The sequence below is a fragment of the Paenibacillus sp. OK060 genome (assembly GCF_900101205.1).
GTDB classification, from domain to species: Bacteria; Bacillota; Bacilli; order Paenibacillales; family Paenibacillaceae; genus Paenibacillus; species Paenibacillus marchantiae.
On the sequence record NZ_FNFR01000002.1, the window covers coordinates 634385 to 749727 of the forward strand.

Sequence of the window (115343 nt, forward strand, 5' to 3'; positions counted from 1 at the left end):
AAGATTGCACCTCCGGATATTATAATTTCACAATTCGTTTAGTTTTTAATTAAGTGTCATTACGTTTCTTATTTATAATCATTATAATGTAATAATAAATCTTTATGAGATAAAAAGCAATGCTATACCTCACAGTTGTCTAAAATAATTGTAGCTGAACGTCTCATGTTATCTTAAAAACAACAAAAAACCCCCGCTAATTGCGAGAGTTTTATTGAATCAGTTATATATTTTATTAAAAAATTGCAAATCCATATACATATACGGCTCATTATTCTTTATACGAGAACTGTAGCACCCATCAAGTATTTGTCCACTTCACGGGCAGCTTCACGGCCTTCATTAATTGCCCATACAACCAGACTTTGACCACGGCGCATGTCACCTGCTGCAAATACTTTATCCACATTGGTATTGTATTTGCCGTAACGTGCCTTAACATTGGTACGACGGTCTGTTGCAAGTCCGAGTTGCTCCACAAGAGTCTGTTCCGGTCCGTCAAAACCGATAGCAATCATGGCCATTTGAGCTGGGAAGACGCGCTCTGTACCCGGAATCGGCTGATAGATCTTACGTCCCGTCTCATCTACAATACGCTCGATTTGAACGGTGTGAAGTTCTTTGAGATTACCCTCGTCGTCACCCACAAATTTGGTCGTCATGATGGAGAACTCACGCGGATCGTCACCGAACAATGCTTTCGCTTCTTCCTGTGCATAATCAAGAGTATATACGTTCGGGAATTGCGGCCAAGGGTTGTTAATACGATCCCGTTCCATAGGAGCCTGAGTATGTGTGCCAAATTGTGTAATGCTCCGACAACCATGACGAAGTGATGTAGCTACACAGTCGGAACCCGTATCCCCGCCACCGATGACGATAACATCCTTGTCCTGTGCTGACAGGTAGTTACCATCCTCAAGGTTGGAGTCCAGGTAACTTTTGATGCTGCCATTCAGGAAATCCATGGCGTAATGTACGCCTTTCAAGTCACTGCCTTCAATGTTAAACTCACGTGGTTTGGTTGCACCGCCGCACAGGACAACCGCATCATAATCATCCACCAGTTGCTGCGCAGCAATATCTTTACCGATCTCCGTGTTTGTTACAAATTGAATACCTTCTGCTTCCAACAAATCAACACGACGCTGAATGACGTTTTTGTCCAATTTCATCGTAGGGATACCATACATCAGCAAACCGCCGACACGGTCGGAGCGCTCGTATACGGTCACTGAGTGACCTGCTTTGTTCAACTGAGCTGCCGTAGCCAGTCCTGCAGGACCTGAACCTACAACTGCTACACGTTTACCCGTACGTTTCTCCGGAGGTTGGGGAACGACCCATCCTTCTTCAAAACCCTTTTCAATAATGGCTTCTTCAATCGTTTTGATGGTTACAGGTTCACCGATCAGTCCCACTGTACATGACCCTTCACAAGGAGCAGGACAGACACGACCTGTAAACTCAGGGAAATTATTCGTTTTGTGCAGACGATCAAGCGCCTCTCTCCACAAACCACGATACACCAGATTATTCCATTCTGGAATCAGGTTATGCACAGGGCAGCCCGACGTTCCGCCAGTCATATCTATACCTGTATGGCAATACGGGGTACCACAATCCATGCATCGTGCACCTTGTGTTCTGAGCTCTTCTTCAGCCATATGTTTATGAAACTCTTCCCAATCCTTAACCCGCTCCGCTGGTTGGCGGTCCGCAGGCAGCTGCCGTTTGTATTCCATAAATCCAGTAGGTGTAGACATCTTACGTTTTCCCCCATCCGTTCTTGTCTTAATCCCTTCATCTGCATGGTTCTATATGAAATGGATTACTCATGTTTGAGTTTTTGTATATTGTATCACAAAATCTTCTCGAAGATATTTCAATTATAGTAGCACTTTGCATGATGAATATTAAATGGATTATCCGAATAATTATTTGTATTTTATACATCATATCGTCCAAGTCTACCCATGGTCAATACCCTTAAAATGGTTATTTCTAAGGTTTGGCTGTACAAAACCAGGCGTTTAATTGATGAAAAAACGGACGAAACGTCATTTAAATGTGAGGTAATTTGTCATTAAAAACAACAATTTATGCTGTTTTAGGCTGCCAAATCCGAACAATAACTGATTTTAGGGCTTTACAACGGTGAATTCCCACAATTTTTATACTTTTTTACCACAGAGTGATTAAGGGGATATGTATTGCATTCATTTTTTCGTTATTTTTACGTCATATTTATGTCATTTATATGTTAATTCGTATTTATTTCATTCTATTTCTAAAAGAAAAGACGCTGTTCACGAATATTTCGCAAATCAGCGCCCCTATACTTCGTAAATAGCATATGTTTGGGCTCTTCTACTTCATCTTATGACCCTTTTACCGTTTTCGTTCGTAGAACTCAAACGTATATGCATAAACATTTTTTTCATCTTGCTCGCCTTCGATCTGTTCTGTTAGCTCCCACTCCGACCAATCCACATCCGGGAAAAAAGTATCCCCCTCAAAATTCTCATGGATTTTGGTCACCACCAGACGATCTGCGAGCGGCAAAAACTCACGATAGACCTGGGAACCGCCAATGACGCAGAGCTCTTCGCCTTTTGTAACTTCCAGACCCTCTTCAATTGTATGCACCACTTCAGCCTGATTCGCTTGGTAGTTCAGATCTCTTGTTACAACAATATTCCGACGTTGCGGAAGCGGCTTGCCTCCAAAGGACTCCCATGTGTTACGTCCCATAATAATCGTTTTGTTCAACGTACGTTGCTTGAAAAAGGCCATATCTTTAGGCAAACGCCACGGAATGGAATTATTCAATCCAATGACACCATTCTCGCCCATCGCCCATACAAGTTCAATGCTCAAGATTTCACACTCCTTCAATCCGTGTCTGTTTATACGGCAATCGGGGCTTTAATACCCGGATGATGCTGATAGTTCTCAAACTCAAAATCATCAAACGTATAATCGAAAATGGAATCCGGCTTGCGCTTGATTACCAATTTAGGCAACGCGAACGGTTCACGCTCCAACTGCGTTTTCACTTGTTCCACATGGTTCGAGTAGATATGAACGTCCCCACCGGACCAGATGAACTCTCCCACTTCAAGATCACACTGCTGCGCAATCATATGTGTCAGCAGCGCATAGCTGGCAATGTTAAATGGCAACCCGAGGAACGTATCTACAGAACGCATGGTAAGCATACACGATAGTTTACCCTCAGCCACATAGAACTGAAACGCGAAATGACAAGGAGGCAATTTCATGTTGTTAATCTCCGCCACATTCCAGGCACTAACGAGGTGACGCCGTGAATCTGGATTATTCTTGATCGAATCAATAACGGCAGCAATCTGATCGATCTTCTCCCCGTTTGGTGCTTCCCAAGTACGCCATTGTGATCCATATACCGGACCTAGGTCGCCATTCTCGTCAGCCCAATCGTCCCAGATCTTCACGCCGTTTTCCTTGAGATAGGATATATTCGTATCCCCGCTCAAAAACCACAACAACTCATGAATGACTGATTTCAGATGGATTCGCTTAGTTGTTACCAGCGGGAACCCTTCGGATAGGTCGTATCTGAGCTGTCTGCCAAATACCGACTGTGTTCCAGTTCCGGTGCGATCTCCCTTATGCACGCCAGTATCCAAGATATCCTGTAATAAATCGAGATAGTTTTTCAAATTATATTCCCCTCGCACTTCTAATTTCATAGCAATAAAAACAAACAAGAACATTCACACAACTGGTGTTTGCTCCAATTTGCCTTATTTTAAAAAAAACAGCATCGACCTAAGCCCTCCGCTGTCATATTGGTTGTTACAGTGTACCACATTAAGCTTCTGATTGCATGATTCTTTAACAAGATCTCGCTTTAGGTGTTCACATAAAAAAAAGGGACAGACAACGCTGTAACACGTTATCCATCCCTTCTTGATTTACGTATAATGCCGGACGAATCCGAAGCTTAGACGATATTAGCGGGAAATGATGTGGATCGGGTGACCCATAACCAGTTCCGCAGCTTCCATCACGATTTCGCCCAAAGTAGGGTGAGCGTGAATAGTCAGCGCCAAATCTTCCAAAGTCGCACCCATTTCAATTGCGAGTCCAAGCTCAGCAATCAGGTTGGAAGCTTCCAGACCTACGATTTGAGTACCCAGTACAAGACCTGTTTCTTCGTCAGCTACGATTTTCACGAAGCCTTCAGCGTGGTTCAAAGATACAGCACGGCCATTACCCGCATAAGGGAATTTGCCAGCTTTTACTTTGTAGCCTTTTTCTTTTGCTTCTTTCTCAGTGTAACCTACGCTGGAGCACTCAGGATCTGTGAACACAACTGCAGGCATACATTTGTAGTCAACTACAGATGGTTGTCCTGCGATCGCTTCAGCAGCCACTTTACCTTCATAAGAAGCTTTGTGGGCAAGTGCCAGACCGGATACGATATCACCGATTGCAAAGATGTGAGGAATGCTAGTACGGCCTTGGTGATCAACTTTAACGAAGCCACGCTCGTCAACGTCTACGCCAATCAGGTCCAGACCAAGCTCTCCGTCTGTATTTGGACGACGTCCAACAGTAACCAGAAGGTAATCTGCAGTTACTTCTTTGGATTCACCATTTACGGAATATTTAACAGTTACATCTTTATCCGTTTGCTCAGCACTTTCAGCTTTTGCACCCGTTACGATTTCGATGCCTGTTTTCTTCATGTTTTTAGCTACGAGGCTAGTCATGTCTTTATCGAAACCTGGCAGTACAGTATCCAAACCTTCGATAATTGTTACTTTAGCACCGAATTTGGAGTACATTTGACCAAGCTCAGCACCGATATAACCGCCACCGATAACGATCATGCTTTTTGGAACTTCAGGCAAGTTCAGAGCTTCTGTCGAAGACAGAATGCGTCCGCCAAACGGGAAAGGTTTCAGTTCGATTGGACGGGAACCTGTTGCAATGATTGCATTTTTGAATTTGTAACGTGGAGACTCGTGATCGTTAAATACACGAGCTTCGTTTTCGTTAATGAACATGCACTCACCGTTGAAAACTTCAACTTTGTTGCCTTTGAGCAAACCAGCTACGCCGCCAGTCATTTTCTTAACAACGCCGTTTTTGAATTCTTGAGTTTTGCTGAAGTCCACTTTTACGTTCTCAGCAGAGATACCAAAAGCTTCGCCGTGCAATGCAGACTCATATTGGTGTGCAGCCGAGATCAGGGCTTTGGATGGAATACATCCGCGGTTCAAACAAACGCCACCCAGTTCGGATTTGTCTACGATCAATACGCTTTGGCCCAGTTGAGCAGCACGGATGGCAGCTACATAGCCACCAGGACCCGCACCAATTACTAATGTGTCGATATTGAGAGAAGCGTCGCCTACTACCATATCTTACACCTCCATAACAAGCAGCTCAGGGTTAGCGAGCAGCTGTTTAATGTAGTTCATAAAGTTTTGTGCTGTTGCGCCATCGATGATACGGTGGTCAAAGCTCAGGGAAAGAGCCATTACAGGTGCTGCAACAACTTCGCCATTTTTAATAACGGCTTTTTCGCTGATGCGTCCAGTTCCGAGAATTGCAACTTCAGGGAAGTTGATGATCGGAGTGAAGAACATACCGCCAGCAGAACCGATGTTACTGATGGAGATTGTGCTTCCTCTCATTTCGTTCGCGCTCAATTTGCCATCGCGGCCACGAGCTGCCAGATCACGAATGGAATCAGCGATCATCCAGATGGATTTACGATCAGCATCTTTGATAACAGGAACGATCAAGCCGTTGTCTGTATCTGTAGCGATACCGATGTTGTAGTATTTTTTGTATACAATTTCATTAGCTTCTTCATCAATCATAGCGTTCAATGCTGGGAACTCACGGGAAGCAGCAACCAGAGCTTTAACGATGAATGGCAGATAAGTTACTTTTGTACCTTTTTTCTCAGCGATAGGTTTCATGCGAGTACGGAAAGCAACCAGTTCAGTTACGTCCACTTCGTCCATGATTGTAACGTGAGGAGCTGTGTAAGCCGATTTAACCATCGCATTGGAGATCGCTTTACGGATACCTTTGAATGGTACGCGCTCTTCTTCCACACGTTGATCAGCTGCAGCAGCTGCTGGTGCTGCGGATTTTTTCTCTTCTTGAGCCGGAGCTTCGGAAGATGCCGCTGCGGAAGAACCGCCACCGTTTTTGAAGGATTCAACATCTTCTTTGGTAACTTTACCGTTGTTGCCAGTACCGTTAACTTGAGCGATGTCTACGCCTTGTTCGCGAGCAAATTTACGCACGCTTGGTGTTGCCAGAACGTCTTTGGCAGGTACTGCCGGAACGCTGTTGTTTCCGCCTTCTTTAGCTGCATCCGAGCTGGAAGCTGCTGCGGAAGAACCGCTTATGTCAGCTCCACCTTGAGCTGCATCTTTTTCTTGTTCGCCTGCAGGAGCGTCGTCTTGCTCTGGAAGCTCACCTTCAGCGTCGATGATTGCAACAACTTCGCCAACGTGGCAAACTTGGCCATCTTTTGCGAATACTTCTGTTACTGTGCCGTTAACCGGACAAGGTACTTCAACGACCGCTTTGTCATTCTGTACTTCCATGATGATGTCGTCGTCAGTTACTTTGTCACCGACTTTGATGTGCATCTTGATGATTTCGCCTTCGTGAAGGCCTTCGCCCAGTTCAGGGAATTTGTATTCAAATTTAGCCAACTGAAAAACCTCCTTGATTATGTCTCAATCCTGAAAACAACCCTTAACTCCAAGAAACAACCGTTACTGCTAATGCAATAAACTGTTACTCAAGGGGCTAATGGCTGTTTACAGTGCAGCTTGCGCTGCGGTGTGGATCACCATACTGCGCCTTGCGGCATGTCAGATGATTAAATTAGAAATTTACGACTTTGTTAACCGCAGCAACGATACGTGCTGGGTTAGGAAGCCATGTATCTTCGATTTGTGCAAATGGATATACAGTATCCGGACCAGCTACACGCAGAACCGGAGCTTCCAAGTGCAGGATTGCTTTTTCATTGATTTGTGCAATGACTTCAGCTGCAACACCTGCGCTCTTTTGAGCTTCCTGTACAACAATTGCACGGTTTGTTTTCTTAATAGAAGCAACGATAGTATCGATGTCGATCGGGCTAACCGTACGAAGGTCGATAACTTCAACTTTGATTCCTTGTTTTTCGAGCTCTTCTGCTGCTTTCACAGAAGTGTGAACCATCATACCGTAAGTAATGATCGTTACATCAGAACCTTCACGAACAACGTTCGCTTTGCCCAGCTCAACTGTGTAATCTTCTTCAGGTACTTCTGCACGGAATGCATGGTACAAGTTCAAGTGCTCCATGAAGAATACAGGGTCGTTGTCGCGAATAGAAGCGATCATAAGACCTTTTGCATCGTAAGGGTTAGAAGGTACTACCACTTTAATACCCGGAGTTTGCGTAAGCAAACCTTCAAGGGAATCTGTGTGCAATTCTGCCGCTTTTACACCGCCACCGAATGGTGTACGGAATACGATTGGAGAATTATATTTACCGCCGGAGCGGAAACGCATACGAGCTGCTTGAACTACCATTTGGTCAAGGGCTTCGAAGATAAAACCAACGAATTGGATCTCGGCAACCGGACGGAAACCTTGAACACCCAAACCAACAGCCAGACCGCCAATAGCGGACTCAGCGAGTGGAGTATCAAATACACGCTCTTCGCCAAACTCTTTTTGCAGACCTTCCGTTACACGGAAAACGCCGCCTACATTACCTACGTCTTCACCGAAAAGCAGAACGTTAGGATCACGTTTCAACTCAACGCGAAGCGCATCACGGATTGCTTCTTTCATGTTCATTTGTGCCATTTGCTTCATTTCCTCCTTAAACATTGACAGTTCACATTTGAATTCATACATGTATACCGGGACACCGGAACCCGTCCCGGATGTTTATGCTTTATCGGAAAAAACTTATTGGAAATCAGCTTTTTGCTCTTCCAAGTGCTTAGGCGTTTGTTCGAACATGCTGTCGATCAAGCCTGAAATCGTCATTTTCTCGGTTTTTTCCGCTTTTTTGATCTCTTCGTTCACTTTTGCTTTTGCTTCTTCTTTCACACGTGCTGTATCTTCTTCAGTCCACAGACCTTTTTTCTCCAGATATTTAGCAAAACGTGCGATTGGATCTTTAGCATTCCATTCAGCCTCTTCTTCTTTTGTACGATACTTGGAAGCATCGTCAGAAAGGGAGTGAGGACGGAAACGGTAAGTTACTGCTTCGATCAGAGTTGCGCCTTCGCCGTTACGACCACGTTCAGCAGCTTCCTGAACCGCTTTGATAACTGCGAAGATGTCCATACCATCAATTTTAACACCTTTGATACCTGCTGCTACCGCTTTGTGAGCGATGGACAGAGCTGCCGTTTGTTTAGCAAAAGGAGTTGTGATGGCATAACCATTGTTTTGTACGAAGAAAATAACAGGCAATTTGTAAACACCAGCGTAGTTCAGACCTTCATAGAAGTCACCTTCTGAAGAACCACCATCACCTGTGTACGTAATTACAACTTGTTTTTGTTTCTTCAATTTGTAACCCATAGCAATACCCATTGCGTGCAGGATTTGTGCACCAATGATGATTTGCGGCATCAATACATTAACGCCATCCGGAATTTGTCCACCATGTTGGTGTCCACGGGAGTACAGGAACGCTTGATAAAGAGGAAGTCCATGCCACACGAGTTGCGGAATGTCACGATAGCCAGGACATACAAAGTCTTCTTTTTCAATTGCAAATTCACTACCAACCATTGTAGCTTCTTGACCAGATACTGGAGCATAGAAACCAAGACGACCTTGACGGCCCAGGTTTACTGCACGGTCATCCCAAGTACGGGTAAATACCATGCGATACATAATTTCTTTTAATTGATCGTCGGAAAGCTTAGGCATCATGTCTTTGTTAACGATTTCGCCGTCAGGAGACAGCACGGACAGAGCTTCTACATCCTCCGTATATACTTCATAAGGAACCTTGCTCATTTTTTTCTTCACCTCAACAAAAAATTTGAATATCAAGTTCCGCTGTTATAATATTATTATACACCTGTTTCACTGCATACGTCAAAGATATCCGTAATTTTTTTATGTTTCCTTCCGGATTGTATGTATAACAGGGGCTTAATATTGGTATAACAGCATAATACATGTTTGCGTATTTGACCTATCCCCGCACAAGGTTAATCTTACCGTATTGCGCGGTCGAATGCAAAAATTAACCGAGAAAGGTGACGTTTTATGACGGATTCCCGCTATTTGAAACGCACGATTGTAAAGGAAGAGATTGAGAGCCGCTATCTCGGAGAGAAGCGCACATTACGAATTTATCTTCCCCCAGGCTATAACGAATTGTTATCTTACCCTGTCGTATATTGTCAGGACGGTGAAGAATTTTTCAACTTTGGACGTATCGCCACCACTGCCAACCGCATCATTCTCGACGAGGGAGCCGAACCTTTCATTATAGTAGGAGTTCAGGTTGAAGTGTCTGTAAGAACTCAGGAATACGCCCCTTTCGGCGATCGGTTCAAGGCGTATACCTCATGCTTCGCTGAAGAGATTATTCCCTATGTAGAAGAGAAATATCCTGTGCGCCGCTCTCCGCAGGAACGTGTTCTTGCCGGAGACTCACTGGGTGGCAGCGTTTCGCTTCATCTTGCTCTACTCTATCCAGACCTGTTTACACGTGTCATCAGCATGTCTGGAGCTTACTACTCCGCTTCCCAGGAAATCTACGCTGCAGCTGAAGACTTGTCCTGGTTATCGATCTGGATGATTGTTGGTTTGCAGGAGACTGCCTTTGAAGCCGATACCGGCACATATGATTTTGTTCAATTAAACCGGGATACCCGTGATTTGCTCGAAAAACGAGGTGCGCTTGTCTCCTATCAGGAGAAAGACGGGTATCACCAATGGGGATTCTGGCAGAACGAGCTGCCGGAAGCATTGCTTTACTTTCTTCAAGAAAATTAAATCGATTATTGAACAGGCGGCTGAAATGCCGCTTTTGTTTTACATTCACATGGTACCGCTTACATGAACGTTCAAAAAAGAAGCAGGCTCACCTGCTTGTCCGTTCCAGCTTCTTCTCTTGTATCACACAAGTCATTCCTAGAGAACATCACCGATTGTTATATCAAAGAATGTTCCTTTTCAATCCGATCCATCAACACGTCGCAGCCTGCATCAACCAGCCTGTATACTTCTTCAAAATTCCCCGTATAATACGGGTCGGGTACTTCACGGAGCGTCTCGTTCGGCAGCAGATCCATCATCTTGATAATTTCCGCATCCTCACCACCTGTTACACTTCTTACGTTAGCTGCGTTGGAATCATCCATGCATATAATGTAATCAAAATGTGTGAAGTCCGCACTCGCAAATTGTCTTGCCGCCATGTTGGCATAAGAAATTTGATATGAATCCAGCAATGATCGTGTCCCCTCATGCGGAGGTTTGCCAACATGCCAGTCTCCTGTACCTGCTGAGTCCACTGAAATCTGCTGATCAAGTCCTCTTTCACTCACTTTATGACGGAGGACAGCCTCAGCCATTGGTGAGCGGCATATGTTGCCTAAACATACAAACAAAACGTTAATCATGTTATTCCCCCTTACTCAAGGTGCGGTTAAGTGGCGCTGGTGCTGTCTGAGGTTTTACACTCTCCGTTTGTACCAGAGAACGACGAGGAAGCTTCCATTTATAATGAACAGAACACATTCGGAAGAACACAACTGCGGCGAAACATATTAACAGCCCAACGTTGGTTGTGAACCATCCCATACCTATGGCAAAACCAGCTGTTATTGCCCACACGGCATAAATTTCATCACGCAGTACCAATGGCTTCCTGCCAGCCAGCAGATCACGAATGATTCCTCCGCCTATACCGGTCATCACTGCGGCTACAATAACCGCACTAATGGGATGTCCCATATTGGCTGCGTATAACGCCCCTTGAATCGCAAATGCTGCAAGTCCAATCGCATCGAACAGCGCTTCTGTCCGCTTCCAGTGACCAATCCACTTAAGAGGTAGTACGAAAGCAATCGCTACAGATATAAGGGCGAGCATAATCAGCATTCCCTGGCTCCACAGCATCGTTACGGGTACACCAATGAGAACATTACGAATGACTCCGCCTCCAAATGCGGTCACGAGTCCCAGTACCAGTACACCCAAAATATCATATTCCTCTTCCATTGCCACGAAAGCGCCGGACATTGCAAATGCAATGGTACCTATAATGCTGAATACTTCAAAAATGTGCAAGTCCAACCTGTTCAAACCTCACTTTTCAAGTCATCTCCATGTTGCTCTACCCATTGTATCCGCGCATGCCGAAATTGTGCAACCACATTTTGTGGATTATACTGGTTTTGTGAATGATTTTTGCATCATTCTAACACCTTAATTAGAAGTGAATTGTTTCTTTATTGATTAGGAAGGATGAAATAGAATGACTAAGAAACGTATTGTTATTTTTACAGGGGGAAACCTCTCTCCTCAATTTCTAAAAGAAATCGGTAAGGATGACATCATTATCGCAGCTGATCGTGGGGCGTTGTTCTTAATAGAACATGGGATTCAACCACATATCGCAGTAGGTGATTTTGATTCCATTACCGAGCAGGAACGGGAGAAGGTACGAGATAACAGCGAACGGATAATCACCTGTGATCCTGTGCATAAGGATTTGACCGATACCGAGATGGCATTTGAAACAGCATTGGATCTTGAGCCTACTGACATTCTTATGTTGGGCGCAACGGGCACACGCATGGATCATACACTGGCTAACGTACATATTATGGTCCGCGCTATGCAGCATCATATTTCCTGTACTCTGCAGGATGAACACAATTATATGATGCTAACAACCTCCGAAGCTTTTGTGGAAGACCGTGGATATGAGTACATCTCCCTACTCCCACTTACTAATGAAGTAACAGGTATTACACTGGAAGGTTTCATGTACCCGCTAGATCAAGCCACTATACGCATGGGACAATCTTTGGGGATTAGCAACAAACTGCTCGGAAAGTTTGGCACCGTCTCAATCAATAGTGGGTTATTACTCATTATTCAGAGCAAAGATTAACCTTCTGCCTATACTTATTACGTTTTTGTAACCTATGATTTAGATTAAAAATAAGAGTATAAAACAACAAAGACCCTTGAATATCAAGGGTCTTTGTTGTTTTTGTAACATTCGAGCTTCGTCAATGATTAATTTTTTGACATTTTTAATGGTATTTTAATAAACAAACCCAAACCGTTGCGGCCCTAGGGAGAATCAGGTTCCATCCAATTTCTAGGCTGTTACAAAGCTGTTATACTCGCTCTAGCAACTAAACGAAAACGAATTTTGGAGGTACTCACATGAAAACAAACATCTTTGTCCAAAAGGCCGTAACCGTCGGGTTGTGCGCTACACTAGGTTTTGGAGCTGTATTAATGACTAATGCACCTGTCGCACAGGCAGCAAGCGCTTCTGTATCCACAGGACAACAAATCGTGAACTATGGTAAAACCTTTACAGGAACTCCATATAAATTTGGTGCGTCAACTTCTACAACCAAAAATTTTGACTGCTCTTCTTTTATGAAATACATCTTCAAAAAGTATGGTGTAGACCTGCCACGTACATCCGTTAAGCAATCCCAAGAAGGTGTAGCTGTTTCCAAAGCTAATCTGCAAGTGGGAGATCTCGTCTTCTTCTCCAGCGGTAGTCGCTCTACAGGCTCCAATATTACTCACGTAGGCGTATATGCAGGCGACGGAAAAGTTCTGCACACGTACGGATCACCAGGTGTAACTCTCTCCGACTTGAACTCGGGGAACTGGAAAAAAACATATATTAAAGCTCGCCGCGTACTGTAGCTCATATTCCGAAAATAACGAAGCGAGTGGGGCCGGATCTGATGATCCGGTCCTTTTATATTTACCCAATGAAGTTCTCTCTCCAAACAGGAGTAATGTGGAAAACAGACTCTAAATTTTTTGAGACGACCTCTTTTATTGGGTATGAAGCATATAACCGATGCCACGAACGGTATGAATTAATTTGACACTTCTCCCCTTATCCACCTTCACTCGTAAATGTTTGATATATACATCCACCACATTAGTATCCATTGCAAAATCATACCCCCACACTTCCCTTAAAATAACGCTCCGGGGACACGCCTCATTCACATGACGGGCCAAAAATTCCAGCAATTCGTATTCCTTCGGAGTTAATACCAGATATTCGCCTGCACGACTTACACGACGTGAACGAAGATTGACCTTGAGGTCATGTACTACAATGACTTCTTCATCTTCCTGTGAAGCATGCGAGAACACACGTAAAAGATTCCGTATTCTGGCCATCATCACATTACCGTGAATAGGTGCTTCCATCACATCATTAGCGCCGTAATCGAGTAATTCCACAATCAATTCAGGCGATATCTTGGGAGTTATCACAAGCAATGGGGAGGTGACACCTATGTGTATAAAAGACTCTAGTCCATTTTTCAGGGTATCTTCGTGACATCCTTCATTCATTAATATGATCATATTGAGATTCGTGAGTGTTAGTTCAGAAATACGGTTCAGATCTGTCCATTCCATTTGCTCGACTTGGTACCCTTCTGCACACAGTATGCCTTGAATAAAAGAAACCAGATCGCCCCTGCCAACCAGTAATATGGATGTTTTCATTTTTTCACCCGGCCTGTCTTGTACGCTGCTACATTTGTTGATTTAAACTACACTTGGTCTCGACATCCTTGTGACCACTGTGCATCGCAGCATTGTTGTATGTTTATCATGCCGTAAAATGAAAAAGTCCATTCCCGGAAGGAACGGACGCGGAACATTCATTTGATTTTTCTCTAACCAAAGTACCGGTGAACCAGCGTACGCGCCTCTGCCGTGTCTTTTGTTCCATGAACAAGGACACGACCATCCTGAAAAATGACCATCCTGTGCGCTCCTGTTGTAAAAGAAACCAAAAATGGATTAACCTCCACTTTGCCTTCATCCAACTTGCCGAGACGATCAGCCGTATGTTGTAAATCCAGATTCATCCGCCGTGAAGGGCGAATCTGTACCGTATCCCTACCACATAATACGTCTGTTTTTTCCAGGTTTGAGGCAGAGAGGTACGGATAGTTAGCCTTTACTCCGCAGGAAGGACAATCTTCTTTTCGGGCACCGTCGACGTTAATGGATATGTATTCATTTCTCCACACATCGAATGATAACAACTTGCGTCTCAGTGCACCTGAATTACCACTGAGAAGCTTCATCGCTTCGGCAGTCTGATTAGCCGTAACCATCTGCACCGCCTGAGGGATTATGCCTGACGTATCACAGGTATCCCCACCTAACGGAACCTCACCCAACAAGCAGTTTAAACAAGGCGTTTCTCCAGGCAGAAACGTGTAGGTAATTCCATAACTGCCCACACATCCGCCATAAATCCACGGAATACGATACTTCTGAGACATATCATTTATTAATAGCCGGGTATCAAAATTATCTGTTGCATCCATGATCAAGTCTGCGTTCTGAACCAGTTCTTCCAGTTCATCTACTCTGACGTCCATCACTTTGCCTACAACCTCAACGTTAGAATTAATGTCAGATAGGCGCTTCTTCGCTGCCATCGCTTTGGGCATTCGCTGAATGGCGTCTTGCTCAATATATAATTGCTGTCGTTGTAGGTTGCTCCACTCCACATAGTCACGATCTGCAATAGTAATATGGCCAATTCCTGAACGTACCAATGTTTCCGCAATACCCGTACCAAGCGCGCCCGCTCCAACAATTAATACTTTGCTGTTATTCAATCTATGCTGACCTTCCTTACCGATAGGTGCATACCGTTCCTGTCTGGAATAGCGGTCTCCCTGTTCAGAAGATCGTGTCTGATTAGTCATGTATGAACCATTCCTTCCGCCGGACTACTCGCTGCTGCATAGCGCTTAACGGGAATCATGCCTGCCTCATAAGCCAGTCTGCCTGCTTCAACCCCCATTCGCATTGCCTTCGCCATCTTCACCGGATCTCCGGATCCGGAGACAGCCGTATTCAACAATACACCGTCAGCTCCCAGCTCCATCGCATGAGCAGCATCTTTAGGTGCTCGAAGTCCTGCATCCACAATAACAGGAACGACGGCTTGTTCAATAATAATCTCCAGATTATAGGGATTAATAATTCCTCTCCCTGCCCCTATGGGTGAAGCCCCAGGCATAACAGCATGTACGCCGAGTAGTTGCAATCGCTTGGCCAGAATAACATCGTCTGAGATATAAGGCAGTACCGTAAAGCCCTTTTCAAGCAAGATCTCGCAAGCTTTATAGGTTTCAATTGGGTCAGGAAGTAATGTGATTCCATCGCCGATAACTTCTACTTTTATCATATCACAAAGTCCTGAAGCCCGAGCTAGTTCAGCGATTCGCACAGCTTCCTCTGCTGTTGCAGCACCCGCTGTATTGGGAAGCAGGGTATACCTTTTCAAGTCCAGTGTGTCCAGAAAGTGCTGTTTGTTCCGATCTTCCAGATTCAAACGCCGAACCGCGAACGTTAATACATCCGTACCTGAAGCCTCAACCGCCTGACTCTGCACTTCCAAGTCCGAAAATTTGCCTGTACCCAGCAGCAATCTAGATTCAAACGTATAATTTCCAATCCTCAGCATAATTCAACCGCCTCCCACAAAATGTACAATTTCAATTCGGTCTCCGTCTCTTAACGCCGTCGTTTCATGATATTCCCGCGTTAAAATTTGACGATTCAATTCAACCACGACGGTTTTTACTTGCAAATTAAATGAATGGAGCAATTTGTCTACACGATTTAAGCTATCTTCAATTTGCATGGTTTGTCCGTTGACAATGATGTTCACTGCAACATCTCCTTTATGTTCAAACGTTCTGGACAAAGGTCCTGAATCCCCAGTTCTTCCGAAGTTTTGCCACAAATCAAGTCAGCCATGAGGCTGCCTGTAATCGCACTAAGCAATATGCCGTTACGATAATGTCCAAAAGCAGCGAATAAACCCGGTACACTATCACAAGCCCCCACATAGGGCAATCCATCTGGAGTCGAAGGACGGACACCAGCCCACGCTCGGATAAAATGTGCTTCCTTCATGCCAGGTACCCAGTTTGTTGCAGCTGCAAGCAGCTTCTGAATGCCTTGTACCGAAACTTTCATGTCTGTTCTTCCAGGAAGGCTTGTTGCACCGATCCATACTTCTCCATTGGCTTTGGGAACAATATATATATCCTCTGCATACACCGTTTTGTCTGGCCTGTACCCGGCATGGTGGGGAGAAAACTGCACGGCTGCAATCTCCCCCTTTACTGGTAAAACAGGCGATTTCAGACCCACATGTCTCATCAATTCTTCACCATGTAACCCTGTAGCAATAATGACATTTCTCGATGTCATCGTTCCTATTGAAGTCTCGATCCCTTGCACTCCATTCACATCAGTATGCAAACGGACATCCTGTACACCTTCCATCACCCTTGCACCCATGGCTTGAGCAGATCTGACATAAGCCTGCGTTAAGTTGACAGGAAGAACCTCGCTCTCGGAAGGTCTGTAATATGCTCCATACGTATCCCTGTTTAACCATGATGCTTCCTGCTGGACAGCGACACGATCCCACCAAATATGTTCTGTAGATAAGGTAGACGATCGATTATTTTTGTAACTGTTGACTTCACTGTATGAACGAAAAGGAGTAATAAAGCCATGCTGTTGCAGCCCCATTTCCACTCCGCTAAGCGAACTTATCCGTTCCTTCTGCTCATGAAGCAAAGCTCTGCTCTGCCTTGCAAGCTTTGCCATTACAGCATGAGTGAATTCCTCACTATCAGCAGCAAGCATGCCTGCGGCTGCACAGGAAGTTCCCCCAGCGAGCCGCGCCCGCTCAACCAGAAGAACGTCATGGCCTCGAGTAGCGAGTTCACATGCGATGGCACAACCGATAACTCCTCCACCTACAATAATGGTTTCTGCATGAAGCTTGCCTCGAACTTCCGCTCCAACTTTACTTCCCGAAACTATTCCTGGATGATAGCCTGAACGATTCCTGCTTCGACTTCTTGCTTCCTCTCTCAAGATCTCATCTCCTTGGTTCGGCGTACTTGTCTGAATCCGTGATCGCCTGTCGCAATGAAGCGGCAGCTAGTTCCGGCTTATCGGTCGTCCAAATCGTAGAAATCACAGCGGCTCCTCTAGCACCAGCAGTTCGAATGGCAGCAATATTTTCAGGTCTTATCCCGCCAATCGCGATCACGGGAATCGAAACATTAGAGCATACCTCAGCCAACGCACTTAGCCCTCTGGGTTCGCAATTCGGTTTACTATTTGAAGCATAGACATGCCCATAAAAGAGATAATCCGCTCCCTGTTTTTCTGCAACTTTTGCTTCTTCCAGAGAATGAACCGATATGCCTACGCGCAGCCGATCGACTGTCCTCAACTCATCCTTATCATAGCTGTGAATAACTGCTTGACCCCAATGCACACCACCAATTGAAGCATGTTGATCCAGCTGATCTGAGCCATTCATAATGATTCGGTCAGATGGAACACCTTGTGTTTTTAGACCTTGCGCCCAATACATCTGTTCTTCAAGGGTCAGCTTTTTTTCCCGAATGTGGATATAATCGACCCACCGCCATATACCCTTAGCAATATTCAGAAAAGAGCCCAAGTCTCCTGTACCTGGTGAAACCACATGCAGTTCGAATGATCTTGTTATTACATGTTCGTGGAAGATTACCGTCCTATTCGCCCTCCTCTTGCATGATTTAAGCTGATATACAACAACAAAAAAGCCACTCCCGTAGGGGAGTGGCCACGAATTTAAAATTCATGGATCAACTGAATGACTGTCGCATGCAATTACACTATACATAACGCATAACAACTATAGAAACCATCCATAGTCGCAACGCTGTATACATAGAACTGCATGATTCATCTTGCAGGCCATATCGCAAAGTCAACGATAAAGCTCTTTGTCATTAGCTGAAACGCGCCACTTCCCTACGCTGGTATGATCCAGATCAGGTACAAAGGGTCCGGAATCGCATTCTTCCATCTCAGCCGCATCGTGCGGCCCCCCTAGTGTTCATATGAAGCTGTAGCCTATGTTACCATAGACACCTTTTTTTGTCACCGTACATTTCCATGAATTACGTTGTTCACCATTGCTGAAATCATGTAGTTAACGAAGTTGCTGTTTCTGGTGCGAAGAATTTCGTAGAAACTATTGTTTGTCGGACCAAGCTTCAACATCCCACGTTTTGGTTACCCAACCTTCATAAAATTCAGGTTCATGGGATACGAGCAGCACGGTACCCTTGAATTCCTGCAGGGCACGTTTCAGCTCTGCTTTTGCGGTTACATCCAAATGGTTTGTGGGCTCATCGAACAAAATCCAGTTACTTTCACGCATCAGAAGCTTACATAAACGAACCTTGGCTTGTTCACCACCACTAAGTGCGTTAAGCGGGCGGGTGATATGCTCATTTTTTAATCCACAACGTGCGAGATGGCCCCGGACTTCATTCTGTGTCAGATGAGAAAACTCATTCCACACATCTTCGATCGGGGTAATATTACCTGCACGTACTTCCTGTTCGAAATAAGCTGTTTCCAGATAGTCCCCCAAGAAAGTCTTACCGCTAATTGGTGGGATTTTCCCCAAGATCGTCTTGAGCAGTGTGGATTTACCTACACCGTTACATCCAACAATGGCAATTTTCTCGCCACGCTCAATCGTCATCGTCATTTTAGGCAATAATGCATATGAATATCCGATTTCAAAATCAATACCCTCAAAGACGGTTTTACTACTCGCCCGGGCATCCTTGAATTTGAATGTGGGTTTGGCCGCTTCGTCTGGACGATCAATCCGTTCAATCTTGCCGAGCTGCTTCTCACGGCTCTTGGCACGACCGGAAGTGGAAGCGCGGGCTTTGTTCCGCTGAATGAAATCTTCCTGCTTCTTGATAAACTCCTGCTGTTTCTCATAAGCATCAATATGTTGCGCCTTATTCATGTCGGCCATTTCAAGGAATTTGTTATAGTTCGCTGCATAACGCGTCAACTTGGCAAATTCCAGATGATAAATAACGTTAACGACCTCATTCATAAACTCTGTATCATGCGAAATCAGAATAAACGCATACGGGTAATCCTTCAGGTAACGCGTCAGCCATTCAATGTGTTCCACATCGAGATAGTTCGTCGGCTCATCCAACAAAAGAGCTGTGGGTTTCTCCAGTAAAAGCTTGGCAAGCAATACCTTCGTACGCTGACCACCACTAAGCGCGGCCACATCACGATCTAGACCGATGGCGGACAATCCAAGTCCATTCGCCATCTCTTCCACTTTCACATCGATCAGATAAAAATCACCTTGCTCCAATTGCTCTTGAATGTCACCCATTTCTTCCAGCAACAATTCGAGCTTGTCCGGATCGGCGTCTGCCATCTGATCCGTAATAGACATCATTTCTTTTTCCAACTCAAGCAAGGGCAGGAACGCATCCTTAAGCACATCACGAATCGTTTTTCCAGGCGTGAGCTTGGTATGCTGATCCAGATATCCATAACGAACTTTGGGGGTCCATTCGACCTTCCCTTCGTCCTTTAACAATTTCCCGGTAAGAATGTTCATCAGTGTGGACTTACCCACACCATTTGCACCAACAAGACCTACACGCTCTCCGGCAAGTAAACGAAAAGATACATTTTTAAATAACGTGCGGTCTCCAAAATTGTGACTCACGTTCTCTACTGACAATAAACTCATAAGATGAGGTTGCTCCTATCTATTGGACATTACTATCGTTCCGAAACCCTATTTTAGCACAGGTGTCGCCTTTTCTGAAAGTAATGTAAACATCTCATGCAACCTCGCTTTTATATTACAAACAAACTGCCTTTAATTTATGGAACAGTTATACTCAAAATAACCTTGTGCTGCCGCTTGTTTGGCATTTGTAAACACTTCTTCGGCTCTGTAACCATTGCTACATGTGGAAGGGTAATAGTATTTAATTCCACTTACAGGATCAACTCCGCCAACGATCGCTGTTTTCTTCACCAGTCTGCCACCACCAATGGCATAATTGTTAATCTTTTGGTTACCTACAGGTATTCCCTGAATAAACGCCATCAGCCCCGTATCATTAATCGAATTGTACCAGTCTTCCTGAGAAATCAAAGGCATGGTAAAGGTGTAGGAAACACCATTCCTTCTTGCAAACTCATTATGCCGGTTAATAACATCTGCCAAATCTTCCTGCACACTTGTCACGATCCGGCCTCGTCTGACCTGCTCAAACGTCTCGGCATTCTGAAGCAGAGGGATTTGTGTGCTGGAGGCCAGTTCTTTCTGGAAACCCTCAACCCACATGCGCAAGCCTGCATCATAGGCATACACATACCCATCGAGTGTGAAGTTAATACTGCTACCATTTGAATCAGAATATGTATAGGGCTTTTTAGGACTCCAAACTTGCCGGAATGAATCTTCAAGATCACCTGTCATCTCAGTTTCGTTCGCCAAAATGTAATAACCATCATAATCCAGCACGACCATTGCAGGAATGTAATTAAACATGGCCCGTATAGCAGCAGGATCATCCTGAATCCCCATATTTAGCGCCAGTGTTTGGGTAAAGGTAGTCAAGGCAAGCTCTTTGTCCGCTTTTACAAATTTGGTCGAATCATACCCTGCTTCATCGTCTTGCTTCTCATTTTGATGCATCACAGCCCCTGCATCCAGTACAGCAGTCTGAAGTGCCATCTTATATTGATTGCTTAAATATTGAGCCTCTTGGGCATTGTCTGTATTGTGAGAAATAACCCAGAATATAGGTAAAAATATAAGCACAAACACAATAGAAAGATCAGTAATCTTCATTGAGCACCATACCCCCATATGTGGTAAACACGGCTGCAGCCTGTGCAGACCCGTTCAACCACTCACGAATCAACATGGCAGGTGTGCGATTGGTATTTTTGACGGTTACAGTGAAGAAATCCCCCATTGCCAGTGTATATCTGCGCCCAGGATCGTCTAAAGCTAGCACACCGGACGAAGGAAACAGCTTTGCTTTAATTTGGGCTGAATAATAGCCATCTTGTACGGTTTCATAGGTGCCAGAAAATGTGCTCTGATCCATCGGATCTGAGTAATGAGGAACATATTTTTTGTGCAAATGCTCCATGGAAATCTCATAGGCATTCCCCGTTCGGGCCATCTGTTCTTCGAATTCTGTATACATGACAGGGGAAATGTATCCCTTTGTTCTGACTGCATCAACAAAACGGGTAACCGTCTGAACAACGGTCATGCGTGCCATGTCATCCTGTCGATCTGCAGTCTCTGCTGCCGGATATACATAAAGCAAAATCACTGCCAGCAAAACAGCAAGCAGCTTGGACGCAGCGTTAATCAAGGTGTACTGGCCTCCTTCCAAAATGCAATCTTCAGCAGTTCGCCAGCCTCACTTCTTATGAACTCAGGTCTATACGAAGCAGCAAGCTGGACAGGAATGGTTCCTCTTCTGTTTACAAGGGGATCAATGACATATGCAATCCCGTCCACCTCCACGCTGACCGTTGTCCCTGTCATTTGCCTCACAGTGTGTAACACTTGCGCACCACTATAACGGATTGGCTCACTTATACGCAGAGTGGTATTCAGCCGTCCTTCCATGTCTGCTGTTGTCTGCACCAAGTGATTCAAAGCGTCTGAAAGAACCCGAACATTCTGCTGCCCGTACAGGCAGGCTGTCACAAATAGGACAACCGCCGTACAGAACAACATGAGCTGCTGTGTATTCTGGGACATGTTAAACCAACTCCTGTCAGGATTGCTGGAAAATAAGCCCTCTTACCACATTGGATCTGTCTTTTACGATAATTGCTTTGAATTTACCACTTGGATTGACATATTGGTTGTCTTTTTCACTCATAGTTTGATTAATAATACCTACTTTATCATCTGGAGAAATCACTGAACCGTAATCTGCGTTATTGAGATCCTGGGATATGTTCAACTGATTGCCATACCATTGACCCCCCTTGTTTTTACCTGTAATAACTTGAATACCGAACTGATCCTTGTCCGCATATTTACGCAACGCGTTTGTGACTTGTGATCCGCTAATGGTTGTTCCGTCATACACGGTAAATGCAGCTTGGGACAACTCGGTCTGGATATCGGCAAAATTGTTCTGTGCCGTTTTGGTTGCCTCCTGAGCCGAAATAAACAATAGAACCACAATCGTAATAAGGGCGATGGTCAGAAAGATGCCTGCTGCCACCTTTAAAGCACTTGATGCATTGTTCATGATAAATCCTCCTATATCGTTTTTAATTTATTTCAGACTGTGACGTACATGGTCGTTACAGTTTCTGAATCTGTTCATAATAAATGTTCATTTGAAGGAAACTCATGCCTACCAGCGGAATGACCAGATAGAGGAAGATCAGGGCATACATCGGTGTAAACCCGATCATTCTTCCCCATGATGCTTTAACATCAATCATCTTGGTGTATTCCTGCTTCCGTTGTTCAAAATAAAAGGCCATCATACTATCCAGATCATCAAATGCCTCTCGAATCGAAATTTTCCCAAGTGCAAGTTGCAGTTTTTCAACCAAACGCTGAAATTCAGGCAGACCTGCATCTTCTTTCAATTGTTCAAGTGCATGCTCCGGCCCATGTTCAAAGTGCAACAGACATTTTTGCAGTGGTCTTTTGAAAATAACAGCAAAGCGATTGAGCCATTCCAGTATTTCCTCTACAGACATACGGTCCATCTCTCGCAAGATTGAGATAACCGTCTGAAACTGATAGATTTCATGCCTCATGTCCATGCTTCTCATCTTGCGCTGGAACATCATGAGCCAGATCGGCATGTGATAACCCGCTAAACCTATCATCATTGCAATAATTAACTCCCACCAGTGGAGATATTGCTTGTTGTAACCTTCCAGCTTCTGCAGGATGCGTGCGATAGTTTCAGTCTGTGCATCATGCTCCAGTGGAACGGGATTTACGGACTGCAATGCATTGGATATCTCATCAAAAGTTGCTCCTCGCTTCATTTCGATGCGCTCGAGTACAGCTTGATCCAAGCTTGTCTTCTCGGTAGCCTGCTTCAACTCCGCCTCTCCCATCGCGCCAAACATCCGGTCATCTCTCACAGGATCATGTAAAATATGATTTCGTTCAACCTGATGCAGCAGAAAGACACATCCAATGGTCAGCACAAAACAACTTACAAATAACATCAGCCTTCGTATCGCCAGCCATTCATATTTCAGTTCCGAGCTACTTTCCCGCATCAGTCTTACGGTTTGACTGTAATTGGTACTGCCAGGTTTGGCCACGAACAACATCGCGACTTTACGAATGAACGTCTGCCTGTATAGGAACTGATCGATTCTGGAGTGTTTGCGCCCTGTCCGATAGCGGGTTTCATCATATTGCTGAAGTCTTTGCAAAAGCAGGTAGGCAAGTATGATAATGACATAGATCGATATTTTGGTTACAAACCCGATTTTGCTGCGATAAAATTCATCCATAGTCGGAAAACTTCCTCTGGCCCAACGTTCGATTGGAGCTGTGAATAGAACGGGGGCCAGGGCGATGATATTCAACCCTTTTAACAGATAGTCCAATTTGTCCCGCCGCAAAATCTCCAGATGAATTTCCTGTGTCAGATTCCCCAAGCCTTTCAAGTAAATCGAACCCTGTGCTCTATCTTTATCCCCGAACTCCATCACCATATATGAAATACCGGCAAAACCTTTAAGAAAGCGATTTGGCGCAATCTCATAGTACCGTTCCAAAGCTTCGTTCGGATCCGGAGAAGTCAATGCTTCATAGATCAACAGCACTTGCTCGGCAGCCTCTCCTTTACCTGCTTCCGCTGCTTCATAAAGTGCCTCCTCTACCATTCCATGCTGATGATACCGATGTCTCACGTCGGCAAACAGGTCCAGCATCTGTACCAACAGTCGCTTCTCCATACGATTCAGACACATATCCAGTACAAGGCTGTTTAGAACTACAGCGCAGAGTACCGACAATATAACAAAGGCGATACCCGGCTGCATAAGGAAAAGGATTACACTGATACTCCCGTATCCTCCGAAGATAATTAGAACCACGTTCATAGTCATTCGTCTTAATGCTGGTTCGTCGCCGACATGCCGGAATGAGATTCGTTTCTGTACTTGTAAAATATAAGCAGAGAATAGCGGCACTTTCATGCCCCACCGATAAGACTGTAACAGGACCGAACCCCACCGCAGCGTACGAGTTCCGTTTAGCGTAGCAATCCCGATAGATTTACTTGCATTGTCTCCTCCTCTGTGACGTAACAGGTTCAGTACAAGTAGCGTGATTATCAGGCCACCTGCACATATCCCCAACACCAACAAAAGAGCTATCTTAACGGTCATAGGTATCACCCCAATGTTGCTTGATGAACTGTTCGAACAGCGCAGCGTCCTGCAGTGTCATCTGATCCCGCATATCCGTAATGCTTCCTATGGAGATCGGAGCTGTGATGACGTAATTGCCATCCTTGTACTCGATCACATTGCGAAACGTAAATCCCGCCCGTTCCTCCACGCTATCCCCTTTATTCGCACGTGGCAGACACTCCGTAATTCGTTCGATATATCTTCGTCCCTCTGCGTCCTTTTTCATATGTACATCGAAATTAATGACACTTACTACTTGCTCCTCGGCAATATGTTCATGTTGGAACATACCTGTTTTGAGCAGTGAATTACGGAGGGAGAAAACCAAATCACGAAACGTTTTGGCATGATGGGTAAACAGGGTGAACAGACTGGCAACCTGGGACATCTGAATCATCCATGCGGCTACTTCGTCACTTGCGACCTCACCGAGAATATTTACAGTACCATCCGTCTTTTTCTGTAAGTCCAGTCCCTGTTGACCTGAGATGTGCTCCGTCTCCCGGAAGCTTAGTATGTTACGCCGACTGTATATACGCCGAAGCTGTAACTCGAAAGCCATCTCCTGTACACGCAGGGTATACGAAGCGTAAATATGCTTCACCATTGCCATAAGTAGTGTCGTTTTACCCGATCCCTGTGCTCCTGTTACAGCTGTGATTCGACTGCCTTTCATCAAATATTGCAGCAAAGTGATTGGCAGATCTGCGTTGTTACCAGTAATCAACTGTTCCAGTGAAGCATTGGGAATATCAAATTTCCGGACAAAGAATGCCCATGATTCGGCAAAGGGAGGACGCACAACAACGACACGTGATCCATCCTTCATCTCGTTCACCTTGTATCCATTTGCTTCCGAAAGCTGTCCCGGATAGTTGTATTTATAAATATTTTGACATACCCTCTTCAGTTCACGGATATTGCCAAACGACAGGAAAGACAGATGAATGGACTTACCTTTATAGAAAATCCAGACACTTTCCATTCCAGTAAGTGGTTCTTCAAGGGGAGCATCTTCAAGTCCATCTGTGAGCAGATCATTCCACGAAGCTGGCTGCCGTAGCCCCATATCCTGAAGGGCATCCAACATGCCACTTACACCACCACTAACGCCATCTATTCGTTGATCTCTTATTTCATCAACCACCGAGAAGCCTTTGTAATGCTGGTAAATGCGTTGAACAATGATATCCGTTTTTTCTCTGAAGCCAAGCTCTCTATACTCACACTCAAAAACATACCGGATGTCCTCCTGGGAGATATAGTAACTTCCTCCGTCGTCTGCACCTTCACTCGGCCTCAATCTGCCAAGATCATAAGTGTCAATCATGCGTGACAGGGCATCAACACCAAATTGCTGCCGGTATAGATAAAACACAATTTCGAATTGATCCTGAACCGTCAGTAACTCAGTGTCTCCGAAATAAATGACCTCATCGATATTTGACTTATTCAGTCCTATACTGCGAGTAAGCAGATCACCTATCAGATTTTTGACATATGTTTTGTCACTAATGCTTCCTGATACACAACCTTTAAGCGCCTTGCGCATCTCAGCACGCTGATTGATTCTTCGGCGATATTCTTCTTCATGCAATCCTGCATCAGCAAGTTGACTATGACTAAGCTCATGAAGCGAGTTCTTTACTTTCTCTGTCAGCACTTCAATCGTGAAGGATTCGCGCTCAGGAGCACGGTTATTTTTTTCACGATGGGAAGCTCTGTATTTGAACCAAACATACGCAAGACATAACAACAAAATTAAAATTAACCATAGGGTATTCCAGAGCATCAGATGTTCAGGCTCCCCTTTCCAGCCTTTTTAGTACGGTACGCATCCCTGCCCCATCCATAATAAGACGAGCGAGTTCAGCCATACTTGCGGCAAAGCTCCCTTTACGAATATCTTTATTGTTGCTCAGACCTTCCAATTGCAAGTACGCAGCCGCATCACGACGATTGAAGGCATCCAGAAATCCGGTGGTATAAGGCAACACTGATATCGATCCCTTGTATCGAAAACGCCGACGAATATTGGTGATGGTTGTGCGTGAATGAGGATCATACTTATTCAGCACGATGTGCAGTTTCTGATCACTCATGCTCTCGGGTCTGATTTTTTCAAAAAAATACTCCAGATCCCTCATATTTTGATTCAGGTTCACCACAACATAGTCCGCTTGATCCAGCAGAACCTGGTCACTAGTGCCTGCGCGATCTGCATCGAGAAGAACCAGATCATAATATTCATTGGCTACGTGCAACAGCCTTTTTAATGTCTCCACATGCTCTTCTGTTGAACGTTCCAATCGATTAATTCTGCCAGTCAACAAATCCAGACGGTCATTGAGGAGCGGCTTGGTGTAGTCCCTCAAATTATGCTTGTTCAGACTCCCGCTGATATGCAGCCGTTCCACAGCATCCCATCCCCCCTCCTCGAATGTAAATACTGATCCCGTGTCCTCTATTTCTTTAGGTGGGAGGGCAGCTTCTGTGCTGCTCCCGACAGGACCTGTATTTACAAGCAAAATTCTTGTCCTATATTGAAGGGCCATCGCATAGGCGCCGATCAACGCACTTGAGGTGCTGCCTGTTCCTGCAAAAGGACTCCAAAATGTAATGGTGCTCATGCCCTCATCCTTTCTGCTTCTTTAATGGCCCGGCGACTCTGGACATTTTCCCATCCGGTCAACTGCTCCACTAACCTGCATAGCGATTTTTTATAGTTCCGTGACAATGGCCCCAGGCGAATACGGCGATGATGCTCATTTTCCAGTTTGACCGCTGCAGTCAGTTCATCCCAAGGCAACATCAGCGATTCCCCTGTCCATACAAATGGACTACCTTCCAGATACGCCCACAAATATCGAGCTTCCAGTTTGCAATCAACGGCATTAATCAAAATGCGCTGAAATGGTAGTTCTGCTGGTAGGGACTGCTCTTCAAACAACCGCTTGAGCCAGCCTTTGCCCCGTTCCAGATTGTAACGTTCATAATCACTGACCCAGACACGGATATCTGCCGTGAGCCATAGATCACGTGACGCAAAGTGTGATGTTTCCATGTCGTAAAGGACGTAATCATAACTCTCCAATTTCTCGCCACTCGCTTCAAGATGACTCTCAACCGCTGTTGAAGTTACGAACTGACATGCGATATCAAAACCTTCAAATTCTGTAATACGCAGAGATTGCTGACTTTCCCCAACGCCGTATCCATATTTCTGCTGTAATGTTCCATCAACAAGCAAGACACGTTTACCGGAGGACGCCAGTATTTTGCAAAGGTACAGCATCAGGTCATTCTTCTCGCATAACCCAGCAAAGATCCATGTTTGCATAGCTATCGAATCTCCTTTTAAGTTCTTTTACACGTTGTTACATAAATAATAAATTGTTTTTCCTGCTTTTTACTCCCCGCCCGTCAGCAAGCTTTTCTGCTCATCCGCACTTGAAGCAGATGCTGCAGAATCATTGCTCCCTGTACCCGTCGTTCCGCCGCTACCAGAACCATCATTCCAGATGACCCCATCAGTAGATGAAGAGTTATTCGCTCCAGGGCGACTATTGTATGAAACGGAGGACTGTGCAACGTCCTGCTCCACACCTTGGGATGGCGCTGAGATGGATGCGGCGAGTGAGCTTTCTAACGAACTCCGTACTTGCCGCGCTAACTCCACTTCAGCCCGACGTACAAGATTAGGATCACTCTCCAGCAGTTTTAACACCTCATTGTTAGCAGGGTATGTCGGGATCGCTGGTGTCTGGAACTGTGGTTCTACATAGGTTAAGGCATAGATTGAAGCTTTATGTAAATAGGCATCTACAATTGCACTTGAAAGGGATAGGATCTCCTCCTCCGTCATCGTAATCCATAGTGTAGCTGCATTTAATCTTTGGACTTTCTTTTTGGACAGGAGAATGTAGTCTTGACCCGTTGGAAACTGAATACGAATATCAATGATGTCTCCCTTAGCAAGTGAAGAAGGTAATAACACAACCTGTAGTTCACGATTCCTTAGATCCGGCGGTGCCGGGGTATCTTCATACACCATTTCAGTTGTAATGGCTGTTCCCTTTTTTAATTCTATTTTCGCCACTTGACCATCCATCTGCTTGGAGCTGGACCAAAGATTCCTTGGTGCCTGTGCATCCGGAACGGCTATGAGTTTGATATCCTCGGGCAATATCGACTCTCCTGCTTCAACATCCCGTATTGTCACCCATCCCTGTGCCCCCGAGTTCCATTGTTGCATCAATTCAGCTTCTTTTTGTTCGTAGGCTGATGAGTATCGGGCCTCCACTTCAGACCTCGTATCACTCATGGTTTTGACATTGTAAATGACATATGCCCCAAACAACAAACCGATTGCTCCTGCTCCCGTCAAACCAGCGTAAATCAGTTGGCGGCTTTGTTTTCTTAATTTAGACAAAAGAGGCTCTCCTTTCGCAATCTCTTCTAATCATGTACTCTTTTTCTTGCAAAGAATGAACGTTTCTTGGGAAGCTGCCCCATCATATGAGTCAAAATATGAGCAAAAACCTTATCCATCTGCGGTTCCCGATCAAAGGGATCGATATGTAAAGGCAGACCGTAGACACTGGAAGTGTCCAACGTTTTGCGCATGCGCTGAACGGCGTCAGCTGCTGCGAGTGGCAAGCAGTAGATCCATTTGTCTCTCGGGTACCGGTTGTGTGAACGGACAAAAGATCCAATCTCAGCTTGTCTCCATTCGGCACCGGAACCTATAACAATGGGTAAGTCAGCTCTGAGAAACTCTTCAAGCCGGTTCTGATCCTGACCACTGCCCAGATCCATCACAATGAACTGATAGCTGCCTCCCAATAAAGACAGGATGTCTGCACGTCCCGATTGTTTCCAGTAATGTACACCATCCACAGCAAACTGTCTGCTTGCTGGCACGGGTTTACCTGCATGCGCCACTTGTTGAATCCGTGCAAACGATTGGGAACGTGGCGACATCTCGATTATGGCCACTTTGAAGTTCTGCCGCTCCAGATAGTGACTGATGGCTATGGCCGTATGCGTAACCCCAACTCCGGATGATGCCCCCGTCAAAGCGATCACTCTTGTCCCTCCGCTTATCGTCACCGTCGTTTCTGAACCACCAGCCGCTATTCCCGGTCTGCGCAGCAGCTCCTTACGAACTTCATCAGCCGATTGAAAGCGCTCATTCGGATTCAGTCGCAACAACCTTCTCGCAACAGGAATATAGGTACGTGGAACATCACTGCGAATGGAGCTCTCAACTCCCTGAATCCATTCCGTATAAGTTCCACAAGTCATGAGATAGAGCAACAATGCTCCAAGCCCGTACAGGTCAGAACGCGCATCAGTCTGTCCTGAACCATATTGTTCTGGTGCAGCGAAGCCGGCCGTTCCCAATTTAACCGTATCATCGACTCTTTGTGCTTTATAGCTCCGCGCTATCCCAAAATCAATCAGTCTCACTTCATGTTCCGGTGTAATCATAATGTTGGATGGTTTCAAATCCCGATAGATGACAGGTGGGTCCAGACCGTGCAAATAACTTAATACATCCAGCAGCTGAAGCACAAACTCGGTCATATGTTCTAGCGGAATCTTCCCCCGACATTGCTTGAAATAGTCACTAAGTGTCAATCCCTCAATGTACTCCATAACAAGATAGGTATACCCCAGCTCATCCGGTACAAAAAAATCTACGATTTGCGGTAATCTGGGATGCCTCAGAGATGTAAGAAGAGCAGCTTCTGACTCCATACTGCCTTCGTATGGCATCGCCGTCACGCTTTCTTTGATCGCCCAGGTTTTGCCTGGCAACTTCAAATCCTCTGCTTCATATACATGACTCATTCCACCCGAACCGAGAATGGACACGATACGGTACCTTCCCCCCAGCAGGCTTCCACGCTCGAGCCTAGCCGGATGTCTCATATAGACTCCTCCTTGTGTGCATAACAAAAAAGGGAAAGCTTCACCGAAGCGGAACAGACCGGATATCCGGACTCTTCGCTTCGGGATGCTTTCCCTCAACTTGTTATGGTTAATATTGGTATCATTATAGTATAGGCAATAAGGTATTGTAAAGCATAAAGTTTAATGCCTTTAATAACTTAATACTTAATCATATATAGCGTGATTTCTTCACGGTTGTGAAACAACTGTTTGGAACGCTGAATCTGCATCCGGGAGCGCTCAAATGTATCGATGACTTCTTTAATCAATGCGAGCGGCTTCTTATGCAATAACTTCACCGTTACAACCGCTGTTCCCCCTGATTGAAGACTGTATAACAGATCCGATATAAGACGGCTCATCAGCTTGGGGCTCCAGCTCATATCACATACGAGCAGATCGAATTCCCCTTCGCGGAAACGTACATCACCGGCATTTTTTTTCAAAAAGGTCAGTTTGGGCGATTCCAGCAGGGTCGCATCCATCTTGGCCGGATCAACAGCTGTAACTTCAAGCCCGCGCTCAAGCAGGAAAGAGGTCCATCCACCTGGTGCAGCACCGATGTCCAATGCTTTGTGAAAAGAAGTAAAGTCGATGCCAAATGTCTGCTCCGCTTCAAGCAATTTGAATTTAGCGCGGGAGATTTGCCCCTCTTCCTTCTGAAAACGAACTGCTCCGCCACTCCAGTCCGATAGATTTTGATCAGGTCTGGATACACCGGCATATAACATGTCATCTGTTACGAAGACAGATATAACATGATCCGCATCACGAACAACCCACTCACACCCAAGATCATCCAGCTTCTCAGTCAATAGCTGTTTCAAAGAAGCAGCGTTCTCCTGCCAGAAGGCACCTTCGGTTTTACGAACTTGTAATGTAACTTTAGTGCCTGTTAACTCCGTATGGTTCAACACAAATGAAATCAATTTTTCCATTGCTTGCGCTGAATCTTCCGTATTTTCCTGAAATTGAACAGGTTGAATATGACGTAAAAACGTCGGGCTTTCTTCCAAAAGCTTGATCGCTACCTCTTCTTCCGCAATCGGAAGACCGGCAAGCAGAATCTCACCTGGTACGAGTACCGTGCTCTTTACTGCCCCGAACGTACGGCGCAATTCCTCCTGAGCATAGGGCGCAAAACCATGATTGGCTGTGCAAATAAAACGGGAGAAGTCTCCTTCACCCCAAGATGACTGTGTACTCAAAATGTGTTACCCTCCAGAACGTACGCGAATCCAGGGACGTCCATCATCCCACTGGATATCAACCGGAACATCGTACGTATGCTTAATTGTATCTTGTGTTAAAACTTCATGTTTGGGCCCTGCCGCAGCAATACGTCCATCGCGGATCAAGGCCACGTGTGTGAACAAAGGTACGATCTCTTCGACGTGATGAGTCACATAAACGACAGTGATATTTCGCTTACGCAGTCGATCAATTTCGGCCAACATTTTCTCGCGTTCATACAGATCGAGTCCGGCACAAGGCTCGTCCATAATCAGCAATTTGGGATCTGCCATCAATGAACGAGCCAGCATCACTTTTTTGCGTTCTCCTTGAGAAAGGGTGCCGAGCGAATGATTAGCCAGTTTTGCAAAGCCCATTTCATCAAGCAGGTTCAATGCTTTGGCCTTCACATCATCCGGGATCGTTTGATAGAAACGCAAAAAAGCATAAGCTCCTGTTGAGACAACTTCCCACACCGGATCTCGAGGTGTCAGTTTCTCAATCAATGTCTGACTGATATAACCAATTTCTTTCCGAACCTCCCGCACATCACATTGACCATACAGATTGCCCAATACTTCAATGCGCCCCTGACTTGGAAACATATATCCATTCATCATTTCCAGCAGCGTTGTTTTACCTGAACCATTACGCCCAAGAATCACCCAATGCTCGCCTTCTTTAACATGCAGATCAACGTCATCCAGAATCTGATTGTCTTCCCTTCTAAGAGAGACATGCTCCATCGAGATTACACTCATTTTAGCACCGCCTTTCGGATTTCCCCTAACAGATGCTCGACAGAGTTCATCCGATAAACCATTCTGGGCACATCATGTTCTCCATCAAACAGCATAACCGCAGGCACGCTCGAAATCTGAAACTGCTGTACAAGTTCCGGGATATCGTGAATATTCATCTCGGTCAAAATCCCTTCGGGCAGCAAATGTTCGGCGATCTCAAGCATTCGACGCGCTGCTGCACAAGTTCCGCATAGCGGGGTATAGATAAATACAGCCTGAGGCATGCCTTCCCATACACCACGCATTAACATTTTGGTCGTAATCGGCTTCATCAGCTTTCTTCTCCCGCAGCAACTCGCAGCATAACCTCGCCCGACATCGGACCATTATGGACGGTAACAGAGTCTGGTTTATTGCTGTACAACAATTCGTACATCTGACGTTTGCCATACATGCTGGACGTGTGCAAATAGATCTGGCGTGGAAACAAACCTTCCCGGACGATCGAAGCAGCAACTTCTCCGCCATTCGGTGAATCTGGACCCAGTTCAAAATCCAGGGATAGAATGTCCACGTCACCTTCTCTAAGCAGCATCAGGCATTCTTCTGCATTGGTAGCCAGAACAAACCCTTTCGGACATGCCCGGTAATCATCCAAAAAAACATGCATTACAATCGCTCCTCTCCCATTTAAAGCCAGGAACGCATGAGTTCAATGTCACCACGGTGTGTTCCATCTTCGCCTGATTCTGTTTCCAGGACAACTACCGCTTGCTGAAATTCAGGCGCACATAACAGTTCCTGCATGGCTTTTTTCCCTATATAACCCTGTCCAATCCGTGCATGTCTGTCCTTGCATGAACCGGAAGGATATTTCGAATCATTAAAGTGAACAGCCGCAAGAGCATCCCAGAATCCCAGCAGTCTGCCTTTCTCCAGCATGGATGCCTCATTGCCTGACGTCCACATGCCTGAAGCAAAAGCATGACACGTGTCAAAACAAAAAGCAATATGTTCAGGATACCGGCTTAGCTTACGAATCTGTATCAACTCTTCCATCGTCGTACCCATGGGACCATGATCCCCAGCCTGATTTTCAAGCAGAACCTTAGCCTGTCCATCCCAATCTGCTAAAGCGGCATCCAGACAGGATATGAGATTCTGATATCCTTCAAGTGGTTCATTGCTCTTGAGATGTCCAAAATGGACTACAGTCCCTACTGAACCGCAGGCATCTGCAATATGCAGATCATTTTGTATCGATGCGATGGTTGCATGAAAACCCGCCTCTCCTCGGGTTTTGCCCAAAGCCGGATTCGTGGGATAGGGTGAGTGAGCAATGGAAGATATCCCCTGCTTCTCACACCAATCCCGACACTGTTCAGCATCTTTGAGGTCCAGTTCTTTCAAGCCAAGGCTCCGCGGGTTCTTCGGAAAATATTGAAATGCCGTAGCCCCCATCTCATATGCTCGCTTGGCTGCCTGAAGAAATCCACCTCTGGTGCTGACATGTGCCCCGATTCCACTTTTAAGCCTCATGCTGGCAATCCGGACAGAAGAAAGCCTTCTTGCCCGTAATTTCCACGCGCGCTATCGTTCCCCCACAACGAGGGCAAGTTTCCCCTTCACGATCATACACTCGGCACTGCTCGTCAAAACTTCCCGTCTTGGTATCTCCCTGCATCAACGGCATTTCCATATAACCGCCTTCCGAGGCAGCTTCCCGCAACACGGATTGCACAGAATGGTACAAACGTGCTGTGAGTTCAGACGAAGCAGCAATATTTTGCGTCTTGGAGCTTGGTCTCAGGCCTGCTGCAAATGCAATCTCATCCGAATAACAATTTCCGATGCCTGCAATAATGTGTTGATTGACCAGTGTAGTTTTGAGTGTACCCCGGCGTCCTTTCAACAGGGCAGCAAAACGTTCTGCATTCATGCGCCGATCAAGAGGTTCAGGTCCAAGGTCAGACATGGCCTCTTCCGTCTCTTTGGAAGTAAGCAGATGCAGATATCCTAAACGGAGCCCGATAAAGAATAAAGTATATTCTCCAAACTGAATTTCCACTTGAGTGGAACGATCAGGGCGTTCAGCTTCTGTACCCCAGAAAATCATTCCGCCCAGCATAAGGTGCAGCACAAGCCGCTTACCATTAGCCAGATGAAAAATCAAATGTTTGGCCCGGCGCTCTACAAATATGATACGATTGCCTGTCAGTTCACGGGTGAACACATCAGGATCAGTATTAATCGACTTTTCACGGTTAACCACCACACCTGTAATCGGCAAATCGAGTATTTTCTCGGACAGCAAGGTCCGGTAGTTTTCCATTTCCGGCAATTCCGGCATCGTACATCTACCCCTTCTTGGATGCTTGGCTTGTCGTCTGCGACAGCCACTCAATCAGTTTATGCAAATCTTCAAACACATGATCAGGACGAACCTTGGTCGCCTGGATGTGGCTATCCATATTGTCCCGTGTCGTTATTCCAGTAAGAACCAGCAGGGTCTCGCAACCCGCAGCTGCTCCTGCCGCAATATCTGTACGCATATTGTCTCCGATTACAGCAACTTCATCAGACTTTAAGTTCAATCGGCTAATAGCCGACTTCATAATAATACTTGACGGTTTGCCAATGACGGTAGGATGAACTCCGGTTGCTGCTTCTATCGCTGCCCCAATCGTCCCCGCTCCCGGCGTAAGCCCATCATCAGAAGGTAGCTGCAAATCAGGATTGGTCATGACAGATTTAGAACCGCCATTGATCCAGCGAAGTGCTTTGGTCAATTTATGATAGGAAAATTCACGATCAATTCCTTGTATAACGTAATCAGGTTCATCATCTGTTAGTGTAAGCCCTGCAGCTTCTATCGCTTGCAAAAGCCCTTCTTCTCCGATACAAGCCACTTTCGCACCCGGAGACTCTTGTGCCACGTATTCCGCAGCCGCCACCGCAGAAGTACATACCTGAGATGCATCAGCGGGGATACCCATCCCGTTCAGATGATCTGCCACACCTTGTGGTGTACGAGAAGAATTATTAGTCACAAATAAATAAGGCATGCCTTGTTCATTCAATGTCTGAATAAGCTTATCGGCTCCTTCGATACGATGTCTGCCATGATAGAGCGTACCATCCAGGTCGATCAGATAGGCCTTAATCATATACAGCACTTCCTTTCTTTATTCCATTAACATTTCATGTCCTTAACCATTTGCATCGAACTTCAATGCTAACCTATGTATACAGTACATAAAAATGGCTTGCTCGCATCTGCACGCAACACGTCGAACCGAATCGAACACGGACGTCTAGCCCCGCGCGTCTTCTGTACAAGCTTGTCATTTCCTGCGCTTTCCCGGAAAATAATTGAATCATTTCCCTGCTCATATTGCCCATCCTACACGCTTTCCGGCCAGATTGCAAAAGGGACCTCGGGAGTAACTTCCCCTCAGTCCCGTGCAATTAACGGCTTGTTCTCCCGTCTTGTTTGGCTGTACTGTTTCGCACATCCACCATTAGGATTCGCTCTTACGGTGAACAACTGGAATCAGCTCGTGTTCATTCGCAAGTTTCGTATTTGGGAATATCGACTGCGCTTCTTCCAGAAGTGGCTGCAACTGATCCTCATCTTTGTAGCGAGAGCTAAAATGGGTCATGATCAGCTGTCCTGCATCTGCCGCTCTCGCCGCCTCAGCCGCTTGCTTCGAAGTACTATGATAGTACTCATGAGCCGTATCAGCCAAATCATGCAGAAACGTGGCTTCGTGTACAAGAACATCCGCATTTAGTGCAAGTGGCTGTACATTTTTACATGGGCGCGTATCTCCCAAGATGGTAATGACCATCCCTCGCTTGGGTGCACCCAACACATCTTCTGGGCGAAGGAAGTCCCCGTTGTCGAGGGTAATCGTTTCTCCCCGCTTCAAGCGACCAAATAGCGGCCCCGGCTTCAAGCCATACTCAGCCAGTTTTGCAGGGTCCAAGCTGCCTGGACGATCCTTTTCGGTAATCCGATACCCGTAACTGTCGATACGATGTTCCAGCAACGCAGATTCCACAATGAAGCTCTCATCTTCGAAAAGCACTCCACCTGTATGTTCTACAATGCTTAGATCATAGTTTAGACGTGACTGGCTCAGCTCCATAGTTGTCATGATCATTCGTTCAGTTCCTGGCGGACCATACACCGTTAACGGTGTAGTGCCACCCTGATATGCTCTGCTGGAGAGCAGACCTGGAAGTCCAAATACATGATCTCCATGTAAATGGGTGATAAATATTTTCTCCAATTTGCTCAATTTAAGCGGAGAACTTAAAATCTGATGCTGGGTTCCTTCCCCACAGTCAAACAACCACAATGCTCTGCGCTCATCCAACATGCGCAGCCCTATGGAAGTTACATTCCGCTGAAGCGTAGGTACACCAGCGTTAGTTCCCAGGAAATATAGTTCCATCTGGATCGCACCTCTTTCTGCTGCCAGCAAAAAGCCTCCGACAATGCGGAGGGCTTTGCCTGACCTTTTACTTTTAAGCCTTCTCCACGTTAAAATACTTCGCTTGCGGATGGCTGAATACCATCGCCGATACGGATGCTTCAGGTTCCATCATGAAACCTTCAGTCAGTTCCACACCAATATCCTCAGGCTGTAACAACTTAAACAGTGGCCCTTGGTCTTCCAAATCGGGACAGGCCGGATATCCAAACGATACCCTGATTCCCTGATAGCGTGCCCCATGACGTTGCTTCATGGTCATCTGTGCTGAATCCGGAAATCCCCAGATATCTCTCATCATATGATGAACCCGCTCAGCTAATCCCTCTGCTACTTCAAGCGCTACGGATTGCAGAGCATGTGAGCGAAGATAATCACCTTGCTCCTTCCAAGCTGTCGATAACTCCCGTACACCGTGCCCAGCCGTTACGACCATGAAACCAACGTAATCCATTTGTCCAGATTCCACTGGCTTCAAGAAATCGGACAGACACAGGTATGGTTCAACTTTTTGACGAGGGAACGTAAATGTATGCAAGATATTACTTGTATTCTCCGGGTCATAGATGATGACGCTGTTACCGCTGGACTGAGCCGGGAAGAAACGATACATCGCATGCGCCTGAATAATCCCGTCACGAACAGCTTCCTGCATAATATCATCCACTACCGCTTTCAGATCAGTGGCTTTCCGATCACCCGAAGCAAGCAGCTGCTCTACTGAGCCACGCAAACCAAGATGGTGACCTAGCAACATCTGCATGTTCACATACGGTAATATGTGTGATAGCGGATAGTTCCGCATAACATGTCGCTCCAGATCCGGTGGAACGAGAACCGGGTTGTCTATTGCGATATCCGAACGCTCTACCCGAGTTAGCTCGGGAAGGGATTTAACAGTTTCTGCGCCAGCTGCGTCAGCCTCTTTTTCAGCGTCCATCTCCAACTGCATCACTTCTCGAGTGCTTGGGTTCATCAGCTTGTTGGCCAAATCCAGTCCGTCCATCGCATCTTTTGCATATACAACCATGCCGTTATATTCCGGGCGTATACGATTCTTGGTGAATTTGCGTGTCAATGCCGCTCCACCAACCATAATAGGTACATCAATTCCTGCTGTGCGTAAGTCCTGAGCTGTAAGAATCATCTGTTGCGCCGATTTTACCAACAGACCGGATAGACCGATCGCATCGACTTTCTCTTCTCTGTATGCCTCAATAATTCGCTCTGGTGGTACTTTTATACCCAAATTAATGATCCGGTAACCGTTATTGGAAAGGATGATCTCCACCAGGTTTTTGCCGATGTCGTGTACGTCGCCCTTTACCGTCGCTAGAATAATCTTTCCTTTAACTGACGTCTCATTCTTCTCCATGAACTGTTCCAAATAAGCTACCGAAGCCTTCATAACTTCCGCGCTCTGAAGCACTTCTGCTACGATCAGCTCATTATTGTTAAACAGTCGCCCTACTTCTTCCATGCCCCGCATCAACGGGCCATTGATTACTTCAAGGGCTTTATATTTGGCGAGTGCCTGCTCCAGATCGGGCAGCAAACCTTCTTTGCTTCCTTCAACAACATACGATGCGAGACGTTCTTCCAACGACAGGTTCGAAATCTTTTCTTTTTTCTCAACCTTTTTGTTACGGAACGCCGCTACGAAGGCAGCTAGTGTTTCGTCATTCGTATTATATAACAGCTCTTCCGAGAGTCTGCGCTCTTCTGCCGGAATGGATGCATAACGCTCTAGCTTCTCTGTGTTAACGATGGCATAATCGAGACCTGCTTTGGTACACTCATATAAAAATACAGAGTTTAGCACTTCACGCCCTGCTTCAGGCAATCCAAATGAAATGTTACTGATTCCCAGTATCGTATGACATTCAGGCATCGCTTCTTTAATGACACGAATACCTTCGATTGTTTCTTTGGCCGAACCGATATACTGTTCATCGCCCGTCCCTACTGGAAACACCAGGGTATCAAAAATCAGGTCTTCTGCTTTTAATCCATATTTGTTCACCAGCAAATCGTAAGACCGCTTGGCTACCTCCAGCTTGTCCTCACGACTAATGGCTTGACCGCGTTCATCAATCGTTCCGACAACGACAGCACCGCCGTATTTATGCAACAACGGAGTGACCAGCTCGAACTTTTCCTCGCCGTCCTCAAGGTTAATGGAGTTAATTATCGCTTTACCTTGAGAGTATTGCAGTGCAAGGTCGATGACGGCTGCATCTGTCGTATCAATCATCAGTGGCACCTTTACTTTTTTGACAACAAGTTCAAGGAACTTCTCCATGTCTTCGGCTTCTTCACGGTCCGGGTCTTGAACACAAACGTCGACAACATGTGCCCCATTTTTCACCTGAGCCCGAGCAATTTCCGAAGCTTCTTCATATTTCCCTTCAACAATAAGACGCTTGAATTTCCGTGATCCAAGTACGTTCGTACGTTCCCCAACCATGTAAGGGCGATTGTCCTGTTCAACGTAGACTGGATCAATTCCCGACAATGCTGGTGGATGTGTTCCGTTCATTTCTCTTGGAGGGTACTTGGCAAGTGTATCCCGCATTGCCCGAATATGTGCAGGTGTTGTTCCACAACAGCCACCCGCGATGTTCAACCAGCCCTGTTCGGCAAAAGCACCGATCTTCTGAGCAAGCGATTCAGGCGATTCATGGTAATTACCATTTTCATCCGGAAGCCCTGCATTTGGATAACAACTTACTGCAACTGAAGCCATTCCGGAAAGCGAGCGAATATGGTCACGCATGAATTCCGGACCTGTAGCACAGTTTAGTCCCACTGAAATTGGGTTAAGGTGTTCTAGGGATATATAAAAAGACTCAATGTTCTGACCAGCGAGGGTTGTACCCATCGGTTCGATCGTTCCTGAGATCATCAAAGGAAGCTTGATACCACTTTGTTCGAATGCCTGTTGAATTCCAATGCTACCTGCTTTTACATTAAGCGTATCTTGTGAGGTTTCGAGCAGCAGCGCATCAACGCCTCCCTCAATTAAAGCAAGCGCTTGCTCAAAATAACTGTCGATGAGCTCTTGAAAAGTTACGCCACCTGTTACTGACAGTGTTTTGGTTGTAGGTCCCATGGCACCTACCACATAACGTGGAGACTCCGGTGTCGAAAATCGATCCACGGCCGCTTTTGCAATTCTGGCTGCTTCGAGATTAATTTCACGTGCACGGTCCTGAATGTCATATTCAGCAAGTACAACAGAAGTTGCACCAAACGTATTTGTTTCAATTAAGTCAGCACCGGCTTCCAGATATTCCTCATGAATACGCTGGATTAGCTCTGGACGTGTAAGTACAAGCATTTCATTACAACCATCCAGGTCTTCTCCGCCAAAATCTGCGCCTGTGAGATCTACTTGTTGAATCATGGTCCCCATTGCACCGTCGAGGATCAATATTCGTTGTTTTAATGCATCATGTAGGCTAAGCTTATCCAATATCGTCACCTCCGCAAAACGTTAAATCTTAGTTTAACAGAAACTAACTTAATGTGAAAGATCGGGTTTGATCAGTCCCCTGGCGGTTTTTATGAAGGTAGAATGAATTTGTGAATCGACAAAAATAGCGAAATCCGATATAATAGCGATTAAACCAAGTGGAAAAGAGGGAAAGAACATGGCTGAAATTGTAATCCGAAATACGAACGAACGTATCACTGGAGACGAAAATGTTCGAAATTTCTTAAACAAATATGAAGTACTATTTGAAAAATGGGACGCGTCCAAATTAAAAACTGATCTGCAAAACAACTTTGGACTCACCGATGAACAAAAAGAAGAAGTACTAAACACATTTGACTATGAAATCAGAGACTTGGCTGCACGTCGCGGGTACCAAATCTGGGATGTAATCACGCTGTCTGAACAAACACCAGATATTGAAGAGAAGCTTGCTAAATTTGAAGAGATTCATACTCATGCTGAAGATGAAATCCGCGCAATTGTAGCCGGCAAAGGAATCTTTGTCATCAAAGCTACAGATGATGTAGGTTACTTTAATGTAGAATTGTCTCCTGGAGACGTTATCTCGGTACCTGAGAACACCCCACACTTCTTCACTTTGATGGAGAACAAACAAATCATTGCCGTGCGTCTGTTTATTGAAAAAGATGGCTGGATCGCAGATCCTTACCCAGATCCAACGTTTATCAAACAAGCCTAATAAGCAAATTCTATTATTTGCTCAACAAACCCCTGTTCAATTCGAACAGGGGTTTCTGCATATTCAGATAGTATACAACATTAGATGTTCTATATAAAATAATGTGGATATTTTGCCTTCATCTTCTCTTGTTCAACAACAACTAGTCTGAGATGAGCTTCCATAACCTCAACAGCTCGCTCGGTTTCACGTTCCGTGATAAGTCGGTATATTTCTTTATGTTGTGAAATAATAACCTCTGCATCGGAATCTTCAGACAAGCGTAATAAACGAAGGCGATTAAAGGGAATATTGAGCTGCTGTAGCATTTTCCAACTTCTCATTTTTCCTGTGCCTTGAAACAATATCTGATGAAACTCTTCATCCAGTTCAAAAAGCCGATAGAAATTATTTTTCCCTATACATACTTCCTGCATGGCAATATTGGTTTCAAGTCTGAATCTGAATTCTTCCGGAAAAGAAGCACAAGCCAGAGTGACAATTTCCTTCTCCATCTTCTCTCTCATAAACCGGCCTTCTTCAACATGCTCCAGATTAATATGGGAGACAATAGTTCCACTCTGTGGAATGATATCCAGTAACTCTTCCTCGGCAAGCTTCATGAAAGCTTCACGTACTGGCGTTCTGCTTACTTGCAACTCATCCGCAATTTCCTTCTCGGAAATCTTGGTACCAGGCTCAAGTTCAAGGTGCAGAATTCGTTCCTTTATCAGATTGTATGAATAAGCCCGGGTCGAACCTCTAATCTTTTGATTAAGTGACATTCCTTAACCTCTTCCTCTCAGCCATATTCATCCATCTTAGCACAAATTGCCGTTCCACTTAAATTCCCTAAATGAAACGGCAATGGGCAAATTTCAGTTTACATCTATTGTTGCTTTTTTTCTTTGTACTTCTTATATGTGTCATTGGAAAGCTGCATATACTGAGGCAAGCCTTGGCTCTCCAGCTCTTTTACAAATGCATCAAACTCAGAAAGTTTGCGTTCTCCCAAAATGAATTTAAGCGTATTTTGATCCGAGAAATCCTTAAGCGGTGTGCTAAGCAGTGTCACCTGTTCACGATCGATATCCGAGTAAGGAATTGGCGGCTCCGCAGGAACCACTTCTTTGATATCTTTCATGTCTTGCTGGAATTTCAGTTCTTCCTCACTAAACATGGAGTGCAACAAATCTGTGGTTCCTCCATAGGCAAACACACCACCGGAGAATCCATAGTCGATGCGCAAGTCCTTTGTGCCTTTTGGATTCAATCCGTTATAGTTCACATCTTCGGCCAACTTACGAACGCCATCCTGTTTGGTGAAGGTTTCGCCTTCTACACCCCATTTGGCAAATTCTTGACCTTCATCACTATAGTATAACCAGTCAATAAATTGCATGGTTGCTTTGAAATTCTCGTTGTCTTTAATTTTACCGGAAATCATGACACCGTTTTCAAGTCTGGAGCCGGACATCAATTGACCTTTTGGACCACCAGGAACTGTAATTTTGGCGATGGAGAAATTTCCTTCTCCCAACGTTTTGTTCATGTCATTTCGATGAAGCACTACCGTTTGCGAGTTACCATTAATAATGAAGGATTTTCCAGAAACGAATTTTTGTGTAGCCTGATCATCGTCTTGGGTGAAGCTTTCCTTATCCAGAAGTCCTTCCGATACAAGCTTGTTGAAGTAAGTTAACATATCTTTATATTCCGGTGTTGTAGCCGTGTATACAAATTCATCCTTGTCTGCCTGATACGTCAGACCATTACCGAATCCCCATCCAGCTTTTGTCCCAAAACCAATAGCTGCAATACCCAGCGTACTATTGAACTTGAATCGATCAGAGAAAGGAATGGAGTCCGGATAGATTTCTTTTAGCTTTTTGGCGGCATCATACAATTCGTCCCATGTCTTTGGAATGGCAATGTTATTTTTCTCAAAAATATCAGTTCTCACTATAAGGGTGTAGTCCGGCCAAACCTCTTCATGTAAACCTGGGAGTACATAATATTTCCCATCTTCTTGTCGAAGACCCTCAAGTTCATCCTGAAGTCCCCATTTCTCAACCTTATCTTTGAAATTGGGCATCAAATCAACATAGTCACTCACTGGCAAAATCGCACCAGAGGATACAAAAGCAGATTCTTCACCCGGATAGGTTTTCGGAATAACCAGAGGGGCATCTCCAGAGCTGATCAGAAGGGATCTTTTCTGGGGATAGTCACTCATCGGAACGATGGTAGGCTCCAGCGTGACTCCGGTTTTTTCCGTGATTTTTTGGAACAGGAGCCAATCCTTTTTGTACGGGTATGCTGGCTGATCGCTGTACAGAATAGATAGATTAAATGGTTCAGCGGCTTTGAAGGTCTCTCCTACACCATAAGATTCCATGGCCCCCTTGGATTCTGGTTCAACTTTCTCTCCACCAGCACCGCTGCTACATGCTGCCAGAACGACACTCATCATTGTTGCCAATACCATCTTGCCTACAAGCTTACGTGGTCTATGTTTCATTCAATTCTCCCCCTGCATGTGGTTTAGATTGGCCTTACAATCAAGATGTTGAACTATATCGGGTTAGGATTACTGTTTAACAGATCCCAACATGATACCGGTTACAAAGTATCTTTGAACAAATGGATAAATCGTTAAAATAGGCAAAATGGTGAGTACCATCGTGACCGATTTGATATTTGCAGAAATTTGAGTCAAATTATCCGCTGAAGCACCAGCCGAAGCACCTCCCGTTGCACCTGCAATCATGTTGCGCAAGTAGATCGTAACGGGAAACAGTTCCTTTTTGTCGAGATACAGGAAGGCAGGAAACCAGGAGTTCCAGTGTCCCACAGCGTAAAACAGAACCATCGTTGCCATGACAGCTTTACTCAGCGGTAGAATGATCCGTAACAAAATGCCATACGTATTCAAACCGTCAATAGCTGCCGCTTCCTCAAGCTCCTCAGGCATGTTTTCGAAAAATGATTTCATAATTAACATGTTATAAATGCTGATTGCACCAGGCACAACCAGTGCCCACATCGTGTTATTGAAGCCCAGAGAGTTAATCAGGACATAGTTAGGAATCAAGCCGCCACTGAAAAACATCGTGAACACGGCGAACATCGTCAAAAATTTTCGTCCCATCAATCTTTTCTTGGATAGGGCATAAGCGAAGATGGTCGTCATGAACATGGAAATCAAAGTTCCAACAACGGTATATATAATTGTGTTTTTATAGTTGGTCCAGAACATGCTGTCGCGAGAGATGGTCTTGTAGGTTTCTACATTAAATCCTCTTGGGATAATGCTTACCTTGCCTGAATTGATATAAGCCTCGCTACTGAAAGATTGGGCCACGACATTCAGAAACGGATAGAGCGTGATGAATACCACTAGCAGCAAAAAGATGGCATTGAAAACTTTAAATACTTTGTATGATTTTGATTCCAGCATATTGCTCCTCCTTTACCACAAGCTTCGTTGTGTCAGTCTGCGTGAAATGGCATTAACCGAGAATACCAGGATCAGTCCAATAATGGATTCGAACAAACCAATGGCGGTAGCATAGCTGAAATTGCTGGACTGCAAACCTACCCGGTACAAATAAGTAGAAATCACGTCAGATGTCTCGTAGATCAGCGGATTGTAAAGGAGCAAGATTTTCTCAAATCCAACCGCGAGGAAATTACCCATATTCAAAATCAGCAATGTAACGATCGTTGGCAAAATGCCCGGTATGGTTATATGGAGGGTTTGCTTCCAACGGTTCGCACCATCGATCCGTGCAGCCTCATACAAAGAATCATCAATTGTTGTCAATGCAGCTAAATATAGAATGGCTCCCCACCCCATACCTTGCCAAACCTCAGAGGTGATATAGATTGTTCTGAACCATTCCGCACGCTGCATGAAAGGAATGCTGTCACCAGTAAAGAATGAAACCATTCCGTTAATGGAGCCATTAACTGCCGTTAATTGCAGAATCATTCCGGCAACGATGACGATGGACAAGAAGTGCGGAAGATAAGATGCGGTCTGCACAAACTTTTTGAAACGTTTGCTTTTCACCTCATTCAGCAGCAATGCAAAAATAATCGGAACTGGGAAGGTGAAAAGTAACGCAAGTCCACCAAGCATAAGTGTGTTCCCAAATACTTTCCAAAAGGTTGGGTCTTGAATGAACATCTGAAAATACCTGAATCCAACCCACGTCTCTCCAAAAATACTTCCTCCCGGTACAAATCGTCTAAATGCGATTACATTACCGAGCATGGGCCCATATTTGAAAATAATAAGATAGATAATAGGAAGAATTAACAGTGAGTACAGCTGCCAATCTTTGCGAAGCAGAGCTGTAACAGTTCTTAACCTGCTTTCTTTACGTAAAGATGTCATCGTTAGCGTGGTTTTAGCGGTTTCCGACTCCATATGTTATTTCACTCCGATCCTAAGCTTGATAAAATAAAAGCGTTTTCGATCAATTCTTATCATCTCTTCTTTTTGTAGAAGACAAGTAATCAGATGAACTTCACCCCCACCAGTAGAATAAAACAAAACAAATAATGTAAGCGATATCAATTATGGAGATCACTAGAGACACATATTGGTTAAGATGCTTACCCTCATTTTCTTACTAACCACTTCATGTTGTATTTCCAGAACTAAATGGTTACTTCGATTATGTAAAGCGCTTACAAACAATGTGAAAATTATAGCGAATAACTCCCGCTTCCACTTCATTCAAGTAAGTCAACAGATATTCGCTGCATTCATTCGCATACTAGTCATACTAGTATGTTAGTTATATTCTAAATCAGCAGTTCTATAATTTCAATAACTTTTAATAAAAAATTTCATCTTTTGTTATTACGGTATAGTTCAAGCTGTCCCAACACAAAAAAAACATTGTTAGGTTTTATGGATAAAATACATCTCATAAAACCTAACAATGTTTGAGTAGTACACTAAAAATACGATTTATGATGCACTCATTGAGAATTCAGCAATGATTCGTTCCAATTCGGATAAATGCTTGATTTGATGGTCAGGCACATACGATTCGGTATTCTCTTTATTCTCACGGTTAATCCAAACAGATTGAATACCTGCAGACAATGCTCCACGAATATCAGTCGTAAGCTTATCTCCAACCATCATACTCTCCTCAGGTTGCACTCCCAGCTTACTCAATGCGTGCTCGAAGATCGAAGGATCAGGTTTGCCTTTACCGAACGAACCCGAGATAATAATTTCGTCAAAAAAAGGAGCCAATTCAGGAACGCCGTCAAGCTTCTCTTGTTGTAAAGCAGGACAGCCGTTGGTTAAAAGCAAAAGCTTGAACTTCCCTTGTAGATGACTCAACGTTTCCATCGTTTCTTCATAGACATGGGGTCTTGATCTCCGCTCCGCCCCAAATTGTAAGGCGAGTTGTTCCGCCAGATCTTCACGATCAACCCCCAGCTTTAACAAGCCACGACGCCATGACTCTTTACGATATGCGGGTGCAAGCTGCTCCAACTGGCGAAACTCCGGCTGATCCCCACCCGTGAAGTTAGCCCAAAGACCTTCAAATGGGTTAATCCCAATCATTTTGGTAAACGAAAAAGTTTCATAAGACTCATACAGATTACGTGCCTCATTACGAACAGCTTCTTCAAGGTCTTCGGGTTTAACGCCCGTCTCTTGCGCTGCGATCAAGCAAGTCTCATGAAAGGCCTCTCGAACACTGCGCTCATCCCACAGTAAAGTATCATCTAGGTCGAAAAAAATCGCTTTTAACGCCATTTCGGTCATCTTCCCCTTTATGCAAAATTACTTTTTCTCGTATGTTTCCACGGTGATCTGATGTGCTTTGGCGAATTTTAGAAGACGTTCAGTAATTGCATCGGTATCATAACGATTCAGTAGTTTGGTAAATACCCATCTCTTACCTCGTGCATTATGCTCAATCACAACCGTACCTGGCTCAATTCTGAATTTCACGATATCGTCGACTCCAATTGAACGCTCACGGTTCCCTTTTGTCGTCAAAATCCGATTACTTCCTATTTTGACATAAGGACGACGGAGCATGAAGATGACTGCTAAAAATACATACAGCAACAAGGTCACCCAGTCCCAAGTGGTCATCGGAGCTTTGACAAGAAATGTACTCATAAAGAGGTACAGGAATGCTAGTCCGATCAGAAAAATAGGAAACAGAAGACTGCGTCCTTTAAATACGTCCTCACCTGGTGTGCCAAAAACCGGTTTACCGCTTTTTTTACGTTGCTGATTCAACTGCTTAGAATTTTTTCGAACCGTTCTCTCGAACGAACGCGACATGAGAATCCCCCTTAGATGTTCTTTGTATCGGCTTACATAACTGCAAACCAACATTTCCCCCTATAATTTGCAACCTCTAGATAACAGGAAAAAACCTAAATATCATAATGATATCATTAGGTTTCCTTAATGTTTGAGTTTGCCTTGGTGGCCTTGATCGTTCTCATCATCTACAATTTCAATCGTATCCAGTTGTTGTCTGAAATTGCTTCGAATGTTATTCAAATAGATTTCTCTAAGTTTGGCACGTTCAGCGAGCTCTTCCTCTGTCAATCCAGTGGATTTTTGCTTACGGGCCAATTCATTAATACGTGCTACCAGACTATCTATATCCAAGCTTGTCCCCTCCAAAAATACAAAGTCATATTAACTTTGACATGTTAAGGGCAGCTTGTCAAGCTGACACGCATTAGCGCGTGTGGATATGCAGCTTTAATCTGTGAATTGAGGCAGTATTAAGACTTGCCCCACCTGTATTGAAGTTGAATGAAGTTGATTCACTTTCTTGATTGCTTCTATATATACACGTGTATCCATTGTTTCAGGTTTGTGATCCAATGATATACTCCATAGCGTATCTCCTTGTGAAACTGCCATCTTCCCCCCAGGCAACAGATCGTTCTCATTGCCAGCGAACACAGTCAATACTGTACTACATCCAACCAGTATAATTAAGCTTACGATTATTAATTTCAAGACCCAAGTTGGGACATTACCTTTTGCAAAAACCTTTTTAAAATTCCTTATGTTAGTTTCAACCACTTCTGAATGCACCGGTTCGTAAATACTTTGATAAGTAGAATATCTCATTAAATATCGACCTCCAAACGTTTGTTCCTATCTGTTGAAATTAATATAACACGAACACATGTTTTGTACAATAACTTTTTAGAACAATTGTTCGCTTTTTTTTGTCGATACTACATTCTATTATCTTTCTTCTATTGTATTGGAATTGTCATTTGCAGTATTTGATTAGACCAAAAGAAAATTTTCATCTTAATTTGCAAAAAAACATTGATTTTATGGCATTTTATTTAGAACTTATGTTTGTACGAACGGAGGTTCTATGTTATAATTTTCCCAAACGTTACTAAAATGGGGTTGATACGGTATGTCGAAGATATCCAGCAGGCAACAGGCTATTCTGGAGTTTATACGCAATGAAGTCCGGTTGAAGGGGTATCCTCCTTCCGTACGCGAAATTGGTGAAGCCGTTGGGTTGGCTTCCAGCTCTACAGTACATGGACATCTGGATCGTTTGGAGAAGAAAGGTCTGATTAGACGTGACCCAACCAAACCAAGAGCCATTGAACTTCTCAGCCAGGAAGAGTCAGAGCATTCACATCAGTTTGCTCACAGCGTTGCTCGCATTCCTGTCGTGGGTAAAGTTACTGCAGGGGTTCCAATCACAGCAACAGAAAATATCGAAGATTACTTCCCTCTTCCTACGCATTATGTAGGCGAACAGAAAGTATTTATGCTTTCGGTCGTGGGAGACAGTATGGTTGAAGCAGGCATTGTTAACGGAGACTATGTTATCGTACGTCAGCAGCAAACTGCAGATAACGGCGATATCGTAGTAGCCATGACTGAAGACGATGAAGCAACGGTTAAAACGTTCTACAAAGAGAAAGATCATATTCGTCTTCAACCGGAAAACTCGACTTTTGAACCGTTGCGTTTGAAACACGTTAGCATCCTGGGCAAAGTCATTGGCCTTTTCCGTGATATTCATTAATATGTATTGAAGTTGTACAGAGCTCTCACAATAAGATACATAAAGAGGTTGTCCCGTTCAACGGGACAACCTCTTTTTTCTTATACAACTTATATTGTTCTACGTTAGTAGATTATTCGCTGCGTTTAAGAATGCTTTTATGATGAGAAAACACATCAAAACTCTGTTGACCATGGTAGGAACCCATTCCACTTTCTCCTACGCCGCCAAACGGAAGATAATGTGATGTCATATGAGACAATGTATCATTAATGCAACCACCACCAAAAGATACTTGATTCAGAACCTGATTCTGCAGATCCTCATCCTGAGTGAAGAGATATAATGCCAGTGGTTTTGGACGGCGAACAATCTCATCTAGCATGGGATTGAGGTCGGTATACTTAAATACAGGAAGAACTGGACCAAAGATCTCTTCTTGCATCACTGGGGATTTCCAATCCACTTCCCCCAGTACTGTTGGTTCAATGAGCAGCTGATCACGTTCAGAACGTCCACCGATCATTGCTTTGCCATCTTGGAGTAACACCGATAAACGATCAAAGTTACGTGCGTTGACAATGTGCGGGAAATCAGCATTTCTCATCACATCGTCTCCAAATTTATCCTGAATTTCTGCACCGATCAATTCCAATAATTTGTCATGTACTTCCTCGTGCACAAGCAAATAGTCTGGAGCGACACAGGTTTGCCCAGCATTCAGGAATTTACCGCGCACAATGCGCTGAGCTGCCAGCTTCAAATCTGCATCCTGGTGGACAATGACCGGACTCTTACCACCTAGTTCTAACGTAACTGGAGTCAAATGCTCAGCAGCTGCCTTCATAACAATGCGGCCAACACCTGTACTGCCTGTAAAGAAAATATAATCAAACTTTTCTTTCAACAATGCCGTACTCGTCTCGACTTCCCCTTCCATAACTGCCAGGTACTCACTAGGAAATATCTCATGAATCAAATCATAAGTCAGACGTGACACGGCTGGGGTTAATTCAGACGGCTTAATAATGGCACAGTTACCCGCAGCAATGGCTCCAATTAGAGGGCCGAAAGCCAGTTGGAACGGATAGTTCCAAGGTGCAATAATAAGAGCAACTCCATAAGGTTCAGGATAAATTAAGCTTGTTCCATCAGGTATAGCAGAATTTGTAGGCACAGGTTTTGGTGTAGCCCATTCCTCCAAATGTTCCAATGCAAAATCTAGTTCACCCAACACGATCCGAATCTCAGAGCCATAAGCCTCTGCTTCAGATTTATTTAGATCCGCACGAAGTGCGTCAAGAATACGTTGTTGATATTTCTCAATTCCCTGTCTTAATTGCTGAAGAGCACGAATACGGTACTCAATAGACTTAGTCTGACCTGTATAAAAAAATGTCCGCTGTTCGGCAACCAGTTGCTTCTCTTGTTCCATATTAACATCTCCAATTAATTGTCCAAAATTTAATTTCTAAAAACATAAATGAATTATAACGCAATTATATGAAACTATCAACATATAGATACTGTAAAAATAGAGCAAACAATTAAAACATACTCTCGCTTCAACGATATGATCATAATTTAATTAACCATTCTGGTTCTTATTGACTACATTAAAAGCCTTAACACTAATATGCCAAAACTTATGCTACGAATGCCAGCTTCCTCTTTACATTCTTATTCCAGTCCCCGTTTTAGTCCAACATGATGTATCCATCCTTCCAAATGGTGGGCACGTGTTCTGTCTATATTTTCTCTTACTGAATTTTTTCTTCATTATATACACTTTGAGTGAGGATACTTACTGACATCTCTTTATCAGAATAGGATTGACAAAAAAAGAGGTCATTGCTACAATGGCCCTCATATCTTAAGGAAGGATGATTCAGATGATTCGTCGTCTAAAAAAACTAAAGAATGTGGCTACCGCATCACGCTTCTAAGTTACTCAGAAATAAAACTTAGAAGCGAGGAAACTAAAATGAATATAAACCAATTTAATCACTGGTCTGAAATTAAGTATTTAAAAGATATTGTAACCAATCCATTAATCGAAGTTGGCGATTACTCCTATTACTCTGGTTATTACGATAACCATTCATCTTTTGAAGATGGATGCGTAAGATATTTATGGGGAGATGACAAATCGAGGAGCTTATTCAACCCCATTGAGGAATTTGGATGGCAAATAGATCGATTGATTATTGGTAATTATGTATGTATCGCAGCCGGTGTCGTTATTCTTATGGGAGGAAATAACAATCATCATGCGGAGTGGATCACTGTTTATCCTTTCGCTGATCAAATTTGCCATTCCTTCTCACCCAAGGGAGATACCATTATAGAAAGCGATGCATGGATCGGCATGAATGCAATGATTATGCCTGGTGTCACCATTGGTGAAGGTGCGATTGTTGCAGCAGGCTCAGTTGTAACAAAAGATGTCGCCCCTTACACGATAGTTGGTGGAAATCCTACAAAAGAAGTTAGAAAGCGTTTCTCAGAAGAAGAAATCATGAAGTTAAAAGAAATGCGCTGGTTTGATTGGAAGAGAGAATCGATAGAAGCAGTCACTCACTTGCTTTCGAACTCTTCAATTAACAAGTTATATGAGCATTATTTATTAGAAATTAAGGACTGAGCTCCTATAGACATAAAGCTAGGTAGAATAATATTCTACCTAGCTTTTTTTATATCTCCTTGCCCACAGAAAAGAAAAACCCCTCAGCGCTAGATCGCCAAGGGATTCAGCTATTAGTACAACGTGATATATTGATCGCGTTCCCATTGGTGGACTTGTGTACGATACATGTCCCACTCAATTTCTTTCAGCTCGTAGAAGTGAGCCAGGGCGTGGTCGCCAAGAGCATCACAGATAACTTCGCTGCGGATCAATTCATTCAATGCTTCTTTCAGGTCAGCCGGCAAGCTTGGAATGCCTTCTTCCACACGCTCTTCTTCTGACATGATGTAGATGTTACGGTCAATCGGAGCAGGTAAGGAAAGCTCACGTTTGATTCCGTCCAGACCTGCTTTCAATAAAACAGCCAAAGCCAAGTATGGGTTAGCAGCCGGATCCGGATTACGAACCTCAACACGTGTACTCAGACCACGGGAAGCTGGAATACGGATCATTGGACTACGGTTACTAGCAGACCAAGCTACATAACAAGGTGCTTCGTAACCTGGTACAAGACGTTTGTATGAGTTCACAGTTGGGTTCGTAATTGCTGCAAACGCACGCGCATGCTTCAAAGTTCCAGCCATGAAGTGACGTGCAGTTTTGCTCAGACCCAGTTCGTCCGACTCGTCTACGAATGCGTTCACTTTGCCTTGGAACAAGGATTGGTTACAGTGCATACCGGAACCGTTCATACCAAACAGCGGTTTCGGCATAAAGGTAGCATGTAGACCATGCTGACGTGCAATCGTTTTAACAACGAGTTTGAACGTTTGGATCTGGTCTGCTGCTTTTAGAGCATCAGCATATTTAAAGTCGATCTCATGCTGACCTGGAGCTACCTCATGGTGGGAAGCTTCGATCTCAAAGCCCATTTCTTCAAGTGTGATAACAATGTCACGACGACAGTTTTCACCAAGATCCGTAGGCGCTAGGTCGAAATATCCACCTTGGTCATTCAGTTCGTTAGTCGGGTTTCCTTTTTCGTCTGTTTTGAACAAGAAGAACTCTGGTTCAGGACCGACGTTGAAAGAAGTGAATCCCATTTCTTCTGCTTCTTTCAGGTTTCGTTTCAAGATGCCACGCGGATCTCCTGGAAACGGATTACCATCCGGAAGATATACGTCGCAAATCAGTCGAGCAACACGGTTCTCGGCTACCCAAGGGAAAATCAGCCATGAATCGAGATCCGGATAGAGGTACATGTCGGATTCTTCAATACGCACATAACCTTCAATGGAAGAACCATCAAACATCATTTTATTGTCCAGAGCCTTAGTAAGCTGGCTCACAGGGATCTCAACGTTTTTGATTGCTCCAAGCAAATCGGTAAATTGCAAACGAATGAATCGTACATTTTCTTCTTTTGAGATACGTAGTATGTCTTCTTTAGTAAAACTCACGATACCCTCTCCCTTTCTTCTCTGCGTATTTGGCTTGCCTGTTATATTTGTACATTAGAATATTGCATGGGTCAAGGAGTCCTCCTACCCAAAAGCAGGATTTCCCCTGACTTACGAGGTTATACGAACTTATTTTTTATTAAAGAAACGGGAAAGCTCTCCCTGGATGAGAGATACTTGTCCAGGTCTCTTACCTGACACCAGTTGTTGTTTAAGCAGACGGTGTAGTTGGGAGTCCGATAGTTCTCTACGTTTCACTTCCGTATCAGCTGTAATAACAGTCGCTTCTTCTGACTCTTTAGATACAGGATTCATCACTTGTTTAATGCCTGCGATGTTAACTCCTTTTTCAATCAGAGCCTTGATTTCCAGCAATCGTTCTACGTCATTGAAAGAGAACAAACGCTGATTACCTGACGTTCTCGCAGGAACAATCAAACTGTGCTGCTCATAATAACGAATCTGACGCGCGGACAGATCCGTAAGTTTCATTACAATACCTATCGGGAATAAGGCCATATTTCTGCGAATTTCGTCACCCATCATTCATCAACCTTCCAGTCATCTATTCTTCACTCTATTGTACATTTAGTTATTACTAAGTGTCAATGATGTGTTAGATAAACTCACAATAATTTGCGTTCTTTCATGGTCTGTAATGACATCAAAACGCCATATTTAACATGAGAGTACGTTAAACCGCCCTGCATATAGCCAATAAAAGGCTCACGGATAGGCGCATCTGCCGACAATTCAAGGCTCCCACCCTGTATAAACGTACCTGCCGCCATGATGACAGGGTGCTCGTAACCCGGCATGTCCCAAGGTTCAGGAACTACATGGCTATCTACTGCAGCAGCCCGCTGTATCCCTTGTACAAAGGCAATTAAATGCTCGGCCGAACTGAATTGAACAGCCTGAATCAGATCTGTACGCATCTCGTTCCATGCCGGTTTGGTTACAAATCCGGATGCAGCAAACATCGCCGCAGCGAATGTGCTCCCTTTAACGGCCTGTCCTACAATTGTCGGAGCCATGTAAAGTCCTTGGTAGATGCCACGAGTTGTTCCCAACATCGCGCCAACCTCACCGCCAATTCCAGGAGCAGTCAAACGATAGGCAGCCAATTGCACGTACTTTTCCTTCCCGCATATGTATCCACCGGTTTCCGCTAGACCTCCACCGGGATTTTTAATCAGTGAACCTGCCATCAGGTCTACCCCGATTTCAGTTGGTTCACGTTCCTCCGTGAATTCACCATAACAGTTATCCACAAATATGATGACATCTTCCTTGATCGCCTTTACACGTGTAACCATATCAGCGATTTCTTCAATACAGAAGGAAGATCTCCAATCATATCCTCTGGAGCGTTGAATACCAATGACTTTTGTCGCTGCATTGATACTTTTCTCTACCGCCGCCCAATCTACTCCGCCATCTTCTAACAGAGCCGTCTCTTGATAGCCAATTCCGAAATCCCGTAATGATCCTGTTCCATCACCAGGCTTGCCAATGACTTTATGCAATGTGTCATAGGGCTTACCCGTAATGTACAACAACTCGTCACCTGGACGAAGTACACCGAACAAAGCTGTAGCAATAGTATGTGTACCTGATGCAAAATGGGGACGCACCAGTGCCGCCTCTGCACCAAACACATCGGCATACACTTCATCAAGCACCTCACGCCCGCGATCGTTATAAGCGTACCCCGTTGAACCCGCAAAGTGAAAATCACTGACTTTTCTACGCTGAAAAGCATTGATTACTTTCCATTGGTTATGATCGGTGATCCGGTCAATCTGTTGCAATTGCCCCTCAATCTGACGTTCAACCTGTCGTTGAAGTTCAATAATCTCTGAATCAAAGCTTGCCATCTTGCTTCATTCCCCTTCATAGCACGAATCTGACGTCAAACATCAATTATCGTGTCAACTTATCATACAAATATGTCATCGATGTTACAGTTGTATGAAATCTTCAAGTAAATAACCGAATTTCTCATATTCGCCTTTTTGCAGTTCCACTTCATAAATTACATCATTATCTTCAAATGTGGTCTCAACAACATCGCCTATTTTGTAAAGTACAGATGTAAGATCGCCACGCTCAGCCGGAATACGGAACCGTTTGGTAGCGCCAGTCAATTCAGCCTGGATAAGCTCACGAATTTTCAGCAAGTCATCTGCATCTAGAGCGCTCACTTTGATATGTTCTTTATCCAAAGGAAGCATCTCAATCTGCTCCGGTGTACAAGCATCCTTTTTGTTATACAATACCAATTGAGGCTTGTCCCCTGAACCCAGTTGCTGCAAAATCGTGTGTACAGTTCTCATCTGGTCTTCACGCATTGCAGATGATGCATCGACCACATGTAATATAAGGTCCGCTTCATTCACTTCCTCCAGCGTTGCCCGGAAAGCCGCAATCAGATCATGAGGAAGGTTTTGTATAAACCCAACCGTATCTGTGAGTACGATTTCTTTACCACTTGGCAGTTCCATCGTCCGTGAGGTTGGATCCAGTGTGGCAAACAGCTGGTCTTGAATATACACATCTGCGGCCGTTAATTGTTTAAGCAAGGTGGATTTACCCGCATTCGTATAACCTACAAGGGCTACCTGAACGATCCCCGTCTTCTTGCGACGTTCCCGGTGCAGCTTGCGATGACGTGTCACTTCTTCCAAATGACGCTTCAAGTCATCTATGCGGCCACGAATATGTCGACGATCCGTCTCCAGTTTACTTTCACCTGGACCCCGCGTTCCAATTCCGCCACCAAGTCTGGACAAATTCTTTCCGTGACCCGACAAACGTGGTAACAAATAGCTCAACTGAGCCAACTCAACCTGGATAATACCTTCTCTTGTGTTGGCGCGCTGCGCAAAGATATCCAAAATCAGCTGGGTGCGGTCAATAATTTTGAGATCCAACGCTTCTTCCAGGTTACGAACTTGAGCACCGGACAGCTCCTGGTCAAAAATAGCTGTTGTTGCTCCCATTTCCTCAGCCACTGCACGAAGTTCTTCCACTTTCCCCTTACCAATGAACCATTTGGTGTCCCGGGTTTTCAGGTTCTGTGACAATACACTCAGCACTTCCACGCCTGCCGTCTCGGCCAGTTTTACCAACTCCTCAAGGGAGTACTCCGGGTTAATACCCGAACGTTTGACCTCATCGGTAACCAGACTCACCAACACGGCGCGATCCTTCTTCACCATATCTGTATCATGTGTTCCATTTGTCATCGTGTATATTCACTCCTTCTATTACGTTTCCGCATATATTCTGTGCCACCATGGTTCCATGGCATGCTTTAAGCCGAACCGGTTAACCCGGCCGGCTGCGTTAAAAATTATATTATCGCTTACTTTTGCTCAAACTTCAAATCCTCTGTGCGGATGGTCATCAGCTCTAGTTTTCCCGGATTTCCCTGGGTATACTGTTCCAATAGTCGAACTGCCTGATGGCGAATCGATCGTTCAATGGCATTTCGGACATATCGGGCATTGCTGAACGCATGAAGAGATTCATTTTTTTCCTGAAGCAGATGCTGCTTTAGTTTGAGTATGGTCTGTGGCATGAGAATATAGTCACGTTCCTTAGCCATAATCTCGGAGATTTGAATCAATTGATCAATGCTATAGTCCGGAAATTCAACCTGGATCGGAAAACGGGAAGGTAATCCGGGATTCGTCTGCAGAAAAAAATCAATCTCTTCCGAGTATCCCGCCAAGATGAGGATAAATTGATTCTTATTATCTTCCATTGACTTCACAAGTGTGTCGATAGCTTCCTTCCCAAAATCCTTCTCGCCCCCGCGAGCCAGACTGTACGCCTCATCAATAAATAAGATTCCACCCAATGCCTTTTTGACCAAATCCCTCGTTTTTTGTGCCGTATGCCCGATGTATTCCCCGACCAAGTCTGCACGTTCCACTTCAATCAAATGACCCTTACTCAATACACCCATCTTCTGAAACAGCTTCGCAACGATTCGTGCTACCGTTGTTTTTCCGGTTCCCGGATTGCCTTTGAAAATCATATGATACACGTGCGCCCCACTTATCAGTCCAGCTTCGGTACGCATTTGGGCAATCTGTAAGAAAGCATAGATTTCAAATACTAAATCCTTGATATTTTCGAGTCCAACCAGCTGCTCCAATTCACCTTGAATCTCCTGAAAATGCGCATGTTTGGCTAATCCTTTTGCCGCTTGTATTGCCGTCTCTTCTTCTTTGACCAGCATCTGAGGTTCCTGGTTACGCAAAACAACATTAATTTGTCTGGATGGTCTGCCTCCCGGTTGCCCTCCTGCAGCCATGACCCGTCCGTTCATTCGCCATCACCTCTATTTTATCGGGCTGAACTCTCCTGATTATTAATGTATTCTATCAGGTGCTCTAATATTAGAAGGATGGCGAAGAATTCTGCGACTTTTCCATGACTTAAATCTGAATATTTTTTCTGAACTCCCCATTCTCAAACAAGGATTGTCTATGCTTCAAAGACAGTTGGAAATAAGGAAACACATGAGCATCAATGGCATGCAACAATTCCTTGGCTGTCCGGTTCGCCAGATCATAATCCCCCGTCGTAATGTGCTTACGTGAAAGAGCATCTTCAAGTTCATCTTCGTCCAGCAAAAATATTTCTCCATCCTTCAGGACAACGACATCCAGATACAGATCATCAAACCACGGAACACCTTGATCGGTTATGCCCTGGCTGCGGCATGTATCAATGTACCATTCAACAATTCGCTCCTGATCGTCAAACATGGCCGTAACAACAAAGTGCTCGCCTTTCGGATAATACTGCAACCAGGAATAACCTTTATCCGCAATGCAGAAGGTGCTTCCTCCATAGGTTTTCCACAAAGGCTCTTTCAAATCTTGTATTGTATACAACGTAATGTAACCAGTAAAAATTTTGGATTGAACGAACCGGCATGTAAATTGTCGGTTCGTAATCCGGCGCCAGTTCGCGCGGTCCCCGAATTTCCGTTTCATACGAACCCCTCTTTGCCGACCACAGGTCCGTGACCTGCTGATATTGGTGAACAGCGAATAACGTCCGCATTACCGATTCCACAAGTGCCTGAATCCGCTTTGCACAACGTATTACGAATAGTTACAGCTTACCATATTTAAGTTATACACTCAAAATCAAGCTTTGCCCCATCTATTAGAGAGTTATGGTTCCACTCCAATGGTTATACAAACCAAAAAACCTGCTTCCCCAATATGAGGGAGCAGGTTTTAGGTTGTAATGATTTAATGCGCCTTATTCTTGTTAACCGCCAGTTCCAGTTTGAGAATCTGTCGGTGCATTCGTTTCTCCATTGTTGCCGTTGTTTCCACTATCTGGTGGCGTGACCACTTCGCCCGGTGTCGTCACAGATCCATCATTGGAACCCTCACCCGTACCTCCAGGTTCTGTTGTTCCCTGTCCAGGCGGTGTGTTTCCTTCTCCGGTCTGTCCGTTCCCTTGACCTGTCCCGCCGTTGTTTCCATTATTGCCGTTACCATTGTTGCCATTTTCATTTCCGTTGCCATTGTTACCCTCAGAACTTCCATTCCCCGGCGAACCGTTGTCTGGATTTTCTGTTCCAGGCTGTTCTGTGCCCGGTTCCGTCCCTGGCTCCGTGCCCGTATCTGGCTGTTCCGGTTCCAATTCCTCCGCTTCAATCATCAGCGATATGATGTTGGACGGATCAGTCTCCAGTCCCGTAGCTGAATCAACAGCTGTCACATAGTATTCGTAGGTGAGACCCGGGAGTGCACCTAGATCCTGCGCACTGGTCGAACCAACCGCATCTAATAGATGGGTGAACTGTCCCTCAGATGTCTCTTTTCTGTAAATCCGATACTGTGTCGAGGAATCTCCTGTTGCAGTCCAATTCAACGATACAGTTTGCGTAGATGAATCATACGCACCATTCAAACCACTCACTGAAAGTGTTGGTTTCTCTGGTTCTTTCTCCGGTGGAGGTGTCTGGGCTCCTGCTGGAGCTTTGAAGTCCTTCACAGGAACTCCTTTTAACGCATCCCCCATAACTTTGGCAAAGAACGCCGCTGATAGCTTACTGCTATTCTTAAGCATATGGGTTGCATCAGGATTGTCGTAACCCATCCATACTGCAGCAGTCCATTCCGGCGTGTATCCGACGAACCAAACATCACGGTTGGCACTGTTGCCGGAGATACCACTTTGAACAGTTCCCGTCTTACCAGCAACTGGTCGATCCAGACGTGCTGAACGACCTGTACCGTCATTCACAACATTTTGCAGCATCTTAGTCAGGGAATAAGCATTTTGCTCACTCATGACACGTGTTGTTTCCGATTTATCGTGTTTATAGGTCGTTTTCCCCGCGCTATCCTTAATTTCCTTAATGGAATACGCCTGCTGGTACTCACCGAGATTGGCGAATGCACTATAGGCTTGCGCCATTTCCAGTGTATTCGTACCTTTGCTAAGACCACCCAGTGCAATCGCCAGGTTTTTGTCTTCATCCGTAAGTTGGATACCTACGCTTTTTGCAAACTGAACACCTGTATTCACACCAATTTTGTTTAGGAGCCATACTGCCGGGATATTCTCCGATTTTGTAATGGCATCCGTCATACTAATGGTTGAAGAATAACCATGCAAGTTACCCGGACAGTAATTCCCGAAGCATTGCTTTTCATTACTGAGAGCTGAGTTTGCATTGTAATTACCTGATTCAAGAGCCGGTGCATAAGTCACAATCGGTTTAAATGCCGATCCAGGCTGTCTGCGGCTCTGTGTTACCCGGCTGTAGCCTTTTGTTTGATAATCCCGTCCGCCCATCAAGGCGACGAGACTGCCATTTTCATGGTTCATAATTACCATGGAACCTTGAACTGGCTGATCGTCTTTACTTGACTCAAACAAACTGTCATCCGAGAAAGCACTTTCCATGGCTGTTTGAGCCTGAGCATCCATCGTCGTGTAAATTTTGTACCCGCCGATATTCAGATCATCCTCCGTTTTACCAGTCACTTTTTCCGCTTCACGAAGAACATAGTCGATAAAGGCTTGATACTTTTGATCTTTCTCAGGCGGTGTATAGTCATAGTCTACTTCTTTGGCTTCATCCATTTCCGCCTTGGTGATGTAACCTTGCTCGTACATCAGCTGCAATACCACAGCACGTCGTGCCTTGGAATCGTTGGGATTGCTCAGCGGGTTATAGGCAGAAGGCCCTTTAGGCATCGCTGCCAATGTGGCAATTTGCCAGATCTTCAACTCATTAAGGTCAGACACTCCAAAATAAAATTCAGACGCAGCCTTAATTCCATAACGCTGATGACCGAAGAAAATCCGGTTCAGATACATCGTCAGAATTTCGTCTTTTGAGTACTTGCGCTCCAATGCCATTGCAATGGAAACCTCTGTCGCTTTACGGAAGAAGGTCTTGTCACGGGACAAGAACATATTTTTCGCAAGCTGCTGAGTCAGCGTACTGCCACCCTCCACCATGGAGCGGGCCATGACGTCTTTAACCGCTGCACGTCCGATGGACCAGATATCCACGCCCTGATGCTCGTAGAATCGTTTGTCCTCCGTAGCAACAAAAGCTTCCTTTACTAGATCCGGAATATCTTCTTCATTGACCGGCTCCAGCTTTTGAATGGACAACTCGCCCATTAACTGTCCGTTACGATCATATACTTTTGAAGTTTCATTGATTGTTGTTTTGTCCTTGTTGGCTTTGAGCAGATTTTCCCCACTCACCATAATAAATAAATATCCACCCAGTGCACAAAATATGGCGATTGCCATGGTGAAAAACAGTGTCCATCCAACGCGTTTACCCGTAATTTTTTTCTTTTTAGAGGTCTTTGGCTTCGCTTTTTTGGTTGACTTGTTATTGCTGTTGCGATTGTTAGACCTCGACAACGGATCGTTTGGCATGTTACCTCCTGACTCCCTTTCAGTTGCATAATTTCTATTCGACTACTGGCTCAAACTCCTATAGAGCTTATTTTGCCCGGAATGAAAAGAACAACCCTTATTCAGGTTGCTCTGTTTCGATTCCTATACATGTAGACGAAATGGTTGATAAAAAGGTTTCGTAATTTTTTAAGCTTCGCCGCTATTATCTTGCTGCATCAGCGATACGCTGCGTTGCGGCGTGAACGTGGAGATGGCGTGCTTGTAGACCATTTGCTGGCGTCCGTCGCTGTCAATGACGATCGTAAAATTGTCAAATGCCTTGATCGTTCCGCGGATTTGAAAGCCATTGGTCAGATAGACCGTAGCTGGAATGTTTTCTTTCCGCAGTTGGTTCAAGAACGTATCTTGGATGTTGATGGACTTGTTCATTAGCCGTACCCCCATTGGTTCATTTGAATTCGTGTTATAAGTAATATTCAATATCGCTGAGTAGCTTTCGTGCTATTATATCATGAACGGATTCATATAATCCACAAAAACCCCTTGCCTGCTATTTTGCACCTATGCCTGAGCTTCGCTTGCAACTAGAAGACTTATCCATTATACACCGCTTGTCAGAATTGCAAAAGAGGGACAAATTCTACCTTTTTCCACGTTTCCCTTCTACTTTTCTGGATCTGTATATGGTTTCCCTTCTTCTCTGGCTAACGTCATATGTTTCCGATTTTTTCTATCATGGATTAAGAGTTTGAGGTATGTATTGGTATTGATGAGAACAATAATTAACCAAATTAAGGCGACAAGACCTCCAATGGCGAAACCAATTCCAAATAATCCTGAGAAAAAGAGATATAAACTCGCTACTCCGCTCGGTTCTGCACTCATAAAATCTCCCCCTTCACCTTACAAACAAAATCAAATGGCCTGTCATGTGAATTCATTTTAATATTTATGTTATTTTTTTACAATGAATTTCTTTGCTTAAATCTGCATAGAACTCCGAATATTCCCTCTTTTAATAACATCATTTCATATAAAAAAAGTAAAAACCTCTACCTTTTATTTCTAAAAGATAGAGGTTCTAAAGTCCTAATCGGTGGCAAATTCCACCTTCTATATTCAGTCAAACTTACGTTTGATCATCTCACATACATGGGCATAATTCCCTGCAAAATCTTCGGTATCCGTCATATCCACCCATTCAATGTCTTTCATATGCCGGAACCAGGACAATTGCCGCTTGGCAAAACGACGTGTATCCCTTTTCAGCCACTCTACCGCAGCCTCCCAGCTTACTTCACCCTGAAGATAAGCCGCAATTTCCTTATAACCGAGCCCCTGCATGGAGATATGTCCTCTCGCTACGCCGCGCTCCAGTAAAGACTTGACCTCATCTACCAAACCCTGCTCGATCATAAGATCAATTCGCTCTTCCACTCGGGCATACAGTTTCTGACGATCCATTGTCAAACCCACAATAAGCAGGTCATATGGAGACTCTTTCTTCTGGGAAGCCAGCTGCTCGGACAACTTCTCACCTGTAAGGTGATAGATCTCCAGTGCACGAACAATTCGGCGCTGGTCATTCGGATGCAGTCGTTCTGCGCTAACCGGATCAATGACCCTCAGCTTATCATGTAACGCCTGCGGGCCATGTTGCTCTGCATAACGGAACTGTTCATCCCGGAACGCTTCATCTGAGCCGCTGTCCGAGAATTGAAAGCCGTAACATACCGATTCTACATACAGACCGGTGCCACCAACAATAAAAGGCAACTTGCCGCGCTCATGGATTTCCCCAATCAGACGTGTGCAGCTCTCCTGAAATTCCGCCACGGAATAGGGGTATTCCGGTTCATGGATGTCGATGAGGTGATGAGGCACACCCTTCATTTCATCGCGAGTAATTTTGGCCGTCCCGATATCCATTTCGCGATATACCTGCATGGAATCCCCCGAAATAATCTCACAATTGAACGCCTGTGCAAGCTCAATACTCATTCTTGTTTTGCCTACCGCTGTTGGTCCAACCAGCACAAGCAGCTTCGGTTTAACTTCCGCTTTCAACATTAATCACTCCGTACAGTGTTTTTGCATTGCCCCGGTCATGTACTTCAAAACCGAGTCTTGTAAACTCCGCGCTGCCGCGCTTCTCTTTCATAACTACCCGCTTGCGGGCAACTCTTTTCGCTTCAACAATACTCTGTTCATCCAGTGCACTTGGATTCGCATAATCTCGCAAAGGCTGAATGGCGCTTGAATCGAGCATTGGTTCACGGAACATCGGATCAAAATATACCGTGTCACAGCTTCGGTCTGGCAAGGAACGCAGCAAATCGAGATGATTCGCATGCCGCAGCTCAATTCGCCGGAAAGCTTCGTTTACCGCAGGCTTAATGCTCTCGTACTGAGACATGCCTTCTACTAATAACGTATACAGTGGCAGGGAGCTTTCACAGGCGATGACCCGACCACTTTTGCCTACAGCAACCGAGAATACCAGTGCATCGGTACCCAATCCTGCCGTACAATCGATAACGGTATCCCCTTCAAGGATCGCCCCCGCGTCCAGCATCGGATCAGCTTCTCCTTTTAACACACGTTTGGCCCGAACAAATCCCATACTGGGGTGAAACTCAAGCAGCGGTGAATCCGGACGAAACAAACGAACTTTACCCTGAAGCACAACTATAATCTCATCAATCTCATAATGTGCAATCATTGCAGGTAAAGACATTCTTTTGCGTGGTACATAGGTTCCTCCCGTTGTTTCCGCAAGGTTTCGTGCACGTTCCACAAGGTGGCCTGCTTCCTTTTCACCGGTTGTAATATACATAATTTCCTCCTAAATAGCTACATGACCCGTTTAAACAATTTCTCCAGATCATAGGTTGAAAATGACACCACAATCGGTCTCCCGTGTGGACAAGTATACGGTTGACGGCAAGAACCAAGACGCTGAATCAACACTTCCGCCTCCTGATCCGTCAATTTCTGATTGGCTTTGATGGATGCCTTGCAAGAGCACATGATCGACGCCGCTTCTCGCATCTTGGCAACATCAATACTACGTTCACTCAGCACCCATTCAGACATCTCTTCAATAATGTCTTTCTCATCCCCCTTGGGGAACCAGAACGGGTGGGAACGCACCCGGAAGGTCTGCCCACCGAAATGTTCCAAATAGACACCCGCCTGCTCGAACCAAGCCAGTCTTGTTTTGAGCTTTTCGGTCTCGGATGGTGTGAACTCCAGTGTAATGGGCAGCAGCAACTCCTGCGAAGCCTGAGCCGGATTGCCAAACTGCTCGTAATAATACTCATAATTCACCCGTTCATGGGCTGCATGCTGATCAATCAGATATAGACCATCTTGATTTTGTGCAATCAAGTACGTCCCGTGGTGCTGCCCAATCAGGCTTAGTTCAGGAAACGCAGGCATAGAAACATCTGATTTAACGGCAGATGCCAGCCTTGCCGGGTCAGGTAAACTTGGAGCCTTCCAGCTCCGCTCTCCTTTTGCAGCCACCGCAGATGGATTATAAGATGAACGCCCTTCTCTAACCGGAGAATTCATCGAATTGGAACGATACGCAGAAGTCGGAGCCTGTGAAGTCGATAGCCCCTTATCTTCAGTTGAAGGTGAGGCATCTTGCGCAGCACGATCTGTAGCAGCATCGGTACTTCCACTCACAGCAGAAGCAGAATCGCTATGGGAATTTTCGTCATCACTATAATTACGCTTCAGAACATTAGATCCTGAGTCCCCACTCACCATACCAAATGGATCATAGGATGGTGGTATCTCGGGTGGAGCTTCAGGCAACGGCAGCGTCTGACCCTCACCGTTTCCATCAGAACCAGATTGCACATCAGCCGGAGCCACATCAGCTGGGGCATCCAGATCATCGTCCTCTGAAGTCACTTTAGCGAGTCCAGCATATTTCCCCAATGGACCCTGTTGCCCATACCCTGCGGATTCCGTTTCCTCCTTTAGAGGACCTCTCGGGAACAGGAACTGTTCCTGGATAAAGGAACTGTTATCTCCACGTCTGATTTGCTGCTTGGTTACCTGTGGAATGAGCACTTCCTTCCGCAAAATTCCACGCAGTGTCGTTTCCACAAACTCATACAGCTCCGCTTCCTTGCTGAAACGAACCTCCAGCTTCGCCGGATGCACATTCACATCGACCAGGGATGGATGCATTTCCAATTGCACCACGACAAGTGGGAACCGATTAATGGGCAGCAACGTATGATACGCCTTCAGAATAGCCTGGTTGAGCCCGTAATTCCGAATAAAGCGTCCATTCACAATGGTCGACATGCCACCACGATTGGCACGAGTCCATTCCGGCAAACTGATAAGCCCGCTCACTCGATAGTCCAGACTCTCTCCCTGAATGGGGAGCATCGCTTTGGCGGCACTAGTACCATAGATCGCTGCAACCACTTGCAGCAGATCCCCATTGCCCAGCGTCTGAAGCAGTGTATTTTCATTATGACGCAGCGTGAACGAGATGTTAGGATGAGACATTGCCATACGATAGAGAACATCCGAGATATGTCCCAGCTCGGTCTGGATCGTTTTCATATATTTAAGCCTGGCCGGCGTATTGAAAAATAGTTCTTTCACCTCAAAGTCCGTGCCTTGGGGTGAGGTTTCATCCTCATGTGAGAGAAGTTTGCCTCCCTCAATCACGATTCGTCTTCCTCGCCCATCATTCCCGCTGGCCGATAACACCTCCACTTTGGAGACAGCGGCAATACTCGCCAAGGCCTCTCCTCGGAATCCAAGACTTGTGATCTGGAACAAATCGCGGCCATGAACTATTTTACTAGTTGCATGACGATAGAAGGCCTTTTCCATATCTTCCGACTCGATACCGGAACCATTGTCTTTGACCCGAATACGAAGCAATCCGCCCTCTTCCACCGTAACATCAATCTTGGAGGCGCCTGCATCCACCGAGTTTTCGAGCAGCTCCTTAACGACTGAAGCAGGCCGTTCGACCACCTCACCTGCTGCAATCTGGTTGGCAATATGTTCATCAAGCACATGAATTTTCGCCACAGGTTTTCCCCTCCCCTATACTCAGGATAATTGCTGTGCCTTTAATTTGAGATCATTCAGTATTTGCATCGCCTGAAGCGGTGTCATGTTCATTACATCAATATCCTTCATATTACGAATAAACTCCCGAGCAGGCTTGTCAAGGGCAACTACCTCCATTTTCGGAGTTACACTTGGCTCTTCATCTCCAAAGATGGACAATTGAACCACATCAGCATGTTTGGAGACTGCCTGCTGCTTGCCATTTTGTTTTTTGTCCTGTTGTTTCTGTACTGGAGCTTCAGTCGCAGCAGTGAGTTCGACAGGTTCTGTAGATTCCTGCTCCCGAATCAACGATGAATGATCTGTGGACTGGAACTCTGCACCGACTCGAGCATGATCACCCGATTGCTGCTTGTCATTCCCGGCAAATTCGCTGCCAACCGCAACCTGAGCCGCCGCATGCTCGAAACCGTGCAGCAAGCCATTCGCCCGCTCAATGATACTGTCCGGCAGTCCTGCAAGCCGTGCACAATAGATCCCGTAGCTGCTGCTGGCAGCCCCGGCAATCAATTTACGTAGGAAATTGACCTTGTCCCCGCTCTCCTGAACGGCCATGGAGTAATTCGCCAACTTGTCCAAACTCTCTTCCAGATGAGCAAGCTCATGGAAATGAGTTGATACCAGCGCTTTGCACCCAATGATATCGTGCACATATTCAATGACAGACTGGGCAATCGCCATTCCCTCACTGGTAGACGTTCCCCGACCCAGTTCATCGATAATAATCAGACTGCGTGGTGTTGCTTTATCCGTCATGACCTGAATGTCGGCCATCTCCACCATAAACGTACTTTGTCCACCGATGAGATCGTCTGCCGCACCAATCCGTGTGAAAATACGATCCATAATCGGTACTTCAGCTTGTCCTGCCGGCACGAAACAGCCGATCTGAGCCAGAATCGAAATCAGCGCCACCTGCCGCATATACGTACTTTTCCCCGCCATATTCGGACCGGTAATCAGCAGAATGCGCGCCTCTTCCTTCTGCATCGCAGTATTGTTGGCGATAAAAGCACCATCTCGCATCACCGCTTCAACTACCGGATGGCGCCCCTGTTCCACAACCAAATCGTAACCATCGGTCAATGTAGGCCGTACGAAATTACGCTCTGCACTGATGACGGCAAAGGATTGATACACGTCAATCTCCGCGACCAGCTCAGCCAGTTTTTGCAACCTGGCGATCTCCTGATTAAGCCGTTCCCGCAGTTCCGCGAACAAGCCGTACTCAATATCGACCATCTTGTCCTGAGCTTCCAGAATCAGCGTCTCTTTTTCTTTCAGCTCCGGTGTAATATAACGCTCAGCATTCGCAAGGGTTTGTTTCCGCTCATAACGGCCTTCTGGCAGAGAAGCCAAGTTCGACTTGGTAATTTCAATATAGTACCCAAATACTTTGTTGTAGCCAATTTTCAACGAGCGAATGCCAGTCGCTTCACGTTCTCTGGCCTCCAGTTCAGCAATCCACTGCTTGCCATTCACCGAGGCTTCCCGAAGCTCATCCAGCCTCTCGTGGTATCCTTCACGAATTAAGCCACCATCACGCACGGACACAGGCGGCTCATCAACGATAGCCTGACCAATTGCATCTCGCAGATCACTGCAATCATCCATAATGCCAGCAATGTGCTGTAGCGTCGTGGAAGGCGAGCCTGCACAATACTGACGAAGCCCCGGAATTTTGTCTAGTGACAGCTTCAGTGCATTCAGATCCCGACCGTTGGCATTACCAAAGGCAATTCGTCCCACCAGACGTTCCAGATCGTAGATGTCTTTGAGTTCTGCACGCAGATCTTCCCGCAATATAAACTGGTTATACAGCGTATCTACCGCTTCCAGACGTTCATTGATTTTTCCTTTTTGCAGCAAGGGTTTATCAACCCAGCGACGCAGCATGCGAGCACCCATAGACGTTTCTGTGCGGTCCAGCAGCCAGAGCAGCGATCCTTTTTTCGAACGTTCACGTACGGTTTCCACCAGTTCCAGGTTACGCCGAGTAAAGGGGTCCAGAATCATAAAGTGATCCGGCTCATACGTTGAAACCTGTGTCAATTGTCCAAGTGAACGTTTCTGTGTCTCACTTAAATAGGAGAAAAGACGCGCTATGCAGGCTTGACGTTCAGGCTCCAGACGTGCCCATACCGCTTCTCCGAATTGCTGACGCACCAAATCTTCCTTACTCTTCGTCCATGGTGTATACACCACAGGTCGACCAATTGGAGATGCCTGGGTAGCCACCGTATCAAGCAACGCAGCATCCCCCACTATTTCAGAAGGTTCGTAGATTCCGATCTCATCCTTGAGCCACTCTTGTGAGTATGGAACAGAGGTCACGTAGAGCTCCCCTGTGGACAAGTCACAGGCAGCCAGTGCAAGTGTGTTCTGATTCCCTGTCAGGCAAACCATATAGTTATTGGACTTGTCCCCCAAGGTCTTGCCTTCCATTACCGTTCCGGGTGTTATAACTCGTACAATTTCACGCCGCACCATGCCTTTGGTTACCGTTGGATCTTCCATCTGTTCGCAGATGGCTACTTTGTATCCTTTTTCAATCAAGCGCTGTATGTAATTGTCAGCCGAATGATAAGGCACACCGCACATCGGGATTTTATCTTCTCCCCCACCTGCACGTGCTGTTAATGTAATTTCTAGTTCACGGGAAGCATTAACTGCATCCTCAAAGAACATTTCATAGAAATCACCTAATCTAAAAAAAAGAAAAGCGTCCTGCGCTTCGGCCTTCACTTGCAAATATTGTTGAATCATTGGCGTATACTGAGCCATGAGTATCCTCCATCCGTTCCAATGTTGTCAGGAAGAGAAGCTGTCTCGGAAGGAACAATAAGGCGGTCAGGCACCTTATTCTGCCACCGCCTCATGTTTCGGCTTCCGCCGCTTCCCTCACAGGTTGCTGTTCCATTTCTTCCGTAACGATGATTAAAATCGACTTATTTCTCATTATACCAAAAAAGTGTCCACTCTTCATGAACCTGCTCGAATATTCCAGAGTTTACGTATATCCCGACTCTCGTCCCATGTTCTACCCTGTCTTAGCTGGCTAATTAATGGAGCGGCGTAACGTTCATAACGCTCATAACCGTCCATTTGCGTCAGGTCATCCAGCAGTGCCGGAATATGCGCCTGCATTACCTCACGGTTTCCTTCATAAAAAGCAGTATGAATAGCAGCCTTCGCCAAAGGACGTTGACGCAGCTGATTATAACCTCTCGCGATAAGACCAGCTAGAGCAACAACACCTTTGGCAACCAGAGGAGATACCAGAAAACTGGGTAACGTGCGGTATTCAAATCCACCGTAAGATTTCAGTCGAAAATCACCCAATGCCCCATAACGTGGACGCCGGCCTGAACCTCGTGGGTCCTGAAGAACGGCAAGCGGCAATGCTAGATAATTGTCAAATGCGCGCAGCAGTTCCCCGTTTAGTGTAACGCCACTGAAATGGATATGTCCGCCGAGCGGCAATCCGCGCTGGGGCATTCCCCCTGCCTGCCAGATCAGCGAGTGATCACTAATACTACGAGATGCGGCCGCAAAGGCTCTCATCAGATGAGCCAGCAGTTCGCGCGGCTCAGAGCTGGGAGCGGGTCGCAGTTCGGCTACCGGATATATTCGTCGTCCACCGATCGTCACGGAATCACAGCCGGCTACGCCTGTTCGTTCAAGAAATCTAGAGGCGGGCACGATTTTGGATTCTGGCATTTGCACAAGTAGGAATTCAGGGTCCATTCCAAGTATGGGGGCTGCATTACGATGCCGCTCTTCATCCAGTTCGGACTGAAGCTGTTTCCAGCCTGCACGGTACATGGCAGAGAGATCTGTCATGCCCTTCCATGGCCTTGGGTCAATCGAGATGACAGAACAACCGCTCTTTCCTGATGCTTCCAGTCTTACAGCGCCGTGATCCAGTCCAACCGTATACAATGTTTTGGTGGCAAGCCGTTCAATACGTTTGAATAACGTTGATGCTGCTTCACGATCCAGCACACTTTCTTGCGCTCCACCCATGCCACTGGTGTCCCTACGTTTGATGCGAATCGCTTGAAGACAGCATATCTCTACATCATAACGTACACGCAGACCCAACTCCCGGTCACGCCTGTCCTGCGAAGCCAGCACTTCAATCCCGGATCGTTTCAGGCGATCTGCTCGTTCACGAGGGAGCATGCGTTCATATCGGCGCACCGCCTCCTCGGCCTCATCTGTCACATTCATCCTGTCCCTCCTCCCAATTCTCGCCCAAAATGAAAAAAGAGGGCTTACGCCCTCTTCACTGCCGCTTGCGGCGCATATGATACCTTAAGTTTATGAATCCAGATCGCTGAGCTTACAGCTCATCGTCAAGCAGGTCGGGATCGAGATCGTCATAATCTCCATCACCACTGCCGAAGTCATAATCCTTGTCTTCATAATCTCCACAGCCATCCGTGCACACTTTCACACAAACTTTGGTCTCGGCGACCAGTTCAACAGCGAATTCCCGTTCTACCCGGATAATTACGCTGCCTCCACCTGCCGACACCGTGGCTTCCACACAGCTCGGTTCCTGCGTTGCATCCGCAGATACCTCTACAGTGGCGGCCCGGTGTTTCGGGTCCAGATAGGACAAAGGCACATGTTCTACATACGACACCGTTTCTTTGGCTACATCCGTCTGTGAATTTTTGTCATAGGAATACCAAATGTTGATATCGTAAGTACCAATAACTTCAATTCCGTCCCCCGCTGATACGGCTTCATATTGGTGGTTGATAATCCAAGCCCCCAAAATACTGGTCGGACCATGTGGCGGAGTCACGGTATGTGTTACGGTAGAGAACTTACGACCTTTCCCGCAGATCGCCTTCGTGATGATCTCTCTACATTGATGTTTATGACTCAATGACATCTTTAAACCTCCTCCATACAATCATTCTTTACAAGTGTATGCAGGGCATCCGTCTAGGGTGACAACTATTTTCTATTATTCATTTGTAGATTGGGACCGGTCCGATACCGGAGACGGAGCTTTGTCCTTCTTGGCTATTTTCAGATACAGCGCGAGTTCCCGGCACAGCTGGAGAATAGCTGAACGAATCTCGAATTCTTCCCTTGTATCCGGCAACTCCATTCGCTTGAATTCTTCTTGCACATCTGCGAGAAGTTTTTCTGTACGTCCGGTGTAAGATTCAGTGAGCACATCCTGACTGAGCTGGTCGAACAGCTCCGATACCATTTCCGCATGCGGCATCTTCTGATAGATCTGGGATACCAGATGCATCATATGCTGGATGGAATCCAATTGCGTTTTACGCATATAAAAGTAAACACTCCATCCCTCGTTCGGGTGGATGACCTGATTCTCCAATGAACGTTTGGCCGCTTCAATGCCGCCCAGTACAGCTTTGTCAGCTTCGATCAGTTCTTTCCCTGCCCACACTTCATTCGGATTACGTAGCGTAGCTGCAAACTCCTTGAAGATGACCGAGAATAACTCATCAATTCTTTTGCGAATACGCAGCATCTGCGGGTCCGCAGCCGGCATATACGCCAGATTGACAACCATCGCGGAACCGAGACCAATCAGCAACAGCCCAATTTGGACCAAAACCACATGTACGTCCATTTCACCGCCGCCAAATACCCGGAACACCACGACAGAACCAGTCACAATGCCTTCCTTGAATCCGGCCCGAACGATAACCGGAAATGCAATTAGTATGTAGAACGCCAGCACCCAATAATGGAAGCCAAGAAAGTGAAAAAGTACACTTGCAAATAAAAGCCCCACTACGGAAGCGAAAAATCTCGCAGATATGGTGCGAATACTTCTTTTTCGTGTCACATCAACGCCGAGTATGGCTAACAAGCCCGCCGATGTTGGTCCGGGCAAGCCGCACCAGTCCGCAATCAGCACGGCCATCAGCGCGGCTATTGCGGTTTTAATTACCCTAAAACCCATCTAACTCCCTCTCCTCTAAGCTGCAAAAATGGCAAAGCCAGCGAGCCATACCTATCCGGGTGAGCACTTGTCCACCAATGCCTGATAGCGTGTGTCGTCATATATCATATCCCTAGTATTACACATCCTGCCAAAAACCATTTCTTATCTAATCAAAAGAATCATTCTGGAAGAACCGTATATCTATTTCGCTGCTACACTCATAAACGGCATCAACCGACATGCATATGCATGTCGGTCACAATAACGCGCCCCGGATGAGGGACGCTGGCAATTTGATTGATGCGACAAAAGCCTCTAGGCCCTCTTCTCCAATCGTCGCATTCATTCCGGACTGCGCGGAATATTCGTATTAGTATGGTACTTGATTTTACGGGTTCAGGCAACGTGACACCTCTTGTGAAATTGTATACATATCATGAAGCATTCTATTTTGCACACGCATGGTTCGCAAAATCACCTGCGTCCTGCCAGCAGCTTGCGTTCTACATATACAACGAGTTGGTACATCGCTGTAGCTACAGCCGCAATGATCAACAGGCTCGATAAAACAAGGGTAAAGTTGAACACTTGAAATCCATAGATGATCAGATAGCCCAATCCCTGCTTGGCGACCAGAAATTCACCCACGATCACACCGACCCAGGCCATGCCCACATTTACTTTTAAGGTAGAGACAATGGCAGGAAAGGAAGCGGGTAATACCACTTTGCTGAAAATCTCGGAACGATCGCCACCAAACGTACGGATAACCTTAATATAGTTCTGATCTACTTCATTAAAACTGTTATACACGACAAGTGTAGTAATAATGACCGTGATTGACAAAGTCGTCATGACAATGGCCGTAAATCCTGCACCAAACATGACGATAAAGATTGGACCCAGCGCTACTTTGGGCATGCTGTTGAACACAACCATATAAGGATCAAGCACTTTGGACAAAAAAGGAGACCACCAGATCAGAACCGCAAGCAGTGTTCCGACGAGTGTCCCCAGCAAAAAGCCGACTGCCGTTTCCCCTACGGTTACCCCAACATGCGCCCATAGTTCTCCACTGACGATGTCCTTCCAGATCTGATTGAAAATTTTGCTGGGATAACTGAACAAAAGCACATCAATCCAGCGCAGCCTTCCCGCCAGTTCCCACAGCAAAAACATAAACACCAACATGGACAGCTGCACCGCCAGCACTTTATGTCGCCATCTGGCAACCTGCTGAATATGACTTTGGTGCAGCTGTCTCATCCAATCATCGCGCATTTCCTGCTTCTGGTTCGTCTGATTCACCCGTTCTTCTCACCTCCTCCGGACTGATCCAATTCACTCCATAACGCCTGAAACAGCTCATTGAACCCTGGCTGCTCCCTCGCGTGAAAAGGCTGTGCGTTCCGCAGATCTTCGGGAATGATAAACTCCTTCCGAATGCGCCCCGGATTACGATCAAGCACGATGACGCGGTCACTGACGGCAATAGCTTCGGACAGATCATGGGTGACAAGCACCGAAGTTTTGCCGGATTTCTTCAGTGTGTCTGAGACCAGATCCTCCAGTTGCAGCTTGGTTTGATAATCGAGTGCGGAAAAGGGTTCATCCAGCAACAGTATTCCCGGATCCGTAGCCAGTGTACGTACCAAAGCCACCCGTTGCCTCATGCCCCCGGATAACTCGGAAGGATACTGGCTTTCGGTTCCAGCTAGACCCATACCTGCCAGCAGCTCACGTGTGCGCTCGCGACTCTCGTCATTGAGCCCACCTGTCAATTCAAGTCCGATCAGGACATTATCCAAAATGGTACGCCATGGAAACAGATAATCCTGTTGCAGCATATAACCAATCTGGGCGGACGGACCTTCGATACGTTTTCCTTTTACCTTGACCTCGCCTGCGGTCGGTGTGAGCAGCCCGGCGATGATCGACAGCAATGTCGTTTTACCACATCCGCTTGGGCCAACAAGACTAACGAACTCTCCTTGCTCGACCTGAAGATTCAAATTTTCGATAACCAGAGATGCTTCACGCTCGCTGACATAGACTTGCGAAATCCCTTCCAGTTTGATCACCGTTTCGGATTCAGGCATACATGCTCACGTCCTTTCCTGAATACCTGGTTACTTCGCTGATGCTGCTTGTTCTGCATAGGAATTATCCACAATCGTTTGAGAATCCACACGCTGTTTCAGTTCTCCCGCAGCACTCATGACGTCTAGCAAGTTATTCCATTCGTCCTCATCAATGATTGGATCGGTTGCATATGTGCCCTGTTCCTTGTAACGGTTCACACTGCTTACCAGAATGGCTGGATCAATATCTTTGAAATAAGGCTTGATGACTTCAGCGATCTCTTCAGCGGTGTGGGAATCCACCCAAGCTTGGGCTTTGTGCAAGCCGTTAGTGAACTTCTGAACGATGTCCTTGTTGTCATTAATATAGCTTTGTTTGGTCATGAAGACCGTATAAGGCAGATGACCACTTTCCGTTCCAAACGAGGCTACAACCTTGCCGCGACCCTCTTTCTCAAAAATGGACGCCTGAGGTTCAAACAGCTGCACGTAATCCCCCGTACCTGAAGCAAATGCAGAAGCGATGTTGGCAAAATCCACATTTTGAATCAGTTCCAGATCATTCTGCGGATCAATGCCATGTTTTTTCAGCGTGAATTCGCCTGCCATTTGAGGCATGCCGCCTTTTCTTTGTCCGAGAAATGTACTCTGTTTCAATTGATCCCAATTAAAGTCTCCTTCGGGATTGCGGGCAAACAGAAACGTTCCGTCCGTCTGTGTAAGCTGGGCAAAGTTAATGACCGGATCTTCTGCGCCTTGTTGATAGACATAAATAGACGTCTCTGCTCCGACCAATGCGATATCTACTGAGCCTGCAAGCAATGCGGCCATCGTTTTGTCTCCACCAGCCGTCGTCTGAATGTCCACTTCAATCCCCTGTTCCTCAAAAAAACCTTGGGCCACGGCCACATACTCCGGAGCGTAAAACACAGAACGTGTGACCTCACCAATCGTAATTTTGGTTTCATCCTTATCTTTATTGCAGCTGGTGAGAGCCACGATGATAATGAGCAAAATGACGATGGCCCGGATGAACCAGGGCGTGTATTTCATGATATTTCCCTCCTTCACTGGTTTCAGCTGTTCTCTCTACTATGGATATGCTGATGCCCAGCAAAAGGTTAAGAACTTGCATGCAAAAGAAGAGCCGGGCAATGATGCCCCGCTCTTCAAGAATTTGATAATAATGTTATAGCTGTCTACAGCTTGTAAATCTCAGCATATTTCGCTTCCAGATAATCGGCCAAATAGTCTGGGTTCAACTCTTCACCCGTTACGGCCACAATCAGTTCGGAAGGTGTACGGCTTTTGCCATAACGATAAATTTTGTCAGTCAACCATTCCTTGATGGGAATCAGGTTACCTTCGGCAATATGGGCATCGAACTCAGGCATTTCTTTGCGCAATGTATGTAGAATCTGTGCAGCATACATATTGCCGAGCGAGTAAGAAGCAAAGTAACCAAAGTCACCACCCGACCAGTGAACATCCTGAAGCACACCCATACCATCATTCGGCGGCACAATGCCAAGATATTCCTTGTATTTTGCATTCCAGGTCTCCGGCAGGTCCTTGACTTCCAGACCTTCGTTAAACAGCATTTTCTCAATTTCATAACGAATGATGATGTGCAGATTGTACGTCAGCTCATCGGCTTCAATCCGGATCAGAGAGCTTTCAACCCGGTTAATTGCCCGGTAAAAGTCTTCCAGCTCAACCTCGTTTAATTGAGGGAAGTGCTGTTGCAAATCTTTATAATAACGCGTCCAGAATGGAAGACTGCGACCAATCGTATTTTCCCAAAGACGCGACTGGGATTCGTGGATACCCATGGACGTTCCTTCGGCAAGAAGAGTACCAGCCAGGCTATCGTCAATATTTTGCTCATACAGAGCGTGTCCGCCTTCGTGTAGTGAACTGAAGACCGCACTCGTCACATCATCCTGCAAATAATTCGTCGTGATCCGCACATCACCTGGATTCAGGCCCGTTGCGAACGGATGAACACTCTCATCAAGTCTTCCGGCTTCAAAGTCATAACCCATTTGTCCCAGAATAAACAGACTGAATTTCTCCTGTTGATCCTTGTCAAACAGCTGGTTCAAGAACTCCGTGTTCGGCTTGTTCGCCGAAGCATTGATCTTCTCTTGCAGCGGAACCAAACGGGCTTTGAGACGGGCAAATACCGCATCCACCTTTTCTACAGTCAGTTCCGGTTCATACATGTCCAGAAGGGTATCATAACGAGTATCTTTCACACCCCAATAGTCAATGAACTCTTGTTTGAGCTTCACAATATCGGTGAGGTAGGGCGAAAAACCTGCAAAATCACTGTTATGCTTGGCATCTTCCCAAGCCGTTTCTGATTTTGCGGTAAGTACGGTATACGCTTGTACTTTTTCTGGTGGTACGGACTGACTGCGATTATATTCTTTCTGGCAATCTTCCACCTGACGACGGTCGATATCTTCCAGCTGTTCCATCACGGCTGGATTTGTTAATGTATCCAGGTAGGATTTCATCTCAGCTGAGGTTTGCAGTTTGAATGCTTCGGTTGACAGCATTCCCAGTGTTTCCGAACGTGTCGGGACACCTTTTTTGGGCGCACCTGTGCGCAGATCCCAGTGAAGCAAACCAATGGCTTCATGATAACTCTTGATTTTGCGAGCCAGATTACGGAAGGATTCCAGCTGTTCCTGTGTGTGTTGTTCCATTGTTAACGTTCACCTCTTCAAAAAAAATGTTGGTTTCCCTATTGATGATACTTTTTGCAATGCGTATAATCAACTTTTAACAGATGCAAATTGCATTATTCCTCCAAACCGAGGAATAATGCAATTTGCTGACCGTGGTATAATAAAAATACCAAAGGGCGTAGGACAAGCTGCATTTGATGCAAGTGGCCGTGCTCATCGTATTGGATAACAGGAGGCAATAGACATGAACAACATTCAAGAGATTCTGGCTTACAACAAATCATTTGTCGAGACTAAAGAATACGAAAAGTATACGGCAGGCAAGTTTCCAACCAAAAAGATGGTCATCATCACTTGTATGGACACTCGTCTGGTGGAAATGCTGCCCAAGGCCATGAACCTGAAGAATGGCGATGTGAAAATCATCAAAAACGCTGGCGCAATCATTTCTCAACCTTTCGGGTCTGTTATGCGTAGTGTTCTCGTCGCCATCTATGAGCTTGGTGCCGACGAAGTACTGGTTGTTGGACACACGGAATGCGGTATGGCTTCCCTACACGCAGAGACCATGATTGGACATATGGTTGAACGGGGTGTATCTGAGGAAGTCATGAGCACACTGGAGAACTCCGGCATACGTTTACAAAAGTGGCTACGCGGGTTTGACAGCGTTGAAGAAGGGGTAAAACATACTGTGGAAGTGATCAAGAAACATCCATTGCTTCCACCTACTGTACCCGTTCACGGCATGGTCATCGACTCCTACACAGGTGAACTTGATCTTGTCGCAGATGGGTATGGGCAATAGACTTCTCTCTAAATGGTTTTGGGTGCGGACCTCAGGGTCCGCACTCTTTTTTTGTCTAAATTGAGGCAGTTGTTCTGTCAGGTTGTCAAACCATACAGTTTCAGTGTACACTTTTATGAAAGCGGTCAAAGAAAGCAATTTTTATTGTTTTTGCTGGCCCAGCCCTAATATTAAGGAGACATGTGCATGAACATACTTTCCTACGGATTGCTCGGGCTTCTTACCCGCGAGGAGTCATCAGGTTATGATCTAATGCTGAAGATCCAGCCGCATTGGCAGGCTAAGCACAGTCAGATCTATCCGCTCCTCTCCAAAATGGAAAACGATGAGCTTTTAGCCTCCCGCTGGGTGCAACAGTCTGACAAACCAGACAAGAAAATGTATGCAGTCACGGAGAAAGGTATTGAAAAACTGCTGGGATGGATGATCACTCCCGTTACCGCTCCGGTTACGCGTGACGAGTTCAATCTGCGCATTTTATGTGTCGGCATTGCGGAAGACGGAAGCATGAGACGTATTCTGAATGAGCGCAAAAACTGGTTCATGGAACGCATCCGTTATTTCGAGGATTTGAAGTCCCGTATCCCTCAGGATAATCTGCGAGTAGGCAGTCGAGAATTCGGAAGTTACATTCTGGTACAAAAAGGGTTAATGAACGCACAAACGGGCATCGAATGGTGTAACTGGGTAACCCAATTACTCGATGGTCAGGCGGCAATTCAGGACCCTTGTCCAAGTATTTCAGAAAAATAAACAAAATTTGAAACGTTCCTGTAAGTTGACCGTATTACTTGAGTAAGGCCCATTTTTGGGCGAATCAAACAAATTAATCGGGGGGTTACGATCTTTACAATGAAGAAAAAATTCGGAATTAAACATCTCATGATGGTTTTCATGGCCTTTACATTACTGTTTGCAACAGTTGGAGTTGCGAATCCGGATTCTGCTGATGCTAGACGTGGTGGCGGTTTCAAATCGGGAACAAAAAGCTATACCAACACACCTAAGAAATCCGATTCCAACAGCAATGTGAGCAAATCTAATACGAATAATAACTCCAATGGAGCAGCTACAACGAACCGTGGCGGATTCTTCGGCGGTGGCGGTGGATTTATGAAAGGTATGATGCTGGGTGGTCTTGCTGGCATGATGTTCGGCGGATTGTTCGGTGGCATGGGCGCTCTGGGTAACATTCTTGGATTGCTCGTAAACGTAGCTGCAATTATGCTGATCGTGATGCTCGCGATGGCCCTGTTCAGAGCCATTACGAATCGTCGTAAACCAGCAGCAGATGGTCGTTATGACCGCAAAAATGATCGTGATGATGATGACCGTAACAGAAACGGACGGTACTAATCTCTATGGTTCTGAGCATGGATGAAATTGTCAACGCGATCTGTATTCACATGGCTGAACGCAAGGGTGTTCGCCCAACCGATGTCAATGTGGAACTGAGCTGGGAAGAAGATACGGGATATTCCGCAGAAGTCTGGATTCAAGGCCGCAGTCAGTATCTGGTCGAATCCAACATGATTGAAGCGATCCTGCGCTACCTGCACAGTGAATACGACATTCGGGCTTACCGTGAGAATGTAAGACTGGATCTGGATGAAGAGATCACAGCGATTGTGAATCAATAAATGAATAACTAATAAGCCATTTGCGGATGGAATATAAAAAGGACCGTCTCCATGATGTCATTGACATGATTGGAGACGGTCCTTTTTTTGTGTTCCTTGGGAAGATGAAACCTTTGCATCTACCTTCCCAAGATTCATAATGTAATCTTATGGCTACTTCAATTTCACCAGACTGTAGTTTTTCTTGCCTTTACGGATAATGATGAATTTACCACCGATTGCGTGCTCTGCAGAGACCTTGAATTCCAGTTCCGTAACTTTCTCACCATTCATGGAAATGGCCCCTTTGGTGACATCCTCACGCGCCTGACGTTTGGATGGCTCCAGGCCAAGATCCACGAGCCAGTCTACAATATTTTTTGCTTCACCATCGGTTTCGAAGGTCGGCATTTCTTTAAAGCCCTGCTCGATTTCGTCAGCTGTAAGGGAACGAATGTCTCCGCTGAAGAGTGCTGCGGTAATGCGTTTCGCCTGCTCCAGCATGTCGTCGCCGTGAACAAATTTCGTCATTTCTTCAGCGAGTGCCTTTTGTGCTTCACGCTTGTGGGGCTCCGTTTCTACCTTTTCAGCCAAAGCTTCAATTTCTTCTTTGCTTAGGAATGTGAAGTATTTCAGGTATTTGATTACATCACGGTCATCCGTGTTCGCCCAGAACTGGTAGAATTCGAATGGAGTCGTCTTATTCGCATCAAGCCAGATGGACCCGCCTGCGGATTTACCGAATTTCGTTCCGTCGGATTTGAGCATCAGCGGGATCGTCAGACCGTAAGCTTTAGCTTCTGGCCCTTCTTTTTTACGGATCAGGTCCAGACCGCTTGTAATGTTGCCCCATTGATCGGAACCGCCGATTTGCAGCTGTACATCCTCATGTTGGAACAGGTGCAGGTAATCGAGCGATTGGAGAATCTGGTAGGAGAACTCGGTAAACGAAATTCCATCTTCCAGTCTGCTCGCAACCACATCTTTGGCTAGCATCGTGTTGAGGTTAAAGTTCTTACCGTAGTCACGCAAAAATTCAATCACATTGATTTTGTGTGTCCAGTCGTAGTTATTGACCATACGTACCTGATTGTCGCCATCCGTTACGAAAAGCTTTTTCATTTGTGCAGTCAGAGCATCTACATTGGCTTGGACCTCTTCCAACGTTTGCAGGGAACGTTCCGATTGACGACCACTTGGATCACCAATCGTTCCTGTTGCCCCACCAATCAGAATGACTGGACGGTGCCCAGCGAGTTGGAAACGTTTCAGCATCATGAACGGAATCAAATGTCCGATGTGCATGCTGTCTCCTGTAGGGTCAACTCCGCAATACAATGAAACCGACGTGGTCTCTGTCAGCTCACGCAGACCCTCCGCATCTGTCTGTTGATTAATGGCGTCGCGCCATTCCAGTTCATCAATAATATTCAAAACAAACAACCCCTTCTCTATGCATTGGTATTAGGCCATGATCTACGTTAATTCACAAGGAGCTAAGCCGGGCGAGGCTTTTTTGGACACAAAAAAATCGCCGCCTTGTCTTCAATAGACATAGGGACGATTATCATAACCGTGGTACCACCCAACTTGCACAGACAACAACTCACACGCTGTCCATACCGCTTTCAGCAAAATATCGTTTGCCATTCCGCTTGGCATTACCCAAGTACTCCAGAGTGTAATTCGCAGCCCTTGTATGTATCAGGTTCCATCAACCCCTGACTTTCTGTAACAGGGACAAAGCCGCTACTGCGCTCTATCAACGTAATTCATGTATTCAATTTATAGCCAGTATAGCCGAACGTTAATATCATTGCAAGGCCAAGTATTTAATCTTTATATAGAGCAACAGATGAATGCCTACGCCAAAGTTTATAAAGACATCTTGTTCAACTTCTCGTGGTAATATGCATAAGCCTTTTCTGCAATCTGATCTTCATTGTTCCAAAATTGCTGATCCAGCGCATCAAGATGTTGCTCTTCCTCTACTGTTAGAAACTTAGGAATATCCCACAGTTCAGCAAGTCTTTTATCCTCTCCCAAATGCTTAATGCAGCCATATGCTGACTTTATGATGTCCATTACTTGAGTCGCACCAATGGTATGTAATGCCTGCAACGCGTATAGGTATACCTCTTCGCCCCAGTTGCAGAAAAATTGAACAAAACCACCGTTAAAGACGTCCATCTCTAGCAGCCATAAAGCAGCAATTTCCTGTTCATTCGTTGTTAACGCAGCCCAGCCCTGAGCGGATTCATTCTTTTTCCCCACAAAGGTTAACGCATATTCATACCACACATCATTAATATCCTGTTCACTCATGTCAATCACCTCTCTTTTCTTGGTTCCAGCCTCTCCAGATCTTGCCGTTTACCCGTCTGATGCCAATACAAGTAAGGATCTCCAAGCTGTTGGAAAGCCTTCTCAACACTTTGGGTCAATTCTTGCGTCACTGCGTTTGTGTAATTCAAGTGTGTCTGTTTATTATCCACACCATATCGTTTCAGCAATTCCACATGCGCTGCCGTAAAAATGATATCCTCCAGCAGCCAGTAGATTACTTCTTCCGTCTGTTCCATTCTTTTTTCCAACATAACCATGCCACGCTCGTATATACGAACTATATATGCATCATTTTCAATCTCTACATATGGAACTCCTTCCCCTTTAAAGCTCTCAAACAAGCGGTTAACATAGTCCTCAATCTGCTGCCTGCGGAAGGATGTCCGCTCAAGCAACTGAAAAAGAGTTTTTGCAATCTCTGTTTTGCTTAGTATGTTGGACATAAAATCTCCTTTTGACATGATAATGAAAAAGCTGCCAATGGCAGCCTCTTCATAACAAGTTTTCAATCAGGTTCCACAGAAAGTCCGGTAGGAGGTATCGCACTGCGTAGGCAGTTCCGCGTACTCAGCTTGTTCGGTAGAATGTGCAAACGGGTTTGAAAGAACAGCAAGAAGTTTCTCCATCACACTAAGATCTCCGTGATTCTCCGCTCGGTCCAGTGCTTCTTCCACCCGATGATTACGAGGAATCACCGCTGGGTTGCTAGTTCTCATCAATTGCTGCGATTCTTCTTTCCCTTCCTGCTGTCTGCCTAATCTTGCCTGGCGACGCTCATTCCACTCCGCAAACTCTGAAGTATCGAATAAAGGAGCTCCGTTGAGCGTATCAAAGGTCAGTGCGAGAAACGTATTTGTGTAATCTGCACTATGCTTCTCCATCAATTCAAGAAGATCCCTGATTAGCGCTTCATCCTCAGCCTCTTCATTAAACAAGCCCAGCTTGCTCCGCATTCCCGAGAGCCAGTGGTGGTGATACAATTCAGAGAATTGTGCAATCGCATCCTGAGCGATTTGTACAGCCTGTTCTTCATCCTCATGCAGCAGTGGCAGAAGCGTCTCGGCAAACCGAGCCAGATTCCAGCCGCCAATATACGGTTGATTTCCATATGCATACCGACCTTGCGTGTCAATGGAGCTAAATACCGTCGCTGGATTGTAGGCATCCATAAACGCACACGGCCCATAATCGATGGTTTCACCACTGATGGCCATATTATCTGTATTCATTACGCCATGAATGAAACCAACCTGTTGCCACTTGGCGATAAGTGAAGCCTGTCGACGAATGACTTCCTGAAGTAACTGGAGATAGCGATTATCGGCTTCGGCAATATCGGGAAAATGCCGTTTCAGTGTATAGTCAGCCAATGCTCTGAGCTCATCAATCGATCCCCATCTGGCTGCGTATTGGAAGGTTGCTACACGTAAATGACTTGAAGCCACCCGAGTCAGGATTGCACCAGGTCGCTCTGTTTCGCGTGTAATGTTTTCTCCAGTAGATACAACCGCCAGACTTCGCGTTGTTGGAATGCCGAGTGCATACATCGCTTCACTAATAATATACTCACGCAGCATTGGCCCAACGGCAGCACGTCCATCGCCTCCGCGAGAGTATGGGGTTCTTCCCGAACCTTTCAGCTGGATATCCACTCGCTCGCCTTGTGGCGTGATTTGTTCTCCCAGCAGCAAAGCCCGTCCATCACCAAGCATGTTAAAATTACCGAATTGATGACCCGCATAGGCCTGAGCGAGTGGCTCGGCACCTTCCGGAATCAGGTTACCTGCAAACACCTCTGCTCCTTCATCACTGTTAAGAGCCTCAGCATTCAGCCCCAGGCTGGCTGCAAGCGATGTATTGAAGATGATCAACTTCGGTGATTGAACAGGTACCGCACCCTGATTTGTAAAAAAGGTCTGTGGCAAACGTCCATAACTGTTGTCGAAGTGCCACCCTTTTTTCAGCGTTTCTTGTTGCATGTGATCACAACTCCTTTTCTGTAACCAAGCGATATCAGGATATCCCTTCGTTTTATTTTAGCCTTGTGAACCAATGCTCATTTATGTAGTCGCATGGAAATTCAACGGAAAGAACATGTAGCATGTTCATGATGAAACTTTAGCATATTTATATCCCTTTTGCATTCATCCTGCTGTAACTTTCATACCCGGGACACCGTTTAGAGATCAAGCGGTGATCAAATTGAGAAAATACATCTATTGGATTGGGTCTATAACACTTTTGTTTATGTGCCTTACGGGTTGTTCAGCGGACAACATACAATCAAAGGGAAATCAGGTTATCGTTCAACAACCGGTTGAGAGCTCCAATCAATATACCCTGTATAGAAAAATTACCGATCCAGCACAGGTGCAAGCCATCAGGAACATCACCGCCTCTATCCCGTCGAACAATACTATAGCGGATATGGTGCGACCTCCGGATTATAAATTCTTTTTCAAGAAAAAGAACACAGATTCCTCAGATAAAAGTGTCATCTATAACCTCTGGATCAGTCCCCATCAGGATCAGGTTGAAATCATTATCATTGAAAGTAAACCTACTTATGTTCAATTAACTAAGAAGAAATCTGCCAAACTTTTCGAACTCATCACAGGTGAAAAGCTTCCGGGATATGTTGAATAAAAATATCCAATTGTACTCTGCAGTTTACCCAAAATAAAGACCCAAGAGGTTCATTGGCAAGGGGAGTCATTCCGATCATTCCACCTCAACCAATACATCTTGGGTCTGTTCCATTTATTCAGATCGCATACCTGTTACAAGACAATCTTAAGTATGTGCTTCTTGAGCTTGTACAGGCTGTACGGGCAGACTCTCTTTTTTAAATCCGAGGTTAAAGAAAACATTGAGCAGGATGGCACACAGACTGCCTGTGATAATACCATCACCAACAATAATGCGGATACTTTGAGGCAGCTGGGCAAACAGATCCGGCACAGCCGTGACGCCAAGACCGAGTGAAACCGAACAAGCAACGATTAACAGATTGGATTGCTTGCTGAAATCCACATGTTGCAGCATTTTAATCCCGGATGAGACTACCATGCCGAACAGAACAACCGTTGCCCCGCCGAGTACCGCGCTGGGAATAATCGTTGCGAATGCCGCAACTTTGGGGATCAGTCCAAGAAAAATCAGAATACCTCCGGCTGCAACAACCACATTGGTCGTTTTCACTTTGGAGAGCTGAACCAAACCGACATTCTGAGCAAATGTGTTATACGGAAAAGCATTGAAGATACCACCAAGTACAAATGCCAGACCTTCTGCGCGGTATCCTCGTGCCAAATCCTTTTCGTTAATCGGTTGATCACAGATTTTGCTCAAGGCCATAAACACACCTGTAGATTCGATAATGACAACCGTGCCGACAATAATCATGGTAATGATCGGACCGATTTCGAAGGTAGGCCATCCAAAGTAAAAGGGCTGGGGCAAATGAAACCAAGAGGCTTCCTGTACAGAGCTGAAATTCACTTTCCCCATGATGGCAGCGACGAGGGTACCCACAATAATACCGAGGAGAACTGCGAGGGATCTGACAAAGCCGCGAGCATATCGATTCAGCACCAGAATGAAGAGCAATACCCCGAATGAGAGCGCCAGATTGTCCAGACTTCCGAAATTCTCACTGTTTGCTCCACCTGCCATGTTCTTGATGCCCGTTGGAATTAACGCCAGACCAATAATGGTTACGACTGTTCCAATCACAACGGGAGGAAACAGTTTGACGATTTTACTAAAGAAAACAGCACATATAACGATGAATATCCCTGCTGCTATGATGGAACCGTAAATGGCCGGAATTCCATATTGTGATCCAATCGCAATCATGGGAGTCACAGCAACAAATGAGCTTCCAAGAACTGCTGGCAAGCCAATCCCCAAATACTTCCCTTTACGTGCTTGAAGCCATGTCGCGATACCACAGGTTAACAGGTCAATCGATACCAGATACGCCAATTGTTCCGCAGTCAGGTTTAACGCTCTTCCCACAAGCAGCGGAACCAAAATGGCCCCGGCATACATCGCCAATACGTGCTGAATTCCCAGTGAAAAAATCCTCATTCTCTTGGTTTCTCTCATCCCTACCTGCCCCCTGTAATTTAGAATCACTTTACCGCTGCAAAAATCATGTTATGTTGATTCACATTATATAAACAATTGCGGGAAGTTCCATGATCCATCACATAGAATTGTTGCAGGTTATAAAGAGAACTCAATATATTGGGCATTTTGTACAAAAAGGAATGAAAACACCTCCTTCTTTTGTTATATTATTTCACATAAAAAAGGCTAGCCAGAAAATTCTGACTAACCTGCTCATATGAAAGCCACCGCCATGGCGACTTCTTATGCATAATATAATATGGACAATATGCAGACTCAGATCGAATAATCGACCACAATTACATTCTCCAGCCACTCATTCAGGGAGGCTACAAATGCCTGATGTGCAGGATGCGGGCCATAAGCACGCAGCGCTTCCTGATCTTCAAATGTCACTCTCAGGCCAAGTGTGAAGCCCTGAATATGATCCGTCTCCTCTGTTACATTAATACCTGCGGTGAGATCCACAATTCCAGGAATCTGTTCCTGTAACGCGAGTAATTGAGCTACCAATTCTTGCTGTTTGACCGTAGTGATTTTATCGTTCAATTTGAATGCGACCAAATGTTCATACATTATCTTTTCACCTCATTCCTTTAACGAGTAGTGATTTAGCTTTTTAATACTCTGCTTTGAACATGATGCAGAAGTTTCTGAAGCCAGATCATATCACTCTGAATGGAGTGGTACGCGTGATCTCGCATCAACAACAGTGCATCTTTCAGATCCTCCTGCACATCAATCTCCTGAGGTGTATGAGATTCAATATATTCCAGCCTCTTATTCATCTTCTCAATAATATCCTCAATCAAATACGCGATCTTCTGATTATCCACCTTATCCAAATGGACCAACGCAGCGTATAAGGACTGTACATTCGTAAACTTCTGGAACACCTTATATATGCTCTGTTCAAGGGACTGACGTCCTTTTTCGGTAATTCCATATGTCGTTTTGTCTGGTCGATTTTCACTCTGAATTGTTTCTACCTTCTCAATAAGACCCTTCTTCAGCAACACTTCAAAATTATAATAAATGGTACCTTCGGTAATCTTGGCATCCGTTTGATCCAGATGTTTCCCAATTCGCTTCTTAATATCATAGGGATAATAATTCCCTTCACTTAGTGCACCGAGTATAAATATTTGAATCGACATGTGACTGCCCCCATTCTGCTAATCGAAGGGCATAGCTTCTTCTTCATCGCCTACCCTCATATCTTCTATTTTATATCATAACGGGCTGTTGTACAGACTCCTGTGTGGTACTAGTTTGCTTGGCTTTTTTGAAATGATGAATGGCTGTATTGATAACAAAGGCTCCCACACCAACCAATGCCAGCCCAACAGCATAATGCACCGTTCGTCCCCCACCGAAGAGAATATTGTAATCCAGATGCGTTGAATAGAACATCGGTGTGATTTGACTTACGAATTTGAAATATCCTGGCATCATCTCCGGTGACATGGACGTCCCGTTTGCAATGGATTGGCTGAGTACGAATATCATATTGATCAGCATTCCGCCTTGACCCAGAAGCATGATAAAGATACTTGTAAACTCAATCGACACAAACAACTGCAAACTATGCACCATCCACAGTTTCAAAAACGCTTCCACGCCATACCCTTGCACCATAAAATAAATGCCTATCCCTACAAGTGGAGCAAGGATGGAAACAAGCAGGTTGACTCCTCGCATTGCAAAGAATGCTTTCCATTTCCCCATCTGTCCTTGCAGTTGTTTCATGCCGCCAATGCTTTGCATCGCATAGATCATGGCTCCAACATAGAGCGCCATGGTGATAAACATCGGTGCCATCTGATTTTGCATGCCTGCTGGTTGCGGGTTGCTCAGAACGATGTCGGATGATACTTTGTCCATGGTCGATTCCACAATCTGTTTCGATTGCTCCGCAGGAACCTGCATACTGCTCAGCACACCCTCAAAGCTCTGTGCCTGAACCTGAGCACCGATCTGCGCAGTGATTTGAGCAGCTACATTTTTCATAGAACTGGTGATCGTTGTTGGGTTCGATTCATTAATCAGGTACTGGAGCTGAGCTTTACCGCCTTGTTCAGACAGTTTCTCCGTAAAATCACCCGGTATACGTATGATCATATGAATATCCCGATCTTCAAGCCCTGTCTTTGCCTGTTGCAATGATTCGTTGGTTACTACCTTAAATGGCAATTGTTCTTGCAATTTTTGTACAAACTCAGTACCGGATTGCTGGTCCTCGTTGACAATGGCCACCGTAAGATTGGTTACATTTTTGGGGATTGCACTATATCCCGACATAAAAACGGTCAACATTACAATCTGATAAAAAACGATCATGAATATGCCTGCCTTGACTCCGCCGTGCTTCAGTATGTTCTTCACTCTTTACTCCACCTTGTTGTTTTAATTTAAACTACTTGAATTAAAGTACTCTTATTTGTTATATTTGTCAATGAGACCAACCAAGGAGGCGAAACGAATGACGAAGAGCTCTATTATTTCTCTGTCAGAAATCACGAATTTCCAATCGAAAGAAGAAGAATTCAGTCCCTACCGTTGGTATCGCAGCATGTTGAATCAGGAACCTGTCATCTACAATGAAGAGACCGATTCCTGGCATATATTCAAGTATGATCTTGTCAAAACCGTGCTTAATGATCACGAGCACTTCTCCAGTGTGAGAAAAAGATCAATTGTGAACGTCGGATATTCAAGTGAAGAAAAAGGTGCGGACAGTGAGCATCACATGCCGGACAAGCTGGATATTCACAATGTAGATCCGCCGGATTATCGCAAGCGGAGATCATTGCTGGCAAGTGCGTTTACACCGAGAAGTCTCAAGCTTTGGGAACCGAGAATACAGGCAGTGGCCGAAGAGCTAATTAAAGAGTTTGAGCATCAATCAGAAGTGGACATTGTTGAAGCTTATACGAGCATGTTTCCTGTCATTATCATGTCTGACCTGCTTGGCGTTCCTTCCAAAGATCGTCATTTGTTCAAGGGTTGGGTGGACACAATGTTTATGCCCACTACCGATGCCACCTTTGATCAAATTAACGAAATGAAAAAGATTGCCGGCGAAGAATATTTTAAATACTTGTATCCCTTCGTTGTGTCCAAAAGATCCAATCTGGGAGAAGATATCATATCCGACCTGATCCAGGTGGAAGTGGATGGCGAGCACTTTACGGATGAAGAGATTGTGCGAACCACCATGTTTATTCTGGGTGCTGGCATAGAAACAACAAGCAACCTGCTGGCCAACTCGTTCTATGCCCTTCTGTATGATCAACCGGAATTGTATGCCGAACTCAGGGATAACCTTGAGCTTGTTCCAGCCGCGGTAGAGGAAATGCTGAGATATCGCTTTCACATCAGCAAAATGGACCGGATGGTCAAAGAGGATAACGATCTGCTTGGTGTTAAACTGAAAAAGGGAGACGCTATCGTAGCGTGGATGAGTGCAGCCAATATGGATGAGAACATGTTCGAAGACCCGTTCACCTTAAATATTCATCGATCGAACAATAATAAACAGCTTGCATTTGGTTTTGGTACTCACTTCTGTCTGGGGGCACCACTGGCGCGTCTGGAAGCCAAAATTGTACTGACCACATTCCTAAAAACCTTCACCAGCATTGAACCCGTGGAAGGATTCAATCTGGAGGAAAACCTGACTGCCTCTGCGGCCGGACAATCTTTAACGACCCTTCCGCTGAAGCTATATACGTAAATTCATCTGACGTAAATTCATTTATGAATTGATAATCTTCACTATATTTTCGATGGATAAAATCAAAACAAAAAGAGCAGATCTCATCTGCTCTTTCTTTCTACATTCGTTAATTCAGTAAACCTGTTCCATTCATCATAAATGGCACCACTCGCTCAGCCAATTCAGCCGGGGATTCCTGTCTCTCCTCCAAATTCCAGCGATACGTCACCCCATAGATGGACCAGCTCAGCATCGTTGCCAAATACGCCAATGTTTTGGGTGGCTCTGCTCCATCTGTTTGACTCATGGCAAGCTCCAGAACGAGCTTCTCTAACTGGGCCTTAATATTTTCTTCAAAGATTGGCGCTACGGACTCATATTTCTTGATACATTGATTACTTGAATCATGATAATTACATAACGAGATCACCAGTTGCTTCAGGGTCTCTTCTGTCAAATGTGCCTCTGCATCAATCTGTTTGAGCACATATTCTTGGAAAGCATAGGACAAAACGGATTCAAGCAGTTCATATTTGTCTGCAAAATGGGCATAGAATGTGGCCCGGTTAATCGTCGCCTTTTGTGTAATATCCTGAACTGTGATGGCTGAGAAATCCTTTTTATTCAAATGATAAAAAAACGCATCCTGAATTAATTGACGGGTTCGGATCACCCGTGGATCATTGGGATTTGGAGAAAACTCACCTGACATATACAAAGTGTCCCTTCTAATCGATCTTGTAATCAAACTTCTTAATGCTCTGCTCCTATTATAAATAGCTCCTGTTAGCTCAACAAGTAATCCGGGGTTAAACCAACATTATTATGGTCGCTTCGCTTAAGCAACACATTGGATAAATCGTCGGTTGATGCAGCCACTCTCCATTGATAATATTGCACTCGTACCCCGCTTGGAGGTGCACTATTATGGAGGTGTTTGACTTGAGTAATCATCAACAACAAGTTCAATCCACGGAAAATCTGTTTCAACCTTATACGATTCATAACTTAACCCTGCAGTCTCGCATCGTTATGCCCGCTATGGGTCGGGCTTTCTCACCCGATGGTGTACCGGGTACCGATGTAGCGGCTTATTATCGCAGACGTGCCGAAAATGGCGTCGGACTTATTATTACCGAAGGTGTAACCATTGATCATCCGGCGGCAACCAGCGAACCGCGTGTTCCCCGTTTTCATGGTGAAGAAGCATTGAACGGCTGGGCAGAAGTCGTCAGACAAGTTCATGAAGCAGGGGGCAAGATTTTTCCTCAGCTCTGGCATATGGGTATGGCTCGTCCAGCGGGATCGCAGCCTCATCCGGAAGCTCCATCCATTGGACCGTCGGGTATTGATCTCGAGGGAAATCTGACGGGTGAACCGATGACAGACGAAGAAATCGCCAACATCATTCAGGCTTTTGTGGACGCAGCAGTTCATGCCAAACAGCTTGGGTTTGACGGCATTGAAATTCAAGGAGCACATGGTTACCTGGTTGACCAATTCTTCTGGGACAGAACAAATACACGGACAGACCGCTACGGCGGTGATCTTATCAAGCGTACGCAATTCGCTACCGAACTTATTCAAGCAATCCGTTCTGCCGTGGGTCCCGATTACCCGATTGCCATTCGTTTGTCGCAATGGAAAATGAGTGATTATTACGTCAAACCGCTGGACACACCAGATAAGCTGGAGTTATTCCTGAATGTGTTGGTAGAGGCCGGCATCGATATATTCCATTGCTCAACACGACGTTTCTGGGAGCCGGAATATGAAGGTTCGGAACTTGGATTTGCCGGCTGGGTGAAAAAACTGACAGGCAAACCAACGATAGCCGTGGGTTCTGTCGGTCTGGATGATGAATTTACAAGTCTCTATACGGAAGGTAAAGGTGCAGGACACAAGGATTTAGATGATCTTCTCCTTCGTTTGGACCAGCAGGAATTTGATCTGGTTGCCGTTGGACGCGCACTACTGGCTGATCCGGCGTGGGCTGTGAAAATCCGTGATGGCCGTGTGAATGAAATTCAGGCTTTTTCGCCAGAAGCACTTGCTACGTTGCTATAACAATAATTTAGGTTCAAATTAATATTGTTATCCGTTAAATGAGCTATAATTGAACCAAAATACTCGTCATCCATCTAGTTAGGGACAGCGGGTATTTTGGTTTTTTACATGTTTGAACAAAACAGAGCGAGCAATATCGTCCAAGAAAGTTCCTTCTTTTCATATTATAATGACATTTAACTTACCAGAAAGAAGGTGCAGCAGGTGACTCGCGAAGTGCGAACCGTCGTGTTCGATACCGATTTACAGCTCGAAGCCTATCAATTTGAAGGTATTATGCAGAAATTCCCCAATCATTTTCATGACTATTACGTCATTGGATTTATTGAGCAAGGCAAGCGCCATCTCGTATGTAATAACGAAGAATATATCCTGAACACTGGAGACATGATTATTTTTAATCCGCATGATCCCCATGCCTGCGAACAGGTGGACGGCAGAACTCTGGATTATCGCTGCATCAACATTCAACCTGAGGTCATGCGCCAATATGTGCTGGAAATTACCGGACAAGATTATTTGCCACGGTTTACTTCCCCTGTTCTCTATCAGAGCGAACATGTTACTTCTTTGCATGAGCTGCATCAGATGATCTTGGAAGAGCATGCTGACTTTCACAAAGAAGAACTGCTGCTCTTTCTGCTGGAACAGCTGATGAGAGAATATGCCGATGCCGAACCGCCCATTTCCGCCCAGGACGTCACCATCGAGATTAGACTCATATGCGAGTACATAGAGACTCATTATATGGAGAGCATTACGCTGAACCAATTAGTCGAGTTAACAGGGCTGAGCAAGTACCATCTATTGCGTTTGTTCACTCGGCAAAAAGGGATATCTCCCTACCGCTACCTGGAAACAATTCGCATCAATCAGGCCAAACGGCTATTGGAACAAGGCCAGCTCCCGATTGAGGTTGCAGCGCAGACCGGTTTCAGTGACCAGAGTCACTTTACGAATTTTTTCAAAAAGCTAATTGGCTTGACCCCCAAGCAATACAGACGCATCTTCAACCATGAAGTGGATCCAAAGCGCACAGCGGATGATCTGTTATGACAGGTCAGAACAAAATTTCCACTGGACACCTGCTAGCCTTACTTACGATCCTGATCTGGGGAACAACGTTTATCTCCACCAAGGTGCTGCTGATCGATTTCACGCCGGTGGAGATTCTCTTTTTCCGTTTCGTGATTGGCTATGTGGTGCTCTTCCTGATCTATCCGCGGTTAATGCGAATTACCTCACTCCGAGAAGAAATGCTGTTTATCGGTGCTGGATTATGCGGGGTTACGTTATATTTTCTCATTGAAAATATTGCACTGGTGTACACCTTAGCTTCCAATGTAGGTGTTATTGTTTCGATTGCCCCTTTCTTTACCGCAGTCCTTGCACATTTCTTTCTGGATGGAGAGAGATTGCAAAAGCGGTTTATCGTGGGCTTCGCCATTGCCTTGTCTGGCATTATCCTTATTGGATTCAACGGCAGTTTCATTCTGCAACTGAATCCGCTGGGGGATCTGCTCGCTTTCGTGGCACCTGCTGTGTGGGCAATCTACTCTGTACTCATGCGCAAAATAGGTGAACTTCCTTATCACACCATCGGTGCTACACGCAAAGTATTCTTTTATGGACTATTATTCATGCTGCCAGCTTTGTTCCTGTTCGAATTCCACTTCGATCTCGGGCGCTTCGCCAACATGACCAACCTCTCGAACCTTCTCTTTCTCGGACTGGGTGCCTCTGCCTTATGTTTTGTAACCTGGAACCGGGCAGTGAGTCTGCTGGGAGCCGTCAAAACAAGTGTGTACATTTATTTGGTGCCTGTCATTACTGTCGTCGCTTCTGCACTGATTCTACATGAACGGATTACCTGGATAACGCTGCTTGGCGCTCTATTAACGTTGCTCGGATCATTTATCTCAGAGAAGAAAGTACACAGAAAAGACCACCGTAGTACGTTGCCAGAACTTGAATAGTATATGGTTTCATCGTCCAAAACTCAAAGAAAGGCATTAATCCATTACGGATTAGTGCCTCTTCATTTTGCCAGGACATTGAGCAGATGCAACTTCTAATTCAACATGGACAGAAGATTCACCAGCTCCTGCTTCTCCAGATGTCTCCATTGTCCACGTTCCAGTCCATCCAGCGTAACATTCATAATTCGGATGCGCTCCAGCTTGAGCACTCTGTATCCCAAGGCTTTGCACATTCTGCGGATTTGCAGATTAAGCCCCTGAGTCAAAATGATACGAAATACGTTCTCACTATGCTTATATACCTCACACGGTTTCGTCACCACATTCATAATCTCAACCCCTTGCGACATCGCCCGTACGAATTCGTCTGTCACTGGTTTATCTACGGTTACTACGTATTCCTTGTCGTGGTTATGCTCCGAACGCATCATCTTGTTCACAATGTCCCCGTCGTTCGTCAGAAAAATCAATCCCTCGGACGCCTTATCCAGCCTGCCAATCGCAAAGATACGCGAGGGATAATTCACATACTGAATGATGTTTCCCTCCACCTGTTCGGCTGCGGTGCAGACAATGCCGATGGGTTTATTCAGAGCAAGGTAAACAGGCTCGTGATCATTGTAAGGAATCTCCTGGCCATCAATGAGCACAATATCCTCAGGCTCCACGTCCGCTCCTTTTTCACATACTTTACCATTAATCGTAATGCGCCCGGCTGCAATTAATCGGTTCGTTTCCCTGCGGGAGCAGTATCCCGTTTCACTTATGTATTTGTTAATTCGCATGCTCCACCACCACTTTGTTCAATAGGTTAGTACCTTGTACTGATTTTCATCACACATCATCTCACTTATAATGAAACGAAGCAAATAAATTGTTATTCGGAGGTACATAGGTAATCCAAAATAAACTATGGAAAGGAGTTAACCATGGACAAAAAGTGTATGAGAGTCCTTAAAAAGTTATATTTTCACGCCAATGGTGATTATGACAGAGCACGTGAAGTAATGATCTATCAAACGGATACACTAACTCCTGCCGAACAAGATATACTGACTTCAGTGGGCTGGGTGGCTAATGATCTGGAGATGGTCCACCATGATGATATCATTCAACGACTAATCGCTTTCCAGCAGAATGAACGTCTATCCTGGTCAACGATTACCCAAGCATTTATTGCAGGTGTCGGGGGCAGTTATCCTCGAGGCATATCTACGCTCGCAAGCTACCATATGATGATTCACTCAGAGCCACATGCTTACGAAGAGACTGAACAGTTCCTGGCTTGCAGAGTTTGCGGTTTCAGTCATAGCGATGAGAGCTGGAAGAATCTATCCAATATCCGTTACGCCCTTCACCAGGGTTATGATTACAGTGGCACAAGCGTAGGTGCATACGCCGATCTGACAGAGTTTGTCACCATACTTGAGCAAGGACCAATTAAACCGACTCCCGAGGATATCACCACATTCAATCAACTGCTTCGCATGCTGGATCAGGCTGAAGACGAAGAGTCTCCGGGGAAATTTGAGAAACGACTCACTGCAGAGAAATTAGTCAAAGGACACGCCGGGATTCGCCGAAGTATTCTTCAAGCGCTGTCCAGAGTAGGTGTACTGCCCAATCAGGTTCTCTCCCTCAGTACAGACCATTGGACCAACAACGAGCATATCCTGAACGGTGAGTTGCTGCTTAATAATACCAAAGGCCGCTCTGATATGGAGATGCCTTGGGCTGGCTGGCAAGGTAAACTAGGCGTCGATTGGGACAAAGCACGCAAGCTGTTTGGAAATGCGATTCAAGTCAAAGACTGAACGGTCAGCCCGTCATAATTAATGTGTTGTCCGTTTAAACAGCTTAATCCAGACACAAAGAGGAGTTTACTATGCACAAAGTTAACCAGCTTTCAATTGACCCGGATGTTCTGAACCAGAATACTGGCATATGGATTGGCGGAGAAATCGCATATGTTACAGATTGGCCGCTTAATCAGGAGAGCCAACCCTTGTTGCATCTGTTCTCCATTGATTGCAATACACTTTTACAACAGATGCATGTCCCTTCGTTGCCACCCGGGAAGTACATTTCGGTCTTCTCCACCTATTCCGCTTCGGAATACTTTTTGGACCAGGTAACCTATACGGGGGATGAGCTGGAATGGAAGGAGAATATTCTCGCTGGATGTACATATGTATCCGTATCTTCAGAGCCACTAACTTCCGTATGTCCCATTCAATCCATTCCTTTATGCGGAGTAGGATTGACGGAAGTAGAGATAGAGGAACAGGATTTCCCTGCCTTTTCATTTTTCTCTTCCATGCTACCAAACGGTGTGAACGGAATTAGCCATTTGTTAGAGGACTATCAATTCGTTGGTCAGATTTATTCCGGGGATTTCCCCCATCCCTATCAGGATATACTGGGACTTTCCGATGCAAACGGATATTTGTTATTACGAACTGGCCCTGCGACTGCTCAGGCACCCTTGGATGGAATTTTCTTTGTGCAAACTGCTTAGTGGGACGACAGCTTAAGTTAAATCATATTCGGATTAATGTTTCCGAACGTCAAGAAGTTTCCTGTCTATTACAGATAAGGAAACTTTTTTTTGCTTCGACACGAAATCGTTTTAGGTTGAACATTGTGTGAGAAAGATCATTCATTCGTCAAAAGTTAACATTATTTTACAATAAAAAGCATGTACAATTGCATAATTATGGTATAAGTTATATACGAAAGAAACATTATTTACATAATATAAAATTTATATCCATCTTAGGAGGACAACTTATGAGAAGAATTTTCGCTTTAAGCTGCGGTTTTTATCTGTTAATCGGCATAACCAGCGTTGTACTCGGTGCACTTCTACCCGTTTTATTGACACATTATGAGCGTGGTTATAGTGATGGCGGATTTTTGTTGTTTCTGCAGTTCCTCGGTTTTCTTGTCGGGGTGCTCGTTGCTCCTTCCATGACTGCCCGCATCGGCAGAAAATCCATGTTAACCATCGCACTGATCTGTATTGTGGCCGCCTATGCCGTTCTCGGATTCTTGCCATCCTGGACTGTTGTTCTTCTTCTAACCATTATTGTCGGGTTTGGGTCTGGTATCATTGAGCCCTCCGTTGGTGCGTTTACGATAGAATTTACGGAAAATCAGAAAGCAGTAGCAATGTCCAAGCTTGATGTGTACTTTGCCCTCGGAGCACTTCTCATTCCGGCAGTCGCTGCCTTATACATTTGGCTGGATCTTTGGCATCTTACGTTTTATACCGTTTCCGCGTTATCCCTTATTCTCATGCTGTTATGGGTGACCATGCCCACCTCCGCCGCTTCTTATCTGAAACAAGCTGGTGAAAACACCGTTGGACATGCAACGGGCAGGGCCCAGTATTCCAGAAAACATATGGGGCTGCTCACCATCTTCGTCATCTTTTTCTTCGTTTACATGGGTCTGGAGTTAGGCCTGATGAACTTCCTGCCTTCCATCCTGGTCGAACGATTGCAGTTACAGGAGTCTGTCGCTTCACTCAGCGTATCCATCCTATGGATTGCCATGATTATCGGTCGTCTTTTTTCCGGAAAAATTGCTGAAGCTGTCAACTACATGCCTTTCCTGATCTGGAGTACGGTAGGTACACTTCTGTTCGCCGTTGCCATGGTGTTCGTTACGGGCCAATGGGCAACATACCTGCTAATCTTCGGAACCGGATTGTTCATGTCAGGGCTGTTCTGTATTGCACTGGTCTATGCCAACATTTTGATTCCGGGCATGACTGAGCGCACAACCAGCATCCTGATTGCATCAGGGGGTATCGGCGGCGCCATTCTGCAGTATGTAACCGGATGGAGCATGAGTGCATGGCCTGTAGTGAACACGATCTGGATTTTGGCCGGATTTTGTCTGATTTTGCTACTCACTCTCGTACTCTCTCATCTCTGGAATGTAAGGAACAGCGCCGTAAGTGGAACTCTCGCACATCAGAGTAAAGAGATTTAAACGTTGCTTCTTGAGAGGGGTGATGCCCGCGTAATCCGAAATTATTGATCTTCGTTCAGGCTAGTACATTACATTTATGGAGGGAATCGTATGCAAACCTTAACCAAAAACCGTTTCAGAACCGGACAAGGGATTAAGTTGATTGACGATGCAGGCGTTGAATATCTGGATGGTGTGTCCGGTACGTTCAACCTGTCACTGGGCTACAATCACCCGCATGTCGTGAGCAAAATTCAGGAACAAGTCGGCAATCTGACGCATATGTCTTCCTCCTTCACAGAACCGTATGTGGATGAAGTGCTCGATCATCTGATTGAATATGCTCCAAACGACATTAATGCCGGATGGATGCGGGATATTACGGGCTCAACCGCCAATGAATGTGCCACCAAAATTGCACAGAAATACACGCAATCCACAGACATTATCAGCCTGTACCTGTCCCATCATGGTCAGACCCAGTTTGCAACAGGCATTTCGGGAAATGCCTTCCGGCGGAAACGGTTTCCAAATTCGGCTGTTGCCAACTCCGTTCATGTGCCTGCACCATACTGCTATCGTTGCCCATTCAAATCCTCAAGCGGAGACTGCGGATATCAATGCGTTGAAGCTATCTCCGATGCCATAGAATATGCGAGTTCCGGCTCAGTCGCCTGCATGATTATTGAACCGATCCTCGGCAATGGCGGCAATATCATTCCTCCTGCTGGTTATTTCAAGCGCCTGCGTAAACTGTGTGATGAGTACAATATCATTCTTATTGCCGACGAAGTACAGACGGGAATCGGACGTACCGGGTATATGTTTGCCAGCGAACTGTTCGATATCCAGCCTGACATGATTACCCTTGCCAAAGGTCTCGGTGGTATCGGTGTGCCTGTTGCTGCGGTATTGATGCAGTCCCGATTAAATGTACTGGAAAAGCATGAACATTCCTTCACCTCAGGAAGCAATCTGATCTCTGTAACCGCAGCCAAATCTACCCTGGAGGTTGTATCCGAACCCGGATTCCTGGATGACGTGAAACGCAAAGGTGAAATTTTAGGTGGATTACTGCAAGATTTGGCCATGAAATATCCAAGCATTGGTGAAGCTCGCGGAGTCGGCCTGATGTGGGGATTGGAAATGGTGGGTGACAATAACGAACCGGATACGGATAAAACCAACGCCATTATCGACCGTGCCTTCACGGATGAGCATCTGATTTTAAGAGGATCACGTTACGGCTTCGGGAACGTAGTTAAGGTCAGACCATCGCTTACCACAACAGAAGATGAGTTGATTGAAATTGTAGAACGACTCGATTCGGTGCTTGCCAGCGTTCATTAATACGTTTCAATGCCATTGCTCGTAGTGGTCGTTTCGGTTACGAACCGTTCTTCTGATCGCTGTTATCCCTGGATTTTTTTGATTTCCCTTTTCCGAGGGAAAAATCCGTTGATAGCGTATGCTTCCGAAGCAGCTTTCTTTCAGAAAGCTTTAAGGCGAACGCTCCGCTTCTCCAGAATCGATTTCGTCCCCTTCACTACTTTCGTATCTTGTCAGAAACTGTTTTTAAAATGAATCGCTATAGTTACATTTCATATTATTATAAGGAGGTTTTAACATGTTAGCATTGGTATACAAATCGGCTTGGGATGTAGCGCTTGAGGAACGGCCTGTTCCAGAAATCGCAAGAGACAATCAGGTGCTGGTTCGAATCCGGGCAACGGGTGTGTGCGGTACCGACCTCGGTATTGTTAGTGGTAAATATCATGCGGTTCCTTCCGTTATTCTGGGTCATGAGTCTGCCGGGGAAGTCATTGCCGTGGGCTCTGCTGTAACGACACTGCAACCGGGCGACCGGGTTGTCATCGATCCTACCTATTATTGCGGGCAATGCGACATGTGCAGAACAGGCAGACAAAATCACTGCACACATAAGTCGGTTACAGAGACAGGTGTGAGTGCTGACGGTACATTTACGGATTATTATGTAACCGAGGATCGCTTTTTGTATAAATTGAAGGACCATGTGAGCTATGAAGAAGCGACCTTGACTGAACCACTGAGCTGCATGCTTACAGGCATTAATCAGATCCATCTGCTGCCGAATTTTAGAACGATTATCCTCGGCGCAGGGCCGATTGGTATTCTATACAGCTACGCCCTCGCTTCCAAAGGTGTCACTGGCTGTCTCGTCGATATCTCCGAAGAACGCCTGGCTATTGCAGGTTCGATTGCACCGGATCGCTGGGAGGTTCATTCATCCTTTGAAAATGCGATAGAGTCGCTGGCACCAACAACTAATCAGGTTGATATGATTGTGGATACGACAGGCGTTGTCGGCACACAAGTGCTCTCGCAACTCGCCAGCGGCGGTTATCTCATGCTGGTCGGTCTGAGAGATGGAAACACATCGTTCAATCCCAAGGAAGTTGTGGACCGCAGTCTGAAAATCATTGGCTCCATCGACTCCCTGGGTACATTCGCAACAGCACATTACATGATTGAGCAACAGATTATCCCGGCGAAAAAAATTATCACCCATTCGTTCCCGTTGGAGGATTACGAAGAGGCATTCCGCACGCTCGGCTGCGATATTCAGGGGCGCACACTTCAAGCTTCTTCACATGCCATCAAAGTGGTGCTGCAATCCAGCGGCTCCAGTATCTAATGTAGCAAGTTAATCATGATTGAGATAAATTAGAGATAATTGCTTACAGAATCCTGGAGGAGGAATACAACATGGTAGCAAACAAGGAGTTTGACGGGCTGGGAGAGTCGAAGGATGACAGCATTCAGGCGGTCATTTTTGACATGGATGGCGTACTGATTGACAGCGAACCGATTTATTTCGAGATTGAACGCAGCTCTTTTGCCCATTTTGGCGCAAAAATGACGGAGGAAGAACATCACACCTATGTTGGAGTTACGCTGGAATCGATGTGGCGGCAAGTGTTGGACAAGCACCAGTTGACGGCTACCGTGGAAGAAGCCCTCGCCTACCATCAACATAATGTGATGCAGACGATGCTGGCTCACCCGAAGCTGACAGCCATGCCTTCTGTGGAACGCTGGTTAAGCTGGCTGCATGAGCAGCACATTCCGATAGCCGTTGCTTCTTCATCTCCACGTGCACTGATCGATCTGATCATGGACAAGACCGGACTTGGAAAATACTTTGAGGTCCGAATGACAGGTGAGGAAGTCACGAACGGCAAACCGGCTCCAGATATTTTCCTGACTACAGCTGAAATGATTGGAGCATCCCCTTCGAACTGTCTTGTCATTGAGGATTCGCGCAATGGTGTTCAGGCCGCCAAAAGTGCAGGCATGCGCTGCATCGGATACCGTAATCCGGGATCAGGTGACCAGGACTTATCCAAAGCCGATCTTCAGATTTCCAGTTACGATGAGTTATGGACGCTCAAGGATACACTTCCGTTGGAAGGCAGATCGCCAAGCTTGTCGGAAATAAACTAAGACGAAAATAAACAACCCAAACGGCTTCAATTCAATGGAATTGGAGCCCTTTGGGTTTTGCTTGCTGCAAATTTAACGCGAGAACGCAAACTCAAATATCGTCTAGACCGAAATATCCAGACTTCCACCCAAATTAGGATGAGGAGCCGGAACCGACTTTAACATTTCTGTTAGTTGTTGACCTTGCTGCTCTGCCATGTCTTTCGACATTGACATAACTTGCAAGCTCGCCGACTGCGCCACTGAGACTTGACTCATAGCCATTGATAATGCTGCAATATCCATGTTCTGCACTCCTTTCGTTTTCTGGTCATAGGCATACCTATTTTATATCGGTCAGGTGGGAGGAAATATGTAATTCTCTCCTTCATGTCCATCAGCTTAACATTCGCCCCACCCTAAATCCCCTCGAAGATGCTATAACAATACAAAACATCAACCAATACGTATATGTTAAAATCATGAGGGAGGGTTGTTTATGAACGGAAAAAAATTTGTTATCCTTTTATCAGTCATCGCCGGACTTTGCATCGGATTATTTGGTGGATTTATCTACTGGGCCTTGTCCGGAGTCTAGAACATTTCTATGAAAAAGAGTCCCTAACCCAAATATTTCAATACCCCATCTATTTCCTTGGCTCTTAAGGTTACTTTGGCTAATAACTGTTCCGGCTGCTGGAAATCCTCTTTGATCTCTGCCATCATTTCCTTCAACATCTCTTCCAGTTGCGCTAGTGTTGTCTCTTTAGGTAAATTCCGAGTTCTTGCGATCTCATGTTTACGAAACGAATCATCGTACGATGGAACTGTTTCCTGACCGAATGCACTTATTTCTAGCTCAACTTTTATTCCTTCCGACATTGGTTTCACCTCTCCCCACTCATTTGAAGTTGATTAGGACTCAATCAATCCATATTTCACAAAACTGTGGTACAAACCATCTTCTTCAATAGTTCCAGTTATATCATCTGCAATGGCTTTGAGACCTGGCTTGGCATTGCCCATCGCAATCCCTACAGCACAATACTCCAGCATCTCCGCATCATTCATGCCATCCCCAATGGCAAGTGTATCTTCACGTGACATACCCAGATGCTCCAATAAATCTGCAATAGCAATGGCTTTATGAATGCCCGGGATCATCAGTTCACCGCTTCCTTCACCGAAGATGGGCACTGTGCACTGAATGACTTCAAATTTGCCTTCGAACTCCTGCTTGATTCGATTGAACGGAATCGTAGAGCTTTCCAGAAAACAAACTTTGTTTACGTCGTCCTTGTATAAATCGGCTTCACCATATGTCAAACCAGCAATAAACGGATGTGGCTTTTGTTCTTTTTTCGCTCTGGCACCGGGATCATTCTCTACATCCCCATAAATGCGACGTTCCAGATGAGATTGAAGATTGGCGCTGGCGTACAAAGCCGAATTGGATTCGAGGTAGAAGTCAATCTGGTGTTCATTGAAAAAATCGACCATATGTCGTACATCTTCTGCCGTTACCCTTTTGTGATACAGCACATCCTGACCGAATTCAACATATCCACCACCAGCACCGATCAGACCGTCAAATCCTACGTCCCAAATAGAATCATAGATTTCCGCCTTCGATCGTCCTGTACATAAATAAAGCAGATGTCCATTTTCACGTGCCTGTTTGCATGCCTGTTGTGCGGAAACCGGAATGTTACCGTCATCATCTACCAATGTGCCATCAATATCTATAAAAACAATTTTGCGATTCGTTGTGCTCATCTCGTATCCCCCATTAAAGTAATCCAAACGCATCACCCTATATTCCCCTTCGGTATCCGCAGTTCGTACATCAAAGCAAAAAAAGTCATAATTACTTATTTTATAGCAATTTGTCCATATGCGCCGTCTGCCAATCATCGTCCTGTTCCACTACAACCACATATCCCTGACGTTTCCAGAAATCCACGGCACCAGGCAAAAAGCGATGTGTATGCAAATACAAGGTTGTGTAGTGCAGCTCTGCCACCACTTTCTCCAGTTCTCTTACGAGGAGTGAACCGATACCGTATCTGCGATATTTAGAATCCACATAACATTTCACAATTTCGGCGGCAGACTGCTCAGGATATCGTCCATTCACAGCTTCGATACGCCCATCATAAGGCAGGATACCGATGGAACCCACGATCTCATTATCTTCCGTGACCGCAACTAGAAAGACAGTAACGGCTGAATCCAGATAATGTTCTTTGAATTGCTCCAGATCTACAGGTAATTCCTCATGATCCAGCATTGGAAATACTTCTTTGCGTACACGCATGGCAAAATCAATTGCATCTTTCATTTGGTGCTCTTGAATAGCTATCACTCTCGGTACGACCTGAAGCTGTGTCACAACATCCACATTCCTTATTCTTAGATTCGAGCCCGTTTCAGCTCCGTATACGAACCCAACGAAACGCAAGTTCGCTCTCTGCTTACAATTCTACCGAAATAAACTCTTCCTATCAATCTATCTAAACTCCTAACCAAAATAGCAGAAAGCCCGCGCGATTTGATAGGGTTCGCATACGATAAGGCGTGTCATCAATCAAATTCGAGGGGGAAGAACATATGTGGTTATCGCTTGGAATGTCTGCTGCAGCTCTGCTGGCAATTGGGTTCGTCTATCGTTATGTGGAAGATAAACTTGCCGCCAAAAAGTTTTATCCCCACGCACCCAAGCAGCTGTTAATCAAGTTCAAGGAAGGTACGACAGCTGACGAGATGCACACTCTGCATAAAAAAGCAAAATGCAACGTAGCCGAAACGTATGAAGATCTGGGCTGGTATCGCCTTGAATCAAGAAAGAAAATGCAACGTATGTTAAAACACTACAAGGATCATGTGCTCATTGAGCACGCTGAACCTAACTACTACCTTCAGGCATCGTTTACACCAAATGACCCGTTTTTCCCTTACCAATACAACTTGCAAAAAATCAATGCTCCTGCTGCCTGGGATATTTCCCAAAGTAACAGTTCGGTGAAAATCGCGATCATTGACACTGGTGTGCAGTTAAACCATCCAGAGCTCGCTGGCAAGCTCCTTCCCGGATACGATTACGTTGATTATGATAATATTCCCGAAGACGGTAACGGACACGGTACCCATGTAGCTGGAATTGCGGCTTCTATAACCAATAACGGAGTTGGCATTGCAGGTGTGGCACCACTCGCTTCGATTGTCCCGCTGCGTGTGTTGGATAACAATGGACAAGGTACAACGGGTAACGTCGGAAACGGACTTGTTTATGCGGCCAACAACGGTATTCAAGTCGTTAACCTGAGTCTCGGTGGACCAACGGGTGAAGCCTTTCTTCAGGCTGCCGTGCAATATGCATGGGATCGGGGCGCTGTCATTATCGCGGCAGCAGGTAATGATAATACTTCGTATCCGATTGTACCTGCATCTTATCCCAATGTCATTGCGGTAGCTTCAACCAATCCTTCCGACCTCAAATCGAATTTCTCAAACTACGGATCGTGGGTAGATATGGCTGCACCGGGTGATACCATTCTGTCCACATACCTGGGTGGCTCATATGCCTATCTAAGCGGAACGTCCATGGCCGCTCCCCATGTAGCGGGAGTAGCTGCATTGCTGGCTTCCCGTGGGAAAACTAATGCGCAGATTCGTGATGCCTTATGCTTCGCATCCGATCCCGTATCCGGCTCTGGTGTCTACTGGACATATGGGCGACTGAATGCCTATCAGAGTCTGCAAGTGCCATAACACAATTACATTCACTCTTGATGGCATGGATCATCGCCATTTCCGTTTCTCACGAATAAAGAAATCAAAAAAACCATGGGGCTTCTATCGAAGCTCCATGGTTTAAAGAAGTTTATTTGGTTCTACACTTTTGCTGCCCATATTTCGATTTCAATTTTAATTTCGGGTAGACCTAACTCCGTAATATATCCAATTGTCATCGCAGGATAATCCTGACTGAATAATTGTCCCCACTCAGCGTATAAGAAATCCCAATCGATCTTCTCCGTCGCCCATACGTTAACTTTGATAATATGTTCAGCATCTAAATGCTCGGATTCGAGTACTGTTTTAATATTATTGAATGTATTCGTGACTTGCTCATTCAGACCGTCCGGAAAGTGTCCGCTACGATCTGCTCCAATTTGACCCGACGTCACGAATAACTCTGCATTCCTCGGAATTCTTGTAATATGCGTGTACTGTCCTACAGGAGCTGGCATATTAGCTGGATTTTTTCTAGTAATTTTGTCGGTTTTCATGTTGATTACCTCGTCATTCTTAAGATTTTTCTGCGATATTCCCTAGTTTTCTTCCTCATTTGGGCACACTTCTCCCTTGGAATAGGTTCTAGAAAAAGACAGCAGTGGAGTATCCATATCCCGGAGATATAAACGCAAGTGATTTTTTCTTCATGATTGGATGCTCCTCCCTTCTTAAGTGATAAGATTCTCTTGATCTTTTCATTATATATATGAAACAAATTATGAGTCAAATTCATCCCTCATAAGCAAAGAGCAATCCCGTGTCAACGAGACTGCTCTTTGTAATATTCGAAAGGGACTACACCTGGAGTTAAAAATATTGCGCTCCATTATTGGCAATAACCTCTTTGTACCAATGGAAACTTTTCTTTTTCACTCTGCGAAGTGAGCCGCTTCCATCATTGTTCCGGTCTACATAAATGTAACCGTAACGTTTTTTCATCTCCCCTGTACCCGCGCTGACCAGATCAATCGGTCCCCAGCTCGTGTAACCCAGAAGCTCAACCCCATCCTGAATGGCTTCAGCCATCTCGGCAAAATGACGATTCAGATAATCAATGCGGTAATCGTCTTCAACGATGTCATTGTCTAGTAAAACATCCGTTGCACCAAGCCCATTTTCCACAATAAACAATGGTTTGCCATAGCGATCATACAGCTGGTTACAGGTAATTCGAAGACCCTTCGGATCAATCGTCCAGCCCCATTCGGAAGCTTGAAGATACGGGTTCTTCACTGAACCAAACACATTACCTTCGGTCGAATCCTTCAAAATCTCCGGATCGGTACTTGTACAGCGGCTGGCGTAATAACTGAATCCGATATAATCGACTGTATTCTGCATGAGAATATCTGCATCTTCCGGCTGCATATCAATCACAATTTCGTGTTCTCTGAAGAAACGCTTCGTATACCCAGGATACGCTCCTTTGGACTGAACATCGATAAAGAAGAACGACTCCCGATCCTGCTCCATGGCTTTCCATACATCGTCTGGATTGGAAGTGTACGGATAGACCATGCCTGCTGCTAGCATGCAACCAATCTGCGCACCTGAAATGATCTCGTGACAGGCTTTCACAGCCAAAGCACTAGCAACCAATTCATGATGCGCTGCCTGATAGAGAACCTGCTCTTTATTCTCACCTTCCTGGAGAACAATACCCGCTCCAATGTACGGAAGATGCAGCAGCATATTGATTTCATTAAACGTCATCCAGTATTTCACCTTGTCCTTGTAACGATCGAACAATGTCTTGGCATAAGTCTCAAAGAAACCAATCATATTACGGTTCTTCCACCCGCCATACGTTTCGACCAGATGTACAGGGACATCAAAGTGACAGATTGTGACCACAGGTTCAATATTGTACTTCAATAATTCGTCGAAGACATCATCGTAAAACTGCAATCCCGCCTCGTTCGGCTCAGCGTCATCGCCATTAGGGAAAATCCGTGCCCAGGCTACAGAGAGCCTGAAGCACTTGAATCCCATTTCCGCAAATAGTGCGATATCTTCTTTGTATCGATGATAGAAATCAATCGCTTCATGCGAAGGATAAAACTCGCCATCTTTGGGCTCATATGAATTGAGATTTCCCAAAGCAATCGGGAAGCGATTAGCCCCCGTGGGGATCAGGTCAACCGTAGTTAACCCTTTGCCACCTTCAAGATAGGCTCCTTCAAGCTGGTTCGCGGCCGTTGCTCCTCCCCAGAGAAAATTCTCCGGGAAGGCTGTTAATTTTTTATACATTCACGTCTACCTCCTATCCATAATGAACGTTCATTTAACCGAGCACTGTAAGCAATTTGTCTTTCTCTTTCACAGATGCATCCTTCGTGCCTACTACATCCAGATAATTGGACGTGTTCGTAATAATAATCGGTGTAACCGTCTCATATCCGGCATCCTTGATCGCTTGCAGATCAAATTCCATGATCAGATCGCCCACATTAACGCGGTCGCCATCTTTTACATGAGCTGTGAAATGCTGACCTTTCAATTGCACAGTATCCTGTCCGATATGAATCAGCATCTCAACACCATCATCAGTGACAAGTCCAATGGCGTGTTTGGTGCGATATACCGTTTGTACGACACCCATGATTGGAGATACGACTCTGCCGCTGGTTGGACGAATCGCAATCCCTTTACCCATATGCTCTCCTGCAAAGGTAACATCATTGATCTCTTTCAGTTCAACCACTTCACCAGCCATTGGGCTGAAAATTTCATATCTGTTGTTCGGGTTTGGATCAAGTACAGGTGTTGGCGCTGGAACTGCGTCTGCTTTGTCTTTGAAACCAACAACATACGTAAGAACAAAACCAAGGATGAACGCAACCGCTGTAGCTACAAGAGCCATGTAGAACCCGGAATCAACGCCTGTTTTTGAGTTGATGAAGGTCGGATAGCCGAATACGCCAAGTCCGCCAAACATGTACATTTTCGATCCGAATAATCCTAGAATTCCGCCTCCAATACCACCTGCGATACAGCTCATGATAAATGGTTTTTTCAGTGGAAGTGTCACACCATAGATGGCTGGCTCAGTTACACCGAAGATCCCCGAGATGAAAGCTGGAATACTTAATGATTTCAATTTGGCATTTTTGGTTTTTAACATAACGGCGAGTACTGCACCAATTTGGGCAAAGGAAGCGGCGAAAGACATCGCAACCACTGGGTCAGAACCGGACGTACTCAGGTTCAGAAGCATGACTGGTACGAGTCCCCAGTGAAGACCAAACAATACAAACACTTGCCACAAACCGCCAATGACCAAACCTGTAACGAGTGGGCTTAATTCATAGATTCCTGTTGCTCCCGCACCAATCAATTGACCTGCCCATGTGGATATTGGACCAATTACAAGGAATGTTGCAGGAACGATAACCAGCAGTGTGAAGAATGGAACCAGGAACGTACTAACCACTTTAGGAATAACATTTTTGAAGAATTTCTCTATTTTCACTGCAAAGAATGTAGCGATAATGATCGGAATAACTGATGATGAGTAATTCATCAGGATTACAGGAATACCCAAGAACGTAATGTGAATTGGTGATTCAAATAATGTACCTGCGAACAACGTATACAGTGGATCACCCGCAGTCAAACCGGACAGCGTAGGATATACGAGTGTAGCTCCAATCGCCATACCGAGGAACGGTGAGCCGCCAAATTTTTTGATGGCCGTATAACCCAGGAATACCGGGAAGAAGTAGAACAGACAGTCGCCCGTTGCATTCAGCAGATGGTACGTACCTGATGTGTCCGCTATCCATCCGAAGGACAAAAACATGGCTGTAAAACCTTTGATCATCCCCGTCGCAGCCAGCAGTCCAAGCAGCGGAGTGAAGACACCAGAAATCATATCAATAAAGCGACTAAACAAACTCCCCTTGTTACCAGAACTTTCCTGTTCTTCTGGAACCTGGCCCTCAGCAGGCAGATTACCAGCTTTTACAACAGCTTTATATACATCCGGCACTTCATTGCCGATTACGACCTGATATTGTCCACCACTCTGCATGACGGTAATGACACCCGGCAGATTTTTAAGTTCTTCCGTTTTAGCAACGCTTTCATCTTTGAGTTTAAAGCGCAATCTCGTTACGCAATGGAATACACTGTTTACGTTTTTAGCTCCGCCTACACCAGACAAGATGTCTTTGGCCAGTTGATCGTAGTTCATAGTAATTCTCCCTCTCTAAGTAGACTCCCGATGCTTGTGAAACAAAGAAAACCTGAACTACTGAACATACACAACGCACCGAAAAATCCGGAAACAAGTCGTGATATTCAGCAATTCAGGTTTTGCCCTTAACGGTTGCAACCCTGTAAGGCTGTACACAGCGATATTCAGTTGTAGCATTAACAACTTCATCTTAAAGTAAGTTGCAACCCATCTTTACGGACCCAGAGTGGTCGGAAGTATCGGAATTGCCTGATTGAACAGTTACAACCCGATTGATGTATGCGCTTACTTTATGGATTCATAATATAATAACTTCTAATCTTTTGCAAGCGTTTTTTTAAGAATCTTTATTTTGTAATATCGTTACTCTGAAGTGGCATGCACCACACGCTCAATATGAATGGTTAAATACATCATTTCTTCGTTAGTCAGTTGATACGTGTAGTTATTTTCAATGAATTTTCTAATCTTCTCCGAGCACTTGTGCGCTTCAGGATATTTTTTCTGAATCATCTCGAATAACTCATCGTCGTTGTTGCTCTTATAATGCTTGCCTTTTACCAGCCGTTGGGCGAAAAACTTCAGATGAGTCACAAATCGATAATAATTCAATGAGTTCTCGTCAAAGTCCATTTTGAAATGATATTTGATGATCGTCAAAATCTCCTGCATGACCTGAGTCATGCTTCGGATGTTAGGCATCTCTTCGTTAAGTGCTGCATTTACAAAATGAAGTGCCATAAACCCCGCCTCATCTTCCGGCAAAAGCACACCAAACTGATCACAAATCATATTTAACGCTTCCAGCCCTACCTCATATTCGTCCTTGTAGAGCTGCTTGGTCTCCCACAGCAGTCCATTACGGATGGGCAGATTGTTACGATAACGTTCAATGGCAAAATGAATATGATCCGTCAGATGTAGATAGATACTCTCGTTTAGCTTTTTCCCAAGCTTCAGCTTGGCATAGGCAATAATCTCTTCAGACACTTTCATGTATTCCAGTGGTATGCTCGCGATTAATGCCTTGAAATTTTCCTGAATATTTTCATTCTGTAAAGTAAATATCTTATCAATATGCTGCTCCGACACCTCATCGCCGGCTCGCTTATGAAAAGCAATTCCCCGGCCAATAACGATGACTTCACGTTCATCTTTAATCGCAACTACAGCATTATTGTTTAACACCTTCTCGATCTTCACTTTATCCACTCCAATATACAGAAAAAGGCAAACCGTGCCTTCCATGAGGTCACTGGCCTTGCCCATTTCACTTCAATGTTAACTATATGTGCGTTCATGGTATTACATTTTTCTACATTGTGCAACAAAAAAATCGATGATGCTTTCCACCTAAAAAAACACTTTCTGAAGGCATAAATGAATCTGTTTATCTGCTTTGTATTTTTTTCTGTTTGCGAATAATCATTCTGTATCTATCTACCTTCCCATTATAAGTACTCCCTTAGCATGACATCTTATCCAGGGAATTATACTTGCACCCAGAGCTCCAGATCCAGAATTTCAATACCTGTCTGTATTAGATCTGTATCATTCAGCCTATTCCTCGCCTTCCACTTCGTCCATTAATAAGCCAAAATTTATAGATACGTTCATGAACATTTTCGCGCCAGTTCAGATAAAAAGTGCTTGCACTTATTCACTATATTTTGGCTAATATGCTTCTTGAAATTCTGTTGAATTCGGATCATAAATAAACAAAAAAGCCCTCCTTAGAGGAGGACTTAATGTGTCCGAATGATGAAAAATTGCATACAAAAAAATTAATTATCATTATTTCGTCACGCTTTTCTCACTTTTTTGCAGACATATATCATCTCTCGAATCCATTGGCACTCTATTTCTTCATTTTTCGTGTAGTCGGTTCATCATGATTTATTCTTTTTGCTTTCCTTCTCCAGTTCTGCTTCGATTCTTCGATTAATGATCTTCAACTGGTCCGAATCCAAGTGTTCGATATCCGTTAACTGTTTATCGATCTGGTACTCTTCCGCTTCGCCCTTGTGCATCAATCCTAGATGATGCTTGATGGATCGAATATCCTCGCGCATACTCATGGTCTGACGATAATTGTCTGCAACAAGTGCAAATATAATCGCGCCTGCCAGAATCGTACCATATGGCATCAGAAGACACAGAACAAATCCTACTATTAAAGCCAAAATGATATACATGCTTTTCCCCTCCACTTTCAATTACAGTTTGAATCGTTCTTGGATTAGCTGTGCCACGTCTTTCGGGCTCTTGTCAGTGTTATTAATCCGAATATAATGCTCATGCGTAATTTCTCCAGGCTCGGAGTTCAATCGATATTTCTCCATACTCGAAAGCAGATCCTGCTCTGACCATTCGACATTACGCTTCGTTGCTTTGTGCAGCAGCCGATATGGGCTCTTGTTACGCTCCAATCGTTCCGCCAGATCAGCCTCCAGTTCAACATAACATACCTCTGCACCTCTGGACTCAAACAACGCACAGACTTTGCAAATGTACTCCCAATCCTCTTTCATATCGAATGCCCACACAAATGTAAAAATCAAACCGGGCAGCTCGCTCTTCGCCACTTCTTCAAAAATCTCCTGACGGAACAGATTAACAAGTCTCTTTCCTTGAGGTGTACCATAACTGAAATAAGGTGACACCAATTCAATCGTCATATGATTGTGAAACAATTTCAGATCGGTGATCTTCTCCAATTCCTGACCCACCGTCATTTTCCCTACAGCCTGTGGACCAAAAATAATGATGAACTTCATTCCACCACTCCTGACATTAACAACATGTATTCCATTACTTGAATTTTATGGACATTAGTCCATAATAACGCCTCTTCGACAAATAAAAAAGAGATTTCAAGTCACCCGCTGAATGTTCAGGGCTTGAAATCTCTTTTTCGGTTTTACTTTATATTCATCGTTACACAGTCTGCCAAACGTTAACGTCCGATCAGAACCCATCCCCACTTCATTCGACGAAGTCCCATGGCAATAATCCATGAGAGCAAAATCGCCACAACATAAGACAGCATAATACCAAGACTGAAGTGTGGGGCGAGTTCCACGGTGAGTTCTCTTCTCCAGAACAAGAGCACTAATGGGTGTATTAAGAATACACCAAACGCCACCGTACCCAAAGAGTTCAGAATGCGAGTTGTCCGATTAGATCCATTCTGTTTCCATGCACCTATTCGTTCACATACGATCAGTAAGAGTAAGCAGGCTGAGAGAGTAAACAGATTACGGAATAGAAATAGCAACGTATAGGTTAGCGCCGGAGTTGCGGCGAAAGCCGTTTTTATATAAGTATTACCGTAAATAAACACTGCTCCTCCGCTCAACAATGCAGCAATCAGCACATAACGGTACGAGAACAATTTCTTCAAAGCCGCATCGAAGTTCAACCCAATCCATGCACCGAATCCAATAACAATTAGGTAACTGGGCAGCAAACTCCCCATCCGTGAGAAATGAAACTGCAAATGCAACGCGTAAAAAACAGCCTGCGTAGCAATAAAGAACAAAGGTAAATATTGATTAAACAAACGATAACGTGTTAACGATAGAAGTAGTGGAAACACCACATAAAATTGCAAAATAATCAGAAAAAAATATAAATGCGTGTGTGCAGTACCGGTTAACAATTGCTCCGAGAACTGCTTCACATGTGCCAGAGGTTCTTTGCCTGCTAGCCATTGTTTGACGATAAAATAAATGAGTGACCAGGCCAGATAAGGCACAAAAACATAAAATAATCGCTTTTTATAAAAAGCGGGCATCCAGCCCTTTTCCTTTATCTTGGAGCTGTAATTGTAGAACAACACCAATGAGGACAGAAACAGGAATGCAGGTACGGCGAATTGCAGAAAGCTGTTCCAAAAATAATAAAAGTTATGATCCAACGTGTGCTTGGGATAATGTGCAACTGCTGTTGAAGTCGCATGAATGGCGACCACTGCCATAATTGCAAAAGCACGATAGAGATCCAGATACTCAATACGCCGGGGCCGATTAACCGGTTGATTCATAATAAAACCTCACTTATGCCTGATAGGATGATAGTTTCCGGCCGCAATCCAGATTCTAACCTTTATTTTAATCAGCAGACGTGGGTATTACAATCATGATCTATATTATTTTTGTTAAATTACAACAAGATTCAGCATTATTCGACATTAGCTATTTACCTATCCAGAACCGCTCAACGATATTCCCGTCAGGTTCTACATAGTCTTGATCCTGGATGCCCCCGTTACGAAGAATAACTCTTCTGGATGCCTCATTATGTGCGTCACATACGACTAATACTTTGGGAATCCCAAGATCTTTGGTAATTTCCAAGGAAAGCTTGAGGATCTCTGCACCGTATCCGTTTTGCCTCTCGCCTGGACGAATTCCATAACCAATATGCCCTCCGCTATGGAACAGCTTCTCATTCAATTCATGTCGTATATTTACGACTCCAACAACTCGATCACTCTCCGTCACGAGCCAGTATGTACTGTCCCTAACCCAGCCCTCAGGAATATCGATGCCTTGTTCACTGCGTTCCAAAAAAGCTAACATCTCTTCAAAAGGATAGGGCTCTTTCGAAATGACCCACGGTACCATTGATTCTCCGCTTGCAACCCAGTCTTCATAAAATGCTGCATACGTTTCTTTATATTCAGCTGAAGGTTTGACTAGTCTAACTTTTTCTTTGCTCATTCTAAATACGTCCTCCTTACTCATATTGATATTGCTATGCTCCTTCACCCTAATATACTAATTCACAGTCATGATGCTCCCAGACGTCGAACAGATTACCGTCCAGATCCTCGAATGTAAAGAACTTTCCGTATATGCCCTCATCACTAACTTTGCCAACACGAACTTGACTAGCAGTGAGTTCAGTATGGAGTTTAACGATATCGTCTGTAAAAAAGGTGATGACCCATCTCTTCTTCTGCTTCACTTGAAATACGGCTCTGGATTCATGATCACTTTCAATCAGATCGAGAATTGGTCTATTGTCTCTAAAGAGGCTGATATAGCCTTCTCTTGGCTGTCTAATATTAAATCCAAAATGGTTCACGAACCATGCTGCTGACTGCTCTACATTTGTTACAGGAATGACATTGTAGGCAATACCTAGAATTTTTCCAGTCGTCAACTTTATCTTTCTCCCTTCATTGCATTAATATTGTGGTCCTCGTATCAAAATGAAGAAAAATTTCTCTGTCCAAGTAAAAAAAAGAGAACCTGCGTGTGCAGATCCTCTACTCGGTCCAGCTTTCGCTATTATATTAGTTCACGATCCTGCTTGCTTATTCCTCTAATGCACACCAGTTATACTGATTCCACCTGTTGTGCGTGCACTTCCTGATCTGCTTTAATTACCTTGTATGTGAATTGATAGCTTCCTGATCCCAGAGCAATTCGTACATCTGATCCCTGCGTTTGAATTTCGTGAATGTCCGCTACTTGGTCCACAGCTTTTCCGTTCTCCAGAACTGTCTGTACATCTGCTCCAGGAAGAAGGAGCGTGCCTGTCGTATTGGCAGGAATGGTCACACGAACCTCCATCTCGTTATTATCGCGGCGATACCAGTTGGATGTGACAGAACCGTACATGGTCTCGAAACTCGCTTCGACCCACTCCAGTCCTGGTCCTGGTTTGGGCTCGATGTGTACGATGCGGAACCCGGGCTGTTGCTCATCTGTGTTAATTCCGGCAACATAACGATATAACCACTCCCCTATGGCGCCGTATGCATAATGGTTGAAGGAATTCATGTCTGCACTCCACAGACTGCCATCCTCCCTGATTCCGTCCCAATGCTCCCAAACCGTAGTTGCACCTTGTGTCACTTGATATAACCAGGATGGATAGTCTTCCTGAAAGAGCAGCGTATAGGCCAGATCATGATTTCCCGTATCACTCAATACCGGATTCAGATAAGGTGTTCCAACAAATCCGGTGGTTAAGTGGTTTCCAGCGTCCGCAACCAGTTTTCCCAACTGATCAATGGTACGTTTCCGAGCTGCAGAATCCAATAGGTCAAAATGCAAAGCAAGTACATGGGCAGTCTGAGTGGGAACTGCAAGTTTGCCCGCAGGT

At 45.1% G+C, this 115343-nt stretch carries 110 protein-coding genes, 1 riboswitch and 1 other annotated feature (1 of these 112 cut by a window edge); of the genes, 22 read left to right on the top strand and 88 right to left on the bottom strand.

The window, feature by feature from the left end; genetic code table 11:
• Window positions 1-278 precede the first annotated feature (278 nt).
• The 7 genes from BLS14_RS09070 to pdhA form a co-directional block, all read right to left on the bottom strand.
• Window positions 279-1766, bottom strand: a complete 1488-nt coding sequence (locus BLS14_RS09070; RefSeq protein ID WP_090951189.1) for a glutamate synthase subunit beta — start codon at window positions 1764-1766, stop codon at window positions 279-281.
• Window positions 1767-2391: 625 nt separating this feature from the next.
• Window positions 2392-2880 carry a dihydrofolate reductase gene (locus BLS14_RS09075; RefSeq protein WP_072733281.1) on the bottom strand — a complete coding sequence of 163 codons (489 nt, stop codon included), beginning with the start codon at window positions 2878-2880 and terminating at the stop codon, window positions 2392-2394.
• Window positions 2881-2909: 29 nt separating this feature from the next.
• On the bottom strand, window positions 2910-3704 hold the full coding sequence (thyA, locus tag BLS14_RS09080) for a thymidylate synthase (RefSeq protein WP_063562828.1): 795 nt from the start codon (window positions 3702-3704) through the stop codon (window positions 2910-2912).
• 294 nt (window positions 3705-3998) lie between these two features.
• Window positions 3999-5414, bottom strand: a complete 1416-nt coding sequence (lpdA, locus tag BLS14_RS09085; RefSeq protein ID WP_063562829.1) for a dihydrolipoyl dehydrogenase — start codon at window positions 5412-5414, stop codon at window positions 3999-4001.
• Between the two features lie 3 nt (window positions 5415-5417).
• On the bottom strand, window positions 5418-6731 hold the full coding sequence (locus BLS14_RS09090) for a dihydrolipoamide acetyltransferase family protein (protein WP_090951192.1): 1314 nt from the start codon (window positions 6729-6731) through the stop codon (window positions 5418-5420).
• Between the two features lie 175 nt (window positions 6732-6906).
• On the bottom strand, window positions 6907-7884 hold the full coding sequence (locus tag BLS14_RS09095) for an alpha-ketoacid dehydrogenase subunit beta (RefSeq protein WP_062325380.1): 978 nt from the start codon (window positions 7882-7884) through the stop codon (window positions 6907-6909).
• Window positions 7885-7989: 105 nt separating this feature from the next.
• The gene (gene pdhA, locus BLS14_RS09100) at window positions 7990-9057 is read right to left on the bottom strand and encodes a pyruvate dehydrogenase (acetyl-transferring) E1 component subunit alpha (RefSeq protein WP_053780908.1); all 1068 of its coding nucleotides are present in this window, start codon (window positions 9055-9057) and stop codon (window positions 7990-7992) included.
• Window positions 9058-9312: 255 nt separating this feature from the next.
• On the opposite strand from pdhA, the gene BLS14_RS09105 reads away from it, so the two are divergent.
• Entirely contained in the window at window positions 9313-10047 is a 735-nt protein-coding gene (locus tag BLS14_RS09105) for an alpha/beta hydrolase (RefSeq protein ID WP_090951194.1), read from the top strand.
• A 158-nt stretch (window positions 10048-10205) separates the two neighbouring features.
• Here BLS14_RS09105 and BLS14_RS09110 read toward each other — a convergent pair whose 3' ends face one another.
• Window positions 10206-10676 carry a low molecular weight protein-tyrosine-phosphatase gene (locus BLS14_RS09110; protein WP_063562832.1) on the bottom strand — a complete coding sequence of 157 codons (471 nt, stop codon included), beginning with the start codon at window positions 10674-10676 and terminating at the stop codon, window positions 10206-10208.
• Between the two features lies 1 nt (window position 10677).
• Window positions 10678-11346, bottom strand: a complete 669-nt coding sequence (locus BLS14_RS09115) for a trimeric intracellular cation channel family protein (RefSeq protein ID WP_063563197.1) — start codon at window positions 11344-11346, stop codon at window positions 10678-10680.
• A 187-nt stretch (window positions 11347-11533) separates the two neighbouring features.
• Here BLS14_RS09115 and BLS14_RS09120 point away from each other — a divergent pair, with 187 nt between their 5' ends.
• Both BLS14_RS09120 and BLS14_RS09125 read left to right on the top strand, forming a co-directional pair.
• The gene (locus BLS14_RS09120) at window positions 11534-12175 is read left to right on the top strand and encodes a thiamine diphosphokinase (protein WP_090951197.1); all 642 of its coding nucleotides are present in this window, start codon (window positions 11534-11536) and stop codon (window positions 12173-12175) included.
• Window positions 12176-12456: 281 nt separating this feature from the next.
• Complete coding sequence (locus BLS14_RS09125; protein ID WP_053780904.1) at window positions 12457-12957, top strand: C40 family peptidase; 501 nt, start codon at window positions 12457-12459, stop codon at window positions 12955-12957.
• A 135-nt stretch (window positions 12958-13092) separates the two neighbouring features.
• Here BLS14_RS09125 and BLS14_RS09130 read toward each other — a convergent pair whose 3' ends face one another.
• The 26 genes from BLS14_RS09130 to metH form a co-directional block, all read right to left on the bottom strand.
• Entirely contained in the window at window positions 13093-13782 is a 690-nt protein-coding gene (locus BLS14_RS09130; RefSeq protein WP_090951200.1) for a winged helix-turn-helix domain-containing protein, read from the bottom strand.
• A gap of 173 nt (window positions 13783-13955) precedes the next feature.
• Window positions 13956-15005 carry a MoeB/ThiF family adenylyltransferase gene (locus BLS14_RS09135; RefSeq protein ID WP_063562835.1) on the bottom strand — a complete coding sequence of 350 codons (1050 nt, stop codon included), beginning with the start codon at window positions 15003-15005 and terminating at the stop codon, window positions 13956-13958.
• Window positions 15002-15769 (bottom strand): thiazole synthase, encoded by a 768-nt coding sequence (locus BLS14_RS09140; RefSeq protein ID WP_079693923.1) that lies wholly within the window; start codon window positions 15767-15769, stop codon window positions 15002-15004. Before BLS14_RS09140 ends, BLS14_RS09135 begins: the two co-directional genes overlap by 4 nt.
• A 3-nt stretch (window positions 15770-15772) precedes the next feature.
• On the bottom strand, window positions 15773-15976 hold the full coding sequence (thiS, locus tag BLS14_RS09145) for a sulfur carrier protein ThiS (protein ID WP_063562837.1): 204 nt from the start codon (window positions 15974-15976) through the stop codon (window positions 15773-15775).
• Entirely contained in the window at window positions 15973-17202 is a 1230-nt protein-coding gene (gene thiO, locus BLS14_RS09150) for a glycine oxidase ThiO (protein ID WP_176854446.1), read from the bottom strand. Before thiO ends, thiS begins: the two co-directional genes overlap by 4 nt.
• 4 nt (window positions 17203-17206) lie before the next feature.
• Window positions 17207-17824, bottom strand: coding sequence for a thiamine phosphate synthase (locus BLS14_RS09155; RefSeq protein ID WP_176854448.1), 618 nt, complete (start codon window positions 17822-17824; stop codon window positions 17207-17209).
• 291 nt (window positions 17825-18115) lie between these two features.
• Window positions 18116-18225, bottom strand: a riboswitch (TPP riboswitch).
• A gap of 133 nt (window positions 18226-18358) precedes the next feature.
• The gene (locus BLS14_RS09160; protein WP_063562839.1) at window positions 18359-19909 is read right to left on the bottom strand and encodes an ABC-F family ATP-binding cassette domain-containing protein; all 1551 of its coding nucleotides are present in this window, start codon (window positions 19907-19909) and stop codon (window positions 18359-18361) included.
• A 132-nt stretch (window positions 19910-20041) separates the two neighbouring features.
• Window positions 20042-21025 (bottom strand): hypothetical protein, encoded by a 984-nt coding sequence (locus tag BLS14_RS09165; RefSeq protein WP_090951209.1) that lies wholly within the window; start codon window positions 21023-21025, stop codon window positions 20042-20044.
• Complete coding sequence (locus BLS14_RS09170; protein WP_064637150.1) at window positions 21012-21563, bottom strand: hypothetical protein; 552 nt, start codon at window positions 21561-21563, stop codon at window positions 21012-21014. The genes BLS14_RS09165 and BLS14_RS09170 overlap by 14 nt, the downstream gene beginning before the upstream one ends.
• Entirely contained in the window at window positions 21560-21958 is a 399-nt protein-coding gene (locus tag BLS14_RS09175) for a hypothetical protein (RefSeq protein ID WP_090951211.1), read from the bottom strand. The genes BLS14_RS09170 and BLS14_RS09175 overlap by 4 nt, the downstream gene beginning before the upstream one ends.
• 16 nt (window positions 21959-21974) lie before the next feature.
• The gene (locus tag BLS14_RS09180; RefSeq protein WP_063562843.1) at window positions 21975-22460 is read right to left on the bottom strand and encodes a hypothetical protein; all 486 of its coding nucleotides are present in this window, start codon (window positions 22458-22460) and stop codon (window positions 21975-21977) included.
• A gap of 55 nt (window positions 22461-22515) precedes the next feature.
• Window positions 22516-24582 carry a hypothetical protein gene (locus BLS14_RS09185; RefSeq protein ID WP_072733291.1) on the bottom strand — a complete coding sequence of 689 codons (2067 nt, stop codon included), beginning with the start codon at window positions 24580-24582 and terminating at the stop codon, window positions 22516-22518.
• Window positions 24572-26398: a P-loop NTPase family protein gene (locus tag BLS14_RS09190; protein ID WP_090951213.1), complete on the bottom strand. Its 1827-nt coding sequence runs from the start codon at window positions 26396-26398 to the stop codon at window positions 24572-24574. The genes BLS14_RS09185 and BLS14_RS09190 overlap by 11 nt, the downstream gene beginning before the upstream one ends.
• 7 nt (window positions 26399-26405) lie before the next feature.
• Window positions 26406-27236: a CpaE/TadZ family protein gene (locus BLS14_RS09195; RefSeq protein WP_090807104.1), complete on the bottom strand. Its 831-nt coding sequence runs from the start codon at window positions 27234-27236 to the stop codon at window positions 26406-26408.
• Window positions 27233-27946: a hypothetical protein gene (locus tag BLS14_RS09200; protein ID WP_090951215.1), complete on the bottom strand. Its 714-nt coding sequence runs from the start codon at window positions 27944-27946 to the stop codon at window positions 27233-27235. Before BLS14_RS09200 ends, BLS14_RS09195 begins: the two co-directional genes overlap by 4 nt.
• 69 nt (window positions 27947-28015) lie before the next feature.
• Window positions 28016-29038: an SAF domain-containing protein gene (locus BLS14_RS09205; protein WP_090951216.1), complete on the bottom strand. Its 1023-nt coding sequence runs from the start codon at window positions 29036-29038 to the stop codon at window positions 28016-28018.
• A gap of 26 nt (window positions 29039-29064) precedes the next feature.
• A complete protein-coding gene (locus BLS14_RS09210; RefSeq protein ID WP_090951219.1) occupies window positions 29065-30543 on the bottom strand; it encodes a serine/threonine protein kinase in 1479 nt (492 codons plus the stop codon).
• Window positions 30544-30722: 179 nt separating this feature from the next.
• Window positions 30723-31772 carry an SAM-dependent methyltransferase gene (locus BLS14_RS09215; RefSeq protein ID WP_072733294.1) on the bottom strand — a complete coding sequence of 350 codons (1050 nt, stop codon included), beginning with the start codon at window positions 31770-31772 and terminating at the stop codon, window positions 30723-30725.
• A gap of 6 nt (window positions 31773-31778) precedes the next feature.
• The gene (locus BLS14_RS09220) at window positions 31779-32558 is read right to left on the bottom strand and encodes an ABC transporter ATP-binding protein (protein WP_090951222.1); all 780 of its coding nucleotides are present in this window, start codon (window positions 32556-32558) and stop codon (window positions 31779-31781) included.
• Window positions 32555-32872 carry a thioredoxin family protein gene (locus BLS14_RS09225; RefSeq protein ID WP_053780884.1) on the bottom strand — a complete coding sequence of 106 codons (318 nt, stop codon included), beginning with the start codon at window positions 32870-32872 and terminating at the stop codon, window positions 32555-32557. The genes BLS14_RS09220 and BLS14_RS09225 overlap by 4 nt, the downstream gene beginning before the upstream one ends.
• Window positions 32872-33210 carry a cyclic-phosphate processing receiver domain-containing protein gene (locus BLS14_RS09230; RefSeq protein ID WP_063562852.1) on the bottom strand — a complete coding sequence of 113 codons (339 nt, stop codon included), beginning with the start codon at window positions 33208-33210 and terminating at the stop codon, window positions 32872-32874. The genes BLS14_RS09225 and BLS14_RS09230 overlap by 1 nt, the downstream gene beginning before the upstream one ends.
• 20 nt (window positions 33211-33230) lie before the next feature.
• On the bottom strand, window positions 33231-34079 hold the full coding sequence (locus BLS14_RS09235; RefSeq protein ID WP_063562853.1) for a deoxyribonuclease IV: 849 nt from the start codon (window positions 34077-34079) through the stop codon (window positions 33231-33233).
• On the bottom strand, window positions 34069-34890 hold the full coding sequence (locus BLS14_RS09240) for an Fpg/Nei family DNA glycosylase (RefSeq protein WP_063562854.1): 822 nt from the start codon (window positions 34888-34890) through the stop codon (window positions 34069-34071). The genes BLS14_RS09235 and BLS14_RS09240 overlap by 11 nt, the downstream gene beginning before the upstream one ends.
• 7 nt (window positions 34891-34897) lie before the next feature.
• Window positions 34898-35707, bottom strand: coding sequence for a TIGR01457 family HAD-type hydrolase (locus BLS14_RS09245; RefSeq protein ID WP_063562855.1), 810 nt, complete (start codon window positions 35705-35707; stop codon window positions 34898-34900).
• A gap of 354 nt (window positions 35708-36061) precedes the next feature.
• On the bottom strand, window positions 36062-37000 hold the full coding sequence (rnz, locus tag BLS14_RS09250; RefSeq protein ID WP_090951754.1) for a ribonuclease Z: 939 nt from the start codon (window positions 36998-37000) through the stop codon (window positions 36062-36064).
• 73 nt (window positions 37001-37073) lie between these two features.
• Entirely contained in the window at window positions 37074-40514 is a 3441-nt protein-coding gene (metH, locus tag BLS14_RS09255) for a methionine synthase (protein ID WP_072733297.1), read from the bottom strand.
• A 178-nt stretch (window positions 40515-40692) separates the two neighbouring features.
• Between metH and BLS14_RS09260 the strand changes: the two genes are divergently transcribed.
• The gene (locus BLS14_RS09260) at window positions 40693-41238 is read left to right on the top strand and encodes a cupin domain-containing protein (protein WP_063562857.1); all 546 of its coding nucleotides are present in this window, start codon (window positions 40693-40695) and stop codon (window positions 41236-41238) included.
• Between the two features lie 89 nt (window positions 41239-41327).
• Here the strand turns inward: BLS14_RS09260 and BLS14_RS09265 are convergent, their stop codons facing one another.
• The 8 genes from BLS14_RS09265 to BLS14_RS09300 form a co-directional block, all read right to left on the bottom strand.
• On the bottom strand, window positions 41328-42002 hold the full coding sequence (locus BLS14_RS09265; RefSeq protein ID WP_063562858.1) for a GntR family transcriptional regulator: 675 nt from the start codon (window positions 42000-42002) through the stop codon (window positions 41328-41330).
• 104 nt (window positions 42003-42106) lie between these two features.
• Entirely contained in the window at window positions 42107-43738 is a 1632-nt protein-coding gene (locus BLS14_RS09270) for an ABC transporter substrate-binding protein (RefSeq protein ID WP_090951225.1), read from the bottom strand.
• Window positions 43739-43807: 69 nt separating this feature from the next.
• Window positions 43808-44677, bottom strand: coding sequence for a carbohydrate ABC transporter permease (locus BLS14_RS09275; RefSeq protein ID WP_024630394.1), 870 nt, complete (start codon window positions 44675-44677; stop codon window positions 43808-43810).
• 12 nt (window positions 44678-44689) lie between these two features.
• Complete coding sequence (locus tag BLS14_RS09280; protein WP_371121626.1) at window positions 44690-45619, bottom strand: ABC transporter permease; 930 nt, start codon at window positions 45617-45619, stop codon at window positions 44690-44692.
• A 582-nt stretch (window positions 45620-46201) separates the two neighbouring features.
• Window positions 46202-47008, bottom strand: coding sequence for an HAD family hydrolase (locus BLS14_RS09285; RefSeq protein WP_090951227.1), 807 nt, complete (start codon window positions 47006-47008; stop codon window positions 46202-46204).
• Window positions 47009-47035: 27 nt separating this feature from the next.
• Window positions 47036-47548 carry a hypothetical protein gene (locus BLS14_RS09290; RefSeq protein ID WP_090951230.1) on the bottom strand — a complete coding sequence of 171 codons (513 nt, stop codon included), beginning with the start codon at window positions 47546-47548 and terminating at the stop codon, window positions 47036-47038.
• A gap of 126 nt (window positions 47549-47674) precedes the next feature.
• Window positions 47675-47884, bottom strand: a complete 210-nt coding sequence (locus BLS14_RS09295; protein WP_024630398.1) for a DUF896 domain-containing protein — start codon at window positions 47882-47884, stop codon at window positions 47675-47677.
• 96 nt (window positions 47885-47980) lie between these two features.
• Entirely contained in the window at window positions 47981-48358 is a 378-nt protein-coding gene (locus tag BLS14_RS09300) for a LysM peptidoglycan-binding domain-containing protein (protein ID WP_063562863.1), read from the bottom strand.
• A 304-nt stretch (window positions 48359-48662) separates the two neighbouring features.
• On the opposite strand from BLS14_RS09300, the gene lexA reads away from it, so the two are divergent.
• Complete coding sequence (gene lexA / locus BLS14_RS09305) at window positions 48663-49289, top strand: transcriptional repressor LexA (RefSeq protein ID WP_024630400.1); 627 nt, start codon at window positions 48663-48665, stop codon at window positions 49287-49289.
• A gap of 112 nt (window positions 49290-49401) precedes the next feature.
• On the opposite strand, the gene BLS14_RS09310 is transcribed toward lexA, so the two are convergent.
• Entirely contained in the window at window positions 49402-50703 is a 1302-nt protein-coding gene (locus BLS14_RS09310; protein WP_090951233.1) for an aldehyde dehydrogenase, read from the bottom strand.
• Window positions 50704-51252: 549 nt separating this feature from the next.
• Between BLS14_RS09310 and BLS14_RS09315 the strand changes: the two genes are divergently transcribed.
• Window positions 51253-51912, top strand: coding sequence for a CatB-related O-acetyltransferase (locus tag BLS14_RS09315; protein WP_090951238.1), 660 nt, complete (start codon window positions 51253-51255; stop codon window positions 51910-51912).
• Between the two features lie 113 nt (window positions 51913-52025).
• Here BLS14_RS09315 and glnA read toward each other — a convergent pair whose 3' ends face one another.
• From glnA to BLS14_RS09415, 20 genes are all read right to left on the bottom strand, one after another.
• Window positions 52026-53354, bottom strand: coding sequence for a type I glutamate--ammonia ligase (gene glnA / locus BLS14_RS09320; RefSeq protein WP_063562869.1), 1329 nt, complete (start codon window positions 53352-53354; stop codon window positions 52026-52028).
• A 129-nt stretch (window positions 53355-53483) separates the two neighbouring features.
• On the bottom strand, window positions 53484-53897 hold the full coding sequence (locus tag BLS14_RS09325; protein ID WP_063563200.1) for a MerR family transcriptional regulator: 414 nt from the start codon (window positions 53895-53897) through the stop codon (window positions 53484-53486).
• 83 nt (window positions 53898-53980) lie between these two features.
• Window positions 53981-55234, bottom strand: coding sequence for a methionine gamma-lyase family protein (locus BLS14_RS09330; protein WP_090951241.1), 1254 nt, complete (start codon window positions 55232-55234; stop codon window positions 53981-53983).
• An 84-nt stretch (window positions 55235-55318) separates the two neighbouring features.
• A complete protein-coding gene (gene hflX / locus BLS14_RS09335) occupies window positions 55319-56605 on the bottom strand; it encodes a GTPase HflX (RefSeq protein WP_090951243.1) in 1287 nt (428 codons plus the stop codon).
• A gap of 119 nt (window positions 56606-56724) precedes the next feature.
• Window positions 56725-57696, bottom strand: a complete 972-nt coding sequence (locus BLS14_RS09340; protein ID WP_024630469.1) for an AAA family ATPase — start codon at window positions 57694-57696, stop codon at window positions 56725-56727.
• A 109-nt stretch (window positions 57697-57805) separates the two neighbouring features.
• Complete coding sequence (locus tag BLS14_RS09345) at window positions 57806-58369, bottom strand: ribonuclease FAU-1 family protein (protein WP_053780865.1); 564 nt, start codon at window positions 58367-58369, stop codon at window positions 57806-57808.
• 283 nt (window positions 58370-58652) lie between these two features.
• A complete protein-coding gene (locus tag BLS14_RS09350) occupies window positions 58653-61301 on the bottom strand; it encodes a penicillin-binding protein 1A (RefSeq protein WP_090951246.1) in 2649 nt (882 codons plus the stop codon).
• Window positions 61302-61469: 168 nt separating this feature from the next.
• On the bottom strand, window positions 61470-61712 hold the full coding sequence (gene hfq, locus BLS14_RS09355; RefSeq protein WP_017687918.1) for an RNA chaperone Hfq: 243 nt from the start codon (window positions 61710-61712) through the stop codon (window positions 61470-61472).
• A 234-nt stretch (window positions 61713-61946) separates the two neighbouring features.
• A complete protein-coding gene (locus BLS14_RS09360; RefSeq protein ID WP_072733319.1) occupies window positions 61947-62168 on the bottom strand; it encodes a hypothetical protein in 222 nt (73 codons plus the stop codon).
• 234 nt (window positions 62169-62402) lie between these two features.
• Window positions 62403-63350, bottom strand: a complete 948-nt coding sequence (gene miaA, locus BLS14_RS09365) for a tRNA (adenosine(37)-N6)-dimethylallyltransferase MiaA (protein ID WP_371121627.1) — start codon at window positions 63348-63350, stop codon at window positions 62403-62405.
• Window positions 63334-64119, bottom strand: coding sequence for a class I SAM-dependent methyltransferase (locus BLS14_RS09370; RefSeq protein ID WP_090951248.1), 786 nt, complete (start codon window positions 64117-64119; stop codon window positions 63334-63336). Before BLS14_RS09370 ends, miaA begins: the two co-directional genes overlap by 17 nt.
• Window positions 64120-64136: 17 nt before the next feature.
• Complete coding sequence (mutL, locus tag BLS14_RS09375; RefSeq protein ID WP_090951251.1) at window positions 64137-66356, bottom strand: DNA mismatch repair endonuclease MutL; 2220 nt, start codon at window positions 66354-66356, stop codon at window positions 64137-64139.
• Between the two features lie 21 nt (window positions 66357-66377).
• The gene (mutS, locus tag BLS14_RS09380) at window positions 66378-69182 is read right to left on the bottom strand and encodes a DNA mismatch repair protein MutS (RefSeq protein ID WP_072733322.1); all 2805 of its coding nucleotides are present in this window, start codon (window positions 69180-69182) and stop codon (window positions 66378-66380) included.
• 198 nt (window positions 69183-69380) lie between these two features.
• Window positions 69381-70631, bottom strand: coding sequence for a putative amidoligase domain-containing protein (locus BLS14_RS09385; RefSeq protein ID WP_090951254.1), 1251 nt, complete (start codon window positions 70629-70631; stop codon window positions 69381-69383).
• Window positions 70632-70743: 112 nt separating this feature from the next.
• Window positions 70744-71304, bottom strand: a complete 561-nt coding sequence (locus BLS14_RS09390) for an outer spore coat protein CotE (RefSeq protein WP_053780858.1) — start codon at window positions 71302-71304, stop codon at window positions 70744-70746.
• Window positions 71305-71379: 75 nt separating this feature from the next.
• Window positions 71380-72357 carry an aromatic acid exporter family protein gene (locus BLS14_RS09395; RefSeq protein WP_063563085.1) on the bottom strand — a complete coding sequence of 326 codons (978 nt, stop codon included), beginning with the start codon at window positions 72355-72357 and terminating at the stop codon, window positions 71380-71382.
• Between the two features lie 456 nt (window positions 72358-72813).
• Window positions 72814-73605: an ABC transporter permease gene (locus BLS14_RS09400; RefSeq protein ID WP_371121628.1), complete on the bottom strand. Its 792-nt coding sequence runs from the start codon at window positions 73603-73605 to the stop codon at window positions 72814-72816.
• Between the two features lie 38 nt (window positions 73606-73643).
• Entirely contained in the window at window positions 73644-74438 is a 795-nt protein-coding gene (locus BLS14_RS09405; RefSeq protein ID WP_072733323.1) for an ABC transporter ATP-binding protein, read from the bottom strand.
• A gap of 30 nt (window positions 74439-74468) precedes the next feature.
• Entirely contained in the window at window positions 74469-75473 is a 1005-nt protein-coding gene (locus BLS14_RS09410; RefSeq protein ID WP_079693947.1) for an ABC transporter substrate-binding protein, read from the bottom strand.
• 146 nt (window positions 75474-75619) lie between these two features.
• Window positions 75620-77134: a carboxypeptidase M32 gene (locus tag BLS14_RS09415; RefSeq protein WP_090951256.1), complete on the bottom strand. Its 1515-nt coding sequence runs from the start codon at window positions 77132-77134 to the stop codon at window positions 75620-75622.
• 226 nt (window positions 77135-77360) lie between these two features.
• On the opposite strand from BLS14_RS09415, the gene BLS14_RS09420 reads away from it, so the two are divergent.
• The 4 genes from BLS14_RS09420 to BLS14_RS09435 all read left to right on the top strand — a co-directional run bounded on the left by BLS14_RS09420 (window position 77361) and on the right by BLS14_RS09435 (window position 79564).
• Window positions 77361-77924: a beta-class carbonic anhydrase gene (locus BLS14_RS09420; RefSeq protein ID WP_063563089.1), complete on the top strand. Its 564-nt coding sequence runs from the start codon at window positions 77361-77363 to the stop codon at window positions 77922-77924.
• 186 nt (window positions 77925-78110) lie between these two features.
• Window positions 78111-78677: a PadR family transcriptional regulator gene (locus BLS14_RS09425; RefSeq protein ID WP_063563090.1), complete on the top strand. Its 567-nt coding sequence runs from the start codon at window positions 78111-78113 to the stop codon at window positions 78675-78677.
• Between the two features lie 99 nt (window positions 78678-78776).
• On the top strand, window positions 78777-79280 hold the full coding sequence (locus BLS14_RS09430; RefSeq protein WP_063563091.1) for a hypothetical protein: 504 nt from the start codon (window positions 78777-78779) through the stop codon (window positions 79278-79280).
• A gap of 5 nt (window positions 79281-79285) precedes the next feature.
• Entirely contained in the window at window positions 79286-79564 is a 279-nt protein-coding gene (locus tag BLS14_RS09435) for a YxcD family protein (protein WP_024630486.1), read from the top strand.
• Window positions 79565-79717: 153 nt separating this feature from the next.
• Here the strand turns inward: BLS14_RS09435 and tyrS are convergent, their stop codons facing one another.
• The 4 genes from tyrS to BLS14_RS09455 all read right to left on the bottom strand — a co-directional run bounded on the left by tyrS (window position 79718) and on the right by BLS14_RS09455 (window position 83868).
• Window positions 79718-80977, bottom strand: coding sequence for a tyrosine--tRNA ligase (gene tyrS / locus BLS14_RS09440; protein WP_090951259.1), 1260 nt, complete (start codon window positions 80975-80977; stop codon window positions 79718-79720).
• Between the two features lie 119 nt (window positions 80978-81096).
• Window positions 81097-81318, bottom strand: a binding site (T-box leader).
• Between the two features lie 100 nt (window positions 81319-81418).
• The gene (locus BLS14_RS09445; protein WP_090951262.1) at window positions 81419-81868 is read right to left on the bottom strand and encodes a DMP19 family protein; all 450 of its coding nucleotides are present in this window, start codon (window positions 81866-81868) and stop codon (window positions 81419-81421) included.
• Window positions 81869-81873: 5 nt separating this feature from the next.
• A complete protein-coding gene (locus BLS14_RS09450) occupies window positions 81874-82350 on the bottom strand; it encodes an Imm63 family immunity protein (RefSeq protein WP_176854450.1) in 477 nt (158 codons plus the stop codon).
• A 48-nt stretch (window positions 82351-82398) separates the two neighbouring features.
• Window positions 82399-83868 carry a protein adenylyltransferase SelO gene (locus tag BLS14_RS09455; protein ID WP_063563095.1) on the bottom strand — a complete coding sequence of 490 codons (1470 nt, stop codon included), beginning with the start codon at window positions 83866-83868 and terminating at the stop codon, window positions 82399-82401.
• Window positions 83869-84082: 214 nt separating this feature from the next.
• On the opposite strand from BLS14_RS09455, the gene BLS14_RS09460 reads away from it, so the two are divergent.
• A complete protein-coding gene (locus BLS14_RS09460) occupies window positions 84083-84535 on the top strand; it encodes a YhfM domain-containing protein (RefSeq protein ID WP_090951268.1) in 453 nt (150 codons plus the stop codon).
• A 147-nt stretch (window positions 84536-84682) separates the two neighbouring features.
• On the opposite strand, the gene BLS14_RS09465 is transcribed toward BLS14_RS09460, so the two are convergent.
• The 4 genes from BLS14_RS09465 to BLS14_RS09480 form a co-directional block, all read right to left on the bottom strand.
• The gene (locus BLS14_RS09465) at window positions 84683-85999 is read right to left on the bottom strand and encodes a nucleobase:cation symporter-2 family protein (protein ID WP_090951271.1); all 1317 of its coding nucleotides are present in this window, start codon (window positions 85997-85999) and stop codon (window positions 84683-84685) included.
• Between the two features lie 300 nt (window positions 86000-86299).
• A complete protein-coding gene (locus tag BLS14_RS09470) occupies window positions 86300-86599 on the bottom strand; it encodes a Dabb family protein (protein ID WP_063563097.1) in 300 nt (99 codons plus the stop codon).
• Window positions 86600-86634: 35 nt separating this feature from the next.
• A complete protein-coding gene (locus BLS14_RS09475; protein WP_090807248.1) occupies window positions 86635-87180 on the bottom strand; it encodes a PadR family transcriptional regulator in 546 nt (181 codons plus the stop codon).
• Window positions 87181-87250: 70 nt separating this feature from the next.
• The gene (locus BLS14_RS09480) at window positions 87251-88408 is read right to left on the bottom strand and encodes a YhgE/Pip domain-containing protein (protein WP_079693954.1); all 1158 of its coding nucleotides are present in this window, start codon (window positions 88406-88408) and stop codon (window positions 87251-87253) included.
• A gap of 97 nt (window positions 88409-88505) precedes the next feature.
• Between BLS14_RS09480 and BLS14_RS09485 the strand changes: the two genes are divergently transcribed.
• On the top strand, window positions 88506-89759 hold the full coding sequence (locus BLS14_RS09485) for a cytochrome P450 (protein WP_090951274.1): 1254 nt from the start codon (window positions 88506-88508) through the stop codon (window positions 89757-89759).
• A 109-nt stretch (window positions 89760-89868) separates the two neighbouring features.
• Here BLS14_RS09485 and BLS14_RS09490 read toward each other — a convergent pair whose 3' ends face one another.
• The gene (locus BLS14_RS09490; protein ID WP_063563100.1) at window positions 89869-90453 is read right to left on the bottom strand and encodes a TetR/AcrR family transcriptional regulator; all 585 of its coding nucleotides are present in this window, start codon (window positions 90451-90453) and stop codon (window positions 89869-89871) included.
• 230 nt (window positions 90454-90683) lie between these two features.
• Between BLS14_RS09490 and BLS14_RS09495 the strand changes: the two genes are divergently transcribed.
• The 3 genes from BLS14_RS09495 to BLS14_RS09505 all read left to right on the top strand — a co-directional run bounded on the left by BLS14_RS09495 (window position 90684) and on the right by BLS14_RS09505 (window position 93784).
• Window positions 90684-91808 carry an NADH:flavin oxidoreductase gene (locus tag BLS14_RS09495; protein ID WP_090807570.1) on the top strand — a complete coding sequence of 375 codons (1125 nt, stop codon included), beginning with the start codon at window positions 90684-90686 and terminating at the stop codon, window positions 91806-91808.
• Between the two features lie 204 nt (window positions 91809-92012).
• On the top strand, window positions 92013-92864 hold the full coding sequence (locus BLS14_RS09500; protein ID WP_090951277.1) for an AraC family ligand binding domain-containing protein: 852 nt from the start codon (window positions 92013-92015) through the stop codon (window positions 92862-92864).
• Complete coding sequence (locus BLS14_RS09505) at window positions 92861-93784, top strand: DMT family transporter (protein ID WP_090951280.1); 924 nt, start codon at window positions 92861-92863, stop codon at window positions 93782-93784. Before BLS14_RS09500 ends, BLS14_RS09505 begins: the two co-directional genes overlap by 4 nt.
• Window positions 93785-93879: 95 nt before the next feature.
• Here BLS14_RS09505 and BLS14_RS09510 read toward each other — a convergent pair whose 3' ends face one another.
• Entirely contained in the window at window positions 93880-94572 is a 693-nt protein-coding gene (locus tag BLS14_RS09510) for a pseudouridine synthase (RefSeq protein ID WP_090951283.1), read from the bottom strand.
• 159 nt (window positions 94573-94731) lie between these two features.
• Between BLS14_RS09510 and BLS14_RS09515 the strand changes: the two genes are divergently transcribed.
• The 6 genes from BLS14_RS09515 (at window position 94732) to BLS14_RS09540 (ending at window position 101251) form a co-directional block, all read left to right on the top strand.
• Window positions 94732-95601, top strand: a complete 870-nt coding sequence (locus BLS14_RS09515) for a hypothetical protein (RefSeq protein ID WP_256336318.1) — start codon at window positions 94732-94734, stop codon at window positions 95599-95601.
• Between the two features lie 71 nt (window positions 95602-95672).
• Complete coding sequence (locus tag BLS14_RS09520; RefSeq protein ID WP_090807258.1) at window positions 95673-96305, top strand: hypothetical protein; 633 nt, start codon at window positions 95673-95675, stop codon at window positions 96303-96305.
• A 272-nt stretch (window positions 96306-96577) separates the two neighbouring features.
• Window positions 96578-97786, top strand: a complete 1209-nt coding sequence (locus BLS14_RS09525) for an MFS transporter (protein WP_063563106.1) — start codon at window positions 96578-96580, stop codon at window positions 97784-97786.
• 90 nt (window positions 97787-97876) lie between these two features.
• A complete protein-coding gene (locus BLS14_RS09530; RefSeq protein WP_090951288.1) occupies window positions 97877-99115 on the top strand; it encodes an aspartate aminotransferase family protein in 1239 nt (412 codons plus the stop codon).
• 277 nt (window positions 99116-99392) lie between these two features.
• The gene (locus tag BLS14_RS09535) at window positions 99393-100442 is read left to right on the top strand and encodes a zinc-dependent alcohol dehydrogenase (protein WP_063563107.1); all 1050 of its coding nucleotides are present in this window, start codon (window positions 99393-99395) and stop codon (window positions 100440-100442) included.
• Between the two features lie 71 nt (window positions 100443-100513).
• Complete coding sequence (locus tag BLS14_RS09540) at window positions 100514-101251, top strand: HAD family hydrolase (RefSeq protein WP_072733338.1); 738 nt, start codon at window positions 100514-100516, stop codon at window positions 101249-101251.
• Window positions 101252-101353: 102 nt separating this feature from the next.
• Here the strand turns inward: BLS14_RS09540 and BLS14_RS09545 are convergent, their stop codons facing one another.
• From BLS14_RS09545 to BLS14_RS09560, 4 genes are all read right to left on the bottom strand, one after another.
• Complete coding sequence (locus BLS14_RS09545; protein ID WP_024630505.1) at window positions 101354-101536, bottom strand: YjfB family protein; 183 nt, start codon at window positions 101534-101536, stop codon at window positions 101354-101356.
• Between the two features lie 315 nt (window positions 101537-101851).
• Window positions 101852-102112, bottom strand: coding sequence for a hypothetical protein (locus tag BLS14_RS09550; RefSeq protein WP_090951290.1), 261 nt, complete (start codon window positions 102110-102112; stop codon window positions 101852-101854).
• A gap of 33 nt (window positions 102113-102145) precedes the next feature.
• Window positions 102146-103006 (bottom strand): Cof-type HAD-IIB family hydrolase, encoded by an 861-nt coding sequence (locus BLS14_RS09555; protein WP_090951756.1) that lies wholly within the window; start codon window positions 103004-103006, stop codon window positions 102146-102148.
• Window positions 103007-103106: 100 nt separating this feature from the next.
• Window positions 103107-103631 (bottom strand): GNAT family N-acetyltransferase, encoded by a 525-nt coding sequence (locus tag BLS14_RS09560; protein WP_256336320.1) that lies wholly within the window; start codon window positions 103629-103631, stop codon window positions 103107-103109.
• 209 nt (window positions 103632-103840) lie between these two features.
• Here BLS14_RS09560 and BLS14_RS09565 point away from each other — a divergent pair, with 209 nt between their 5' ends.
• Window positions 103841-105001: a S8 family peptidase gene (locus tag BLS14_RS09565; RefSeq protein ID WP_072733339.1), complete on the top strand. Its 1161-nt coding sequence runs from the start codon at window positions 103841-103843 to the stop codon at window positions 104999-105001.
• Between the two features lie 122 nt (window positions 105002-105123).
• On the opposite strand, the gene BLS14_RS09570 is transcribed toward BLS14_RS09565, so the two are convergent.
• The 10 genes from BLS14_RS09570 to BLS14_RS09615 all read right to left on the bottom strand — a co-directional run.
• Window positions 105124-105522, bottom strand: a complete 399-nt coding sequence (locus BLS14_RS09570; RefSeq protein WP_072733340.1) for a RidA family protein — start codon at window positions 105520-105522, stop codon at window positions 105124-105126.
• Between the two features lie 313 nt (window positions 105523-105835).
• Window positions 105836-107278, bottom strand: coding sequence for a 6-phospho-beta-glucosidase (locus BLS14_RS09575; RefSeq protein WP_090951293.1), 1443 nt, complete (start codon window positions 107276-107278; stop codon window positions 105836-105838).
• 34 nt (window positions 107279-107312) lie between these two features.
• Complete coding sequence (locus BLS14_RS09580; RefSeq protein WP_063563112.1) at window positions 107313-109223, bottom strand: beta-glucoside-specific PTS transporter subunit IIABC; 1911 nt, start codon at window positions 109221-109223, stop codon at window positions 107313-107315.
• 366 nt (window positions 109224-109589) lie between these two features.
• On the bottom strand, window positions 109590-110429 hold the full coding sequence (gene licT, locus BLS14_RS09585; RefSeq protein ID WP_090951759.1) for a BglG family transcription antiterminator LicT: 840 nt from the start codon (window positions 110427-110429) through the stop codon (window positions 109590-109592).
• Between the two features lie 686 nt (window positions 110430-111115).
• Complete coding sequence (locus BLS14_RS09590) at window positions 111116-111421, bottom strand: hypothetical protein (protein ID WP_063563113.1); 306 nt, start codon at window positions 111419-111421, stop codon at window positions 111116-111118.
• A gap of 21 nt (window positions 111422-111442) precedes the next feature.
• Window positions 111443-112003 carry a DEAD/DEAH box helicase family protein gene (locus tag BLS14_RS09595; RefSeq protein WP_090951295.1) on the bottom strand — a complete coding sequence of 187 codons (561 nt, stop codon included), beginning with the start codon at window positions 112001-112003 and terminating at the stop codon, window positions 111443-111445.
• A gap of 179 nt (window positions 112004-112182) precedes the next feature.
• Window positions 112183-113271 (bottom strand): acyltransferase, encoded by a 1089-nt coding sequence (locus BLS14_RS09600; RefSeq protein WP_090951298.1) that lies wholly within the window; start codon window positions 113269-113271, stop codon window positions 112183-112185.
• Between the two features lie 151 nt (window positions 113272-113422).
• Window positions 113423-113950 (bottom strand): GNAT family N-acetyltransferase, encoded by a 528-nt coding sequence (locus BLS14_RS09605; RefSeq protein ID WP_090951301.1) that lies wholly within the window; start codon window positions 113948-113950, stop codon window positions 113423-113425.
• 49 nt (window positions 113951-113999) lie between these two features.
• Complete coding sequence (locus BLS14_RS09610) at window positions 114000-114395, bottom strand: VOC family protein (RefSeq protein WP_064637040.1); 396 nt, start codon at window positions 114393-114395, stop codon at window positions 114000-114002.
• A gap of 176 nt (window positions 114396-114571) precedes the next feature.
• Window positions 114572-115343, bottom strand: the 3' portion of a protein-coding gene (locus BLS14_RS09615) for an alpha-L-rhamnosidase (RefSeq protein WP_090951304.1). 1940 nt of this gene lie beyond the right edge of the window; 772 of the gene's 2712 nt are visible here — the last part of the coding sequence; its start codon lies off the right edge, out of view — the gene reads right to left on this strand; its stop codon occupies window positions 114572-114574.

Excerpts from the sequence above, each read along its gene's own strand:
- BLS14_RS09070 (WP_090951189.1), bottom strand. The coding sequence starts at position 1,766 with ATGTCTACACCTACTGGATTTATGGAATACAAACGGCAGCTGCCTGCG.
- lpdA (WP_063562829.1), bottom strand. The coding sequence starts at position 5,414 with ATGGTAGTAGGCGACGCTTCTCTCAATATCGACACATTAGTAATTGGT.
- BLS14_RS09095 (WP_062325380.1), bottom strand. The coding sequence starts at position 7,884 with ATGGCACAAATGAACATGAAAGAAGCAATCCGTGATGCGCTTCGCGTT.
- pdhA (WP_053780908.1), bottom strand. The coding sequence starts at position 9,057 with ATGAGCAAGGTTCCTTATGAAGTATATACGGAGGATGTAGAAGCTCTG.
- BLS14_RS09105 (WP_090951194.1), top strand. The coding sequence starts at position 9,313 with ATGACGGATTCCCGCTATTTGAAACGCACGATTGTAAAGGAAGAGATT.
- BLS14_RS09110 (WP_063562832.1), bottom strand. The coding sequence starts at position 10,676 with ATGATTAACGTTTTGTTTGTATGTTTAGGCAACATATGCCGCTCACCA.
- BLS14_RS09120 (WP_090951197.1), top strand. The coding sequence starts at position 11,534 with ATGACTAAGAAACGTATTGTTATTTTTACAGGGGGAAACCTCTCTCCT.
- BLS14_RS09125 (WP_053780904.1), top strand. The coding sequence starts at position 12,457 with ATGAAAACAAACATCTTTGTCCAAAAGGCCGTAACCGTCGGGTTGTGC.
- BLS14_RS09130 (WP_090951200.1), bottom strand. The coding sequence starts at position 13,782 with ATGAAAACATCCATATTACTGGTTGGCAGGGGCGATCTGGTTTCTTTT.
- BLS14_RS09135 (WP_063562835.1), bottom strand. The coding sequence starts at position 15,005 with ATGACTAATCAGACACGATCTTCTGAACAGGGAGACCGCTATTCCAGA.
- BLS14_RS09140 (WP_079693923.1), bottom strand. The coding sequence starts at position 15,769 with ATGCTGAGGATTGGAAATTATACGTTTGAATCTAGATTGCTGCTGGGT.
- BLS14_RS09160 (WP_063562839.1), bottom strand. The coding sequence starts at position 19,909 with ATGAGTTTATTGTCAGTAGAGAACGTGAGTCACAATTTTGGAGACCGC.
- BLS14_RS09165 (WP_090951209.1), bottom strand. The coding sequence starts at position 21,025 with ATGAAGATTACTGATCTTTCTATTGTGTTTGTGCTTATATTTTTACCT.
- BLS14_RS09175 (WP_090951211.1), bottom strand. The coding sequence starts at position 21,958 with ATGTCCCAGAATACACAGCAGCTCATGTTGTTCTGTACGGCGGTTGTC.
- BLS14_RS09180 (WP_063562843.1), bottom strand. The coding sequence starts at position 22,460 with ATGAACAATGCATCAAGTGCTTTAAAGGTGGCAGCAGGCATCTTTCTG.
- BLS14_RS09185 (WP_072733291.1), bottom strand. The coding sequence starts at position 24,582 with ATGACCGTTAAGATAGCTCTTTTGTTGGTGTTGGGGATATGTGCAGGT.
- BLS14_RS09190 (WP_090951213.1), bottom strand. The coding sequence starts at position 26,398 with ATGCTCTGGAATACCCTATGGTTAATTTTAATTTTGTTGTTATGTCTT.
- BLS14_RS09195 (WP_090807104.1), bottom strand. The coding sequence starts at position 27,236 with ATGAGCACCATTACATTTTGGAGTCCTTTTGCAGGAACAGGCAGCACC.
- BLS14_RS09200 (WP_090951215.1), bottom strand. The coding sequence starts at position 27,946 with ATGCAAACATGGATCTTTGCTGGGTTATGCGAGAAGAATGACCTGATG.
- BLS14_RS09210 (WP_090951219.1), bottom strand. The coding sequence starts at position 30,543 with ATGAGACATCCGGCTAGGCTCGAGCGTGGAAGCCTGCTGGGGGGAAGG.
- BLS14_RS09220 (WP_090951222.1), bottom strand. The coding sequence starts at position 32,558 with ATGAGTGTAATCTCGATGGAGCATGTCTCTCTTAGAAGGGAAGACAAT.
- BLS14_RS09225 (WP_053780884.1), bottom strand. The coding sequence starts at position 32,872 with ATGAAGCCGATTACGACCAAAATGTTAATGCGTGGTGTATGGGAAGGC.
- BLS14_RS09230 (WP_063562852.1), bottom strand. The coding sequence starts at position 33,210 with ATGCATGTTTTTTTGGATGATTACCGGGCATGTCCGAAAGGGTTTGTT.
- BLS14_RS09235 (WP_063562853.1), bottom strand. The coding sequence starts at position 34,079 with ATGAGGCTTAAAAGTGGAATCGGGGCACATGTCAGCACCAGAGGTGGA.
- BLS14_RS09240 (WP_063562854.1), bottom strand. The coding sequence starts at position 34,890 with ATGCCGGAATTGCCGGAAATGGAAAACTACCGGACCTTGCTGTCCGAG.
- BLS14_RS09245 (WP_063562855.1), bottom strand. The coding sequence starts at position 35,707 with ATGATTAAGGCCTATCTGATCGACCTGGATGGTACGCTCTATCATGGC.
- rnz (WP_090951754.1), bottom strand. The coding sequence starts at position 37,000 with ATGGAACTATATTTCCTGGGAACTAACGCTGGTGTACCTACGCTTCAG.
- BLS14_RS09260 (WP_063562857.1), top strand. The coding sequence starts at position 40,693 with ATGGCTGAAATTGTAATCCGAAATACGAACGAACGTATCACTGGAGAC.
- BLS14_RS09265 (WP_063562858.1), bottom strand. The coding sequence starts at position 42,002 with ATGTCACTTAATCAAAAGATTAGAGGTTCGACCCGGGCTTATTCATAC.
- BLS14_RS09270 (WP_090951225.1), bottom strand. The coding sequence starts at position 43,738 with ATGAAACATAGACCACGTAAGCTTGTAGGCAAGATGGTATTGGCAACA.
- BLS14_RS09275 (WP_024630394.1), bottom strand. The coding sequence starts at position 44,677 with ATGCTGGAATCAAAATCATACAAAGTATTTAAAGTTTTCAATGCCATC.
- BLS14_RS09280 (WP_371121626.1), bottom strand. The coding sequence starts at position 45,619 with ATGACATCTTTACGTAAAGAAAGCAGGTTAAGAACTGTTACAGCTCTG.
- BLS14_RS09285 (WP_090951227.1), bottom strand. The coding sequence starts at position 47,008 with ATGGCGTTAAAAGCGATTTTTTTCGACCTAGATGATACTTTACTGTGG.
- BLS14_RS09290 (WP_090951230.1), bottom strand. The coding sequence starts at position 47,548 with ATGTCGCGTTCGTTCGAGAGAACGGTTCGAAAAAATTCTAAGCAGTTG.
- BLS14_RS09300 (WP_063562863.1), bottom strand. The coding sequence starts at position 48,358 with ATGAGATATTCTACTTATCAAAGTATTTACGAACCGGTGCATTCAGAA.
- lexA (WP_024630400.1), top strand. The coding sequence starts at position 48,663 with ATGTCGAAGATATCCAGCAGGCAACAGGCTATTCTGGAGTTTATACGC.
- BLS14_RS09310 (WP_090951233.1), bottom strand. The coding sequence starts at position 50,703 with ATGGAACAAGAGAAGCAACTGGTTGCCGAACAGCGGACATTTTTTTAT.
- BLS14_RS09315 (WP_090951238.1), top strand. The coding sequence starts at position 51,253 with ATGAATATAAACCAATTTAATCACTGGTCTGAAATTAAGTATTTAAAA.
- BLS14_RS09325 (WP_063563200.1), bottom strand. The coding sequence starts at position 53,897 with ATGGGTGACGAAATTCGCAGAAATATGGCCTTATTCCCGATAGGTATT.
- BLS14_RS09330 (WP_090951241.1), bottom strand. The coding sequence starts at position 55,234 with ATGGCAAGCTTTGATTCAGAGATTATTGAACTTCAACGACAGGTTGAA.
- hflX (WP_090951243.1), bottom strand. The coding sequence starts at position 56,605 with ATGACAAATGGAACACATGATACAGATATGGTGAAGAAGGATCGCGCC.
- BLS14_RS09340 (WP_024630469.1), bottom strand. The coding sequence starts at position 57,696 with ATGAACGGACGGGTCATGGCTGCAGGAGGGCAACCGGGAGGCAGACCA.
- BLS14_RS09345 (WP_053780865.1), bottom strand. The coding sequence starts at position 58,369 with ATGAAACGGAAATTCGGGGACCGCGCGAACTGGCGCCGGATTACGAAC.
- BLS14_RS09350 (WP_090951246.1), bottom strand. The coding sequence starts at position 61,301 with ATGCCAAACGATCCGTTGTCGAGGTCTAACAATCGCAACAGCAATAAC.
- hfq (WP_017687918.1), bottom strand. The coding sequence starts at position 61,712 with ATGAACAAGTCCATCAACATCCAAGATACGTTCTTGAACCAACTGCGG.
- BLS14_RS09360 (WP_072733319.1), bottom strand. The coding sequence starts at position 62,168 with ATGAGTGCAGAACCGAGCGGAGTAGCGAGTTTATATCTCTTTTTCTCA.
- BLS14_RS09370 (WP_090951248.1), bottom strand. The coding sequence starts at position 64,119 with ATGTATATTACAACCGGTGAAAAGGAAGCAGGCCACCTTGTGGAACGT.
- mutS (WP_072733322.1), bottom strand. The coding sequence starts at position 69,182 with ATGGCTCAGTATACGCCAATGATTCAACAATATTTGCAAGTGAAGGCC.
- BLS14_RS09385 (WP_090951254.1), bottom strand. The coding sequence starts at position 70,631 with ATGAATGTGACAGATGAGGCCGAGGAGGCGGTGCGCCGATATGAACGC.
- BLS14_RS09390 (WP_053780858.1), bottom strand. The coding sequence starts at position 71,304 with ATGTCATTGAGTCATAAACATCAATGTAGAGAGATCATCACGAAGGCG.
- BLS14_RS09395 (WP_063563085.1), bottom strand. The coding sequence starts at position 72,357 with ATGGGTTTTAGGGTAATTAAAACCGCAATAGCCGCGCTGATGGCCGTG.
- BLS14_RS09400 (WP_371121628.1), bottom strand. The coding sequence starts at position 73,605 with ATGAGACAGCTGCACCAAAGTCATATTCAGCAGGTTGCCAGATGGCGA.
- BLS14_RS09405 (WP_072733323.1), bottom strand. The coding sequence starts at position 74,438 with ATGCCTGAATCCGAAACGGTGATCAAACTGGAAGGGATTTCGCAAGTC.
- BLS14_RS09410 (WP_079693947.1), bottom strand. The coding sequence starts at position 75,473 with ATGAAATACACGCCCTGGTTCATCCGGGCCATCGTCATTTTGCTCATT.
- BLS14_RS09415 (WP_090951256.1), bottom strand. The coding sequence starts at position 77,134 with ATGGAACAACACACACAGGAACAGCTGGAATCCTTCCGTAATCTGGCT.
- BLS14_RS09420 (WP_063563089.1), top strand. The coding sequence starts at position 77,361 with ATGAACAACATTCAAGAGATTCTGGCTTACAACAAATCATTTGTCGAG.
- BLS14_RS09425 (WP_063563090.1), top strand. The coding sequence starts at position 78,111 with ATGAACATACTTTCCTACGGATTGCTCGGGCTTCTTACCCGCGAGGAG.
- BLS14_RS09430 (WP_063563091.1), top strand. The coding sequence starts at position 78,777 with ATGAAGAAAAAATTCGGAATTAAACATCTCATGATGGTTTTCATGGCC.
- BLS14_RS09435 (WP_024630486.1), top strand. The coding sequence starts at position 79,286 with ATGGTTCTGAGCATGGATGAAATTGTCAACGCGATCTGTATTCACATG.
- BLS14_RS09445 (WP_090951262.1), bottom strand. The coding sequence starts at position 81,868 with ATGAGTGAACAGGATATTAATGATGTGTGGTATGAATATGCGTTAACC.
- BLS14_RS09450 (WP_176854450.1), bottom strand. The coding sequence starts at position 82,350 with ATGTCAAAAGGAGATTTTATGTCCAACATACTAAGCAAAACAGAGATT.
- BLS14_RS09455 (WP_063563095.1), bottom strand. The coding sequence starts at position 83,868 with ATGCAACAAGAAACGCTGAAAAAAGGGTGGCACTTCGACAACAGTTAT.
- BLS14_RS09465 (WP_090951271.1), bottom strand. The coding sequence starts at position 85,999 with ATGAGAGAAACCAAGAGAATGAGGATTTTTTCACTGGGAATTCAGCAC.
- BLS14_RS09470 (WP_063563097.1), bottom strand. The coding sequence starts at position 86,599 with ATGTATGAACATTTGGTCGCATTCAAATTGAACGATAAAATCACTACG.
- BLS14_RS09475 (WP_090807248.1), bottom strand. The coding sequence starts at position 87,180 with ATGTCGATTCAAATATTTATACTCGGTGCACTAAGTGAAGGGAATTAT.
- BLS14_RS09485 (WP_090951274.1), top strand. The coding sequence starts at position 88,506 with ATGACGAAGAGCTCTATTATTTCTCTGTCAGAAATCACGAATTTCCAA.
- BLS14_RS09490 (WP_063563100.1), bottom strand. The coding sequence starts at position 90,453 with ATGTCAGGTGAGTTTTCTCCAAATCCCAATGATCCACGGGTGATCCGA.
- BLS14_RS09505 (WP_090951280.1), top strand. The coding sequence starts at position 92,861 with ATGACAGGTCAGAACAAAATTTCCACTGGACACCTGCTAGCCTTACTT.
- BLS14_RS09510 (WP_090951283.1), bottom strand. The coding sequence starts at position 94,572 with ATGCGAATTAACAAATACATAAGTGAAACGGGATACTGCTCCCGCAGG.
- BLS14_RS09515 (WP_256336318.1), top strand. The coding sequence starts at position 94,732 with ATGAGAGTCCTTAAAAAGTTATATTTTCACGCCAATGGTGATTATGAC.
- BLS14_RS09520 (WP_090807258.1), top strand. The coding sequence starts at position 95,673 with ATGCACAAAGTTAACCAGCTTTCAATTGACCCGGATGTTCTGAACCAG.
- BLS14_RS09525 (WP_063563106.1), top strand. The coding sequence starts at position 96,578 with ATGAGAAGAATTTTCGCTTTAAGCTGCGGTTTTTATCTGTTAATCGGC.
- BLS14_RS09530 (WP_090951288.1), top strand. The coding sequence starts at position 97,877 with ATGCAAACCTTAACCAAAAACCGTTTCAGAACCGGACAAGGGATTAAG.
- BLS14_RS09535 (WP_063563107.1), top strand. The coding sequence starts at position 99,393 with ATGTTAGCATTGGTATACAAATCGGCTTGGGATGTAGCGCTTGAGGAA.
- BLS14_RS09540 (WP_072733338.1), top strand. The coding sequence starts at position 100,514 with ATGGTAGCAAACAAGGAGTTTGACGGGCTGGGAGAGTCGAAGGATGAC.
- BLS14_RS09545 (WP_024630505.1), bottom strand. The coding sequence starts at position 101,536 with ATGGATATTGCAGCATTATCAATGGCTATGAGTCAAGTCTCAGTGGCG.
- BLS14_RS09550 (WP_090951290.1), bottom strand. The coding sequence starts at position 102,112 with ATGTCGGAAGGAATAAAAGTTGAGCTAGAAATAAGTGCATTCGGTCAG.
- BLS14_RS09555 (WP_090951756.1), bottom strand. The coding sequence starts at position 103,006 with ATGAGCACAACGAATCGCAAAATTGTTTTTATAGATATTGATGGCACA.
- BLS14_RS09565 (WP_072733339.1), top strand. The coding sequence starts at position 103,841 with ATGTGGTTATCGCTTGGAATGTCTGCTGCAGCTCTGCTGGCAATTGGG.
- BLS14_RS09570 (WP_072733340.1), bottom strand. The coding sequence starts at position 105,522 with ATGAAAACCGACAAAATTACTAGAAAAAATCCAGCTAATATGCCAGCT.
- BLS14_RS09575 (WP_090951293.1), bottom strand. The coding sequence starts at position 107,278 with ATGTATAAAAAATTAACAGCCTTCCCGGAGAATTTTCTCTGGGGAGGA.
- BLS14_RS09580 (WP_063563112.1), bottom strand. The coding sequence starts at position 109,223 with ATGAACTACGATCAACTGGCCAAAGACATCTTGTCTGGTGTAGGCGGA.
- BLS14_RS09590 (WP_063563113.1), bottom strand. The coding sequence starts at position 111,421 with ATGTATATCATTTTGGCTTTAATAGTAGGATTTGTTCTGTGTCTTCTG.
- BLS14_RS09595 (WP_090951295.1), bottom strand. The coding sequence starts at position 112,003 with ATGAAGTTCATCATTATTTTTGGTCCACAGGCTGTAGGGAAAATGACG.
- BLS14_RS09600 (WP_090951298.1), bottom strand. The coding sequence starts at position 113,271 with ATGAATCAACCGGTTAATCGGCCCCGGCGTATTGAGTATCTGGATCTC.
- BLS14_RS09605 (WP_090951301.1), bottom strand. The coding sequence starts at position 113,950 with ATGAGCAAAGAAAAAGTTAGACTAGTCAAACCTTCAGCTGAATATAAA.